A 113,353-nucleotide genomic window follows, 5' to 3' on the forward strand; every position below is an offset into this window, starting at 1 on the left:
GGGGGCGCAGCTCGGCACGGCCATCGGCGTCGCTGTCCTCCTGCTGGTCGCCTCACCGGGGACCTACGGCCCCCTACCGGCCGAGGCCGTCGCGATCCTCCTCGCCGCGCTCGTCACGCTGGCCGCCGCGCGCCTCGTCGCGCACCGTCGGTTCGCCTGACGTGGCGCGCGACTGCCGGTCGGCCAGCGCCAGCCCTGCATCCCACCCGGGTGCTCGACCCCCTCGAGGAGGCCGGATCGCGGTCACGTCATGGCTCGTGCGCGCCAGCACCCAGGCCACGGCCGAGTTGGAGTTCCACATCTCGCCCGTGCCCAGCTCGTCCCGTCCCCACGTCAGGACTGGGAGGTCGGGGAGCGTCCGGACCACCGCTGCGGCGCGGTGCAGGTCCTCCGTCAGCCGCACCGGGCTGTCCACCGCCGCCGCCACGTCCGGGAGGTGGCCTCCCGGCCAGCAGCGCATCTCGTAGCGGAAGGCGCGGAACCGGCCCAGCCACCTCGCCCCCACCGGCCCCTCGACGACGACACCGCGGTCGGGGTCGGTGACGTTCCACACCGGGCCCATCTCGACGGCGTAGGCGGTGCCGCGGAGGTGGACCATCAACCCGCAGTGGTACAGGTCGGACGGGAGCCGGCCCTCTCGCCGCGCGCTCCACCGCTCGTAGAGCCGGCCGTTCCAACGGACGAAGTGCCCGCCGGCGCCGAGGGGGAGCCAGAACAGGTCGACCGAGGCACCTCGGGTCCCACCACCCATACCGTCATCGTCGCCGTGGCCTCATGAGGGGGTCAGGGGCCAACGTCACCCGCCCGGGGCGGCGCTCTCTGAACTCTGCACGGCCGGCCCTCGTCTACCTCATGGCGCCGGTCCATCCCGGGCTGTCCGCCTCTGTCCAGGAGGTTGTCCATGACGCATCACATCCGTCGTCCCTCACCGCTGCTGGCGCTCGGCGCCGGCCTCGGCGCAGCCATCGGGCTGCTCGCCGTCAGCGCCCCAGCCGGCGCCTCCGCGCCCTCCGCCTACCACCAGGTCAACCTCGTCTCCGACGTGCCGGGGATGGCCAAGGTCACCGATCCGCACCTCGTGAACGCCTGGGGTGCTTCCTACCTCGGCACCAGCCCCCTGTGGGTCTCCGACAACGGCACCGGCGTGACCACGCTGTACTCCGGCGGGGTGGACGGCAGCGCCCAGACCACCGTGCCGCTCGTCGTCAGCATCCCGGGAGGCGCGCCCACGGGCCAGGTCTCGAACCCCACGACGTCCTTCGTGGTCCGTGACGCGGCCGGTCACGCCGCCCCCGCCCGGTTCCTCTTCGTCGGGGAGACCGGCCACCTCAGTGGCTGGAACCCGGCCGTCGCTGCCACCGGGGCATCGCCGTCGACCCACGCCGTCGACGCCGTCGTCACCCCCGGCGCGGTCGACAAGGGCCTGGCCATGGGGCAGACGCCCAGCGGCCCGAGGCTGTACGCCGCCAACTTCTCCGCCGGCGTCGTCGACGTCTACAACGGCGACTTCAAGCGGGTCGCCACCAAGGGCAGCTTCACCGACGCGCGGCTGCCGCACGGCTATGCGCCGTTCAACGTGATGGTGTCCGGCGACAGGGTGTACGTCGCGTTCGCCAAGCGGGACAGTGCCCATGTCGACGAGGTGGCCGGTGCAGGGCTGGGCCGGGTCGACGTGTTCACCCTTGGCGGCAAGCTCGTCCGGCGCGCCTCGGACCACACGGTGCTGAACGCGCCCTGGGGCCTGACCATCGCGCCGTCCGGCTTCGGCAGGTTCTCGGGTGACCTGCTGGTGGGCAACTTCGGCGACGGCCGGATCCACGCCTACGACCCGGGGACCCTCGACCTCGTCGGCACGCTCCGGGGTCCTGGTGGCAAGGCGGTCACCATCGACGGGCTGTGGGCGCTGCTGCCCGGCAACGGCACCGAGGGCTCGACCCACGACGTGCTGTTCACCGCAGGCCCGCAGGACGAGTCGCACGGCCTCCTCGGCCTGCTGCACGCGGGTTCCTGACCGGCACGCCCCGGCCACGGGTCCGTCGACACAGGGACGGGCCCGTGGCCCCCGTCCCTCCGTCATCACTCGAGGGGGATCTCGAAGTCTGCCGACCGCTCGAGCTCGGCGCGGGGGCCGAAGATGCGGCGAGCACCCGCGCTGATGGCCAGGTCGTTGATCGACGCCTCCCGCCGGCGCATGAGCCCGTTGTCGTCGAACTCCCACAGCTCGTTGCCGTAGCTGCGCCACCACTGCCCGGTGGTGTCGTGGCACTCGTACTGGAAGCGCACGGCGATGCGGTGCTCGGTGAAGCTCCACAGGCTCTTGCGCAGCGCGTAGTCGAGCTCCCGCTCCCACTTGGCCGTGAGGAACTCGACGATCTGCTCGCGCCCGCGCACGAAGGTGTCGCGGTTGCGCCAGACGGAGTCGGGCGTGTACGCGAGGCTCACCCGGTGCGGGTCACAGGTGTTCCAGGCGTCCTCCGCGGCCTGGACCTTCTGGCGGGCGCTGACCTCGTCGAACGGCGGGAACGGCGGACGAGCCTCGGTCATGCGGCGCAGCCGGCTCTCACCCGACGAGCCAGGCGATGAGACCGCCGATGAGCTCGACGACCCCGCCCGCCTCCGGGCCCAGGGCCAGGGTGGCTGCGAGGGACACCGCCTGCACCCAGAACTCGAAGTCCGGGTCGATGTCGCCTTCCGAGGATGCGCCGCCGCGGATGCGGTCGTACTCCGTACGGACGGTCTGCCGCTGGGTCCCGGCCTGCTGCTCGAGCTGGTAGGCGGCATCCACGGCAAGCGCGACGACGTCCCCCTGGCCGCGGTCGTCGACGAAGGCGCGGACCCGGCTGCGCTCGTCCGGGGTCAGCGACCTGGTGCGCGGGGCTCGCGGTCGGTCAGCGGCCTCGTCGGAGACCAGCGCCTCGTAGCGCTCGCGCAGCAGGTCCTCCCGGGCGCGGAAGATGTCGCCCAGGCGCGACCCCAACCCGCCGATCTCGCCGTACAGCTGGTCGAGCCGGTCGACGACGCCACCGAGCTGCTCGACCCGGCTGTCGTCTCTCGTGGCCGGGTCGGACGAAGCCGTCGCCTCCCGCGTCCAGGCGTCGTCGAGGACCACCAGCTCGGTGACCACGGCGACCGTGTGGCTCAGGTCCTGGTACTCGTCGAGCGGGAGCTCTGCGTGGTTTCCGGCCATGCCAGCACGGTAGGTCCGGGCTGTCGCCGAGTCATCGAGCGATCGACGTAACCCTGCCGACGTACGGGACCCACCCGACCCTGAGCGACCACACCTCCGCGAGGGACGAGACCGGTGCCCGGTTCCCCAGTCCATGTGCAGGTTGTCGCCAAGGGCACCAGGCCCGAGCGTGACGTGTCGCTGCAGTGAGGACGTCCCTCCTGCCGAACGCCCGAGGGAGGCCTGAGCCTGCGGATCTACGCCACGAGTACGGCGCCAGGCTTCGCGGTGACCGCCCCTCCCGTAACGACCGTCGTGCCGGTTCCCTGAGAGCTGGGCCGTGGTCGGCGGCCGGCGCGGGCTACTGGCTGAGCGCCATACCGACGGCGAAGAGTGCGGCGTAGGCGATCTCGAAGAGCCCGGTCGCGGCGAGCACCGGCACGAGGTCGCGTCCGGTGGCCCCGGCGCGCAGCGCCTGCAGCGGCTTCCAGAGCACGGCAAGCGCGAGGACGGCCAGCAGCACGAACGGCTGGCCGGTCGCGACCAGCACCACCATGAGCAGCGACACCGCCACGAGCGCGGCGTACAGCAGGCGGGTGCCGCGGTCGCCGAGCCGGACCGCGAGCGTGCGCTTGCCGCTGACCTCGTCGGTGGGGATGTCGCGCAGGTTGTTGGCGACGAGGATGGCCGAGGCGATGGCCCCGACACCCACGGCACCGGCGAGCCCGACCCAGGTCAGCTCCTTCGCCTGCGTGTAGAGCGTGCCGAGGGTCGCCATCAGCCCGAAGAACACGAAGACGTAGAGCTCACCGAGCCCGCGGTAGCCGTAGGGGTTGTTGCCGCCGGTGTAGCGCCAGGCAGCGAGGATGGCCAGGGCGCCGAGCGGGATCATGACCCACGCCTCGCTGATGGCCACGAGCGCCAGTCCGACCAGCGCGGCGGCGCCGAAGAACGCGAACGCCATGAGCTTTACGTTCTCCGGGGCCGCCTTGTGCTGGCCCACCAGGCGGATCGGACCCACGCGGTCGCTGTCGGTGCCCCGGATGCCGTCGGAGTAGTCGTTGGCGTAGTTGACGCCCACCTGCAGCCCCAGCGACACGAGCACGGCCAGGAGCGCGAGGCCGAGGTCGACCCGGTCGAGGGGGGCGGCCGCGGCGGTGCCGACGACGACGGGGGCGATGGCAGCGGGCAGGGTGCGTGGGCGCGCGCCGGCGATCCACTGGGACAGGGTGGCCATGGGGTGGTGGTCTCGCTTGCTCGGGGTTCGGGGCGGGGTACGGGCGGGTACGGGGCGTGCGGGTCGGCGCCGGTGCAGCAGCGCTGTGCGGGCCGGGTCAGAGCCTACGGAGGAAGTCCGGGTCGTCGTCGGGGCCACGCGGGCGCTGCGGCTGCTGGCGTGGACCGGCGCCGGGCCGGGGCTGCTCGGGGCGGCCGGCGACGAACCAGGCGATCGGCCCCATGAGCGGCAGGACGACGATGACCAGCGCCCACATCAGCTTGGGCACGCCGCGCACGGAACGCTCATCGCTCTGCAGGCAGTCCACCAGGGCGTAGATCGTCAGCGCGATCACCAGGAGCCACGGGACCAGGCGGATCATGCTCCCATCGTGTCATGGCCGGCTGGGGAACAGACCGGCGATCCCGGCGCGGTCCGGTTTGCCCGGTCCGCGCTGTGGCAGCTCGTCGACGACGACGAGCCGGCGGGGGAGCGCGTGGTCGGGGAGGCGTCCCCGCAGCGAGCTGCGGACCGCCTCCAGCGTCGGTGCAGGCGTCCCGGCCCGGGCGACGACGGCCGCAGCGACGACCTGCCCCCACTCCTCGTCCGGCACCCCCACCACGACGGCCTCGGCCACGCCCGACAGAGCGGTCAGCGCGTCCTCGACGAGCCGCGGCGCCACCTTGAGGCCGCCGGTGGTGATGACGTCGTCGAGCCGCCCGTCGACGTGCCAGCGCCCGGTCGTGGCGTCGAGGTGGCCGGCATCGTTGGTCGTGAACCAGCGCCCGCCCTCCTCGTCGGTGCCGAACGCCTCGGCCGTCAGGTCCGGTCGGCCGAGGTAGCCGGTGGCCAGGGTCGCGCCACCGAGCACGAGCCGTCCGAGGTCGTCGACCCGCACCCGGCTCACCGACAGCGGCACCCCGTCGTAGACGCAGCCGCCCGACGTCTCGCTCATGCCGTAGGTCGTGACGACGCGGACACCGAGGTCTGCCGCCCGGGCCAGCAGGCTCGGGGCGCTGGCCGCACCGCCGACGAGGACCGCGTCGAAGGACGCGAGCGCCGCCGTCGCCTCGGCGTCGTCCAGGAGCCGGACCAGCTGAGTGGGCACCAGCGCGGTGTAGCGCCGTTCCCCGACCAGGGCCTCGGACGCCCGGACGAACGCCCGGCCGGTGAAGCCGCCGTCGAGCTCGACGAACCCCGGCGTCGTGCCGGCCACGACCGAGCGCACCAGCACCTGGACCCCTGCGATGTGGTGCGGCGGCATCGACAGCAGCCACGTCCCGGGGCCACCGAGCCGCTCGTGGGTGGCGGTGGCGCTGGCGACCAGCGAGCTGCCGGGGAGCATGGCCAGCTTGGGCGTGCCCGTCGAGCCGGAGGTGCCGACCACGAGCGCGGTGCCGGTATCGGGCGTCGCGCCCTCGGGGACCGCCGTGGGGACGCCGCCCACGCCGTACGGGATCACGGCGCGTCCGCCGTCGAGGGCCTGGCGGAGGGCGGGCAACGCCTCCCGGGCCGCGTCCCCGGAGCCGATGGCGAGGGGGCGCAGCGAGGTCACCGGCTCAGGCTAGCCGCCCGTTGCCGGCACCAAGGACGCCCGGTGGAGACCCGGTGGGCGCCCGGTGGACGCCCGCCCCGGGCGGCGGGACCATGGGTGCGGGAGGCCCCATGGACGCCGACTTCGCGGCATACCTCGACCGGGTGCGGACCCACCGCGCCGAGCTGCGTGACTCCGTCGCGGCCGTCGACGAGGCGCTCGCCTCGCCGCTGGCCCGGGGCGGGTCCTGGCGGGAACGGGTGCGTGCGGCGCTCGCCGAGCTGGCGCACGACTTCCGCGACCACGTCGAGCTCACCGAGGCGCCCGGTGGCCTCTACGACTCGTTGGGGCGCGACAGCCCTCGTCTCGGCGGGCAGGTCAAGCGGCTGCGCCGTGAGCACGAACGCTTCCGCGAGGACATCGACGCCTACCTCGCGGTGCTGGAGCACGGCGGCACCATGGCCGACCTGCCGGTCTTCCGCGAGGAGGTCACGACCCTCCTGGGCCAGCTGGGACGGCACCGGCAGAAGGGCGCCGACCTGGTCTACGAGGCGTACGACGTCGACCTCGGCGGCTCCGGCTAGAGGTGGACCCGGCCAGGTCGGACGACCTGGCCGGGTCCATCTCTAGAAGTACCAGGGGAAGGGCGACCAGTCGGGGTCGCGCTTCTCGAGGAACTGGTCGCGACCCTCCACGGCCTCGTCGGTCATGTAGGCGAGCCGCGTCGCCTCGCCGGCGAAGACCTGCTGGCCCATGAGCCCGTCGTCGAGCAGGTTGAACGCGAACTTCAGCATGCGCTGCGCCTGCGGGCTCTTGCCCATGATCTCGCGGGCCACGTCGAGGGCGTCGGACTCGAGCGTCGCGTGGTCGCTGACGAGGTTGACCGCGCCCATGCGGTGCATGTCCTCGGCCGTGTAGGTGCGACCGAGGAAGAAGATCTCGCGGGCGAACTTCTGCCCGACCATCTTGGCGAGGTAGGCCGAGCCGTAGCCGCCGTCGAAGGAGCCCACGTCGGCGTCGGTCTGCTTGAACCGGGCGTGCTCGCGGCTGGCCATGGTGAGGTCGCAGACCACGTGCAGGGAGTGGCCGCCGCCGGCCGCCCACCCGTTGACCAGTGCGATGACGACCTTCGGCATGGTGCGGATGAGGCGCTGCACCTCGAGGATGTGCAGCCGGCCGCCCTCGGCCTTGACCCGGCGGTGGTCGACGCCGGCGGCGGTGTCGTCACCGTCGTCAGCGGCGTACTGGTAGCCGGAGCGGCCGCGGATGCGTTGGTCGCCGCCGGAGCAGAATGCCCACTTGCCCTCGCTGCCGGAGCCGTCGGGGCCCGGGCCGTTGCCGGTGAGGAGGACGACGCCGACGTCGGAGGTCCGTCGGGCGTGGTCGAGCGCGCGGTACAGCTCGTCCACGGTGTGCGGACGGAACGCGTTGAGCACCTCGGGCCGGTCGAACGCGATGCGGACGGCGCCGACACCCTTGGCCCGGTGGTAGGTGATGTCGGTGAAGTCGAAGCCCTCGACGACGTCCCACGCCGAGGGGTCGAACGTCTCGCTGACGGTCGGCTGCGCGGTCACGCCGCGAGCGCCTTCTCGATGTCGTCGGTGAGGCCGCCCGGGTCGGTCGTCGGCGCGAACCGCTTGAGCACCTCGCCGTCGCGGCCGACCAGGAACTTGGCGAAGTTCCACTTGATGGCGCTGCCGAGCAGGCCGCCCTTCTCCGACTTCAGCCACTGGAACAGCGGGTGGGCCCCGTCGCCGTTGACCTCGACCTTGGCGAACATCGGGAAGCTCACGCCGTAGTTGCGCTGGCAGAACGCGCCGATCTCCTCGGCGTCACCGGGCTCCTGGCCGCCGAACTGGTTGCAGGGGAACCCGAGGACGACCAGCCCCTGCTCACCGTAGGTGCGCTGCAGCTCCTCGAGCCCGGCGAGCTGCGGCGTGAGCCCGCACTGGCTGGCGGTGTTGACGACGAGGACGACCTTGCCCGCGTAGGCGGACAGGTCCTGCTCGGCGCCCTCGAGGGTGGTGGCGGAGAAGTCGGACAACGTGGGCATGCAGACAGGGTACGGGCGCTGCTACAGGCACGTGACCGGCCCCGTGCGCCGGTCGTCATGGACCGATTTGTCCGTTTCTGGGTAGCGTGGGCACTCCTGTCAACGCCGACATCGGAGCCCCCTCATGGCCAGCGCCACCGACACGACCACCACCACGACCGTCGACGGACGCAGACCGGGGTGGTCGCTCATCGGGCCGGGGCTGGTGGTGGCGGCCACCGGCGTCGGGGCCGCCGACCTCGTCGCCACCCTCATCGCGGGGAGCAAGTACGGCTACGCCCTGCTCTGGACCGTCGTCGTCGGCTGCGTCATGAAGATCGTCCTGGTGGAGGGTGCCGGTCGATACTCCCTCGCCACCGGCCGCACGATCTACCAGGGGTGGTCGAGCCTGGGCCGCTGGACGCACTGGTACTTCGGGCCGTACATCGTCGTCTGGGGCTTCGTCTACGGCGCCGCCGCGATGGCCGGCACCGGGCTGCCGCTGCACTCCCTGATGCCGTTCATGTCCGTGCCGGCGTGGGGCATCCTCTCCGGCCTCATCGGGCTGGTGCTCGTCTGGTGGGGCCACTACGCGCTCTTCGAGAAGGTCTGCGCCGCACTCGTCGGAACCATGTTCGTGACCATGGTCGGTGCCGCGGTCCTGACCGTGCCCAACCTGCCCGAGCTGGCCAAGGGCCTCGTGCCGCTCATCCCCGACGGTGCCCTGGTCAACGTGCTGTCGGTCGCGGGCGGTGTCGGTGGCACGATCACGCTGGCGGCCTACGGCTACTGGCTGCGTGAGAAGGGCTGGACCACGCCCGGCCACATGCGGGTCATGCGCCTCGACAACGGGGTCGCCTACCTCGTCACAGGCATCTTCGTCGTCTCGACCCTCATCGTCGGCGCCGAGCTGCTCTACTCCGCCAAGATCGCGATCAAGACCGGCGACGAGGGCCTGCTCAACCTCTCCGACGTCCTCGCGAGCCGGTACGGCGCGTGGGCCGGGAGCGTGTTCCTCGTCGGCTTCTGGGCCGCGGCGATGTCCTCGCTGGTCGGCGTGTGGAACGGCGTCTCGATGATGTTCGCCGACTTCGTGGGCCACGTCCGCGGCCACGGCCAGGACCACCCCGACAGCCGGCTGGGCGGCAAGTGGTACCGCGCCTACATCCTCTGGCTGACGTTCCCGCCGATGGTGATGATGTTCCTCGGCAAGCCGGTCTACCTGATCCTGGCGTACGGCGTGCTCGGGGCGTTCTTCATGCCGTTCCTGTCGGTGACCCTGCTGTGGATCCTCAACACCGACCGGGTGCCGCGCGAGTGGCGCAACAAGCTGCCCTCCAACATCGCGATGGTCCTGTGCGCGGCGGCCTTCATCGCGCTCGCGGCCAACGAGCTGCGCAAGGCGGTCGGCGGCGCCTGACGCACGGGTGGCAGGCGGGCCCTCGGTGCCTGACGCGGCAGCGCCCGGGTCGGCACGGTTGGATGGGCGGGTGAGCGACCACCCCAGCCACGAGGTGCCCGAGCTCGACGACCTGCTCGCGGGCCTGCGGGTCGTGGCCATCCCCATGCGGGTCCGCTTCCGGGGCGTCGAGGTCCGTGAGGCGGCGCTGCTGCGCGGACCGTCGGGCTGGGGCGAGTTCTCGCCGTTCCTGGAGTACGAACCCGCCGAGGCCTCGCGCTGGCTCGGTGCGGCCGTCGAGGCGGCGTACGGCGCGTGGCCGGCCCCGCGCCGTACCACCGTCCCCGTCAACGCCACCGTCCCCGCGGTCGGGCCGGAGCGGGTGCCGGAGGTGCTCGCCCGGTTCGACGGGGCGACGACGGCCAAGGTCAAGGTCGCCGAGCGCGGGCAGTCGGTGCAGGACGACGTCGACCGGGTCGCTGCCGTGCGCGACGCGATGGGGCCCGAGGGCAGGATCCGCGTCGACGCCAACGGCGGGTGGACGGTGGACGAGGCGGTCGCGGCGTTGCGGCGCCTCTCCCGCTACGGGCTCGAGTACGCCGAGCAGCCCTGTGCGAGCGTCGAGGAGCTCGCCGAGCTGCGGCGGGCCCTCGCCCGCGCCGGGGTCGACGTGCTCGTCGCCGCCGACGAGTCGATCCGCAAGGCCGAGGACCCGCTGCGCGTGGCGCGCGAGGAGGCCGCCGACCTCGTGGTGGTCAAGGTGGCACCCCTCGGCGGGGTGCGGCGCGCGCTCGAGGTGGTGCAGGCCTGTGGCCTCCGCGCCGTGGTCAGCTCGGCGCTCGACACCTCCGTCGGCATGGCCGCCGGCGTCGCGCTGGCAGCCGCCCTGCCCGACCTCGACCACGCCTGCGGGCTCGGCACCGTCGCCCTGCTCGCCGGCGACGTCACGGACCCCTCGCTCGTGCCCTCCGCCGGTCACCTGCCCGTCGGGCGCGCGGACGCCCGGGAGGCGCTGCTCGACCGCTGGGCCGCCCCGCCGGAGCGCGAGCTCTGGTGGCGGGAGCGCGTCACGGCATGCCACCCCCACCTGCGCGGCGCTACGGTCGACCCGTGAACGTCATCTTCGTGGAGCCCGGGTTCCCCGCCAACCAGCGCAGGTTCGCCCTGGCGCTCGCCTCGGTGGGGGCGAACGTGATCGGCGTCGGCGAGTCCGACGAGTGGGCCCTGGACGACGAGCTGCGCGGCGCCATGGCCGGCTACTACAAGGTCGGCTCGGTCACCAGCCTGCACGACATGACCGAGGCCGTGCGCTACATCCAGTCCAAGGTCTGGGTCGACCGGCTGGAGGCGACCGTCGAGGCCCACACGATGACCGCAGCCCACGTCCGCGAGGCCACCGGCATCCCCGGCACGTCGGTGCGCACCACGTGGCTCTGCCGGGACAAGCCGTCGATGAAGCAGGCGTTGCGCGAGGCGGGGGTGCCCACCGCGGCCTCCCGTGCCGTCGACCACGCCCACGAGGTGTGGGCCTTCGCCGAGGAGCACGGCTACCCGCTGATCCTCAAGCCCCGCGACGGCGCCGGCGCCAAGGACACCGTGCGCGTCGACGACGACGAGCAGCTGGGCCGGGCGCTGGTCGACTTCGGCAGCCACGGCGCGGCCTCGATCGCGGTGGAGGAGTTCGTCGAGGGCCACGAGGGCTTCTACGACACCATCACCCACGACGGGCACGTCGTGCACGACTGGACCACGCACTACTACCCCAACGTCCTGGAGGCGATGCGCACCCGCTGGATCTCGCCCCAGTTCATCACCACCAACCGCATCGCCGACTCCGACTTCTACCGCGAGGTCGCCGAGATGGGACAGCGCGTCATCACCGCCCTCGGCATCGAGACGTCGGCGACGCACATGGAGTGGTTCCACGGGCCGAAGGGGCTGCGCTTCTCCGAGATCGGCTGCCGCCCACCGGGAGTCGGCTGCTGGGACCTCTACTCCGCGAGCAACGACGTCGACGTCTACCGCGAGTGGGCGCACGTCATCGTCCACGGCGTCCCCGAGCGGCAGATGCTCCGCCCCTACTCGGCCGGCATCGTCGCCCTGCGCCCCGAGGCGGACGGCCAGATCACCGGCTACAGCGGCATCGACGAGATGCAGTCGCGGCACGGGCAGTGGGTCATCGACGCGCACTTCCCCCATGTCGGCCACCACACCCAGCCGGTCGAGGCGGGCTACATGGCCAACGCCTACGTGCGGATGCGCCACCCCGACTACGACACCCTGCGCAGCATGCTCGACGACGTCGGCGCCACCATCCACGTCCACGCCGGGTAGGCGCGAAACCACTCCATGCGCACCATCCTCCTGGGGCCTCAGCGCTTCATGACCACCGCCGGCACCGCCCTGCGCTCGCTCGGCGTCGACGGCCCCGTCGCCACGATCAACGCCGGCTGGGAGGAGCGCGAGGACGTCGTCGACGAGCTCGACACCGTGCTCGAGGGTCGGGCCAACCACCTGCGGCTCTACCACCGCACGTTCGACGTCCTCGCGAAGGACGACGTCTTCGCCGCCGCGGCGCTCGCGTTCCGCGACCGCCACGACGCGCTCCTGTCGCTCTATCGGCTGCGACTGAACCACTCCATGGAGGGCGTGTACGACGTGGTGCGCCGCACCCGGGACAGCTCGGGGGAGGGGCGGGTGCGGGGCGAGGGCGCCGGCTCCGGTGAGGGGTCCGCCTTCGGCGCCGTCGACGACGCCGTCGAGGGGGTGCGGCACGTCGACGCCTGGTATGCGGCGCAGCTCAAGAGCCTCTATGCCGAGCTCGACGCTGCGGCACCGCTGGACTCCAGCGGTGTCATCGCCTGGCACCGTGGCGAGATCAGCGCGGCGCTTGCCGACTGCGCCGCCCTGGTGCTCACCGGCGGGCACGTCGGCACGCTGCTGCGGGCGTTGCGGCTGTTCGCGATCCGCATCCCTGACGAGCTGCCCGTGATCGCCTGGTCGGCCGGCGCGATGGCCCTGACCGAGCGCGTCGTGCTGTTCCACGACTTCGGTCCCGAAGGTGCCGCCGAGGCGGAGGTCTACGACAGGGGCCTCGGCCGGGTGAGGGGCGTCGTGGCGCTGCCGCACGCCCGGCGCCGGCTGCGCCTCGACGACCGCGACCGGTGCGCGGTGATGGCGCGCCGGTTCACCGACCAGCACTGTGTGCTCCTCGACGACGGCACCGCGCTCGAACTCACCCCCGAGGGCGGGCTGCCCAGGGGCGCCCGCATCCTCGGCATCGACGGAGCCATCCACGAGCTGGGCGGCGGTTCGCCCGGCGCACCGTCGGCCTCGTCGGCGTCCACGCCCACCGGGCAGGGGGCCACGGCGTGAACGAGCGCAGGCTGGCCGTCAACCGGCTGCGGGAGCGTCTGCCCGTCGACGGGGCCGCGATCGACCGTTTCCTGGCCCGCCACCCGTCACCCGTGGTCGAGGGGGAGCGGGCGACCTTCCTGTTCCGGGGCGACGCCGACGAGGTCCGCGTCCGCCACCGGGTCGTGGGCCTGGCCGACCCGCTGCCGATGAAGCGACTGCCCGACACCGACCTCTGGGCCGTGACGACGACGCTGCCCAGCGGCTCGCGGGTGGAGTACCAGCTCGAGACCCGGCGCGGCGAGCACTACGAGACGTTCAACGACCCGCTCAACCCCAAGGTGGCGCACTCGCCGATGGGGTCGAGCTCGGTCTGCGCCGCCACCGGGTATGAGGTGCCCGACTGGGTGCACCACGACCCCGAGGCGCGGCAGGGTGAGATGGTCGAGGACGTGCTGCGCTCCAAAGCACTTCGTCGCGAGCAACCCGTCAGGCTCTACCTGCCGGCGCGCTACACCGCCGCCCAGCGCTACCCGCTGCTCGTCGTGCACGACGGCACGGACTACCTCGACTACGCGGCGATGAAGACGGTTCTGGACAACCTGATCCACCGCCTCGACGTCGCACCGGTCGTCGTGGCGTTCGTGCCGCCGCGAGACCGGCTCAAGGAGTACCCCAACCACGCGCCGCATGCCCGCTTCATCGCCCGCGAGCTCGTGCCCAGGCTCGCCGAGCGCTTCTCCCTGGTCGACGACCCGCAGGGCCGCTGCCTCATGGGCTCGAGCTTCGGCGGGATCGCATCCCTGTCGACGGCGGTCCGCTACCCGGGCGAGTTCGGCTCGCTGCTGCTTCAGTCCGCGTCGATGGTCTTCACCGACATCGGCAGCGACCACGGCGGCGGCCCCTACTTCGACCCGGTGGTGAAGTTCGTCAACCGCTACCGCGCCAGGCCCAGCCGCCCGGTCGACCGGATCTTCATGTCCTGCGGGACCTACGAGCCGCTCATCACGCCCAACCGCTCGATGGTGCCGGTGTTCCGTCAGGCCGGGATGACGGTGCGCTACGTCGAGGCCCGCGACGGGCACAACTGGGAGGACTGGCGCGACCGGCTGCGCGACGGCCTGTCCTGGATCTTCCCCGGCCCGCAGAAGTTCGTGTACGAGTGAGACCCGTTGCGCGGCATACCCGCCCGACCTGGAGGAGGCGCACGTGAAGGTCAGCGAGCACTGGTGGTCCGACCGCATGGAGCAGGAGCTGTCCCTGGTGCGGTGGGGGCACTACGGCGTGCCCGTCCTGCTCTTCCCCACGGCGGGCGGCGACGCCGAGGAGGTCGAGCGCAACCAGCTGGTCGCCCGGCTCGGCCCGCTCCTGGAGGCCGGGCGCATCAAGGTCTACTCGTGCGACAGCGCCGCGGGCCGGGCGATGGCCACCCGGGTCGGCTCGACCGAGTACCGGATGTGGCTCTTCAACGCCTACCACCAGGCCGTCGCGCACGAGGTCGTCCCGGCGATCCACGCCGACAGCAACGGGCCACAGCCGATCGTCACGGCCGGTGCGTCGATCGGGGCGTTCAACGCGGTCTCGATGCTGTGCCGCTACCCGCACCTGTTCAGCGCCGCCATAGGCATGAGCGGCACCTACGCCATCGAGCAGTTCATCGGCGGCCCGCACACCGACGACCTCTACTTCTCCTCGCCCCTGCAGTTCGTGGCCGGTCTCGAGGGCGAGGCGCTGGAGACGCTGCGCCACCGGTTCGTGCTGCTGGCCTCGGGCAGCGGTGACTACGAGGACGTCGGTGAGTCCTGGACCGTGGCCAAGGTGCTGGGCGACAAGGGGATCCCCAACCGCGTCGACGACTGGGGCCCCGGCTACATGCACGACTGGCCGACCTGGTGGGAGATGCTCCCGCTCTACCTCGACGACCTCGTCCCATGACCCGGGTGCCCGACCCGCGCGACGCGCCCGGGTCCGTCGCCGGCCGCCTGGCTGCCGCGGTCGATGCTGGTATGGCGCGCGGCCGCGACGACCTCGCACGCCTGGTGGCGTTCCGCTCGGTCGCCAACCCGGTCATCGAGCCGGCGTCGGAGTGCGCCGCGTCGGCGGCGCTGGTGGCCGAGCTGTTCGCCGAGGCCGGGGTCGACGGGGTCGAGCAGGTGGAGGCGCCCGACGGGTCGATCGCCGTCGTCGGTCGCTCGGCGGGACCGGCTGGTGCGCCGGCGGCCCTGCTCTACTCCCACCACGACGTCGTGCCTGCCGGCGACCTCGCCGCCTGGTCCGTCCCTCCGTGGGAGCTGACCGAACGCGACGGCCGTTGGTACGCCAGGGGTTCCGCGGACTGCAAGGGCAACCTCGTCGCCACCCTGCTCGCCCTGCGGGCGGTCCGTCAGGTGCTCGGGTCGTGGCCGGTCGAGGTCGCCGTCGTCTGCGAGGGGTCGGAGGAGCAGTCGAGCGGGGGCATGGAGGCGCTGGCGCGCGCCCGCCCGGAGCTGGTGCGGTGCGACGCCTTCGTCCTCGCCGACACGGGCAACGTCGCGCTCGGCGCGCCGACGCTGACGACCTCGCTGCGCGGCACCGGCAGCGTGCTCATGACGGTGCGGACGATGGCGCACCCCGCCCACTCGGGCATGTACGGCGGCGCGGCTCCCGACGCGTTGCAGGCCCTCCTGACGGCGCTGGCCTCGCTCCGGGACGCCGAGGGGGAGACGACCATCGATGGGCTCGAGCGCGAGGGCACCTGGGAGGGCGCCGGTTTCGACGAGCAGCGCTTCGCCGACGACACGGCGGTCGTGCCCGGGGTCGCACCGCTCAGTGGCGGCAGGGGCGCCGCCGGCATCGCCGACCGCCTGTGGGCACGGCCCGCAGCGACGGTCCTCGCCGTCGACTGCCCGCCCGTCTCCCAGGTGACCGCCGCCGTGCAGGGCGAGGCCCGCGCCGTCGTCAACCTGCGGGTCCCGGCCGCCACCGACCCCCGCGCCGCCCAGGACCTGCTCATGGCCCACCTGCGCAGGCACACGCCGTACGGCGTGGTGGAGGTGCGCCCGGTGTCGCTCGGCCACGGTTTCCGCGCGCGCACCGACGGCCCCGCGTACGCCGCCATGACGCGGTCGATGGAGCGGGCGTTCGGCCACGAGGTGGCGACGGCTGGCCAGGGCGGCTCGATCCCGCTGGCGACGACGCTGGCGGAGGTCGTGCCCGAGGCCGAGGTGCTGCTGCTCGGCGTGGAGGAGCCGGCGTCGCGCATCCACGGTCCCGACGAGTCGGTCCACCCTGACGAGCTGCGGCGCACGGCGGTGGCTCTTGCCTTGTTCCTCGTCGAGCTCGCCGGCCTCGACCCGGACGCACGTGCGCCGGCTGGGGCGTGATGACGGGATCCACTGGGCCGCAGCGCTACTTCCTCATCGAGCGGTCATCGGGCCCCACCTGACCCCCTGGCCTGTTCGTGCACAGGTGGCGTCCTGCGCGACTGACGTCCACAGCCGGGCGGGCGGCTCCTGTCGGCGCCGTCCGTCCTGCGGAACGGTCGCAGCATGGTGGGTGGACCGGAGGACATCAGACGGCTGGCGCGCCGCGTCGCGCTCGAGGCCGAGCAGGTCAGGGAGGTGGCCGCGCAGGTCTCCGCCACCCGCTCCGTGTCGTGGCAGTCAGCCACCGCGAGCGCCTTTCGTGACTCCGTCACCCTGTGCGTGCTGTCGCTGCACCACACCGCCGAGCTGCTCGACACCGCTGCGCGGTTCCTGCTCGCCCACGCGTCCGCGGTCCAGTCCGTCGTGGACGCCCTGCCGCTGGTCGGGGGCGCCGTGCACCATGGTCGGCGCCGTGGTGGTGACCGGTGAGCGACGGCGGGCTGCGCGTCCGCGGCGGAGTCGGCGGGACCACGGTCGGCCTCGCCGCGCTCGAGGAGGCGTCGGGCCGGTTGGCCGGCAGCGCGCAGGACATCGCCGCCTCCCTCGCCCGCACCCTGCTCGTCGCCGCCGACCCCGGGCTGGCCGGGGTGGCGCCGGCCGTCGTCACGGCCGCCGCGGCAGAGGGGGCCCTGGCGCTGGCGGTGGGTCCCGCAGGCCTGGCCGGGGACGCCGCGCGCCTGGTCGGACTGGTGACCGCAACTGCCGCGACCGTGAGCGCCTACCGGGCCGTCGACGCCGAGGTGGCCCGGACGGTGGCCCTGACGCAGGACGCCGTGATGTTCGTGGTGGGGTCGCAGGCGCCCGAGCTGGCCGTCGGGGTCCTGGCGCTCGAGGCGCTGGGGGTGGACGTCGGTGGGGCGCTGGACCGGGCGGTCTGGGAGGTGCCGGCCGTGGCCGACCTGGCGGGCGGCGCGGAGGGCCTGGTCGCGGGCCTGCGGTCCGACCCGCTGACGGCACCGCTGCTGACGCCCGGGGCGGCAGCCGACGCCGAGGGGCCGGGCGGCCCCCGCACCTACGAGGACGCCCTCGCGGTGCTCGCCGACTCGGCGGCCGTGTGGGGCCTGCTGGACGACAGCGGCCCGGTGCACATGCAGCGCGAACCGGCGGGCCCGTCGGGGGCCTCGGCGCCCAGGTCGCTCGAGGAGCTGGTGCGGGGTCAGGGTCCGCTGAGTGACCCGGCCGACCACCCGGGCCGCATCCGTGTCGTGGAGGTGCCCACCGGGACCGGACCGGTCTGGTTGGTGGAGGTGAGCGGCACGCAGGTGTGGGACCCGCGGACCGGTGCGAACCCCTGCGACGTCACCACCGACGTGCGGGCCATGGCGCAGGAGTCCACCGCGCTCGCCCGGGGTGTGCAGGAGGCCCTCGACCAGGCGCAGGCGGAGTCGCGGGCGGGGTCGGACGGCGCAGGGTCGGGCGGCACAGGGTCGGGCGCCGCAGGGCCGGCGTCCGCGGGTGGTCCGGGGCGGGACGCCTCGACCGAACCCGTCATGCTCGTCGGCCACAGCCTCGGCGGCATCGTGGCGGCCGGGCTCGCCTCGTCACCGGCGTTCACCGCGCGCCACCGGGTGACGCACGTCGTGACGGCGGGGTCGCCGGTGGCGCGGATGCCGGTGCCGGCCGGGGTCCAGGTGCTCTCGCTCGAGCACCACCAGGACCCGGTGCCACGGCTCGAGGGCGCCCCCAACCCCGACCGCTCGGGCTGGGTCACCGCGACCCGGGACCTCGACGACGGCCGCGACGGCACCGGGAGCGAGGCCCACGGGGTGGGGGAGTACGCAGCGACAGCGGCAGCCGTCGACCGTTCCACCGACCCGTCACTGGTCGCCTGGCGCGACGGCAGTGAGGCGTTCTTCCACCCCGCAGAGGGCGCGCAGGTGGTGGTGCGGGACTACCGGATCGCCCGCGGGGCGCCCTGACCACGGGTGGCACAATCCGGACCGTGAACCCGTCGACCGCCCTGGCCACCGTGCTCGTCGACGAGCTGGTCCGGCGTGGCGTGCGGCACGTGGTCCTCTGCCCGGGCTCGCGTTCGGCGCCGATCGCGTATGCCGTGCAGGAGGCCGAGCGCGCGGGGCGCCTCACCCTGCACGTGCGTGTGGACGAGCGTTCGGCCGGCTTCCTCGCCCTCGGCCTGGCCAAGCTCACCCGCGTGCCGGCCGTCGTGGTGACGACCTCCGGCACCGCCGTCGCCAACCTGCACCCGGCGGTCCTCGAGGCCCACCACGGCGTGGTTCCGCTGATCGTGCTGTCGGCCGACCGGCCCGTGGAGCTGCGGGGGACCGGGGCCAACCAGACCACCGTGCAACCGGGGATGTTCGCGGAGGCAGTGCGCTGGTCGGCCGACGCTCCGGCCCCACGTCGCGCGCTCGGCGAGGTGGCGAGGTGGCGCGAGCTCGCTGCCGAAGCGGTCCGCCACGCCACCGGCACGGGCTCCCGCAGCGACGCCCGCGCCGGCGCCCGTACCGAGCCGGGTCCGGTTCACCTCAACGTGCAGCTGCGCGAGCCCCTGGTGCCCACCGACGACGAGGCCTGGCCCGAGCCGCTCGAGGCGACCCCGGTCGCCACCCCCGCGGTCGTCGAGCCCTCGGTCGAGACGTCACCCGTGGCCGGCGTGGACCACGTCGCCAGGACGGTGGTGGTCGTGGGCGACCTGCCCGAGCCAGACCAGCTCGAGCGCGCCGTCCGCTGGGCCACCGACCGGGGCTGGCCGGTGCTCGCCGAGCCGTTCGGCACCCATCCCCGACCCGACGTCCTGCCCCACGGCCCACTCGTCCTCAGCGACCCCGGCTGGCTCGACGCCCATGCCCCCGACCGTGTCATCGCGGTGGGGCGGCTGACCCTCTCCCGTCCCGTCGCCGGGTTGCTGCGTCGTCAGGGTGTGCGCGTCGAGGCCGTGGGCGCCCACGGGTGGATCGAGTCGCGACCCGACATCCACACGGTCCACCCGGTCACCGTCCTCGACGCACCGACCGAGACCGACACCGCTACCGGCGCTCAGCCGGATGCCGCCTGGTTGCAGTCGTGGCAGGCGGCGGGCGCCCGGGTGGCGGCCGCCGCGGCGGACCAGCGAGCGCCCTGGCCCAGCGGGCTGGCCGTGGCGCAGACCGTGCTCGACAGCCTCCCCGAGGGGTCGACGGTGTTCGTGGGGTCGTCCAGCTCGGTGCGCGACCTCGACCTCTCGGCCCCTCGCGACTGCAGCCTCAGGGTCGTGGCGAGCCGGGGGCTCGCAGGCATCGACGGCTGCGTGTCGACCGCCGTGGGCGTCGCCCTCGCGGGAAGCGACCCGACCTACGCGCTGATGGGCGACCTGACCTTCCTGCACGACGCCAACGGGCTGCTCATCGGCCCGATGGAGACCCGCCCGGACCTCACCCTGGTCGTCGTCAACGACGACGGTGGTGGCATCTTCACCCTGCTCGAACCGGGCGAGCCCACGCGGGCAGCCGACTTCGAGCGCGTCTTCGGCACCCCCACCGGCGTCGACCTCGCTGCCCTCTGCGCGGCGCACCACGTGCGGCACGAGCTGGTCACGTCGCAGGCCCGGCTCGCAGACGCACTGGCCGCGCGCCCCGACGGCCTGGGCGTGCTGGAGGTGCCGTTGGACCGGTCCCTGCACCGCGACCAGCACGCCCTACTGCGCCAGGCGGCGGCCGACGCCCTCAGGGAAGGTGGCGCAGCGGCATACCCCGCGCGATGAGGTCCTCGCGCAGGTGCTCGGGCCCCGTGAACAGGATCGCGTCGAGGCCGGTCGCCTCGGCGGCCAGGACGTTGGCCGGGCTGTCGTCGACGAAGATGCAGTCGTCGAGCCCCGCGAGGTGGCGCACGCGCTCCTCGAGCACCTCGAAGATCTCCGGGTCGGGCTTGGCGACGCCCTCTTCACCCGAGACGACGATGTCCTCGAACAGGTCGAGCCACTCGAACCGTTCGACGGCGAAGGGGAACAGGTCGGCCGACCAGTTGGTGAGGGCGAACAGCGGCACCTGCGCCGCGTGCAGCTCGCGCAGGATGGCCACGGTGCCCGCGATCTCCTCGACCATCGAGGCGTCGAAGTTCTGGCGGTAGCCCAGGACTTCCTGCTCGTAGTGGGGGTGCGAGGCGAGGGCGACCCGTTCCGCCTCGTCGAGGCTGCGTCCGGCGTCGTTGGCGCGGTTCCACGCGGCGAAGTCGAAGGCCGCGTCGGCGAGGAACGCCGCGGCCCGTTCCGGGCCCACCGCGGCGGCGATGGCGGGCACGGGGTCCCAGCGGATCAGGACGTTGCCGAGGTCGAAGACCACGGCGTCCGCGGGTCGAGGAGCCCAGGCGTCGTCCCGAGCGGGACCGCTGGCGTCCGCAGACGCGGCTAGGTCGTCCCGCACCGGTCAGCCTGCCGTGAGGGCGTCGCGCATGGGCACGAGCTTGGCGTCGGACTCGGCCACCTCGGAGTCGGGGTCGGAGCCGGCGACGATGCCGCAGCCCGCGAACAGCCGCATCGCCGCCGCGTCGTCGGGCTCGAAGGCGCCGCAACGCAACGCGATCCCCCACTCGCCGTCGCCCGAGGAGTCCATCCAGCCGACCGGTCCTGCGTAGCGGCCGCGGTCCATGTGCTCCAGCTCGGAGATGAGCGCGTCGGCCGCAGTGGCCGGCGTGCCGCACACGGCGGCCGACGGGTGCAACGACGCGGCCAGGGTCAGCGACGTGGCACCGTCGGCGAGGACGCCGGCGACGTCGGTGGCCAGGTGCATGACGTTGGACAGGTGCAGCACGAACGGCGACTCGGGCACGTTGACCGAGGAGCAGTGCGGGCGCAGGGCGTCGGCGACCGAGCGCACGGCGTACTCGTGCTCCTCGAGGTCCTTGCTCGACCGGGCCAGCGATCCCGCGAGGGCGAGGTCGTGGGCGTCGTCACCGGTGCGCCGGATGGTGCCCGCGAGCACGCGTGAGGTGACCAGGCCCTTCTCGAGCCGCACGAGCATCTCCGGGGTGGCGCCGACGAGGCCGTCGACGGCGAAGACCCAGGTCGTGTCGTAGCGCTCGGCGAGCCGCTGCAGCAGCCAGCGCGGGTCGATGGGCTCCTGCGCCTCGACGCGCAGGTCGCGGGCGAGCACCACCTTGTCGAGCTCGCCGGCGGTGATCCGTGCGACGGCCTGCTCCACGGCGCCGGCCCACTGCGTCGGCGACAGGGCGCCGTCGGCGAAGGCGATGCCCTGCGGCTCGACGGGCTCGGACTGCCGGGGCACGACGGGGGAGGGGAGCTCGGCGCCGGTGCCGGTGGTCGTCACCCACCACTGGCCGTCGCGGTGCCCGACGACGACCTCCGGTACGACGAGCGTTGCGCCGGAGGGTGACCCGGCGGAGTACGCGACCGAGCCGAAGGTGACGGGACCGGTGCCGGGGCTGCGCACCTCGTCGCGCACGACGGCGGTCGCCACGACGTCACGCCACCACGCCTCGGCCTCGGCGAACCGGTCGGGGCCGTGGGCGGTGAACTCCAGCGCGCGCCCCCAACCGACCAGTCCCTCGCCACGGCGTACCCAGCTCGCGAGCACCCGCGGGTCGGCGACGTCGGGCAGCAGGCGCAGGAGGTGGCCCGGGTCGGGGAGTGCCACGGTGCGGGCGACCAGGGGCGTCCCGTGCGGCCGGGAGGCGGCCGTGGGCGTGGGCAGGGTGCTCATGTCGGGGGTCAGCCTACGACCGGTGGGCGGCCGGTCGTGGTCCTGCCCCGGATGGGAGGATGACGCCATGACGCGCGCCAGCCTCGAGAAGGACCCCCGGGACGTCGCGGCGATGTTCGACGACGTCGCCGGCAAGTACGACCTGACCAACGACGTCCTCTCCCTCGGTCAGGACCGGCTGTGGCGGCGGGCCGTGCTCAAGGCCGTGGCCGCGCGGCCGGGCGAGACGGTCCTCGACATCGCGGCCGGCACCGGCACGAGCAGCGAGCCCTTCGCCGACGGCGGGGTCCGGGTCGTGCCGGCCGACTTCTCGCTCGGGATGCTGCGCGTCGGCAACCAGCGTCGCCCCGACCTCGGGTTCACCGCCGCCGACGCGATGCGGCTGCCCTTCGCCGACGCCAGCTTTGACGCGGTCACCATGTCGTTCGGCCTGCGCAACGTCGCCTCCGTGGAGACGGCGCTCGCGGAGTTCCGGCGGGTCACCCGCCCGGGAGGCCGCCTGGTGGTCTGCGAGTTCAGCCACCCGGTCAACGGCGCGTTCCGCAAGGTCTACACCGAGTACCTCATGCGCTCGTTGCCGCCGATCGCGCGCCGCGTGAGCAGCAACCCCGAGTCCTACGTCTACCTCGCGGAGTCGATCCAGGCGTGGCCGGCGCAGCGCGAGCTCGCCATCACCATCGAGGCGGCCGGCTGGTCGGAGGTCGCGTGGCGCAACCTGACCGGCGGCATCGTCGCGCTGCACCGAGCGGTGAACGGCGAGCCCGGCACCGGGGCGCGAGCGGTGAACGGCGAGGGACAGGCGGGTTAGGGCTGCCTAACTAGGAGGGGCGTGCAGGGCGGGAATAGACTCCGCAGCTGTAGTTCGTGAAGTCGTTCACAAGCGGGTGAGGCAGGCGTGACAGACACCATCAAGCAGGCTGCGGCTGGCAGTCCTGTGTCAGGCACACCCACCGAGACCGCCGACGTCATCGTCGTCGGCGCGGGTCCGGCAGGGTCGGCGACCGCCGCGTACCTGGCCATGGCGGGGCTCGACGTCCTCGTCCTGGAGAAGACCACGTTCCCCCGCGAGAAGGTCTGCGGCGACGGCCTGACCCCGCGCGCGGTCAAGGAGCTCATCACCCTCGGCATCCCCACGCCCGAGGAGGACGGCTGGATCAAGAACCACGGCCTGCGGATCATCGGCGGCGGCATGCGCCTGTCCCTCCCGTGGCCCGACCTCGCGAGCTTCCCGCCCTACGGCCTGGTCCGCACGCGGCAGGACTTCGACGACATCCTCGCCAAGCACGCCGTCAAGCACGGCGCCCGCCTGCGTGAGGGCACCAACGTCACCGGCCCGATCCTGGACTCCCGCGGCTCCATCGTCGGCGTGACCGCCAAGGCCACCGACGAGAAGGGCCGGGCGACCGGGCCCGAGCTGCGCTACACCGCACCGCTGGTCGTCGCCGCCGACGGCAACTCCTCGCGCCTGAGCCTGTCGATGGGCCGCGAGAAGCGCGAGGACCGCCCCATGGGCGTGGCCGTGCGCACCTACTACACCAGCCCCCGTCACGACGACGACTACCTCGAGTCGTGGCTCGAGCTGTGGTCCACCGACGACCAGGGCAAGAAGGTGCTGCTGCCCGGCTACGGCTGGATCTTCGGCGTCGGCGACGGCACCTCCAACGTCGGGCTCGGCATCCTCAACACCTCCAGCGCCTTCGGGAAGACCGACTACAAGGACGTCATGCGTCGCTGGGTCGCGACCATGCCCGAGGACTGGACCTACAACGACGAGACCATGGTCGGCCCGATCCGCGGCGCCGCGCTCCCCATGGGCTTCAACCGCCAGCCGCACTACGACAAGGGCCTGCTCCTCGTCGGTGACGCCGGCGGCATGGTCAACCCGTTCAACGGCGAGGGCATCGCCTACGCCATGGAGTCCGGCCGCCTCGCTGCCGAGGTCATCGCGCAGGCGTTCGCCCGGGGTGACTCCGCCCAGCGCGAGCGCGTGCTGCAGTCCTACCCCGGCGTCATGGCCGACGCGCTCGGTGGCTACTACACGCTGGGTCGCTACTTCGCCAAGATGATCGGCAACCCCGAGGTGATGCGCCTCGCGACCAAGTACGGCCTTCCGCGGACGACCCTGATGAGGTTCCTGCTGAAGGTCATGGCCAACCTCGCCGAGCCCCGTGGGGGCGACGCGAGCGACCGCATCATCACCGCCCTGTCCAAGATGGCGCCCGACGCATGACCCGTCGTGCAATCCCCGAGGCCACCCCTAGGATTGGGGCGCGCACGTCTCGGCCCGTCCGCCACGCGGAGGCCGTTCGGCGCATCGGGACCGGCGCCGGCCCTGGCTTCACAGATCACCTCGACGACGACTTCGGAAGGGGAGTGGCACGGCGATGAGCAACCCCTACGTCCCCCTGCTTTTCCTGCTGGCCATCGGTGGTGGCTTCGCCGTGTTCTCGGTGTTCGCCGCGTCGATCGCCGGACCCAAGCGCTACAACCGCGCCAAGCTCGACGCCTACGAGTGCGGTATCGAGCCCACGCCCCAGGCTGCCGGGGGCGGCCGCGTGCCGATCAAGTACTACCTGACCGCGATGCTGTTCATCGTCTTCGACATCGAGTCGGTGTTCCTCTATCCGTTCGCGGTGGCGTTCAACCAGCTCGGCCTCTTCGCGCTCGTGGAGATGGTGCTGTTCATCCTGACCGTCTTCGTGGCCTACGCATACGTGTGGCGCCGCGGCGGCCTCGAGTGGGACTGACGAGGATCTAGGACATACCCATGGGAATCGAAGAGAAGCTGCCCGCGGGCTTCCTGCTGACCACGGTCGAGCAGGTCGCCGGCTACATGCGCAAGAGCTCGGTGTGGCCCGCCACGTTCGGCCTCGCCTGCTGCGCCATCGAGATGATGGCCGTCGGCACGCCTGACTACGACATCGCGCGCTTCGGCATGGAGCGGTTCTCCGCCACGCCGCGCCAGGCCGACCTCATGATCGTCGCCGGCCGCGTGAGCCAGAAGATGGCCCCGGTCGTGCGCCAGGTCTACGACCAGATGCCCGAGCCCAAGTGGGTCATCTCGATGGGTGTCTGCGCCAGCTCCGGCGGCATGTTCAACAACTACGCCATCGTGCAGGGCGTCGACCACATCATCCCGGTCGACGTCTACCTGCCCGGCTGCCCGCCGCGCCCGGAGATGCTGCTCAACGCGATCCTCACGCTGCACGAGCAGATCCAGGGCAGCAAGCTCGGAGTCAACCGCGTGGCCGCGGCCCGTGCCGCCGAGGCCGCTGCGCTCTCGGCCACCCCGACCCACCAGATGACCGGCCTGCTGGCCCAGGGTGCGGGCACGAGCCTGCCGATCGCCGGCGTCGGCCACACCCACGACCACACCCACGACAAGGCGCACCACCAGGCCGTCGGCCAGGACCGCAGCGCGCACGGAGGTGCCGCGTGAGCGACGCCAAGGACCCCCAGCACGACGCGAAGCAGGGCGCCGAGGGAGCCGAGAAGGACCCCACGCAGGCCACCGCCAACAGCGACGTCCTCGGCAACAAGGCCGCCGCCGCCGCTGCCGACAAGGGCAACGCCGTCGAGGACCCCGCTCCCGTCGTGGCCGGCCCGACGACCGGTACCCAGCCCGGGTCGGTGACCGACCGCGAGACGGGCGAGCGCCTCCCCGCCGCCCCCGGCACCACCCCCGACCCGGTCGTGGTCGGTGAGCGCCGCGGCATGTTCGGCGCGCGCGACACCGGTGACACCACCGGCTACGGCGGGATGGTCAGCCCGATCCTGTTCCCGGCCGCAGCCGTGCGGCCCTACGGCAGCTTCTTCGACGAGGTCGCCGACCAGCTCGAGCGCTCGCTCGTCGGCGGCACCGCCTCCTACGCCGAGGCCGTCGAGCGCGTGGTCGTCGACCGAGGCGAGATGACGCTCTTCGTGCGCCGCGAGCACCTGCGCGCGGTCGCCCGCGTGCTGCGCGACGACCCGGCCCTGCGCTTCGAGATCTGCACCGGCGTCTCCGGTGTGCACTACCCGCAGGAGGAGGGCCGCGAGCTCCACGCCGTCTACCACTTCCTGTCGATCACCCACGGCGGACGCCGGGTCCGCGTCGAGGTCACCGCACCCGACTCCGACCCGCACATCCCGTCGATCGTCGAGACCTACCCGGCGAACGACTGGCACGAGCGCGAGACGTGGGACATGTTCGGGATCGAGTTCGACGGCCACCCGGCCCTGACCCGCATCCTCATGCCCGACGACTGGCCGGGCCACCCCCAGCGCAAGGACTACCCCCTCGGCGGCATCCCCGTCGAGTACAAGGGCGCGACGGTCCCACCGCCGGACCAGCGGAGGTCGTACAACTGATGAGCACCACGACAGGCACCACGGGCACGCACGACACCGGCCCCGCCGACATCTACGCGACCTCCGGCGCCGACGCGGCCGCCTCCGAGGGCGCGCACGTCTTCAACTCCACCGGTGGCGACTGGGACCAGCTCGTCGACGAGGCCGCAGCCCTCCACGAGGAGCGCATCGTCGTCAACATGGGTCCGCAGCACCCCTCGACGCACGGCGTGCTCCGCCTGATCCTCGAGATCGACGGCGAGACGGTGACCGAGACCCGCGCGGGCATCGGCTACCTGCACACCGGCATCGAGAAGAACATGGAGTTCCGCACCTGGACCCAGGGCGTGACCTTCTGCACGCGCATGGACTACCTCGCGCCGCTGTTCAACGAGGCCGCCTACTGCCTCTCCGTCGAGAAGCTCCTCGGCATCACCGACCAGATCCCCGAGCGCGCGAGCGTCATCCGCGTGCTCATGATGGAGCTCAACCGGATCGGCTCCCACCTCGTGGCCCTCGCCACCGGTGGCATGGAGATGGGCGCGACCACCGTCATGACGGTCGGCTTCCGCGAGCGCGAGCGCATCCTCTCGATCCTCGAGATGGTCACCGGCCTGCGCATGAACCACGCGTTCATCCGCCCCGGCGGTGTCGCCCAGGACCTGCCGCCCGGCGCCATCGACAAGGTGCGCGACACGATCCCGTTGCTGCGCAGGGGACTCCACGAGCTCGAGCTGCTCCTGGTCGAGAACCCGATCCTCAAGGGCCGCACCGTCGACGTCGGCTACCTCGACCTGTCCGGCTGCATGGCCCTCGGCATCACCGGCCCGATCCTGCGTTCCACCGGCCTGCCGCACGACCTGCGCAAGCTCGACCCCTACTGCGGCTACGAGACCTACGACTTCGAGGTCATCACCCGCACCGAGGCCGATGCCTACTCGCGCCTGCGGATCCGCATCGACGAGATGTACGAGTCGCTGAAGATCGCCGAGCAGGCCATCGACCGGCTGGCGTCGACGCCCGGCCCGGTCATGGTCGAGGACAAGAAGATCGCGTGGCCGGCCCAGCTGGCCATCGGCGGTGACGGCATGGGCAACAGCCTCGACCACATCCGCGAGATCATGGGCACCTCCATGGAGTCGCTCATCCACCACTTCAAGCTGGTCACCGAGGGCTTCCGGGTCCCGCCGGGCCAGGCGTACGCCGCGGTCGAGAGCCCCAAGGGCGAGCTCGGCTGCCACGCGGTGTCCGACGGGGGCACGCGGCCCTACCGCGTGCACTTCCGGGAGCCGTCGTTCAACAACCTGCAGGCCACGGCCGCGATGTGCGAAGGCAGCCAGATCGCCGACGTCATCGTCGCGGTGGCCTCGATCGACCCCGTCATGGGAGGCGTGGACCGCTGATGGAGCACTACGGACTGCAGACGGCGGCCGGACACCTCACGGTGCCGGCCGAGTCCAAGGAGCCCTACGCCGAGGACGTGCTGGCCCAGCTGCACGCCGACGCGGAGCAGGTCGTGGCCCGCTACCCGCAGAAGCGCTCGGCGCTGCTGCCGCTGCTGCACCTGGTGCAGAGCGTCGACGGCTACGTCACCGGCCGCGGCATCGACTTCTGCGCCGAGGTCCTCGACCTGACCACCGCCGAGGTCTCCGGCGTCGCGACGTTCTACACGCAGTACAAGCGCCACCCCAACGGCGAGTACACCGTCGGCGTCTGCACCAACACGCTCTGCGCGATCATGGGCGGCGACCAGATCTGGGACGAGGTCTCCGAGCACCTCGGCATCGGCCACGACGAGACGACTCCCGACGGCAAGATCACCCTCGAGCGCGTCGAGTGCAACGCCGCGTGCGACTACGCGCCCGTCGTCATGGCCAACTGGGAGTTCTTCGACAACCAGACGCCGGAGTCGACCAAGCAGCTCGTCGACGACCTGCGCTCCGGCAAGGACGTCGCCCCCACCCGCGGCCCGTCGCGCGTCTGCAGCTTCAAGCAGGTCTCGCGCGTCCTCGCCGGCTTCCACGACGGCCTCGCCGACGAGGGCGTCGGCGCCGGCCCCTCCTCGCTCGAGGGCCTGCGCGTCGCCAAGGACAACCACTGGACCGCGCCGTCGGGCGACGACGCCAAGGGTGACGCCCAGGGCGCGGGCCACCCCGACGACCTGGCACCCGGGCTGCGCTCGTCCACCGACGCACCCGCCAACGACGCCGACGAGCAGGCGGGCGACAAGCCCGCCGAGGGGAAGTGACAGCCGTGGCCACCACGCTCACCCCGATCCTCACCAAGTTCTGGGACGACCCGCAGTCCTGGACGCTGGAGACGTACGAGAAGAACGAGGGCTACCAGGCGCTGAAGAAGGCGCTCGGCATGAAGCCCGGGGACCTCGTGCAGATGACCAAGGACTCCGGCCTGCGCGGTCGTGGTGGCGCCGGCTTCCCGACCGGTATGAAGTGGGGCTTCCTGCCCCCGCCGGACGGCGGCCCCCGCTACCTCGTCGTCAACGCCGACGAGTCCGAGCCGGGCACGTGCAAGGACATCCCGCTGATGATGGCTGCGCCGCAGTTCCTCATCGAGGGCGTCGCGATCACGTCGTTCGCCATCGGCTGCAACCACGCCTTCATCTACCTGCGCGGCGAGGTCGTGCACGTCTACCGCCGCCTGCTGCGCGCGGTGGAGGAGGCGTACGCCGCCGGCTACCTCGGCAAGAACATCCAGGGCAGCGGCTTCGACCTCGACGTGACGGTCCACGCGGGCGCCGGCGCCTACATCTGCGGTGAGGAGACGGCGCTGCTCGACAGCCTCGAGGGCCGCCGCGGCCAACCGCGCCTCAAGCCGCCGTTCCCCGCGGTCGCGGGCCTCTACGCGCGCCCGACCGTCGTCAACAACGTCGAGTCCATCGCCTCGGTCCCGCCGATCCTGCTGCACGGCGCCGACTGGTTCACCGGCATGGGCACCGAGAAGTCGCAGGGCTTCGGCATCTTCAGCCTCTCGGGGCACGTCAAGCGTCCCGGCCAGTACGAGGCGCCGCTCGGCATCACGCTGCGCGAGCTGCTCGACATGGCCGGCGGCATGCGCGACCCCAACAAGAAGCTCAAGTTCTGGACCCCGGGTGGATCATCGACGCCGATCTTCACCGACGAGCACCTCGACGTCCCGCTCGACTTCGAGTCGGTCGCGGCGGCGGGCTCGATGCTCGGCACCCGCGCGCTGCAGATCTTCGACGAGACCACCTGCGTGGTGCGCGCTGTCGACCGCTGGACCGACTTCTACAAGCACGAGTCCTGCGGCAAGTGCACCCCGTGCCGTGAGGGCACCTGGTGGCTCAAGCAGATCCTCGGCCGGCTCGAGCACGGGCAGGGCGACGAGGAGGACCTCGAGAAGCTCCTCGACATCTGCGACAACATCCTCGGCCGGGCGTTCTGCGCCCTCGGCGACGGGGCGACCAGCCCGATCACGAGCAGCATCCAGTACTTCCGCGAGGAGTACCTCGCCCACCTCACCAACGGTGGCTGCCCCTTCGACCCGAGGGAGTCGTCGCTGTTCGCGAAGGAGAAGGCCACCGCATGACTGTCACCACGAGCCCCAGTGCGGGCGGCAACGCCGTGAGCAAGGGCGGCGACGCCTCGACCCCGCCGGCCGTCGACCTGGTCACGCTGACCATCGACGGTGTCGACGTGTCGGTGCCGAAGAACACGCTGGTGATCCGTGCCGCCGAGGAGATCGGCGTCCAGATCCCGCGGTTCTGCGACCACCCGCTGCTCGAGCCGGTCGGCGCCTGCCGCCAGTGCCTCGTCGACGTCGCGACGCCGGGCCCCGACGGCTCGCTGCGCCCGATGCCCAAGCCGCAGGCGTCGTGCACCATCTCGGTGTCGGAGGGCATGCAGGTCAAGACGCAGCAGACCTCGCCCGTCGCCGACAAGGCGCAGCAGGGCGTGATGGAGATGCTGCTCATCAACCACCCGCTCGACTGCCCGGTCTGCGACAAGGGTGGCGAGTGCCCCCTGCAGAACCAGGCGATGAGCAACGGCCGCGCCGTCTCCCGGTTCGAGGACGTCAAGCGCACGTACCCCAAGCCGATCAACATCTCCTCGCAGGTGCTGCTCGACCGTGAGCGCTGCGTCCTCTGCGCCCGCTGCACCCGCTTCTCCGACCAGATCGCCGGTGACCCGTTCATCGCGCTGGTCGAGCGCGGCGCGCTGCAGCAGGTCGGCATCTACGAGGAGCAGCCCTTCGAGTCCTACTTCTCGGGCAACACCGTCCAGATCTGCCCGGTGGGCGCGCTGACCGGTGCCGCCTACCGCTTCCGCAGCCGCCCCTTCGACCTCGTGTCGACGCCGAGCGTCTGCGAACACTGTGCGTCCGGCTGCTCGATCCGCACCGACCACCGTCGCGGTGTCGTGCTGCGCCGCATGGCCATCAACGACCCGGCCGTCAACGAGGAGTGGAACTGCGACAAGGGCCGCTGGGCCTTCCAGTACGCCACCACCGGTGACCGCTTCCAGTTCCCGATGGTCCGTGACGAGCTCGGCGAGCTGCAGGTCGCGTCGTGGCCCGAGGCGCTCGAGGCGGCTGCTGCCGGCCTGCGTGCCGCCAAGGGTGTCGGGGTGCTCGTCGGCGGCCGTGTGTCGGCCGAGGACGCCTACGCCTACGGCAAGTTCGCGCGCACCGTCGTCGACACCAACGACGTCGACTTCCGGGCCCGTCCGCACTCGCAGGAGGAGGCCGACTTCCTCGCCTCCACCGTGGTGGGCACCGGCCCGCACGGCGCTGCGGTGACCTACGCCGAGCTCGAGACCGCCAAGACCGTCGTCCTGGTCGGGTTCGAGCCCGAGGAGGAGAGCCCGATCGTCTTCCTGCGGCTGCGCAAGGCGCACCGCAAGCACAAGACCGCCGTGTACGCCGTCGCGCCCTTCGCCACCCGCGGGCTCACCAAGCTCGGCGGCACGCTCATCCCGTCGGCTCCCGGCACCGAGGCCGAGGTGCTGCGCGCGCTCGGTGACGGCGTCACCGGCAACGGCGCCGCGGCCAAGGCCGCCCAGGCGCTGCAGGAGCCGGGCGTGGTCGTCCTCGTCGGTGAGCGCCTCGCCACCGTCCCCGGTGCCCTGTCCGCTGCCGTCGCCCTCACCGCCTCGACCGGCGCCCGCCTCGCGTGGGTGCCCCGGCGTGCGGGGGAGCGCGGTGCGCTCGAGGCCGGTGCCCTCCCGGGCCTGCTGCCCGGCGGCCGACCGGTCTCCGACCCCGCTGCCCGCCAGCAGGTCGCCGAGGCCTGGGACGTCGTCGGCCTGCCCGACGCTCCCGGCCGCGACACCGCCGGCATCATCGCCGCCGCGACGACGGGGGAGATCAACGCCCTGGTCGTCGGTGGCGTCGACGCCGCCGACCTGGCCGACGCCAAGGCCGAGGAGGCCCTGGCCAAGACGTTCGTCGTCTCCCTCGAGCTGCGCCCCTCGTCGGTGACCGCGGTCGCCGACGTGGTGCTGCCCGTGGCCGCCCACGCCGAGAAGGGCGGCACGTTCGTCGACTGGGAGGGCCGCACCCGCCAGTTCGCGACGGCCCTGGACACCCAGTACCAGTCGGACTACCGCGTGCTCGACATGCTCACCTCCGAGCTGGGTGGCTTCCTCGGCACGCGCACCCTCACCGAGGTCCGCTCCGAGATGCAGGCGCTCGGGCCGTGGCAGGGCGAGCGCCCCGCCGCGCCTGCCGTCGAGGTCGGCCCCGTGCCGACCGCCGGAGACGGCCAGGCCGTCCTGGCGACCTGGCACCACCTGCTCGACCGCGGGTCCCTGCAGGACGGCGAGCCGTTCCTGGCGGGCACCGCCAAGGAGGCCCGCGCCCGCGTGTCGGCCGCCACCGCGGAGGGCTTCGGCCTCACCGACGGCGACCTCGTGCGGGTCGCCACCGGCGCCGGCGCGGTCACCGTGCCGGTGGAGGTCGTCGAGGACATGGTCGACCACGTCGTCTGGCTGCCCACCAACTCGGAGGGCAGCGCCGTCCGTGCCACGCTGGGCGCCGGCGCCGGGGCCCTCGTGACCCTGACGAAGGCCGCCACCGCTGCCACCACCGTGGAACGAGAGGTCACCCAGTGAGCACCGTGACGTATGCCGCGCAGGCCGTCACCGGCCTACCGCACCTCACGGCCGGGCTGGCCGCGAACGTGCCCTTCGCCGACAACCCCCGCGTCGACTTCAGCGACACCCCGTGGTGGCTGCACCTGGTCAAGGCGCTGCTGGTCTTCGTCTTCCTGCTCGTCAACACGCTGATCGTCATCTGGTTCGAGCGCCGCGTGATCGGGCGGATGCAGCAGCGTCCCGGCCCCAACCGCACCGGCCCGTTCGGCCTGCTGCAGACGCTGGCCGACGGCGTGAAGCTGGCGCTCAAGGAGGACCTGACCCCCAAGAACGCCGACAAGGTCGTCTTCGCGCTGGCGCCGGCCATCGCGGGTGCCATGGCGTTCGTGTCGTTCGCGATCATCCCGCTCGGGCCGACGGTCTCGATGTTCGGCCACCGCACCCCGCTGCAGCTCACCGACATCCCCGTCGCCGTGCTGCTGGTCCTCGCGGTCGCGGGCGTCGGCGTCTACGGCATCGTGCTGGCCGGCTGGTCGTCGGGCTCGACCTACCCGCTGCTCGGTGGCCTGCGCTCGACCGCCCAGGTCATCTCCTACGAGATCGCCATGGGCCTGTCGCTCGTCGCGGTCTTCCTCTACTCCGGCTCGATGTCGACCTCGCAGATCGTCGCCTCGCAGAAGGACCTCTGGTACATCATCCCGGCGTTCTTCAGCTTCTTCGTCTATGTCATCACCATGGTCGGCGAGACCAACCGCCTGCCGTTCGACCTCGCCGAGGGCGAGGGTGAGCTCACCGGTGGCTTCCACACCGAGTACTCCTCGCTGAAGTTCGCGATGTTCTTCCTCGGCGAGTACGTCAACATGTTCACCGTCTCGGCGCTGGCCACGACGATGTTCCTCGGTGGCTGGCAGGCGCCTCCCGGCATCGCCGCCATCAACGACGGGATGTTCAACCACGGCTGGTGGGGCCTGCTCTGGTTCGTCATCAAGCTCTGGCTGTTCATGTTCTTCTTCGTGTGGCTGCGCGGCTCGCTGCCCCGTGTCCGCTACGACCAGTTCATGCGGTTCGGCTGGAAGTTCCTCATCCCCGTGACCCTGGCCTGGGTCGTGGTCGTCGCCTTCATCCGCGGCAGCCAGCTCGGCTACTTCGGTGACGCGGCCCTGACCCTGGGCAACCGCCGGTTCCCGCTGTTCAGCATCATCTTCGTCGTCATCGTCTCGCTCGCCGCGCTGCTCGCGGTCTGGCTGTGGGACAACAAGAAGATCGAGCGCGAGGCCGTCCGCAACGCCCCGGCGCCGGAGGAGGTCGACCCGTTCGCGGGTGGCTACCCCGTGCCGCCACTGCCCGGACAGCGACTCAAGGAGCCGAGCATGGCCCTCAGCGACCGCAGCGAACGCGCACCCGAGAAGGAGGCCACCCGTGGCTGACGAGCAGAAGAAGGGCGGGTTCCTCGCCGACCTCTTCGCCCCGGTGGGTGGCTTCGGGGTCACCTTCGCCACGATGTTCCGCAAGCTCGAGACGGAGGAGTACCCGGAGGAGAAGCGGCCCACCCAGCCTCGGTTCCACGGGCGCCACCAGCTCAACCGGCACCCCGACGGCCTCGAGAAGTGCGTCGGCTGCGAGCTGTGCGCGTGGGCCTGCCCGGCCGACGCGATCCTCGTCGAGGGCGCGCAGAACGACGACACCGACGGCGGCCTCGGGCGGTTCTCGCCCGGCGAGCGCTACGGCCGCGTCTACCAGATCAACTACCTGCGCTGCATCTTCTGCGGCCTGTGCATCGAGGCGTGCCCGACCCGCGCGCTGACGATGACCAACTTCTACGAGCTCGCCGACGACAACCGCGGCGACCTCATCTTCACCAAGGAGCAGCTCCTCGCGCCGCTGGCCGAGGGCATGCTGCCCGCGCCCCACCCGATGGTGGACGGCATGGAGGAGCGCGACTACTACCAGGGCAAGGTCGCCCGCGCGACGCCCGAGCAGGAGGCCTGGGTGGCCGAGCGCGACGCCCAGCCCCAGGACGGGCTGGCCCCTAGCGGCGACCCCGTCGAGGGCGTCGACACCGTGACCACCCGGCAGGCCACCCGTGAGAGCAGTGGAGAGGCGGTGCGCCGATGACCGGCCTCGGTGAGCAGATCATGTTCTGGGTCCTGGCACCCATCAGCGTCCTCGGTGCGCTCGGCCTCATCTTCGCCAAGAAGGCCGTGCACGCGGCCCTGGGCATGGCCCTGGTCATGATCAACCTCGGCGTCTTCTACATCGCGCAGGAGGCGGACTTCCTGGGCATCATCCAGATCTTCGTCTACACCGGCGCCGTGATGATGCTGTTCCTGTTCGTCCTGATGCTCGTCGGCGTCGACTCCTCCGACTCCCTCGTGGAGACGCTCAAGGGACAGAAGTGGGCCTCGGTCCTGCTGGCCCTCGGGCTCGCCGCCCTGGTCTTCACCGCGGTCGGCCGGGTGCGGTTCGCGCCGATGAAGGGGCTGTCCGGGGTCAACGACAGCACCGGCAACGTCACCGGCGTCGCCGAGCTGATCTTCGGCAAGTACGTCTGGGTCTTCGAGATCACCTCGGCCCTGCTGATCACCGCCGCCCTCGGCGCGATGGTCCTGGCGCACCGTGAGCGCATCGGCGCCAAGCCGAGCCAGCGGCTGTGGTCCGAGCGGCGCATCCGCGACAACCGCAACGTCGCCGGCCTGCCGGCCCCCGGTGTCTACGCGCGCAGCAACGCCGTCGACACCCCGGCCCTGCTGCCCGACGGCACCCCCAGCGAGCTGTCGGTGTCGCGAGTGCTCACCGCCCGCGAGCAGGTCGTCGCCCCCGTCCGCCACATCGAGTCCGAGCACGACATCGAGCACGAGATCGAGGAGGGCTCACAGCGGTGAACCTCGTCAACTACATCTACCTCGCGACCCTGCTGTTCGCGATCGGTGGCGCGACCGTCCTCATGCGGCGCAACGCCATCATCGTGTTCATGGGTGTCGAGCTGATGCTCAACGCCACCAACCTCATGTTCGTGACCTTCGCGCGGATGAACGGCAACCTCGACGGCCAGGTGATCGCCCTGTTCGTCATGGTGGTCGCCGCCGCCGAGGTGGTCGTCGGCCTCGCGATCATCATGGCCATCTTCCGTGCCCGCCGGTCGGCCTCGGTCGACGACGCCAACCTCCTGAAGCTGTAGAAGGGGCCTCGAAGGTGACTTCCCTCGCAACTCTCGCCGCCGCCGACGGTGCCGCCACCGCGGCCACCGGCATCACGGCATACGCGTGGCTGCTCGTCGCGCTGCCCATGCTCGGTGCCGCCGTGCTCCTCCTCGGGGGACGCGCCACCGACAAGTGGGGGCCGCTGTTCGCCACCGCGATGTCGTGGGCGGCGTTCGTCGTCGGCGCGATCATCTGGATCTCGATGGTCGGCCGCGACCCGGGGGCCCGGGCCGCGTCGCTGCACCTGTTCAGCTGGGTGCCGGCCGGGTCGTTCAACGTCGACGCCGGCATGCTCGTCGACCAGCTCTCGGTGACGTTCGTGCTGCTGGTGACGTTCGTCGGCTCGCTGATCCACGTCTACTCCCTGGGCTACATGGAGCACGACCCGGACAAGCGCCGCTTCTTCGCCTACCTCAACCTCTTCGTCGCCGCGATGCTCCTGCTGGTGCTCGCCGACAGCTACCTGCTGCTCTACGTCGGCTGGGAGGGCGTGGGCCTGGCGTCCTACCTGCTCATCGGGTTCTGGAACCACAACCCCGCGTACGCCACCGCCGCCAACAAGGCGTTCGTGGTCAACCGCGTCGGTGACTTCGGGCTGTCCGTCGCGATCATGATCATGTTCGCCGCGTTCGGGACGGTCTCCTTCGCCGGTGTCCAGCAGGCTGCCCAGGGCGGTGCGGGGGAGGGTGTCCTCACGGCCATCGGCCTCATGCTCCTGCTCGGTGCCTGCGGCAAGTCGGCACAGTTCCCGCTCCAGAGCTGGCTCGGCGACGCCATGGCCGGCCCGACCCCGGTGTCCGCGCTCATCCACGCGGCGACCATGGTCACCGCCGGTGTCTACCTCGTGGTCCGCAGCGGCTTCATCTTCCACGGCGCCCCCAACGCGCAGCTGGTCGTCGTCATCGTCGGCGCGATCACGCTGCTCTTCGGTGCCGTCGTCGGCTGCGCCAAGGACGACATCAAGAAGGCGCTGGCCGCCTCCACGATGAGCCAGATCGGCTACATGATGCTCGCCGCCGGCCTCGGCCCGGTCGGTGCGGCGTTCGCGATCTTCCACCTGCTGACCCACGGCTTCTTCAAGGCCGGCATGTTCCTCGGCGCCGGCTCGGTCATGCACGGCATGAACGACCAGGTCGACATGCGCCGGTTCGGTGGCCTGTCGGGCGCCATGAAGATCACCTGGGTGACCTTCGGGCTCGGCTGGCTCGCGATCCTCGGCGTCCCGCCGTTCTCGGGCTTCTGGTCCAAGGACAAGATCATCGAGGCCGCGTTCATCGGCGAGGGCTGGCGCCCGTGGGTCTTCGGGCTCACCGCGCTCATCGGCGCCGGCATCACCGCCTTCTACATGTCGCGCCTGTTCTTCATGACCTTCCACGGCAAGAAGCGCTGGACCGACGACGTGCACCCGCACGAGTCGCCCCGGACGATGACCGTGCCGATGATGGTGCTGGCCGTCGGGTCCGCCCTGCTCGGCCTGGTCCTGTCCATCGGTGGCACCTTCACCCACTGGCTCGAGCCGATCACCGGCTCCCACGGTGAGGAGCACCCGGTGCTGTCCGTGCCGGTCATCACGATCCTCACGCTGGTGCTCGTGATCGGCGGCATCGCCCTGGCCTGGATGCGCTACTGGCGCGACTCGGTGCCGGTGGCGCAGCCGACGGGCTCGCTGGCCACCCGGGCGGCGCGTCGCGACCTCTACCAGGACGACGTCAACGAGGGCGTGTTCATGCGCCCCGGCCTCCACCTGACGCGGGCCCTGGTGTTCGCGGACAACCGTGGGGTCGACGGCGGCTTCGGCGGCCTCGCGGCCCTCGTCGGTGGCACGTCCAGCCGTCTGCGTCGCCTCCAGAACGGCTTCGCGCGTTCCTATGCCCTGACGATGCTTGCCGGCGTCGTCGTGATCCTCGGTGCTCTGTGGGTGATCCAGTGATGACGAACTTCCCCTGGCTGACCGTGATCGGGTTGATCCCGCTCATCGGTGCTGCCGTCGTGGCCGCCCTCCCGGCAGGGGTGACCGACCGGGCGAAGCACATCGCGCTCGGTGTCTCCGTCGTGACGCTCGTGATGGGCATCGCGGCTGCGCTGCAGTTCGAGAACAAGTCCGGCACGCAGTTCCAGCTCGCCGAGCAGCACGAGTGGATCCCGCAGTTCGGCGTCTCCTACGCCGTGGGCGTCGACGGCATCGCGCTCGTCATGATCCTCATGGCGCTGGTCCTGACCCCCGTGTGCATCCTCGCCGCCTGGCGCGACGTGCCCGAGGGCGGCAAGCGCGAGAAGAACTACTTCGCCCTGATGCTGGCGCTCGAGACGTTCATGGTCGGCGTGTTCGCCGCCACCGACGTCTTCCTGTTCTACGTCTTCTTCGAGGCCATGCTCATCCCGGTCTACTTCCTGATCGGGTCCTACGGCGGCCCGCGCCGGCAGTACGCCGCGGTGAAGTTCCTGCTGTTCTCCCTCGCGGGTGGGCTGGTCATGCTCGTGGGCGTCCTGGCGCTCTACCACTACGGCCCCGGCGGCTCCGACGGCTTCCTCGTCTCCAAGCTGACCGGCCTGCACCTGGGCACCACCCCCGAGCGCCTCATGTTCGTCGCGTTCTTCTTCGCGTTCGCGGTCAAGGCGCCGATGTGGCCGGTCCACACCTGGCTGCCCGACGCCTCCACCGAGGCCCGCCCCGCCACCGCGGTGCTGCTCGTCGGCGTCCTCGACAAGGTCGGCACCTTCGGGATGATCCGCTTCTGCCTCCAGCTCTTCCCGGAGGCCAGCCGCTGGGCGACTCCCGTGGTGCTCGTGCTCGCGGTCATCTCGATCCTGTACGGCGCGCTGCTCGCGATCGGGCAGACCGACCTCATGCGCCTGATCGCCTACACCTCGGTCAGCCACTTCGGCTTCATCGTGCTCGGCATCTTCGCCTTCACGACGACCGGTGCCGCCGGCTCGACGCTCTACATGCTCAACCACGGCTTCTCGACGGCGGCGCTGTTCCTCGTCGGCGCGATGCTCGTGGCCCGACGCGGCAGCAAGCGCATCCCCGACTTCGGTGGCTGGCAGCGCGTCACGCCCGGCCTCGCAGGCGTGTTCCTCGTGGCGGGCCTGTCGGGCCTGGCGCTCCCGGGGCTCAGCTCGTTCGTCTCGGAGTTCCTCGTGCTCGTCGGGACGTTCCAGCGCTACAAGTTCGCGGCAGTCGTCGCGACGGCGGGCATCGTCCTGGCCGCCCTCTACATCCTGCTCATGTACAAGCGGATGATGACCGGCCCCAAGCCGGAGCTCGAGGGCCCGGTCCGCGACATCAGCCTCCGGGAGAAGATCGTCGTCGCCCCGCTCATCGCGGCGTTCGTGGTCCTCGGCTTCTACCCGAAGCCCGCGCTGGACATGCTCAACCCGGCCGTGTCGAAGACCCTGCAGTACGTCGGAGTCTCCGACCCCACCCCGACCTCCGCTGACGGGAGCACGAAGTAATGCCCGCCGTGACTGTCCTGGCCGCGCCCATGGTGCCGGCTGCCTTCAAGGCCGCCGACGTCTCCTACGGCGCCATCGCCCCGATGCTCATCGTCGTCGCCGGTGCGCTCGTCGGCGTCCTCGTCGAGGCGTTCGCGCCGCGGCGGGTGCGGCACACCACCCAGCTGGCGCTGGCCCTGGTGACCCTGGTCGCCGCCTTCGTCGTCCTCGTCACCGTGTCGACCAAGGCGACGAACCGGGGCGGCACGCTCGCCCAGGCCGTGATCATCGACGGGCCGTCGCTGTTCCTGCAGGGCGCGATCCTGCTCATGTCGGTGCTCGGTGTCCTCACCATGGCCGAGAAGTTCGGCGGCCAGGGCTCCGACGCGTTCACCCCGATGGGTGCCGCGGTCCCCGGCTCGGCGCACGAGGCGGCCGCCCTGCGCGCCGGCCTCGCCACCAGCGAGGTCTTCCCGCTCACGCTGTTCGCCGTGGTCGGCATGATGCTCTTCCCGGCCGCCGGTGACCTGCTGACGATGTTCGTCGCGCTCGAGGTCCTGTCGCTGCCGCTCTACCTCATGTGCGGCCTGGCCCGCCGGCGCCGCCTGCTGTCGCAGGAGGCGTCCCTCAAGTACTTCCTCCTCGGTGCGTTCAGCTCCGCGTTCTTCCTCTTCGGTGCCGCGCTCATGTACGGCTACGCCGGCTCGCTCAACATCGCCGACATCGCCACCGCGGTCTCGGGCGCGTCCGCCAACCTCGAGGGCCTGCTCCTTCCGGGCGTCGTGTTCGTCATGGTGGGCCTGCTGTTCAAGGTCGGCGCCGTGCCGTTCCACTCCTGGACCCCCGACGTCTACCAGGGCGCGCCGACCCCGGTCACCGGGTTCATGGCCGCCTGCACCAAGGTCGCCGCGTTCGGCGCGATCCTGCGCATCGTCTACGTCGGCATCGAGGCCAACCGCTGGGACTGGCGCGGGGGCATCATCGCCGTCGCCGCGCTGACCATGGTCGTCGGCGCCGTCCTGTCGGTGACCCAGACCGACGTCAAGCGGCTGCTGGCCTACTCCTCGATCGCCCACGCGGGCTTCATCCTCGTGGCCGTGCTGTCCTTCGACCGCACCGGCGTCTCGGGCACGCTGTTCTACCTCGTCGCCTACGGCTTCATGACCATCGCCGGCTTCGCCATCGTCTCGATGGTGCGCCAGGGCGGCTCCGAGGCCTCGCACCTGTCGCAGTGGGCCGGCCTCGGCCGCAACCACCCCGTGGTCGCGGGCGTCTTCGCGTTCCTGCTGCTGGCCTTCGCGGGCATCCCGCTGACGTCCGGCTTCACCGCCAAGTTCGCGGCGTTCTCCCCGGCGGTCGCCTTCGGCGGCACCTCCGGTGTCGCGCTGGTCGTCATCGGTGTGCTCTGCAGCGTCATCACGGCCTTCGTCTACGTGCGCCTCATCGTGCTCATGTACTTCACCGAGGCCCCCGCCGGTGAGGCCGTGGTCGCCGAGACCGCGTCGCCCTACACGACGATCGCGATCACGGTCGGCACCCTCGTCACCCTCGTCCTCGGCGTGCTGCCGACGCAGGTGCTCGACCTGGCCGAGCGGTCCTCGCAGTTCCTGCTGAAGTGAGCAGGGCTGCGCAGATGAGCCCCACCCCGCCGGTCCTGGCGCTGCCGGCCACCTCCGAGGAGCTGGCCGGCAGGCTCCAGGGCGGGCTGGCTGAGGTCGACGCGCTGCTGCGGCGCGAGGTCGACCACGACGACCCGTTCATCGCCGGCGCCAACGCCCACCTCGCCGAGGCGGGCGGCAAGCGGTTCCGGCCGCTGCTCACCCTGCTCGCGTCGGAGGTGGGCTCCGGCGTCAACCCCGAGGTGGTGGCTGCGGCCACCGGCGTCGAGCTCACGCACCTGGCCTCGCTCTACCACGACGACGTCATGGACGAGGCGCTCGTGCGGCGAGGGGCGCCCAGCGCCAACGCCCTCTACGACAACTCCACGGCGATCCTCGTGGGCGACCTGCTGTTCGGCACCGCCTCGTCGATCATCGCCGACCTGGGCCCGGAGGCCGTGAAGATCCAGGCGCAGACGTTCGTGCGGCTGTGCTCGGGCCAGATCCGCGACGCCCGCCCGGCGCCCGAGGGCGTCGACCCGGTCGACTACTACCTTCAGGTGCTCGCCGACAAGACCGGCGTCCTCATCGCCACCTCGGCGCGCTACGGCGCGATGTTCGCCGGCTGCGACCCCGTGACCGTGGAGACCCTGCGCGAGTACGGCGAGCGGCTGGGCATGGCGTTCCAGCTCGCCGACGACCTCATCGACATCGCGTCCGCCTCCGAGGACACCGGCAAGACCCCCGGCACCGACCTGCGCGAGGGCAAGCGCACGCTGCCCGTGCTGTTCGCGCTGGCCTCCACCGACCCGGCCGACGCCCGGCTGCAGGAGCTCCTGCGCTCGGACCTGCGCGACGAGCGGTCCCTCGCGGAGGCGCTCGAGCTGCTGCGGGTGCACCCGGCGATGGACCTCGCCCAGGAGCAGACCAACGCCGTCGCCGAGGAGGCCGTCGCCGCCCTGGACTCGCTGCCCGACAGCGAGGCGCGGACCGCACTGGTCGCGCTGGCGAGCAGCGTCGTCACCCGCGTCGGCTGAACGTCGCGCGGTCGCCCTCCTGGCCCGGTCCGGTCGGGCGAACGAGGCTCGACCGTCGCTGCCCGCAGGTAGGGTCGCGCCTGTGACCCGCACCTGGGACGTGGCCACCTCCGGCCTCCCCGCACCGCTCGCGGTGGTCGACCTCGACGCCTTCGAGGCGAACGCCGACGACCTGGTCCGCCGCGCCGGTGGTGTCCCCATCAGGGTCGCGACCAAGTCCGTGCGCTGCCGCTCGCTGCTCACCCGGGTGCTCGGGCGGCCGGGCTTCGCCGGCGTCATGGCCTACTCCGTGCGTGAGGCCTGCTGGCTGGTCGGCTCCGGGGTCGACGACGTGTTCGTCGCCTACCCCAGCGTCGACGTGCCGGCCCTCGCCGAGCTGGGCCAGGACCCGTGGGCCGCCCGCCAGGTCACGCTGACGATCGACTCCCTCGAGCACGTGGAGCTGCTCGCCTCGCTCGAGCGCCCGCACGGGCTGCGGGTCGCGGTCGACGTCGACGCGTCGCTGCGCCTGGGACGGGTCCACATCGGGGTGCGCCGCTCCCCGGTGCGCACCCCGGCCGAGGCCACCGCGGTGGTGCAGGCCGCCCTCGCCGCCGGGCTCGACGTCGTCGGCCTCATGTTCTACGACGCCCAGATCGCCGGGCTGCCCGACACCTCGCCCGCCGTCAGGATGGTGAAGCGTCGTTCGGCCGCGTCGCTGCTCGAGCGCCGGACCGCGGTCGTGGGTGCGGTGCGCGAGCTGACCGACCTGCGGTTCGTCAACGGCGGTGGCACGGGCTCGGTCCACCTCACGGCGCTCGACCCGGTCGTGACCGAGGTGGCCGCCGGCTCCGGGCTCTACGGGCCGACGCTGTTCGACGGCTACGACGACTTCAGCCCGAGACCTGCGGCGGCCTTCGCCCTGGCGGTCACCCGCCGCCCGGGTCCGGGGTTCGCCACCGTGTCGGGCGGTGGCTACATCGCTTCGGGCCCACCTGGGTGGAACCGCCTTCCCTCGGTGTTCGGGCGCAGGGACCTGTCCCTGGTCCGCCGCGAGGGCGCCGGGGAGGTCCAGACGCCCCTGCGAGGGAGCGGGGCCGGTGACCTTCGCGTCGGCGACCGGGTCTGGTTCCGCCACGCCAAGGCCGGTGAGCTGTGCGAGCGGTTCGACGCGCTGCACCTGGTCCGCGGGGAGGAGCTCGTCGAGACGGTGCCCACTTACCGCGGCGAGGGGAGGAACTTCGGGTGAGCACCACGTGGACCAACTGGGGCCGCAACCAGACCTGCCACCCCGCGCAGGTCGCGGTGCCGCATGACGTCGACGAGCTGTCGGCGACGGTCGCTCAGGCCTCCGGCCGCGGCGTACGGGTCAAGGCGGTGGGGTCCGGGCACTCGTTCACGCCGGTCGCCACCACCGACGGGGTGCAGGTCCGGCTCGACCACCTGGTCGGTGTCCTGCGCGCCGACACCCGGAGCGGACGGGTGACGGTCGGCGCCGGAACGCCGTTGCACGTCCTCAACCCTGCGCTTCAGGCGCTCGGTCTGGCGCTGCCCAACCTCGGTGACATCGACCGGCAGACCTTCAGCGGTGCCATCGCCACGGGCACCCACGGTTCCGGCGCGCGGTTCCAGGGCATCGCGTCGGCGGTGACCGGCCTGGTCCTGGTCCTCGCCGACGGGTCCGCGCTGCGCTGCTCGGCGACCGAGGAGCCCGAGGTGTTCGCGGCGGCCCGGGTCGGGCTCGGCGCCCTGGGCGTCGTGGTCGAGGTCGAGCTGCAGTGCGTGCCCGCGTTCCGCCTCCATGCGCAGGAGCACGGCGCGGACCTCGAGGACGTGCTCGCCTCGGTGCAGGACGACGTCGCCCGCCACGACCACGTCGACATGCACTGGTTCCCGCACACCGACCGGGTGCTGGTGAAGCACAACGACCGGGTGGGGGAGGACGCCGGCGGACGGCCGCTGCCCGCGTGGCGCGCGACCCTCGACGACGACCTGCTGTCCAACCGCTTCTTCGAGGTGGTCAACCGGGCAAGCACCCGGTGGCCCGGCATCGTGCCGCGGCTCAACCAGCTGACCTCACGGACCCTGTCGGCGCGCGACTACACCGACGACTCGTGGAGGGTGTTCTGCTCCTCGCGCCAGGTGCGTTTCCGCGAGAGCGAGTACGCCGTGCCGCGGGCTGCCGTGGGGGAGGTGGTGCGGGCGCTGCGCGACTGGGTCGACCGCCACGACGTCTCGCTGCCGTTCCCCGTCGAGCTGCGGTTCACCGGCGCCGACGACATCTGGCTCTCGACCGGGTACGAACGCGAGAACGCCTACGTGGCCGTGCACCAGTACCACCGGATGGACGACGGCGGCGTGTTCGCGGCGTTCGAGGCGATCGTCGCCGAGCACGAGGGCCGCCCCCACTGGGGCAAGCTCCACACCCTCGGCGCAGACCGGCTCGGCGCGCTCTACCCGCGCTTCGGGGACTTCCGCGCCGTCCGCGACCGGCTCGACCCGGGGCGCACCTTCACCAACGACCACCTGCGCCACGTCCTCGGCGACTGACGCGACGCCGGCACCGGGTGTCGGCAGGCGGCACTAGCCTCACGGGCCATGAGGGACGAACCGCGCACGGGTGACGAGACCACGGTCCTGCTGGCAGCGCTGCAGAGCCACCGCGACGTGATGCTGTGGAAGCTCGAGGGACTGTCTGAGGAGGAGCAGCGTCGGCCGTTGGTGCCGAGCGGCACCAACCTGCTCGGCCTGGTCAAGCACCTCGCCAACGCGGAGTACGGCTGGTTCTGCGAGACGTTCGGGCGACCCACCGAGCCGTTGACCGACATCTCCGAGGATCCCGAGGCCGACATGCGGGCGGCGCCGGGGGAGACCACGCAGGAGGTCGTCGACTTCTACCGTCGGTCCTGGGCGGCGACCGACGCCTCGGTGCGCGAGCTCGGGCTCGACGCCACCGGCACGTCCTACGCCGGCGCCACGGTCAGCATGCGGTGGGTGCTGGTCCACATGGTCGAGGACACCGTCCGGCACGCCGGCCACGCCGACATCCTGCGCGAGCTCGTCGACGGTGGCACCGGACACCACGTGCCGCGGGGCTGAGCGCCCGCGGACGCGACGTCAGGGGGCCGCGTCGACGAGCTCCGGCCGGGTGCGGCCGGGGAGGTTGCGCACCGAGTCGACGGTGAGCAGGGCGAGGGCCAGCCAGACGATGCCGAACCCGACCCAGCGCGTGCCGGACAGGTGCTCGTCGAGCACCAGCACGCCGCACAGCAGCTGCAGCACCGGGGTGATGAACTGCAGCAGGCCGATGGTGACGAGCGGGACCCGCCGGGCGGCGCCGGCGAACAGCAGCAGCGGTGCCGCGGTGGCCGCACCCGCAGCGACGAGCAGGGCCGTGTGGGCGGCCCCCTCGGTGGTGAAGGTCGTCTCCCCGCGCGCGGTGAGCACGACGAGCATCACGGCTGCGATCGGCGCCAGCACGGCCGTCTCGGCCGCCAGGGAGTGCATCGCCTGCAGCGACACCCCCACCTTCTTCTTGACCAGCCCGTAGAGGCCGAACGACATCGCCAGCGTGAGGGCGATGACCGGGACGGAGCCCGCTGCGACACCGAGGTAGACGCCGGCGGCGGCACCGATGGCGACCGCCGCCCACTGGAGCGGGCGCAGCCGCTCGCGCAGGACGAACACGCCGAGGGCCACGGTGACGATGGGGTTGAGGAAGTAGCCCAGCGCGGCCTCGGTCGTGTGGCCGCCGAGCACCGCGGCCACGTAGACGACCCAGTTGACGGCGATGAGCAGCGCCGCCGCCGTCACGCCGAGCCCGAGCCGCGGGCGCCGCCACAGCTGCCGTGCCCAGCCGAGGTCGCGGCGCACGAGCAGCACCACCGCGCACAGCAGCAGCGTCCACAGGATGCGGTGGGACAGGATCTCCCACGCGCCGGCGGGGGCCAGCGCCGCGAAGTACAGCGGGAACAGGCCCCAGATGCCGTAGGCGAGCAACCCGTACGCCGCGCCGTGACGGTCCTCCTCACGGGGCGGAGGGGCCGCCGGCCGCCCGGCGCTCAGGCCACGGTCCAGGTGTCGCGACCGCGCAGCAGCTGGTCGAGGTCGGCGTCGCCGGCCACGCCTCCCGAGGTGTCGACCGCCGCCGCGACCTGGGCGCGCACGAGGTCGTCGTAGGTGGGCCGCACGACGTCGCGGAAGATGCCCATGGGCACGTGCGTCATCTGCGGGGAGTCCAGGCGCGAGAGCGCGAAGGCCTGCGTCGGGTCGCCGGCATGGGTGTCGTGCACCACGACGTCGCGCCCGGCGGCCGCGGCCTCGGGCACGAACTCCATGACGCCGCCCTCGCCGCGCACCAGCACCTGCCGGTCGCCCTCGGGACCGACCTGCACCCGCTCGCCGTCGGCGAGGTGGACGATGCGTGCCTCCTGCTCGCTGCGGTCCTTGATGAGGTCGAAGGCGCCGTCGTTGAAGATCGGGCAGTTCTGGTAGATCTCCACCAGCGACGTGCCGCGGTGGGCGGCAGCCGCCTTGAGGATCTCGGTGAGGTGCTTGCGGTCGGAGTCCATGGTCCGGGCGACGAAGGTGGCCTCGGCCCCGAGCGCCAGCGACACGGGGTTGAACGGGTGGTCGACCGAGCCCATCGGCGTGGACTTGGTGACCTTGCCGACCTCGGAGGTCGGCGAGTACTGGCCCTTGGTCAGGCCGTAGATCTGGTTGTTGAACAACAGGATCGTGAGGTTGACGTTGCGGCGCAGCGCGTGGATCAGGTGGTTCCCGCCGATCGACAGCGCGTCGCCGTCGCCGGTGACCACCCACACCGACAGGTCCTCACGGCTCGTCGCCAGCCCGGTCGCGATCGCCGGCGCGCGGCCGTGGATCGAGTGCATTCCGTAGGTGTCGAGGTAGTAGGGGAAGCGCGAGGAGCAGCCGATGCCAGAGACGAAGACGATGTTCTCGCGCTTGAGCCCGAGGTCGGGAAGGAAGCCCTGCACCGCGGCGAGGATGGCGTAGTCGCCGCAGCCGGGGCACCAGCGCACCTCCTGGTCCGAGGTGAACTCCTTCTTCGTCTGGCGCGTGGCGTCCTCGGCGAGGCGGGGCACACCGGCGGTGCCGTGGGGCACTCCGGTCGACGGCATCCCGAGGTCGGTGCTCATGAGTGGCCTCCCTGGCTGGTGACGGGCTGGTCCGTGTGGGCGGAGCCGGCGTCGTCGGAGGTGGTGGCGTCGGCGGCGAGGCCCACGATCGCGTCGGCGAGCTCGACGGTCGTGAAGGGCAGGCCGCGCACCTGGGTGAACGAGTGGACGTCGACGAGGTACTTGGCGCGCAGCAGCATCGCGAGCTGGCCCATGTTCATCTCGGGGACGAGCACGCGGTCGTAGCGGCGCAGCACCTCGCCCGTGTTGGACGGGAACGGGTTGAGGTGGCGCAGGTGCGCACGGGCGACCTTCGCGCCGGTGTTGCGCACGCTGCGTACGGCCGCCGCGATCGGGCCGTAGGTGGAGCCCCAGCCGAGCACGAGGACCGACGCCTCGCCGCTGGGGTCGTCGACCTCGAGGTCGCCGATGGTCTCGGCGACCCGCTCGACCTTGCCCGCCCGCAGCCGGGTCATGAGGTCGTGGTTGTCGGGGTCGTAGGAGATGTTGCCGGTGACGTCGGCCTTCTCGATTCCGCCGATGCGGTGCTCGAGGCCGGGGGTGCCGGGCACGGCCCACGGGCGGGCGAGCGTGCGCTCGTCGCGCAGGTAGGGATGGAACACCGGCTCGCCCTTGTCGTCCGTGGCGTTGGGCTCGGTCGCGAGCTCCACGGTGAGGTCGGGCAGGTCGGCGACGCTGGGGACCGCCCACGGCTCGGAGCCGTTGGCGAGGTAACCGTCGGAGAGCACGAAGACGGGCGTGCGGTAGGTGGTGGCGATGCGCACGGCCTCGAGGGCGGCGTCGAAGCAGTCGGCGGGCGACTGCGGGGCCACGATCGGGACCGGCGACTCGCCGTTGCGCCCGAACATGGCCTGCAGCAGGTCGGACTGCTCGGTCTTGGTGGGCAGGCCGGTCGACGGACCGCCGCGCTGGACGTCGACGATGACGAGCGGCAGCTCGAGGGACACGGCCAGGCCGATCGTCTCGGACTTGAGTGCCACGCCGGGGCCGGAGGTGGTCGTCACGCCGATCCAGCCACCGAACGAGGCCCCCAGCGCCGCACCGATGCCCGCGATCTCGTCCTCGGCCTGCAGGGTCGTCACGCCGTAGCGCTTGAGCCCCGAGAGGGTGTGCAGGATGTCGGAGGCCGGGGTGATGGGGTAGGAACCCAGCAGCATCGGCCGCCCCGCGCGGTGGGCGGCGGTGACCAGGCCGTAGGCGAGCGCGGCGTTGCCGGTGATGTTGCGGTAGGTGCCGGCAGGCATCACCGCCGGGGCGATCTCGTAGGAGACGGCGAAGTCCTCGGTCGTCTCGCCGTAGTTGAGGCCGGCGCGCAGGGCGGTGAGGTTGGCCTCGAGGATGTCGGGCTTGGAGCCGAACTTCTTCGCCAGGAACGCCTCGGTGCCGGTGGTCGGCCGGTGGTACATCCACGACAGCAGGCCCAGCGCGAACATGTTCTTCGCGCGCTCCTTGTCCTTGCGGGACAAGGAGTCGAACGACGCCAGCGCCTCGACGGTGATCGACGTCAGGGCGACCGGGTGCACGTGCCACGACTCCAGCGACCCGTCCTCGAGCGGGTTGGTCGCGTAGCCGACCTTGCCGAGGTTGCGCTTGGTGAACTCGTCGGTGTTGGCGATGATCGTGGCGCCGCGCGGCAGGTCGCGCAGGTTGGCCTTGAGGGCGGCGGGGTTCATCGCGACGAGCACGTCGGGGGCGTCACCCGGGGTGAGCACGTCGTGGTCGGCGAAGTGCAGCTGGAAGCTCGAGACGCCCGGCAGGGTGCCTTGGGGCGCGCGGATCTCGGCCGGGAAGTTGGGCAGCGTCGACAGGTCGTTGCCGAGGGCCGCGGTCTCGGACGTGAAGCGGTCACCGGTCAGCTGCATGCCGTCGCCGGAGTCCCCGGCGAAGCGGATGACGACACGGTCCAGCTTCTCGACGGTCTTGCTGCTCATGCGGTCCTGACGGTCGTGGACGAACAGTTCTCGGGGCTGTCGTCCGGGTCGTCCGGAGCCGCGCGGCGCACGGACGGCGCCTGGCGCAGCCTGCCCATCCATCGTACGTCGGTGCAGGTCAGGGCAAATGGGCCACCCTGCTTTTGAGACACCCAACACCACGTTATGGATCGGCAGGCCGCGCCGACCTGACCGGTGACTGCGGTCAGGCGGTGACGGTGATCTCGTGGATCTCGTCGTAGGGGTGCCCGGCCCGCTCGTGGATGCGCTGGATGGCCTCCTTGCTCGGCCCCTCCGAGAGGCAGAAGACGTGGCCCGTCTCGGGGTCGGCCCACGCGTGGGTGAACTCGACCGACTCCTCACCCTGGATCGCGAGGTCCGCCTGGTGCGCCTCGTGCAGGGCCTGCGCCGTGACCCCCGGCATGTTGGTGTGGACGTCCATGAACTGGGCCATGGGGGTGCTCCCTTCGCTGGGGGGTGGTGGTCTCGCCACGCTACGCCGCAGCCCCCGGCGCTTCCTCCGTCAAAAAGGTGGCGGATAGCGTGCCGGGGTGGCCACTGACGTCCTCGTCCTGCCGAGCCCGCTCCTCGGGCCGGCGGTGTACGACCCGCTCGCAGCGGCGCTCACCGACCGTGGCGCGCCCGCCCGCGTCGCGCACCTGCCCAGCGGTCGCTGGGCCCCGCTCGAGGTCCTGGCCCCGTTCGTCGAGCAGGCGCGCGAGCACCGGCCCTCGGCGCTCCTCGCCCACAGCAACGCCGGGTACCTCGTGCCGGCCCTGCGTGCGCGGGCGCCGGTGGACGTCGTCGTGTTCGTCGACGCCGCGCTCCCGCTCGTCCCCGGGGCGACGACCCTGCTCGCGCCGCCGGGGTTCGCTGCCTTCGTGGCGGACCTCCCGCAAGAGGACGGTGTGCTGCCCCCGTGGCGCGCTGGTGGGACCCGGCCGACATCGCCGGTCTCTTCCCCTCGCCGGACTGGCTGGCACGGGTCACCGAGGAGGCGCCTCGGTTGGCCCCGTCGTACTTCACCACCCCCGTCGAGGTGCCGCCGCGCGGGCCTGGGCAGTCCTGCCTAGGGTGCTGGTCATGGACCGACCAGCCCTGCAGGACGCCCTCAAGGACCGCGACGCCGTGCTGCGCGCGTTCGTGCGCAGCGACGGGAGCCTCGCGTCGATCCCGACCCGGATCGGCAAGCGGCTCGTCGTGCTCGACCTCATCGCCCAGGAGTTCGCGGGGGGGAGGTCTACGAGGAGACCGAGGTCAACGCCCGGCTGCGGAAGTTCCACGACGACGTGGCGGCGCTGCGGCGCTACCTCGTCGAGGAGGGCTTCATGGACCGGCGCGACGGGCGGTACTGGCCTGCCGGCGGGACCGTCGACGGCATCTGACCGACCTGCGGGCAACCGCGTGCCGGCGGACGCGGCGGCTGCCACACTCGGCGCATGCTGCGGCTCGAGGACCACTGGGTCTGGGACTCCTGGATCGCCGACGACGGCGACCTCTACCACCTGTTCTTCCTGCAGGCTCTCCGGTCGCTGGTCGACCCGGGCAAGCGGCACACGGCGGCGACCGTGGGGCATGCGACGTCGCCCGACCTGGTGACGTGGGACTACCTGGGGGAGTGCTTCGGGCCGGCCCGGACCGGGTTCGACGACCTCGCGATCTGGACCGGCTCGGTCGTGCGCGACGGCGACCGGTGGCGGATGTTCTACACCGCGGTCTCGACGGCGGGCCACCACGTCTACGACCAGCGCGTCGGGTCCGCCGTGTCCGACGACCTGCACCACTGGGAGCGGGTGTCGACCGAGCCGGCGGTGCGCGTCGACGGCCGCTGGTACAAGAACCTCGCCAACACCCCCGCACCGACCCAGGGCCCGGACCTCGAGGGCTCGAGCGAGACGTGGCGCGACCCGCTGGTCTTCCCCGACGCCGCGGGTGACGGCTGGCACCTGCTGCTGTCGGCCCGTGCGCGCGAGGCGGCCCGCAACGACGACGGCGTCGTCGCCCACGCCACCAGCCCCGACCTCGAGCACTGGGCCCTGGCCGCGCCGCTGTGCGAGCCGGGCGCCGGGTTCGGGCAGCTCGAGGTGCTGCAGGACAAGCAGGTCGACGGGCGCTGGGTGCTCGTGTTCACCTGCCACCCCCAGGAGATGACGCCCGAGCGCATCGCCCGCACCGGGGAGTACTGCACGTGGTCGGTGCCGGGCCCGGGTCCGCTCGGCCCGTGGGACGTCGACGCCGCCCGTCCCTTCGTGGCCGAGCCCGACCTGTTCGCGGCGCCCCTGGTGCAGCGGCGTGACGGGTCGTGGGCGATGGTCGGGTTCCGCAACGTGGAGCCGAAGGGCCTGGACGGGTTCGCGATCATCGACCCGGTCCCGGTCACCCTCGATGCCGACGGGTACCTCGTGGCGGCCGCCGGCTACGACCCCGGCCCGGTGGCCTACCCACCCCTCGCGACCGGGTAAACGGGAGGCGGCGCAGCAGGGTCGGCGCCTAGGGTCGCGGGCATGATCGTCCGCCGCGAGCTGCCCACCGATGCCGACGCCGTACGGGCGGTGCACCTCGCGGCCTTTGCCAAGGCGGCCACCGACGAGGCGCCGGCTCGCGAGGGCACCCTCGAGGCGGACCTCGTCGACGAGCTGCGCGCCGACGGCGACCTCGTGCCCGAGTGCTGCCTGGTGGTCGAGGTCGACGGCGTCGTCGCCGGTCACGTCGCCATCAGCCGCGCCACCGTCGGGGGTGAGCCCGGGCTCGTCGCCCTCGGGCCGGTCGGCGTCCTCCCCGAGGCCCAGCGCTGCGGGATCGGGTCGGCCCTGGTGCATGCCGCCCTCGCCGCCGCCGACGCGCTCGGCGCACGGGGGGTCGTCCTGCTCGGGCACCCCACGTACTACCCGCGGTTCGGGTTCGGGCCGGCCGTCGAGCACGGGATCACGCCACCGCAGGACTGGGGCCCGCAGTACTTCATGCTGCGCCGCCTGCACGCGTGGGGCGACGGCATGAGTGGCCCGTTCCGCTACGCCCCGGCCTTCGAGCGCCTCGACGACTAGTCGCCGGTGCGACCGTCGGCGAGCTCGCGCAGGAGGTCGAGGTGGCCGTTGTGCCGGGCGTTCTCCTCGATGAGGTGCAGCAGCACCCAGCGCAGGGTGGGCCGCTCGCCGCTGCGGAACGGCGTCGCCGAACGGTCGTCGAGGTCGAGCCCGGCGACGATGGCGTCGGTGCGCGCGGCCTGCGCCGCATACTCCTCGAGCGTCTGGGCGATCGGCACCTCGGCGCCGACGCTGAACTCCTTGTCCGGCTCCGTGGCCGTCCACGGCCCGAGGTCGGGGCCGCCGACGAACCGGTTCTCGACCCACGAGTGCTCGACCCAGCGCAGGTGGTTGAGCACCCCGCCGATGCTCATCAGCGGCGAACCCGGCAGGGGCGCGGCGCCGACGTGGTGGGCCGCGAGGTCACGGCACTTCCCGGCGGCGACGTCGCGGGTGTACTGCAACATCGTGAGCAGGGTGGTGCGCTCGTCCCAGGTGGGCGGGGTGTCATCCGGTGTCATGGGCCTGACCCTGTCGCACACCGCGCGCCGGGCGCCACCGGTTAGTTGAGGTTGTAGGGTCGCTCCGGTGGCGGTGGCACGAGCCCCATGGTGCTGGCCAGGCCCAGCTCCCGCCGGACGAGGTGCAGCGCGAGCCGCAGCCGGGTCTCGGTGTCGGCCGCCGCCAGCAGCCGCTGCCGGTCGCCGAGGTCGAGGCCCACCGCGCCACCGACCTCGTAGGACAGCGCGACCGGGTCGCCCGGCCACTGCGGCTCCTTCGCGCCGACCGTCGTGGCGTAGGTGTGCAGCACCCGCCGGAGGCGCTCGGCCAGGTCGGCCACCTGCCGCTCGTCTCCGGTGCGCTCCTCGAGGACGGTCACCTCCCCGGTGGCGTACGCGGTGCCGGTGCCCGCCTCGAGCGTGTCGAGGTGGAAGCGCCGCACCCCGGTGGAGACCACGAGGTAGCGGCCGTCGCCGAGCGACGCCGCCTGGTCGACCAGGGCGAGGCAGCCGACCTCGTGCAGGTCGTGGACCGAGCCGGCGCCGACCTCGTGGCCCTGCCGGATGGCGACCACCCCGAACTCGGGGACGTCCATCGCGTTGAGCAGGTCGCTGAGCAGCACGATGTAGCGCGGCTCGAAGACCTGCAGCGGCAGGGTCGCGCCGGGGACGAGGACGGTGCCGAGGGGGAAGAGCGGGACCCGCGCCATTCCTCCACGGTAGGCCCGTGCGGCCGGCACCGACAGCCGGCGACAGTCGGCGGCACCCACTGCGGTGGAGCCCGTCGCTGGGGACCTCCGACTAGGCTGCGAACCGTGTCGCCCTACGTCGTCGTCGCCGCAGTGGTCGTGGTCGGCCTGCTGCTGTTCGTCGCCGCCATGGGCGCCCGCCGGCTGCTCGCCCCGAGCGCCCCGACGCGGGCCAAGCTCACGACGTACGAGTCGGGTGTCGACCCCGTCGGACAGGGCTGGGCGCAGACCCAGGTCCGCTACTTCGTCTACGCGTTCCTCTACGTCATCTTCGCCGTCGACGCGGTCTACCTGTTCCCGTGGGCGCTGGTCGTGCGCTCCTCCGACCTCGGTGCGGCGTCGCTGGTGGAGATCGGCGTGTTCATCGGCGTGCTGCTCGTCGGCCTGGTGCACGCGGCCCGGCGCGGCCTGCTGAGGTGGGTCTGATGGCGCCGGTCGACCTGCCGCTGCCGCGCGTCGGACCTGCGACCGACTTGGCACCGCAACCGATCCGGGTGGTCCTCAACTGGGGGAGGCGCTACTCGCTGTGGGTGTTCAACTTCGGGCTCGCCTGCTGTGCGATCGAGTTCATCGCCGCGTCGATGGCGCGGCACGACTTCATCCGCCTCGGCGTCATCCCGTTCGCGCCCGGACCGCGTCAGGCCGACCTCATGGTCGTCTCGGGCACCGTGACGGACAAGATGGCGCCGGCCGTGCGCCGTCTCTACGACCAGATGCCGGAGCCGAAGTACGTCATCTCGTTCGGCGCCTGCTCCAACTCCGGTGGCCCCTACTGGGACTCCTACAGCGTCACCAAGGGCGTCGACACGATCATCCCCGTCGACGTCTACGTGCCCGGCTGCCCGCCGCGCCCCGAGTCGCTCCTCCAAGGCATCCTCAAGCTGCAGGAGAAGATCGCCGCAGAGACGTTGAGCACCAAGGGGATCCGCGGCAAGTACGCAGCGCACCGCACGGCCTCCGCGGGTGAGGTCACCCGCGGGCTGGTCAAGCCGCCCCAGGGTCCGGCCACCGGGGGACGCTCGTGAGCGACGCCGTACCCGTGCAGCGCCGCGAGGTGGAGCCGCGGGAGTGGGTGGCCGCCGCGGAGGCCGCCAGGGCAGAGGGCTTCACCTTCTTCGACTGGCTCACGGCGGTCGACCAGGCCGACGCGACAGACGTCCCGGGCCTCGACGTGGTCTGCCACCTGCTCGACCCCTCGACGCCGACGGCGTTGCGGCGGCTGATGATCCGCACCCGCGTGCCCGACGGTGCCGTGCTCGACAGCATCACCGGGGTCTTCCGCGGGGCGGCGTGGCACGAGCGCGAGACGCACGAGATGTTCGGGCTCGCGTTCGACGGCTTCGACGACGGCACCGGGCGGGGGCTGCGCCCGCTGCTGCTGCCCGACGGCTTCGAGGGCACGCCGCTGCGCAAGTCGTTCGTCCTGGCGGCCCGTGCGTCCAAGCAGTGGCCGGGCGCCAAGGAGCCGGGGGAGAGCGAGCACAGCAAGCCGACCGGCCGGCGTCGGGTCTCGGCGCCAGGTGTGCCCGACCCCGAGTGGGGCCCGCGGTGACCGGCGCCGACGCCCTCGAGGTCGTCGTCCGCGCGGTGGCCGTCCTCGCTGCCTTCCTCGTGCTGCCGCTGCTCGTGGGCCAGACCGAGCACAAGGTCATGGCCCACATGCAGGGACGGCTCGGGCCCATGTATGCCGGTGGCTTCCACGGCTGGGCGCAGCTCGTCGCCGACGGGGTCAAGTTCGTGCAGAAGGAGGACATCACCCCGGCGGCCGCCGACAAGGGTGTCTTCCGGTTCGCGCCCGCCGTCGCCCTCGTGCCCTACCTCGTCGCGATGGCGGTCATCCCGCTGTCGCCGGACGTGGTGGCGGCCGACGCCCCGGCCGGCGCCGTCTTCGTCCTCGCGGTGACGGCCGTCGGCATCCTCGGCACTCTGATGGCCGGGTGGGCCAGCGCCAACAAGTACTCGCTGCTCGGTGCCATGCGTGCTGCCGCCCAGCTGCTGTCCTACGAGCTGCCGATGGTCCTCGCCGTCGCATCGGTGTGCCTGGCCGCCGGGACGCTGTCGCTCACCGGCATCGCCCACGCCTGGTCGCCGTGGTGGCTGCTGTGGCAGCTGCCGGGAGCCGTGGTGTTCCTCGTGTCCGCCGTCGCCGAGCTGCAGCGCCCGCCGTTCGACATGCCCGTCGCAGACTCCGAGATCGTGTTCGGCGCCTACACCGAGTACACCGGGCTGCGGTTCGCGTTCTTCCTGCTCAGCGAGTACGCCGGGATCGTCGTGATGTCACTGCTGTTCACCGTGCTGTACCTCGGCGGGTGGCAGGGCCCGTTGAGCGACCAGCTCGGCTGGCTCTGGACGGTGCTCAAGGGGTTCTGCATCGCCGTTGTCGTCATCTGGCTGAGGGTCGCGTGGCCGCGGCTGCGCGAGGACCAGCTCCAGCGCCTCGCCTGGCTCGTCCTCGTGCCGCTCGCCCTCGCACAGCTGGCCCTCACCGGCGTCTGGGTGGTGCTGACCGCATGAGCGAGCCCACCAAGCCCCAGCCAGCCAACCCCGCGTCGTCGAACGCCCGACCGGCGAGGCGCAGCAGCGGCGGCGCCGTACCGGGCATCCTCAAGGGCCTGGCCACCACGGCCCGCACGCTCGCGCGCCCGACGCACACGGCGGAGTACCCCGACGTCTCGCCGCACCTGCCTCCGCGCAGCCGCGGCGTGATCGCGCTGCTGGAGGAGAACTGCACCTCCTGCATGCTCTGCGCCCGCGAGTGCCCGGACTGGTGCATCTACATCGACTCGCACAAGGAGACGATCCCCGCGACGACGCCGGGTGGCCGCGACCGGCAGCGCAACGTGCTCGACCGGTTCGCCATCGACTTCAGCCTCTGCATGTACTGCGGCATCTGCATCGAGGTGTGCCCGTTCGACGCGCTGCACTGGAGCCCCGAGTTCGAGTACTCCGAGCTCGACATCCGCGACCTGCTCCACGAGAAGGACCGGCTCGGGCAGTGGATGCCCACGGTCCCGCCGCCGCCGGCCCTCGACGAGCACGCCGCCGAGCCGGCCGAGGTCGCGGCCGTCAACAAGCCGCCGCGGACGGCGCGGACCCCCACGGCCCGCCCGGCGCGGCCCACCCGCGTGACCCCGGCCCCGGAGGGCGAGGCGTGACCGGGCTCGACCTCGCCTTCGCGGCGGTGGGCGTCGTCGCCGCGGCCAGCGGGCTCCTCGCGGTGACGACGCGCCACGTCGTCCACGCCGCCCTGTGGCTGGTGGTCTGCCTGGGGTCGGTGGCCGGGTGCTACCTCGTGCTCGGCGCCGAGCTCGTCGCGCTGGTGCAGGTCCTCGTCTACGTCGGGGCCGTGGTGGTGCTGGTCCTCTTCGCGCTCATGCTCACCCGGGCCCCGATCGGTCCCCGGGCGGAGATCTCCACGAGCCGCCTGCACCGCGCGCTCGCGGCCGTCCTCGGTGCCGGGGTGACCGTCCTGCTCGCGAGCGTCCTCCTGCCGCTGGCGCACCCGGTGGATCGGCACGAGACCGACACCACGGTGCTCTCGCGCGAGCTGTTCGGCACGTGGGTGTGGCCGTTCGAGGTGCTCTCGCTCCTGCTGCTCGCGGCGCTCGTGGCCGCCCTGGCGGTGTCGCGGGTGGGCGCCCGGTCGGGCGACGTGCGCGACGGGGCGGCCCGAGCCGAGGCGGAGCTGCGGACAGCCCGGGGGGACGCGTCGTGATCCACCTCGCCGGCCCCTACCTGCTCGCGGCCGTCCTCGCCGGACTGGGCACCTACGGCGTGCTCGCCCGACGCAACGCCGTGCTCGTCCTCATCGGGGTCGAGCTGGTCCTCAACGCCGCCACCCTGTTGCTCGTCGCGGTCGGGGCGTCGGCGGGGGACCGCTGGGCCGCGGGCAACGTGCTGACCCTCTTCGTCATCACCATCGCCGCCGCGGAGGTGTGCGTGGCCCTGGCCGTCGTGCTGGCCGTCTTCCGGTTGCGCGGCGACGTCGACCTCAGCGAGCCCCGGTCGTGAGCGCCACCGCCGCGAGGCTGGTCGTCCTCCTGCCCGCCCTGGCCGCAGTGCTCGGACTGCTCCTCGCCCGCCCCCGCGTCGACGCCGGCCGGGTCGTGCCCGCTCGGGGGTTGGCGGTGGGTGCCTCCGCCCTGACGGTCCTCGTCGCGCTGGTGCAGCTGGTAGGCGTCCACAGCGGTTCGGCCTCGACCGCGGTGGGCACCCTGCCCGCGCTGGACGCCGGTGAGCTGCGCATCCCGCTGCAGCTGCAGACGACGACCGCCACCGCCCTCATCGCCATCGTCGTGGCGGTCGTCGGGTGGGCGGTGCAGGCCTTCGCCGGGTGGTACCTGCGCGACGACGACCGCTACGGCACCTTCGCAGCCACCGTCTCCCTGTTCACCGCAGGCATGCTCCTCGTCGTCCAGTCCGCCGACCTCGTCCTGACGCTGGTCGGCTGGGAGGTGATGGGCTGGTGCTCGTTCCTGCTCATCGGCCACTGGAGCCGCAAGGAGTCCGCCCGTCGTGCCGCGGTCAAGGCGTTCCTCGTCACCCGGCTCGCCGACGTCGGCTTCGTCCTCGGAGTGGTGGTCCTGGCCGTGGGGGCCGGCTCCACGGCATACCGGCAGGTGCTGTCGACGTGGGCGGCCCGTGACGGGGCCGGCTGTGCCGACACCGCGGTCGCGGCCTGCGCCGCGGCACCCAGCGGCGCGCTGCGCACGACGGCCATGGTGCTGCTCGTCATCGGCGTCCTCGGCAAGTCCGGCATGGTGCCCTTCCACGACTGGCTGCCCGACGCGATGGAGGGCCCGACCCCCGCCTCGGCGCTCATCCACGCGGCGACCATGGTCGCGGCCGGCACCTTCGTGCTGGCCCAGCTCTTCGACGTCCTCGCCGCGGCCGACGGCGCCCGCTGGCTGCTCGCGGTGAGCACCGCCGTGACGATGGTGTACGCCGCGGTGCTGGCCCTCGGGCAGAGCGACCTGAAGCGGCTGCTCGCCTACTCCACCCTCAGCCAGGTCGCGCTGATGCTCTCGGCGATCGCGGTCGCCCCGGCGCAGGAGGGGCCGGGCGCGGGCGTGCTGCACCTCTACTCGCACGCGTTCTTCAAGGCGTTGCTGTTCCTCGCGATCGGGTGGCTCAGCGTCACCGTCGGCGGCACCGCGGCGGCGACCATGCGCGGCGGCCTGCGCGGACACCTGCTCGTGCGTCCCGCGATGTTCGTCGGCCTGCTGTCGCTCGCCGGGGTGCCCCCGCTCGTCGGCTTCGTCTCCAAGGAGCACGTCCTCGCGGCGGCGGAGGCCGGCGCCTCGCAGGGAGTCGCCCGGGCGTGGCTGGTGCTGGTGGCAGGGCTCGTCACCGTGGTCCTCACGGCCGCCTACTGCATGCGCGCCTGGCTCGTCCTCGACGACGTCACGGCCTTCCACGCTGAGCGCCACGACGGCGACACCGCGACCCCGGCCGTGCGGTCGGCGGTGGTGGTCCTCGCGGTCCTCACCGTCGTGGGGGGAGTCGTGGTGCTGACCCCGCTCATCGACCTCGGCGGCCACATCGGCTGGCTCCTGGCGGTCGTCAGCGTGCTGCTGGTCGTTGGCACCGGGCTGCTCGTCCGCCGCCACGCCCGAGGTTCCGACCCGGCCGTGCGGCTCGTCGGCCCGCGGGTGCGCCGGTTCGACGAGGGGTTCGGCGTGGACCGCCTCTACGTCGCCCTGGTCGCGACTCCCGTGCTCGCCCTCGCCCGGCTCGTCGTCTTCCTCGACCGCGAGGTCGTCGACGCCTACGTCCGCGGTGCCGCGGTCGGCACCGCCATGGCGGGGCGCGGTGGCGACCGGGCGCACCGGGCCGAGCGCGCTGCCACCGGCCTCGCGTGGGTCGTCGCCGGCGCGGTGGCCGTGGCGCTCGCGGGGGTGGCGCTGTGGTGACGCTCGTCGCGCTGCTGGTGCCGGCCGCCGTGGCCTCCTGGCTGCTCACGGCCGGTCGCGGCCTCGGCCACCGTGCGGTCAACCTCCTGTCAGCCGCCGCGGCCGTCCTCAGCCTCGCAGCGGTGGTGCTGGCGGTGGTGCTGCGCCCCGAGGTCGACCGGGCGTGGGTGCCCTCGCTCGGCCTGCGGTGGCACCTGGCAGTCGACGGCATCAGCGCACCGCTGCTGCTGCTCACCGCCGTCCTCGGCGTCGTCGTGGTGCTGCACACTCGCGACCGCCCCCCGGTCGGCGGCACCAGCGCCGCCTTCCACGCCTGCCTCCTGCTCGTCGAGCTCGGGGCGCTGGCCACGTTCCTCGCCCGCGACGCGCTGCTCTTCTTCGTCTCGTTCGAGGTCGTCCTGGTGCCGATGTGGGTGCTCATCACGCGTTTCGGCGACGCCCATCGCCCCGCCGCCCGCGCCGACGCCGGGGGCCGCTTCGTCCTCTACACCGCGTTCGGCTCGACCCTGATGCTCGTGGGGATCCTCGCGCTCGTCGCGGCGGCCGGCACCTCCGACCTGACTGCGATGGCCGAGGCCGGCGGCCGCGGCATCCCGGCGTCCACCCAGCTGGTGGTGGCTGCCCTGCTCGTGGCCGGCCTCGCGGTCAAGGTGCCGGTCTTCCCCCTGCACACATGGCTTCCGCCCGCCCACACGACCGCCCCGACAGCCGGGTCGGTGCTCCTCGCCGCCGTGCTGCTCAAGATGGGCACCTACGGCCTGGTCCGGCTGCCGCTGGCCACCGTGCCGGACGGGTTCGCCCGCGTCGCGCCCGTGCTCGGCGTGCTCGGCGCCGTCGGCATCGTCTGGGGAGGGCTCGCCTGCCTCGTCGAGCGCGACCTCAAGCGGCTCGTCGCCTACTCCTCGGTCGCCCACATGGGCTTCGTCGCCATCGGCCTCGCCAGCGGCACCCGCACCGGCCTGCAGGCGGCCCTGTTCGCCAACGTCGCCCACGGCGTCATCTCGGCCCTGCTCTTCGTCGTCGTCGGCGGCCTCAAGGAGCGTTGGGGTGGCGCCGACCTCGAGACGGCCCGGGCAGCGCTGCGCGAGGTCGCGCCGCGGCTGGGGTTCGCGCTCGTCGTTGGCTTCGCCGCCTCCCTCGGGCTGCCGGGCCTCGCCGGCTTCTGGGGTGAGTTCCTCAGCGTGTACTCCGCGTGGTCGCCGGCGCCCGACCGCCCCCTGGCGTTGTTCCGCACCCTCGCGGTGGTCGCAGCGCTCGGGACGGTGCTCGCCGCTGCGTACGCCCTGCGGGTGCTGCGGACCGTCTGGGCGGGGGAGCGCCGCACCCCGGCGATCCAGGACAGCCGCGACACCGAGTGGGACGTCGTGGTGGTCCTGCTCGTCGCCGTCGTGGCGCTCGGCGTGGTGCCCGGCCCGCTGCTGGCGCTGACCCACGACACGGTCTCCCTGCTCGTCGGGGCAGCCCGGTGAGCGCCATGGCGACCCTCGACTGGGTGGCTCTGGGACCGGTGCTCGCGCCCGCACTCGGGGCCGTGGTGGTCCTCGTCGTGGACGCCGCAGCGCCTCGTCTCGTGCGGGTCCACCACGCCCTCGGCCTCGCCGCCCTGGTCGTCGGGCTCGCTGTCGCACTTCCCGGGGCGGTGTCGTCGACCGGTGCGCCGGTGCGGACGTTGTGCCTGTCCGGTCGTGCCGCCGCGTGCCTCTACGAGGTGGGACCGGTCGCGGCCGCCCTGCAGCTCGGGGCGCTGGCCTCCGCGCTCGTCGTCCTCCTGCTGCTCTGGCCCGACCGGCGGGCGTCGCTGCGCGGGGGGCCCGCGGTCCTCGTCGCCCTCGTCCTCGCCGCCACCGCCGGTGCCTCCGGCGTCGCTGCTGCCCACGACCTCGGGTCCTGGCTGGTGTGCCTCGAGCTCGCGACCCTCCCGGTCATCGCCCTGGTGGCCCTGCGCGGCACGACCGAGGCGGGGCGCGGCGCGCTGGCGCTGCTGACGACGTCGCTGGTCTCGTTCGCCCTCGTCGTCCTCGGCGCGGCCCTCTGGCTGCTGGCCACGGGCCAGGCGGTGTTCGCCCCCGAGGCGGTGTCCGCCGCCCTCGACGACCCCGAGCGCCGGGCCGTGCTGCTGCTCGGGGTCCTCCTGCTGCTCGCCGGCGTCGGCTTCAAGCTGTCCCTGGTGCCCTTCCACGTGTGGACGCCCCAGGCGTATGCAGGGGGCAGTGAGGCCGTCGCGGCGTTCCTCGCCGCCACCTCCAAGATCGCGGCGCTCGCGGCCCTCGTCGTCGTCCTGCAGCCGCTCGTGCTCGCCGGCGCCCCCGTCCTCGTGGCCGTGGGGGTCGTGGCCGCCGTGACGATGACGGTCGGCAACCTGCTCGCCCTCGCCCAGGACGACCCGGTGCGGCTGCTGGCCTGGTCGACCGTGGCGCAGGCGGGGTGGGTCGTGCTCCCGCTGTCCGCGGCCTCGCCCGGCTCCACCGCAGCCTCGGGCGCCTACCTGCTCGCCTACGTCGTGGCCACCCTCGTCGCCTTCGTCGTGGTCCACGTCCTTGCCGTCGGGGGTGCGCCGCGCACGCTCGCGGCGTCCACCGGGCTGCTGCGCTCGCGGCCGCTGCTGGGTGGTGCGCTCGGCCTGGCCCTGCTGTCGCTGGCGGGGCTGCCGCCCGGCGTCCTGGGCCTGGTGGCCAAGGTGGTCGCCCTGCGCCCGGTCGTGGCGGAGGGACAGTGGCTGCTGGCACTGGTCGCCGTCGCCAACGCGGTGGTCGGCATCGCCGTCTACCTGCGCTGGTTCGCGGTGCTGCTGCGCGACCCGGTGGCCCAGGAGGGCGTCGAGGCCGCTCAGCCGCAGGCAGGGGGGGAGGCGCCGGGGGCCGGCCCGCTGGGCGGCCGGGTGGCGCGCCCGGTCCTCGTCGCGCTGGTGCTCAGCAGTGGCCTGCTCGTGGCGACCAGCGTGCTGCCCCAGCTGCTGCTCGGGCTGCTGGAGTAGGTGGGAACGCCGCGCCTCGAACCGGCGTTGACCCAGGCATGCACAACCACTTCAACGGGCTCAAGACCGCTGCGCTCTTCGGCGCGATCTTCGCCCTGCTCCTGGCCATGGGGTCGGTCATCAGCGGCGGCCGCTACATCTGGCTGTTCGGGCTGCTCGGCGTCGGCATGACGGCGTACGGCTACTGGAACTCCGACAAGCTGGCCATCAGGGCCATGCACGCCTACCCCGTGAGCGAGGCGCAGGCGCCGGCGATGTACCGCATCGTCCGCGAGCTCTCGACCGGCGCCGGCAAGCCGATGCCCAAGCTCTACATCAGCCCCACCGCGGCGCCCAACGCGTTCGCGACCGGCCGCAACCCCGAGCATGCCGCCGTCTGCTGCACCGAGGGCATCCTCGGGCTGCTCGACGAACGCGAGCTGCGCGGCGTCCTCGGCCACGAGCTCATGCACGTCTACAACCGCGACATCCTCACCGGGTCGGTCGCGGCTGCGATCGCCGGCGTCATCACCTCGGTCGCGCAGATGCTGATGTTCGCCGGGATGTTCGGCGGCGGGGGCAACGACGAGGACCGGCCCAACCCGCTGGCCATGCTCGCCATGGCGCTGCTCGCGCCGTTCGCCGCGATGATGATCCAGATGGCCATCAGCCGCACCCGTGAGTACGACGCCGACGAGGACGGCGCCCGCCTCACCGGCGACCCGCTCGCGCTCGCCTCGGCGCTGCGCAAGCTCGAGGTCGGCGTCCAGCGCGCACCGCTGCAGCCCACCCCGGCCATCCAGAACTCCAGCCACATGATGATCGCCAACCCGTTCCGGCCGCAGGACGTGTCGCGGTTCTTCTCGACGCACCCGCCGATGACCGAGCGCATCGCCCGCCTCGAGCAGCAGGCCTACGGCTTCCGCCAGCGCTGACCCGTGGCCGTCGGGCGCACCCCGGTGGGTGCGTCCGACAGGCCGCTGGGGAGCGATGTCGGCAAACGGTCCGGGACACGGTATGGTTGTCGCAGTTGCAGTTGCAGTTCCTCGTCTGAGTGGGCCCGCCAGTGTGCGGGCCTTTTTTCTTCAGCGGCTTGTTCCGTGTCGTGGTGGTGTGCGCAGCTGGTGGGTCGCGACCGCGCCCACCTCGGCCAACAGGAACGAGAAATCCCATGGCACAGGGAACAGTCAAGTGGTTCAACGCTGAGAAGGGCTTCGGCTTCGTGGAGCAGGACGGCGGCGGCCCCGACGTCTTCGTGCACTACAGCGCGATCGACTCCTCCGGCTACCGCTCGCTCGACGAGGCGCAGCGCGTGGAGTTCGACATCACGCAGGGCCCCAAGGGCCCGCAGGCCGAGAAGGTCCGCGTCATCTGATCCACCGCAACCGGTGATCTGCACCGAAGCCCCCGACCAGCACTGGTCGGGGGCTTCGGTCCGTCCGGGGCCGCTCGAGAGGTCCGGGCCGGCGCACGTCCCACGGCCGGGCTGGTTAGATCGCACCCATGCCGTCGCTCACCAGGTCCGAGGCCCGCACCCGTTCAGCCCTGCTAGGGGTGACGCGGATGGAGGTCGACCTCGACCTCGACCAGGGGGAGGAGCACTTCACCTCCCGGACCCGCATCGCCTTCTCCTGCGCCGAGCCGGGCGCCTCGACCTGGGTCGACGTCAAGCCGGTCGAGCTCCGGTCCCTGGTCCTCAACGGCACCGCCGTGGACGTGTCGGGCCTCGCCGACGGCCGCGTGCAGCTCGACGGCCTCGCGGCCGACAACGTGCTGGAGGCGGAGGCGGTGATGGCCTACAGCCGCGACGGCCAGGGCCTGCACCGCGCCGTCGACCCCGCCGACGGTGAGCACTACGTGTACGGCCACCTCTTCCTCGACGCGGGTCCGCGCGTCTTCGCGTGCTTCGACCAGCCCGACCTCAAGGCGCCGTACGCCGTCAGGGTCACCGCGCCGGAGGCGTGGACCGTCCTCGGCAACGGGGCCGCAACCCGCACTGCGCCCGGTCGCTGGGAGCTCGCCGAGACCAGGCCGCTGGCCACCTACTTCGTCACCGTCTGCGCCGGTCCCTACGCCTCCGTGCGCAGCGAGCACGACGGCATACCGCTCGGCATCCACGCGCGAGCCTCGCTCAAGGAGGCGCTCGAGCGCGAGGCGCCGCAGATGCTCGAGGTGACCCGCGCGAGCTTCGACTACTACCACTCGCTGTTCGGCATCCGGTACCCGTTCGGGGAGTACCACCAGGTCTTCGTGCCCGAGTTCAACGCCGGCGCCATGGAGAACCCCGGCTGCGTGACCTTCCGCGACGTCTACGTGTTCCGCGGCCGGGCGACCCGCGACGAGGTGCTGACGCGGTCCAACACCATCGCCCACGAGATGGCGCACATGTGGTTCGGCGACATCGTCACCATGCAGTGGTGGGACGACCTGTGGCTCAACGAGTCCTTCGCCGAGTACATGTCGCACCGGACCGTGGCCGCGGCGACCGAGTTCGGCACCGAGGCGTGGGTGGACTCCACCATGGCCCGCAAGGCGTGGGGGTATGCCGCGGAGCGCACCCCCTCGACCCACCCGGTGGCCGGGTCGGAGGCGCTGGACGCCGAGGCCGCGCTGCAGGACTTCGACGGCATCTCCTACGCCAAGGGCGCGGCCACGCTGCGCCAGCTCATCGCCCACATCGGCGACGACGCGTTCATCGCCGGTGTCTCGGACTACCTGCGCGAGCACGCCTACGGCAACGGCACGCTCGCCGACTTCATGGGTTTTATGGAGAAGGCGAGCGGCACCGACCTCGGCGCCTGGACGCGCGCGTGGCTGCTGACCGCCGGGGTCGACGTCATCACCCTCGACACGGCGTCCGGCACCGTGCACCGCACCGTGCCCGAGGCCTTCCCGGCCGACCGTCCGCACACCTTCGACGTCGCCGGGTTCAGCGGGGGCGCCGAGACGTTCCGGGTGCCGGTCACGACCGTCGGCGACTCCACCGTCGTGCCCGAGCTGGCTGCCGCGCCGGACGCCGACCTCGTGGTGCCCAACGCCGGTGACCTGACGTGGGCGACGGTCACCCTCGACGAGAAGTCCATCGCGGCCGTGCCGGAGCAGCTGGCCCTGGTGCCCGACCCGCAGGCCCGCGCCGTGGTGTGGGTGTCGCTGATCGACGGCGTCTGCCTCGGCACCGTGGACCCGCGCGTGATGGTCCGCACCTTCGGGCAGGCCTGGCCCCACGAGGACAACGACTCGGTGCTCAACCGCACCGTCATGAGCCTGCTCGGGCGCGTCATCCCCACCTTCCTTCCGCACGCGGAGCAGGACGACGCGGAGCAGGTCGTCGCCCGGGCGGCTGCCGCGGTGCTGGCCCGGGCCGTGCCCGGGTCGACGCGGGCGGTCGTCGCCGCGCGGACGGTCGCGCGCACCAGCGCCGACGAGGCGCTCCTGCGCGACTGGGCCGCCGGCAAGGACCGCCCGCAGGGACTCGAGGACGACTCCGACTTCGGCTGGATCGTCGTGCGGAACCTGGCCGCCCGCGGGCTCGCCGGCCGCGACCTCGTCGAGCGCACCCGCGAGCGGGACGACACCCTCCAGGGCCGGCTCAGCGCGCTCATGGCCGGGGCCTCGATGCCGTCGGCGGACGCCAAGGCCTGGGCCTGGGGCGAGCTCACCACCAACCGCGAGCGGTCCAACTACGAGCTCAACGCCCTCGCGCAGGGGTTCTGGGCCTCGGGTGAGCCGGACGTGCTGCGCCCGTACGCCGCCCGCTACTTCACCGACGTTCCGGCGATGTCCGCGTGGGTGGGCGACGACGCCCTGGCCCGGGTGGCCACGCTGGCCTACCCGTCCAAGGTCGTCGAGGAGGAGACGGCGGCGCTGAGCCGGGCGGCCCTCGGCCGCGACGACCTCACGGCCGCCGTGCGCCGCTCCATCGTCGACGCCCAGTCGCAGCTCGAGGAGGCCCTGCGCTCGCGGGCGACGTTCGGCTGACCGGCTGCGTCGTCGCAGGTCAGGTGGGGTGAGCGGTCTGCTCGTCCGTGCGCTTTGTCCGGAGTGGGCGTACGATGCAGTCGCGAGGTTCTTGAGATGTCAATCGACGCCCACCTCGGTCGACGGAAGGCCTCCACGTGGAGCTCGCGGCATGAACAGGTTGACTGAGGGGTTCGTCCTCGGCGACCGCTACGTGCTCGGCGCACGGATCGCGTCCGGTGGCATGGCCGACGTCTGGGCCGGCACCGACCAGGTCCTCCAGCGCTCCGTCGCCGTCAAGGTGATGCGACCCGACACCGGCCACGAGGAGCTGTTCGCCAAGCGCTTCCGCGACGAGGCCGTGCACTCGGCCGCCCTGCTGCACACCAACATCGCGACGCTGTTCGACTACGGCGAGGACGACGGCCTGGCGTTCCTCGTCATGGAGCTCGTCAAGGGTGAGCCCCTGTCGCTGCTGCTGCGCCGCCGTGGCGCCCTGCCGGCGCCGGAGGTTCGCTCGCTGCTCGGCCAGGCGGCGCTCGCTCTCGGCGTCGCCCACGAGGCCCGCGTCGTCCACCGCGACGTCAAACCCGCCAACATCCTCGTGCGGCCCGACGGGCTGGTGAAGCTCACCGACTTCGGTATCGCGCGGGCGCTCGACGCCGCCGGCCACACCCGAGTGGGGGAGATGCTCGGGACGCCGCACTACATCAGCCCGGAGCAGGCGATGGGTGAGGCGGCCACGGGCGCGAGCGACCTCTACGCGCTCGGCGTGGTCGCCCACGAGATGCTGAGCGGCCAACGCCCGTTCGACCGCGGCACGCCCGTCGCGACGGCCCTCAGCCACGTCAACGAGCCCCCTCCGCCGCTGCCCGACGACGTCCCCACCGATCTCGCCGAGCTCGTCACCGACTGCCTGTCCAAGGACCCCGCCGCCCGTCCCGAGAACGCCCGCGAGGTCGCCCGCCGCGTCGGCATCGGCGAGCACGAGATGGCGGGGCTGGCCCTCGGCCTCGCGATCGCCCTCGACGGCTGGTCCGACGACTCGCCCGACACCGACTCCGACGGTTCAGTGCTGCGGTTCCCCGACCTCGGCGGTCCCACCCTCGCCATCGAGGCCTGACCCGCACCGACACACGACGACGCCGCCGCACCCGGACCGGGTACGGCGGCGTCGGTGCGTCGCGATGAGGGTGCTCAGCGGTAGTTGGTGAACTGGATCGCGAAGTCCAGGTCGTCCTTGCCCTTGAGCAGCGCCTGCACGGCCTGGAGGTCGTCGCGCGACTTGCTGGTCACGCGCAGCTCGTCGCCCTGGATCTGGCTCTTGACCGACTTGGGCCCCTCGTCGCGGATGATCTTGCCGATCTTCTTGGCGTTCTCCTGCGAGATGCCCTCCTTGAGCCCGAGCTCGAGTCGGTACTCCTTGCCGGAGAGCTGCGGCCCGCGCTCGGGGACGTCGAGGTGCTTGAGCGAGACCTTGCGCTTGACGAGCCAGGTCTGGAAGACGTCGAGGACGGCGTTGGCGCGCTCCTCGGTGTTGGCCTTGATGATGACCTTGTCCTCGCCACTGGCCTCGATGGAGGCGCCGACGTTCTTGAAGTCGTAGCGCGTGGCCACCTCGCGCGCGGCGCTGTTGAGGGCGTTGGCGACCTCCTGGTGGTCGATCTTGCTGACGATGTCGAACGAGCTGTCGGCCATGGGGGGTGTCCTTCCTGGGCGCCACGAGGTGCGGTGGGCGCCGGTTTCGGCAATCGCGGGTGTCCTTGCTATCCTTCCACGCGCACCCAGGCAGGTTGCCCGAGCGGCCAATGGGAGTGGACTGTAAATCCATCGCGAAAGCTACGAAGGTTCGAATCCTTCACCTGCCACCCGTGCCACGAAGGGCCCCTGACCACGAGGTCGGGGGCCCTTCGCCATGTCCCGCGCCCGGGTGCCGGAGCGGGGGCCAACCCGTCGCTCGCGGTACGGCGCGCCGTCCTCGGTGAGCGCGAGGTGTCGGTATCCGTGCGGCATGCCGACACTTCGCGCTCACCGAGCCGCGCGGGTAGGTTCGCAGGAGCGGTGCCGCCGGTCCCGCCGGTGCCGGTCGAGTCGGAGGTGTCTGTGCGCGTCGTCGTCACCGGAGCGGGCGGCTACGTCGGCAGCCGGCTCGTCCCGGCCCTGCTCGCCGCCGGCCACGACGTCACCGCCACCTTCACCGACCCCGCGTCCGCAGCCCGGTTCTGGTGGGCCGACCGGGTACGGGTCGTGGGGATGGACGTCCTCGACCGGGCCTCGGTCCGCGCCGCCTGCCGGGGCGCCGAGGCGCTCTACTACCTGATCCACGGCCTCGGCGGCGACGACTTCGCGACGACCGACCGGCAGGGGGCCTACAACGCCGGGCACGCCGCCGTGCGCGAGGGCGTGGGGCGCATCGCCTACCTCGGCGGCCTCGTCCCGGACCTCGACGACAGCGACCTCTCGCCGCACCTGCGCTCGCGGCTGGAGGTCGAGCAGGTGCTCACCGACTCCGGCGTCACGACCCACGCGCTGCGCGCTGCCATGGTCATCGGCAGCGGCTCCACGTCCTTCGAGATCATGCGCCAGATCAGCGAGCGCATGCCCGTGCAGACGCTGCCCACGTGGATGCGCAGCCGCGTCGAGCCGGTCGCCGTCACCGACGTGGTCACGGCCCTCGTCTGCACCCTCACCGCGCCGACGGTGAGCCGCGCCTACGACATCGGGAGCGGGGAGCCGCTGGCGTACTCGGCCCTGCTGCGTCGGTATGCGCGGCTCGCCGGCCTCACGCGCGTGCAGGTGAGCGTGCCGTTCGTGCCGACCGGGCTGGTCGCCCGGCTGGCGCCGGTGCTCACCGCGGCGCCGGCTGCGACCGTGCAGACGCTGGTCGAGAGCCTGCACCACGACATGGTGTGCCGCGAGGAGGACTTCCGGGCCGACCTGCTGCCACACGGGCACCGGCTGGTGGGCGTCGGCGAGGCGCTCGACCGGGCCCTGGCCGTGCCGGACGGCTCGGTGCCCGACCGCGAGCGCGACATCCTGGGTCCGCTGCACTCCGACGCGGCCTGGGCCGGTGGGCGGGTCTCCCGGGCCGACGGCCGGCCGGTGCACCACCGGGTCGGCGGCTGGCGCGACGTGCTGCTGGGCCCGCCCCCGGCGCGCTGACGCAGGGGTCCCACCGCCCGTGGTGGGGGAGAGCGACGGGGGACAGCCGCTGGTCGGACCGGCCTCAGTGGCGCGACTTGAGGTGCCGGTCGAGGTTGTGCGCGAACCCGGCGCCCATGGCCGCGATGACCGCCTGCATGGAGGTCTGCACCGCGGGCTTGGCGAGCCTGGGGAACGGCAGGTGGACGTTGACCTCGAGGTCGATCGACAGGCGCGTGGCGCTGCTGCTCTCCTGCAACAGGTAGGTGCCCTCCACCCCGGCCCGCTCGTCGCCCTGTGGGACGTGGGTGAACTCGATGCGCTCGACCGGGTGCAGCTCCATCTTCTCGGTGAACGACAGCCCGACGCTCTTGCCGAGGACCTCGATGGGAGCGAGCTTCCACAGCCAGGTGCCGCCCTGGTCCTCGATGGAGCGCACCATCGGGGTGAGCCGGGCGACCTGGCCGGCGTCGCGCAACACGTCCCAGACCGCCTCGCGGGCGAACGGCACCACGGCCGTGGAGCGCTTGGAAGCCGAGAAGACCGTCATGGGCTCGATTGTGGGCCATGGGTGGAGCGCGCGCGTCGCCGGCCGGTGTGCGGCCACCTCGGAAGCGGGATCCGTGCCGGAGGGGAGACTGGGCGCATGACCGAGCGCAACTGGGCGGGGAACCACGTCTACCGGGCCTCGTCGCTGGCCCGGCCCCGTACCGTCGAGGAGCTCCAAGAGCTCGTGGCCGGTGCGGCGCACGTGCGGGCGCTGGGGTCGCGGCACTCCTTCACAGGCCTGGCCGACACCGACGGGGTGCTCGTGTCGGTCGCCGACCTCGCCGCCCCGGCGGAGGGCGCGGTCGTGGTCGACCCCGAGGCGCGCACGGCCACGGTCCCGGCCGGCGCGTCGTACGGCGTCGTGGCCGCCGAGCTGGAGCGGCAGGGCTGGGCGCTCGCGGCCCTGGCGTCGCTGCCGCACATCAGCGTGGCCGGGGCGGTGGCCACGGGGACGCACGGTTCCGGCGACCGCACCCCGTCGCTGTCGGCCGCGGTCGCCGGCATGGAGATGGTGCGCGCCGACGGTGAGCTGGTCCGGTCGTCGCGGGGCGAGGAGGGCTTCGACGGCCTCGTCGTGGCCCTCGGCGCGCTCGGCGTCCTCACCCGGGTCACCCTCGACGTCGAGTCGACCTACCCCGTGCGCCAGGACGTCTACACCGGCCTGCCGTGGTCGCTGGTGGAGGACCGGTTCGACGACCTGACCGCTGTCGCCGACAGCGTCAGCCTGTTCACGCGGTTCGACGACCGCGGCGTCCTCCAGGCGTGGTGCAAGAGCCGCTCGGCCGACGCGCCGGCCGACCTGTTCGGGGCGCCGAGGTCCGCGACGACCCTGCACATGCTCGACGGTGCGCCCACCGAGTCGGTGACCGACCAGAGCGGGGTGCCCGGGCCGTGGCTCGAACGGCTCCCGCACTTCCGGATGGAGCTCACCCCCAGCCGGGGCGCCGAGCTCCAGAGCGAGTACCTCGTCCCGCGACGCCACGCACCGGCCGCCATCGAGGCCCTGCGTGGTCTCCAGCCGTCGCTGGCACCGATCATGCAGAACGCCGAGATCCGGACCGTCGCCGCAGACGCGTTGTGGCTGAGCAGCTCCTTCGAGCAGGACGTGGTCGGGTTCCACTTCACGTGGGTCCTCGACGAGGCCGCCGTGTATGCCGTGCTGCCGGTCGTCGAGGCCGCCCTCCTGCCGCTCGGGGCCCGGCCGCACTGGGGCAAGTGCTTCGTGGCGACGGCGGTCGACCTCGCGCCCCTCTACCCGCGCTGGGACGACTTCCGGCGGCTGCGGGACGAGCTCGACCCGCAGCGCGTGTTCGGCAACGCCTTCCTCGACACCGTGCTGGGCTGACCCGTGCTGGGCTGACCCTCCGGGGCTGACCGTGCTGGGCCGAGGTGCCTCTGTGAGAAGGTGGCCGCGTGAGTGACGCGGAGGTCGGCGCACCCCGCCGCGGTCGTCCCGGGCACGACCAGGAGGCGGTGCTGCGCAAGGCCGTCGACCTGTTCATCGAGCAGGGCTACGACGGCACCAGCATGGGCGACCTCGCGCGCGCCCTCGGCTTCAGCAAGTCGGCCATCTACCACCACGTGCCCAGCAAGACGCACCTGTTGTCCCAGGCCCTCGACGAGGCCCTCGACGGGCTCACGGAGGTCCTCGACGAGGCGAGCCGCGAGAAGGCGGGCACGACGGCGTACGAGCGCCTGCGGCGAGCGGTGCGACGCAGCGTCGAGGTGCTCGTGGACCACCAGCCGGCGGTCACGCTGCTCCTGCGGGTGCGGGGCAACAGCGAGGTCGAGGTGGCTGCCCTGCGCCGCCGCCGTGACCTCGACGCCCGGTTCGCGGCGCTCGTGCGGGAGGCCGTCGACGAGGGGTCGCTGCGCTCCGACGTCTCCCCGGTGCTGGTGAGCCGCCTGCTCTTCGGCATGGTCAACTCGCTCGTGGAGTGGCACCGGCCGGGCGGCACCGTCGACGCCGCCCAGCTCTCGGACGCGATCACCACCATCGCGTTCGACGGGCTCGCCCTGGTGCCCGCCGACCGTGGGTCAGCTCACCAGTCGTAGAAGCCACGCCCGGTCTTGCGGCCGAGCTCGCCGGCAGCGACCTTGTCGCGCAGCACCTGCGGCGGCTCGAAGCGCGGACCGAGCTCGCGGGTGAGGTGCTCGGCGATCGCCAGCCGCACGTCGAGCCCGACGATGTCGGTGGTGCGCAGCGGACCGACGGGGTGCCGGTAGCCCAGCGTCATGGCGGTGTCGATGTCCTGCGCCGAGGCGACACCCTCCTGCACCATGCGCATGGCCTCGAGCGCGATGGCCACACCGAGGCGGCTGCTCGCGAACCCCGGGGAGTCCTGCACGGTGATCGCCGTCTTGCCCAGTGCCGTGACCCAGCCCCGGGCCTGCTCGACGAGGTCGTCGCCGGTCTGCTCGCCCACCACGACCTCCACGAGGTCGCTGGCCGGCACGGGGTTGAAGAAGTGCAGCCCGATGAACCGCTCGGGCGCCTTCAAGCCGGCAGCGATGCCGCTCACCGACAGGGAGCTCGTGTTGGTGGCGAGCACGGCTCCGGGCGCGACGCGCTCGGCCCGGCGCAGCACCTCGAGCTTGAGGTCGGTGTCCTCGGGCACCGCCTCGACGACGAGCCCGGCGCCGGCCAGGTCGTCGGCAGCGGTGGTCACGTTGAGGCGGCCGAGCGCCTCGTCCACGGTCGAGGTGAGGAGGCCGCGCTCGGCGGCGCGCCCGACGCTGGTGACGACACGGGCGCGGGCGGCTTCGGCGGCGGCTTCGTCGTTCTCGACCACCACGACGCGGGGCCCGCGGACGAGGAACGCGTGGGCGATCCCGGCGCCCATGCGGCCCCCGCCGAGGACGCCGACGACCTCGGGCAGGTCGGCGGGTGCGGAGTCGGTGACGTCGGTCTGGTCGTGCGCGGTCATGTCAGGCCCTCTCGACCAGGAGTGCGGCGCCCTGGCCCACGCCGACGCACAGGGTCGCCAACCCGCGGCGACCTCCTTCGCGCTCGAGCCGGCCGAGCAGGGTGAGCAGGATGCGGGTGCCCGAGGCGCCGAGCGGGTGGCCGAGCGCGATGGCACCGCCGTCGGCGTTGACGACCTCCTCGTCGAGACCGAGGTCGCGGATGCAGGCGAGCGACTGCGACGCGAACGCCTCGTTGAGCTCGACGGCGTCGAGGTCCCCGACGGACCAGCCGGCCCGGTCCAGGGCCTTGTGCGTGGCCGGCACGGGGCCGATGCCCATGACCTCGGGCGCCACCCCGGCGCTCGCCGACGCGACGAGGCGGGCGCGCGGCTGCAGGCCGTGGCGGGCGACGAACGCCTCGCTGGCCACGACGACCGCAGCGGCACCGTCGTTGAGCGAGCTGGCGTTGCCGGCGGTCACCAGGCCCTGCGGGTGGTTGACCGGGCGGAGCTTCGCGAGGCGCTCGAGCGAGGTGTCGGCACGTGGCCCCTCGTCGACGGAGAACTCACCGTCGCCCACCGGGACCGCGACGATCTCGTCGGCGAAGCGTCCCGCCGCGATGGCCGCCACCGCCCGCTGGTGCGACCGCAGGGCGAACGCGTCGAGCTCGTCGCGCGTCAGCCCCCAGCGCTCGGCGACGACCTCGGCGGTCTGCGGCATCGACAGCGTCGTGTCGGCGTCGAACCTCGGGTTGGTGAAGCGCCAGCCGATCGAGGTGTCGAACGTCGCGCCCGGGCGGGCAAAGGCCTTCGTCGGCTTCTCGGTGACCCACGGCGCGCGCGTCATCGACTCGACCCCGCCGGCGACCACGAGGTCGGCGTCGCCCGAGGCGACCATCTGGCGGGCCGTCGCGACGGCGGTCAGGCCGGAGGCACAGAGCCGGTTGACCGTGAACCCCGGCACCGACTGCGGCAGCCCGGCGAGCAGCAGCGCCATGCGGGCGACGTTGCGGTTGTCCTCACCCGCCTGGTTGGCGGCGCCGAGGACCACCTCGTCGACCAGCTCGGGGTCGACGCCGGCACGCTGCACGGCCTCGCGCACCACGAGGGCCGCGAGGTCGTCGGGACGCACGGTCGCCAGCCCGCCGGCATACCGGCCGATCGGGGTGCGGGCTCCGTCGAGGAGGAAGGCCTCGGTCACAGGGGTGCTCCTTGGCGGGGTGGGTGCGTGGTGGGCGGGGAGGGGAAGGTCAGGCGTCGAAGTCGACGGTGACGGTGTCGCTGACGGGGTGGCTCTGGCAGGTGAGGACGAAGCCCTGCTCCACCTCGCGCTGCTCGAGGGCGTAGTTGCGGCGCATGTCGACCTCACCCTCGCGCACCAGGGCGCGGCAGGTGCCGCAGACGCCGCCCTTGCAGGCGAACGGCACGTCCGTGCGGGTCGCTTGGGCGGAGTCGAGTATGGAGCGTCCGCGCGGCATGGGGGTGGTCGAGCTGACGCCGTCGAGGACGACCGTGACGTCGCTGGTCTCACCCTCGACGACCGCGTCGGCCCGGTGCAGCTCCGGCGGCGGCTCGTCGACGTAGAACAGCTCGAAGTGGACCTTGTCGGCGGGGACGTCGAGCTCGATGAGCACCTCGCGGGCCGACTCGATCATCGCCAGCGGTCCGCAGAGCCAGACGTGGTCGACGTCGTGGACGGGCACGAGGACGTCGAAGAGCCGGCGCAGGCGGTCGGCGTCGAGGCGCCCGGAGAACAGCTCGACGTCGCGGGGCTCGCGGGACAGCACGTGCACGAGCTGGAAGCGGCTGCCGTGGCGGTTCTTGAGGTCGGCGAGCTCCTCGGCGAACATCACCGACGCCGTCGTGCGGTTGCCGTAGAGGAGGGTCACCTCGGTCTCGGGGTTGGCGAGCACGGTGCTCGCGATCGACAGCATCGGCGTGATGCCGGACCCCGCCGCGATGCACAGGTGTCGCCCGCCCTCGTCGGGGTCGGCGCGGAACGTGCCGTGCGGCGTCTGCACCTCGACCTCGTCGCCGGGGCGCAGCTCGTGCAGCAACCACTGGGAGAACAGGCCGCCCGGGATCTCACGCACGCCGATGCGAGGACGGTCACCGACGGTGGCACAGATGGAGTAGGTGCGGCGGTGCTCGACGCCGTCGACGTAGCGGCGCAGGGTCAGGGACTGTCCGGCGGCGAAGGCGTAGGCCTCGGCAAGATCGCCCGGGACCTCGAACGAGACGGCGGCAGCGTCGTCGGTCAACGGCTCGACGCTGTGGACGGTGAGGGTGTGGAACGTGGGGGCGGCGCGGCGGGGCTTCTTGAGCAGCAGCGAGGGGGCGGCCGAGGTCACTCAGATCTCCTTGACGTGCTCGAAGGGCTCGAGGCAGCTGGTGCACCGGTAGAGCGCCTTGCAGGCCGTGGGCCCGAACTCAGAGGTCAGCTCGGTGTGCGCGGAACCGCAACGGGGACAGGCGATCTCGCGCCGTGTGGGCATCAGGGACAGGGCGACCGGGCCATTGCGGGCAGGCGCTCGACCGGGCGCGGACAGGCCGTGCTCGGCCAGGGAGCGGCGGCCGCGCTCGGTGATCCAGTCGCTCGACCACGCGGGGGTCAGGGAGACCCGGACCGTGGCACCAGGCAGGCCGGCGTCCTGCAGCGAGCGGACGAGGTCGTCGCGCATCGTGGCCATGGCCGGGCACCCGGTGTAGGTGGGCGTGATCGAGACGATGACGTGCCCGCGCTCGTCGACCTCCACCGCGCGCAGGACGCCGAGGTCCTCCAGCGTCAGCATCGGCATCTCGGGGTCGGTCACGGTACGCGCGACGGCAAAGGCCTTGTCCTGCAGCGCCGCTCGGTCGACGGCGGTGGTCGTCGACACCGTCACCACCGGCCCATCGGGTGGGCACGCGCGACCACCTGCATCTCCGCGAGCAGCAGGCTCAGCGCCTCGGTGTGCAGGCCGTCACGGCCCTGCCGACCCTGCACACCGGCCAACGCAGCCTGGGTCGGCTGCTCGACGCCGCTGACGGCGAACACCTGGGCCAGCACCACGGCCACGTCGTCGGCCGTGGTGGCCGGGTCGACGCCGACGCCGGCCGCGGCGACCCGGCGCTCGACCTCGTGGGTCGCGAACAGCTCGGCCTGCAGCGGCCACACCACGGCCAGGGCGGCCTCGAGGCGCCGCCGGGACTCCTCGGTGCCCCGCGCGAGGGTCAGGAACCAGCGCCCCGCGTAGTCGCGGTGGTAGGTCAGCTCCTTCACGCCCTTGGCGGCAACGGCGGCCAGCACGTGGTCGCTGCTCGAGGCCAGGCGCTCGAGCAGCGCGAGCCGGGCGGTCGCGAGGACGAGGAGCTTGACGATGGTGACGGCGAAGTCGCCGTTGTCGGTCTCGACCAGCCGCACGTTGCGGAACTCGCCCGACTCGCGGAAGAACGCCAAGGCGTCCTCCGGCGGCACGGGCGACCCCTCGGGGAGCGCCGGGACCAGGGTCGGGTCGGCTGCCGCCGCGCGGGCCAGCAGCAGCCGCGCCTGCCCGAGCAGGTCGAGCGCGATGTTGGCCAGCGCGATGTCCTCCTCGAGGTCGGGCGCGCGGCTGGTCCACTGCGACAGCCGCTGCGAGGCGATGAGCGCGTCGTCGGCGAGCATCAGGCAGTAGGTGGCGAGGTCGCGGGCGTCGACGCCCTCGGGGATGGTCGTGTCGACGCCGGCGAGCGGGTCCTCGAAGTCGGTGCCGAAGGCCCAGTGCGACGGGTCGCCGCCGAGCAGCCCGTCGTAGACGGAGCCGTGGGCGTCGGAGGGGTCGGGGGCGGGGTGCGAGGCGGGCTCGACGTGGTCGGTCATCACTGCCTCACATGTGGGGGACGTTGTCGGGGATCTCGTAGAACGTCGGGTGCCGGTAGACCTTGTCGTTGCTCGGCGCGAACATCGGGTCCTTCTCGTCCGGGCTCGACGCGGCGATGTCCTTCGACTGCACCACCCAGATGCTCACGCCCTCGTTGCGCCGCGTGTAGACGTCACGAGCGTGACGCAGCGCCATGTCGTCGTCGGCGGCGTGCAGGGAGCCGACGTGCACGTGGTTGAGCCCGCGCTTGCCGCGCACGAACACCTCGTACAGCGGCCACTCGGCCCGCACGCCCCCGGTCCCGCTGCCGGGCACGGCCTGCGAGGGGCCCTGTTCCGCGCTCATGCGGCACCCCCGGCGGTCGCCATGGCGGCCTGCTTCGCGGCGTACGCGGTGGCGGCCTCGCGCACCCACGCACCGTCCTCGTGCGCCTTGCGGCGGTGGGCGATCCGCTGGGTGTTGCACGGGCCGTTGCCCTTGACGACCTGCATGAACTCGTCCCAGTCGGGCTGGCCGAAGTCGTGGTGGCCGCGCTCGGGGTTCCAGCGCAGCTCGGGGTCGGGGAAGGTCACGCCCAGCGCCTGCGCCTGCGGCACCGACATGTCGACGAACCGCTGGCGCAGGTCGTCGTTGCTGTTGCGCTTGATGCCCCACGCCATCGACTGCGCCGAGTTGGGCGACTCGTCGTCCGGCGGCCCGAACATCATCAGCGCCGGCCACCAGAAGCGGTTGACCGACTCCTGCACCATCGCCCGCTGCTCGTCGGTGCCGCGCATCATCGTCATGAGCAGCTCGTAGCCCTGCCGCTGGTGGAAGGACTCCTCCTTGCAGATGCGGATCATCGCGCGGCCGTAGGGGCCGAACGACGTGCGGCACAGCGGCACCTGGTTGCAGATCGCGGCACCGTCGACGAGCCAGCCGATGGTGCCCACGTCGGCGTAGGTCAGCGTCGGGTAGTTGAAGATCGAGGAGTACTTCTGGGCCCCCGAGATGAGCTTCTCGGTGAGCTCGCCGCGGCTGACCCCGAGGGTCTCGCAGGCGGAGTACAGGTAGAGCCCGTGGCCCGCCTCGTCCTGCACCTTCGCGAGCAGGATCGCCTTGCGGCGCAACGAGGGAGCGCGTCCGATCCAGCTGCCCTCGGGCTGCATGCCGATGATCTCGGAGTGCGCGTGCTGGGCGACCTGGCGGACCAGCGTCCGGCGGTAGCCCTCGGGCATCCAGTCACGCGGCTCGATCCGGTCGCCGTGCCCGATGGTCGCGTCGAAGCCGGCCTGCAGCGGGTCGGTGCCTGCGGTGTCGGTGGCGGTCATGCGTCCTCCACGGGGCTGGTGACGGGGCTGGAGTCGGGGCGCGCAGCCAATTACTGACCGAACGGTTGGTAATAGTTTCTCAGGGTGTGCCCACCCTTGGCAACCACGGCGTGCCCCCAACAGCCGGCCCACGTCGCACCCGCCCCCTGAGTGAGCGCGGAATGTCGATTCGCGGACGCCATACCGACACTTCGCGCTCACTGAACGGGGTGAGGAGAGTCGGCACAGGCCCGCGGAGTCTGCCTTGGAGGGCCTGCGCGGGTAGGGCCCGCGGGAGGGTCAGCGGCGGCGGCCCCGCCGGTTCTTGGCGGCGATCGTGCCGGACAGCACCGTCGCGAACCCGCACCAGGCGGCGTACGCCCCGACGGCCACGGCCTTGCCTCGCCCGGCTGCGCCCGCGCGGCGTGCGAGGTCGGCCGAGGAGAGGGTGAGGACCGCGCACTCGGCGGTCGCGAGCCAGGGGCGCTTCGCGCGGAAGAACAAGCCCGTCCAGGCGGTGTTGAGCGCCATGTTGAGGGCCAGGGCCTGCTCGAGCTGCCTTGCCTCGTCCTCGCGGCCCGACTCGGCGAGGTAGGAGGAGGACACGGCGCTGACCAGGGCGACGTCGGCGTACAGGCCGGTCCAGACGACGGGGAACGCCGCCGGCGGCGGCTCCCACGAGGGCTTGTCGAGCTTGCGGTACCAGCGTGAGGCCGGGTCGGTGAGGACCGAGCCGGTGACGGCGGCCGCCCCGACCATGGCGCTCGTGCGGGCGAGGGTACGGCGCCAACGGAACGGGTCGATGCCGCGGTTGGCGGCACGGATCGCGTCCTCGAAGGAGGTGCGTCCACCGGGCGGCGGACCGGTGACGTCGACGATGTCCTGCTCGCGACACACCGCCTCGTGCACGAGGCTGCCGATCAGCGGCCGGCCGATGCCGCGGGAGATGGGGGTGACGATGTCGATCCACAGCCCGGCGAGGCGCGGTGTGAGGACGGGCACGGTGGTGATGAAGCGACGCCCCAGCCCGACGATCTCGGCGTAGCGCTGCATCATCTCGGCGTAGGTGAGGACCTCGGGGCCACCGATGTCGAACGTCCGGTTGACCTCTGGCCCCATCTCGGCAGAGCCGGCGAGGTAGTGGACGACGTCGTCGACCGCGATCGGCTGGATCCGGTTGCGGAGCCAGCGGGGCGCGACCACGGCCGGCAGCCGCTCGGTGAGGTGGCGCAGCATGTCGAACGACGCCGAGCCGTCCCCGAGCACGATCCCCGCCTGGAGCACGGTGGCGGGCACGGTGCCGGCCAGGAAGATGTCGCCGACCTCGACCCGTGAGGCCAGGTGGTCGGAGAGCCGGCCCTCCGGGTGCAGGCCGCTGAGGTAGACCACCCGGCCCACCCCGGCGTCGGCCGCGGCCTGGGCGAAGGTCCGGGCCATGGAGCGGTCGCGCTCCATGAAGTCGCCCTTGCCGTCCATCGAGTGCAGCAGGTAGTAGGCGACGTCGACACCCTGCATGGCGCGGCGGCAGTCCTCCGCGGAGGTCGCGTCGCCCTCGACCGCCTCCACGTCGTGGGCCCACGGCTTGCGGTCCAGGCCGCGGCGGCTGCGCGTGAGGACCCGCACCGTCCAGCCGCGCTCGAGCAGCGCCGGGACGAGGACGCCGCCCACGTAGCCGGTGGCGCCGGTGACCAGGACCGTGCGGGAGGTGCCGGAGGATGAGGGCATGCGATCAGCTTCCTGACGAGAGGACGAGGGGGAGGAGCAGGAGCATCCCGAGGGACCACGTGAGGTGGGTGACCATCGGGCCGAGGATGCCGCCGGTGACCCGGCGCTGCAGGCCGGTGAGGACCCCGAGCAACGCGGCGGCCAGGACGAGCAGCGGTATCCCGGAGCCGACGGTCGTCAGGGCGTAGACGACGGTCGTGACGAGGACGGCGTGCCGTCGGCCGACGGCGGCGTACAGGGCGCCGCGGAAGTAGAGCTCCTCGGCGATGCCGTTGACGGCGGTGATGGCCGCCACGAGGGACAGCGACCCGAGCCGGGCGTGGTCGAGCAGGTGGGTGACGGGGTCGCGCAGCGGGGGGATGTGCGCGATGACGAACCCGCCGAGCAGGAACACCGTGAGCAGGATCGCGCCCAGGGCCAGGGACTGCACCAGGGGCCGGGCGTCGCCGCCGGAGCGGGTGCGGGCGCGGCCGAGGTGCAGCGGTCCGGACACCAGCGCCCCGACGGTCCAGATGGCCGCCAGCGCGACGGTGGCGCCGTAGAACAGGGGGTCGCCCGGTGGGATGCGCAGCGCGAGCGTGAGCACCGCGCTGCCGACGACGAGCGTGACCACGGCGACGACCCGGCGGCGGCGGAAGGCGGCGTCGGACTCGGTGTGGTCGCGGGGGACGGGGGTGACCAGGGCGGCCCGGACGAACGAGCGGACCTCGGCGACGGGGTCGATCACGACGACCCCGACCCCGACTCCGTACCGCCCGACCTCGAACCGCCCGACCCCGCACCGCCCCGCACCGCGTCGTAACGGCGCAGGGCCTCCAGGCGCTCCTCGGCGTGGTCGACGACGCGCTCGGGGTAGTCGTGGTCGTAGCCGGCGTCGTGCTTCCACGGCTCGTGCACGGCCTTGCCCGGGATGTGCGCCAGCTCGGGCACGTAGCGGCGGACGTAGTCGCCCTGGGGGTCGAAGCGCTGGCCCTGGGTGACGGGGTTGAACACGCGGAAGTACGGCGAGGCGTCGGTGCCGGTGCCGGCGACCCACTGCCAGCCGTGGTTGTTCGAGGCGATGTCGCCGTCGATGAGGTGGTCGAGGAAGTGGCGGGCGCCGACGGGCCACCAGACGTGCAGGTCCTTGGTGAGGAAGCTCGCGGTCACCATCCGCATCCGGTTGTGCATCCACCCCTCGGTGAGCAGCTGGCGCATCGCCGCGTCGACGACGGGGTAGCCGGTGCGCCCCTGCTTCCAGGCGTCGACGAGCTCGGGGTGGTCCTCGTAGGTCATGCCGGACAGGGCGGGCCGCAGGTCGTGCCACGACGAGCGCGGGTGGTGCCACAGGACGTCGGCGTAGAACTCGCGCCAGCACAGCTCGGTCGCGTAGGTCTGGGCCCCCTGGCCGGTGCGCCCCTTCAGCTCGGCCAGGAGCGTGCGCGGGTGCACCGCGCCGATCTTGAGGTACGGCGACATCCGCGACGTCCCGGGGTGGTCGGCCCGGTCGCGCTCGTCCTTGTAGGCCGTGACGGCCTCGTCGAGGAAGTCACGCCACCGGGCGAGACCTGCCGCCTCACCCGCCTCCGGCATCGCCGGCAGGCCGTCCACCGAGAGGGCTTCGCGCACCGTCTTCCAGCCGTCGTCGTCCGACGCCACCCGGGCCGGCGACAGGTCCTTGGGCTCGGTGGCGGGGGCCGGCCAGCCGTGGTCGCGCCAGGCGCGGCTGAACGGTGTGAACACCTTGTAGGGGTCGCCGCTGCCGTTCCGCACCGATCCGGGCCCCACGGCGTACGGCGTGCCGGTCTCGACCCAGTCCACGCCCGCCTTCCCCAGCGCGGCGGCGACCGCCTTGTCGCGGCGCACGCCTGCCGGCGTGGTCTCGCGGGAGACGTGAACCGATCCGGCGCCGACCTCCTGCACCACGGCGGGGACGACCTTCCTCGGGTCGCCGACGCGCAGGCAGAGCCGCCCGTCGTACGCCTCACGAGTGGCCTCGAGCGTTGCGGCGAGCCACGCGCGCCGTGCCGGGCCGCCGCCGTCCCACAGGGCGGGGTCGAGCACGAACAGGACCAGGACGTTGCCACCGTCGGCGGCCGAGTCGGCTGCGCCGAGCGCGGGGAGGTCGCCCCTGCGCAGGTCGCGACGGAGCCAGAGGACCGAGGCGGCGCGGGGCATGCCACCAACCCTAGGTGGGGTGGCGCGGGGATGCCTCGGCGAGCATTACTCGCGAGTCACCGACGATCGGTGGCAGGCTCGGGCCTCGGTGGCGTGCTGTCCGCGCCCCGCCCGTCGTCCGTCCGTGCTGGGAGGCCCACTCGATGTTCTCGCGCATCGCCATCGTCAACCGGGGTGAGGCTGCGATGCGGCTCATCCACGCCGTGCGCGACCTCAACGCGCAGGCCGGCGCCGGCGGGCACCACATCGAGACGGTCGCGCTGCACACCGAGGGCGAGAAGCGCGCCATGTTCGTGCGCGAGTCCGACCACGCCTACAACCTCGGCCCCGCCGCCGACCGGCCCTACCTCGACTACGCCGTGCTGGAGAAGGCACTGCGCGAGACCGGCGCCGACGCCGCCTGGGTGGGTTGGGGCTTCGTCGCGGAGCACCCCGACTTCGCCGAGCTGTGCGGGCGCATCGGGGTGACGTTCATCGGCCCCAGCCCCGAGGCGATGCGCAAGCTCGGCGACAAGATCGGCTCCAAGCTGATCGCCGAGGAGGTCGGCGTGCCGGTGGCGCCGTGGAGCCGGGGCGGCGTCGACACCCTCGAGGACGCCAAAGCCGCCGCCGCGCAGATCGGCTACCCGTTGATGCTCAAGGCGACGGCCGGCGGTGGTGGCCGCGGCATCCGCATGGTCGCCTCCGACGCCGACCTCACCGACGCCTACGAGCGCACCCGCGACGAGGCGCAGCGCGCGTTCGGCTCCGGGGTGGTCTTCCTCGAGAAGCTCGTCACCGGGGCCCGCCACGTCGAGGTCCAGGTCATCGCCGACGGGCAGGGCACCGCGTGGGCGCTGGGCGTCCGCGACTGCTCGGTCCAGCGGCGCAACCAGAAGGTCATCGAGGAGTCGGCCTCACCCGTCCTCGGGCCCGACCAGGTCGCGGAGGTCAAGACGGCCGCCGAGCGCCTCGCCGTCGCGGTCGGGTATGCCGGCGCCGGCACGGTCGAGTTCCTCTACCACCCGGGCGAGAAGTTCTTCGCCTTCCTCGAGGTCAACACCCGCCTGCAGGTCGAGCACCCCATCACCGAGGCGACGACCGACACGGACCTGGTCAAGCTGCAGATCCACGTCGCCTGCGGCGGCCGCCTCGAGGGCGAGCGGCCCGTCGAGGAGGGCCACGCCGTCGAGGCGCGGCTCAACGCCGAGGACCCCGACCGCGACTTCGCCCCCTCGCCGGGCCGGATCGCCCTGCTCAACCTCCCGGCAGGCCCCGGCATCCGGGTGGACACCGGGGTGGGGGAGGGCGACTCGATCCCCGCCGACTTCGACTCGATGATCGCCAAGATCATCGCCGTCGGTGCCGACCGGGACGAGGCGCTCGCCCGGCTGCGGCGCGCCATGTCCGAGACCACCGTCGTCATCGAGGGCGGTTCGACCAACAAGAGCTTCATCCTCGACCTGCTCGACCAGCCCGAGGTCGTCGACGGCACCGCCGACACCGGCTGGATCGACCGGGTGCGCGGCGAGGGCCGCCTCGTGTCCCACCGCCACTCCGGCGTCGCGCTCGTCGTCGCCGGCATCGAGGGCTACGAGGACGAGGAGGGCGTCGAGCGCACCCGCCTGCTCGAGACCTCCCGCGGCGGCCGGCCCCAGGTGCAGCACCGCACCGGCCGGGCGATCGACCTCAAGCTCCGCGGCACGGCGTACAAGGTGACCGTCTGGCGCATCGGGCCGCACCTCTTCCGGGTCACCGTCGTCGGCGGCGCCACCGAGCAGACCGTCGACGCCGAGCTCGACCGCCTCGACGAGTACACCAGCCGCGTCACCATCGCCGGCCGCACGCACCGCCTCATCACGGCCACCCACGGACCCGTGCAGCTCGTCGAGGTCGACGGCGTCACCCACCGGGTGTCGCGCGACGAGGGTGGCGTGCTGCGCTCACCGGCGCCGGCCCTGGTGGTCGCGACCCCCGCGCAGGTCGGGGCCGAGGTCGCCGCGGGCGCACCGGTGCTGGTGCTCGAGTCGATGAAGATGGAGACGGTGCTGCCCGCGCCGTTCGCGGCCCGGGTCAAGGAGCTGCTCGTCTCCACCGGCAGCCAGGTGGAGACGGGTGCGCCCCTGGTGCGCCTCGAGCCCCTCGGCGACGGTGACGAGGTCGCCGAGGTGGGTGCGCAGGACACGGTCGACCTCGACCTGCCCACCTCGGACGGCCGTGGCGCCGGGACGGCGGAGGTGGCCGCGCGCTCGCGTGCCGCGCTGTGCGCCATGCTCCTCGGCTACGACGTCGACCCCCGCGACGACGGCGACACCCTGCGGTCCTACCTCGCCGCCCGCGCCGAGCTGTCCGCCGCCGGCGCCTCCCAGGTCGGTGCCGAGATCTCGGTGCTCGAGGTGTTCGCCGACTTCGCCGAGCTGAGCCGCAACCGGCCCGCGGGTGAGGAGGACCACGTCGAGAACCGCGTCCACAGCCCGCGCGAGCACTTCCACACCTACCTCCAGAGCCTGGACGTCGAGCGCGGCGCCCTGCCCGAGCAGTTCCGCACCAAGCTCTCGCAGGTCCTGCGCCACTACGGGCTCGACAGCCTCGACCGGACGCCGCAGCTCGAGGAGGCGGTCTTCCGCGTGTTCCTCGCCCAGCAGCGCTCGGCCCCCGAGGTCGTCCTGGCCACGGCCCTGCTGCAGCGCTGGATCGTCGAGCCGTGCCCCGCGCCGCCGCTGGACGCCGCCGCCCGCGAGGTGCTCGACCGCCTCGTGGTCGCCACCCAGCTCCGCCACCCGGTCATCGGCGACCTCGCGCGCAGCGTGCGGTTCCGCTGGTTCGACCAGCCGCTCGTCGACGCCGACCGCGCCAGCGTGCTGGGTGGCGTGCACGACGAGCTCGCCGCGCTCGAGGGCATCCCGGGCGGGGAGGAGCGCGCCCGCCGCATCGACGCCCTGGCCGCCATCCCCGAGCAGATCGTCCGTTTCCTCGCCGACCGGCTTGAGGGCGGCGTACCGGCCCGCGAGCCCATGCTCGCCGTGCTCGTGAAGCGGCACTACCGCGACCACGAGCTCACCGGCCTGCGCGAGCTCCAGAGCGGTGACCGCCCGTTCGCCGTCGCCGACTACTCCCTCGACGGCCGGGCCACGCACCTCGTCACCACCGTGGGGCGCGTCGACGAGCTGTCCCCGGGGTCCGACCTCGTGTCCGCGGTCGCGGCCCAGCTCGACGAGCGCACGTCCGGCCAGGAGGCCGTGGTCGACCTCTACCTCTCGTGGCCCGACGAGCCCGCGACCCACGACGAGGCCTCGACCCTGCTCGCCGCGCGGCTCGCGGAGCTGCCCTGGTCGCAGGAGGTACGCCGTGTGGCCGTTGCCGTCTGCCCCGGCGGTGGGCGCCCGGTCGGCTACTTCACCTTCCGTCCCGCTGACGGGGCCATGGTCGAGGACGACCTGGTCCGTGGCGTCCACCCGATGGTGGGCCGCCGCCTCAACCTGTGGCGGCTGCGCGCGTTCGACGTCACCCGGCTCGAGGCGCCCGAGGACGTGCTGCTCTACCGCTGCGTCGCCCCCGGCAACGAGTCCGACCAGCGACTGGTGGCCCTGGCCCAGGTGCGCCAGCTGGCCGTCGTGCGCGACGAGTCCGGCCGGGTCACGGCCCTGCCGCACGCCGAGCGGGCGATCGCCAACTGCCTGGAGGCGATCCGCCGTGCGCGGGCCGAGCGGGGCGCCGCCGGTGCCCGCCTCGACATGAACTACGTGTGGGTGCACATCTGGCCGCCGGTCGAGGCCGACCTGGACCAGCTGACCGCGCTGCAGGCCAAGATCTCCCCGCTCACGGCCGGCGCGGGCATCGAGGAGGTGCTCGTCCAGGGCCGCATCGCCGGCCCGGACGGCGAGAGCGCACCGCTCGCGGCCAGGTTCCACTACCAGCCGGGGTCCGGTGTCGTGACCTCCGTCGAGGAGCCCCCGGCCGACCTGCTCAAGCCCCTCGACGACTACGCGCAGAAGGTCGTGCGCGCACGCCGCCGTGGTGTCGTCTACCCGTACGAGCTGCAGGCCATGATCGCCGGTCCGGGGGGCACCGCCACCGAGTACGACCTCGACGACCGCGGCAGCCTCGTGCCGGTCGACCGCCCCTACGGCCACAACAAGGCCGGCATCATCGCGGGCGTCATCTCCAGCCCCACCGAGCGCTACCCCGAGGGCATCACCCGCGTGCTGCTCTGCGGCGACCCGCTCAAGGCGCTGGGCGCCGTCTCCGAGGCGGAGTGCACCCGGATCATCGCGGCGCTCGACCTGGCCCAGGAGATGGGCGTGCCCGTCGAGTGGTTCGCCCTGTCGGCCGGCGCCCGCATCTCCATGGACTCCGGCACCGAGAACATGGACTGGGTCGCGAGGGCGCTCAAGCGGATCGTGGAGTTCACCCAGGACGGCGGCGAGATCAACATCGTCGTCGCCGGGATCAACGTCGGCGCCCAGCCCTACTGGAACGCCGAGGCCACGATGCTCATGCACACCAAGGGCATCCTCGTCATGACTCCCGACAGCGCCATGGTGCTCACCGGCAAGCAGTCGCTGGACTTCTCCGGTGGCGTCTCCGCCGAGGACAACTTCGGCATCGGCGGCTACGACCGCGTCATGGGCCCCAACGGGCAGGCGCAGTACTGGGCGCCCGACCTCGCGGGCGCGCGCGACGTCCTCATGGCGCACTACGACCACACCTACGTCCACCCGGGCGAGGACGGTCCTCGCCGGGCCCGCACCACGGACCCGGTGGACCGCGACGTCACGAGCTACCCGCACACGCTGGCCGACTCGGGTTTCACCACGGTGGGCGACATCTTCTCCCCGGAGACCAACCCCGACCGCAAGAAGCCGTTCGACATCCGCACGCTCATGGCCGCCGTCGCCGACCAGGACCACGAGACGCTCGAGCGCTGGGCCGGCATGGCCGACGCCGAGACGGCTGTGGTGCAGGACGCACACCTCGGTGGCATCCCGGTGTGCCTGCTCGGTATCGAGTCGAAAACCGTTGCGCGGCGCGGGTTCCCGCCCACCGACGGTCCAGACACCTACACCGCCGGCACGCTCTTCCCGCGGTCGTCCAAGAAGGCGGCCCGGGCCATCAACGCGGCCAGCGGCAACCGACCCCTCGTGGTGCTCGCCAACCTGTCCGGCTTCGACGGCTCGCCCGAGTCGATGCGCAGCCTGCAGCTGGAGTACGGCGCGGAGATCGGTCGCGCGATCGTCAACTTCGACGGCCCGATCGTCTTCACGGTCGTGTCCCGCTACCACGGTGGCGCGTTCGTGGTGTTCTCCAAGGTGCTCAACCCCCGGATGACGGTGCTGGCCGTGGAGGGCTCGTTCGCCTCCGTCCTCGGAGGCGCCCCCGCCGCGGCGGTCGTGTTCTCCCGCGACGTCGACGCCCGCACGGCGTCGGACCCGCGGGTGCGCGACCTCGAGGCCGCGATGGGTGAGGCCGACCAGGCCCGCCGGGCCGAGCTGGCGACCGAGCTCGCCGAGGTCCGCACCGCTGTCCGCAGCGAGAAGCTCGGCGAGGTGGCGGCCGAGTTCGACCGGGTCCACAGCATCCACCGCGCCGTCTCGGTCGGGTCGGTCGACGCGGTCATCTCCCCGCAGGAGCTGCGGCCGCGGATCATCGCGGCGATCGAGGCCGGCCTGAAGGGCTGACGGTGCCCCCGTCCGAGGAGCAGCTCCGCGGGATGGCGGGGCTGCTCCTCGCGGCCGGCGGCGGTCGCCGGATGGGACGGCCCAAGGCCATGCTCGACGACCCCTCCGGCGGCAGCTTCGTCGAACGGGGACTGCAGGTGCTCCGCGAGTCGGGGTGCGACCCGGTCGTGGTCGTCCTCGGGGCCGGGGCGGCGCAGGTCCGGCCGCTCGTGACCGCTGCCGACACGGTCGTGGAGGCGGCGGACTGGGCGCAGGGACAGAGCACGTCGCTGCGGGCGGGACTCGAGGCGGTGGCGGCCGGTCCGGCCGATGCCGTGGTCGTGCTGCTCGTGGACCTCCCCGACGTGGGCGCCGACGTCGTGCGCCGCGTACGTGAGGCCACGGCCGGTGAGGGCCCTGCGGCCCTCGGGCGCGCGGCCTACGGTGGCGCGCCGGGCCACCCCGTCGTCCTCGGACGCGACCACTGGGCAGGCGTCCTCGACCTGCTGGCGGGGGACCGGGGGGCGCGGGACTACCTCGCGGCCCACCCGCACACGGTGGTCGAGTGCGGCGACCTCGCCACCGGCGCGGACGCGGACACCCCGGCCGACCTGTCCTGACGCACACCCGGTCCACGCGCGGGTGAGCACCGCTGGACGGCGCGAACGGACCTCTCGTCGCGCCCGGTCCGTCGGCGCCCTTTCGCTGCGGACCGGCGTGGGTGATGATCAGGACATGGAGCCACGGGAGGCCTTTGCGTCGGCCGGGGAGCTGGCGCAGGGCCTCGGCCGGACGGGGTACCTCGCGGACGCGTCCCTCGCCACGGTCGCCTGGCTGGCCCTGCGCCTGCAGCGCCCGCTCCTGCTCGAGGGCGAGCCGGGCACGGGCAAGACCGCGCTCGCCGAGGCCGTCGCCGAGGCGCTCGACCTGCCCCTGATCCGGCTCCAGTGCTACGAGGGGATCGACGCCACCCAGGCGCTGTACGACTGGGACTTCCCGCGCCAGATCCTCCACCTGCGCGCCGTCGAGGCCGTGGCGGCCGACCGGGCCAAGGACGTCGAGGCGGTCGAGGACCAGCTCTTCGACGAGCGCTTCCTGCTGGCACGCCCCGTCCTGCGGGCGCTGCGCGAGGCCCCCGCCGTCCTCCTGGTCGACGAGGTCGACCGCGCCGACGACGAGTTCGAGGCGTTCCTCCTGGAGGTGCTCTCGACCTGGCAGGTCACCATCCCCGAGCTGGGCACGGTGGCGGCCGCGACCCCTCCGGTCGTCGTGCTGACGTCCAACCGCACCCGCGAGCTGCACGACGCCCTCAAGCGACGCTGTCTCTACCACTGGATCGACCACCCCGGTCTGCAGCGCGAGCTCGAGATCGTCCGGAGCCGCGCGCCTCAGGTGTCCGAAACCCTTGCGGCACAAGTGGTCTCGACCGTGCAGGCGTTGCGCCGGGACCAGGAGCTGATCAAGCCACCGGGGGTGGCGGAGACGCTGGACTGGGTGCGGGCGCTGCACGAGCTGGGCAGCCCCACGCTCGACCTCGACACCGCCGCGGCGACCCTCGGCGTCGCGGTGAAGTACCGCGAGGACGCCGAGCGCGTCCGCTCGGCCCTGGACCGGATCCTGGCGTCATGACCGGCGCCGCCCCGGTCGCCCTGCGGCCCCACGCCCCCGATGCGGTCCTGCTCGGGTTCGCGCGGGCGCTGCGGGCGGCCGGGGTGGCGGTCACGGCCGACCGTGAGCGCACCTACCTCGAGGCGGCCGCAGAGGTCGGCCTGCTCGACCCCGCCGGGGTCTACTGGGCCGGCCGGGCGACGCTGTGCTCGTCACCGGCCGACCTCGAGCGCTACGACCAGGTGTACGCCGCGTGGTTCGGCCTCGAGCGCGCCGGCACCCGCCCCCGGCAGGACCAGCCCCCCACGGTGACCATGGCTTCGCTCGACACCGACGGCGCCTCTGGGGAGGCCGGGGGGCAGGAGCAGGACACCGTCCAGGCCCGGGCGAGTGCGACCGAGGTGCTGCGGCACCGCGACATCGCCACCCTGGGCAGCGCCGAGCGCGCCCACCTCGCCGCGCTCTTCGCCCAGCTGCGCCCCCGCGCGCCGCGGCGTCCGGCGCACCGCGCGACCCCGTCCCGGCGGGGTGCCGTGGACGCGCGCCGGACGCTGCGCGAGCAGCTGCGCCGGATGGGCGAGCCTGGCCCGATCGCGTGGCGCCGCCGAGGCACCCGCCCACGGAGGGTCGTGCTGCTGGTCGACGTGTCGGGGTCCATGAGCGCCTACGCCGACGCCCTGCTGCGGCTCGCGCACACGTACGCCGCGACCGGGCTGCCCGTCGAGGTGTTCACCCTCGGCACCCGGCTGACCCACGTGACCCGGCCGCTGCGCCAGCGCGACCCGGAGCGCGCACTGGTGGCGTGCGGCGACGTGGTGCCCGACTGGTCCGGGGGCACCCGCCTGGCCCAGGGGCTCAAGGCCTTCCTCGACCGCTGGGGGCGGCGCGGCATGGCACGGGGCGCTGTGGTGGTGGTGTTCAGCGACGGCTGGGAGCGGGACGCGCCGGAGGCCCTCGGTGAGCAGATGCGTCGACTGAGGGCTCTCGCCCACCGCGTGGTGTGGGTCAACCCGCACCGGGGCAAGGAGGGCTACGCGCCCGTGCAGCAGGGGATCGTCGCCGCGCTGCCCCACATCGACGACTTCGTGGCAGGACACTCCATGGCTGCCTTCGAGGAGCTGGTGGAGGTGGTGGCCTGTGCGTGAGGTGATGCCGGAGCTGGTGCGGTGGTGGGAGGCGGGGGCCACCGTCGGCGTCGGCACCGTCGTGGCGACCTGGCGCTCCGCCCCGCGCCCCGCAGGCGCGTCCATGCTCGTCGGCCCGGGTGGCGAGGCGGTCGGATCGGTGTCCGGCGGGTGCGTGGAGGGCGCCGTCTACGAGCTGGCCTCGGCGGTCGTCGCCGACGGGACGCCGGTCCTGCAGCGCTACGGCGTCAGCGACGACGACGCGTACGCCGTGGGCCTGACCTGTGGCGGCATCCTCGACGTCTTCGTCGAGAAGGTGAGCCGCGAGACGTTCCCCGAGCTCGGTGGGGTCGCCGAGGACGTCGAGGCCGGACGGCCGGTGGCCGTCGCCACCGTCATCGACCACCCCGACCCTTCGTGGCTCGGGCGCCGGCTGGTGGTGCGACCGGAGGGCTCCGAGCCCGGCGACAGCGGGTCGCTCGGCTCGACGCGCGCCGACGATGCCGTCACCGACGACGCCCGGGGTCTCCTCGCGGCAGGGCGCACGGAGACGCTCACCTACGGTCCGGACGGCGAACGGCGCGGCGAGGGCATGCGCGTCTTCGTCTCCTCGTTCGCCCCGCGCCCACGCATGCTGGTCTTCGGCGCCATCGACTTCGCGGCGGCCGTCGCCCACGTGGGTCACTTCCTCGGCTACGAGGTGACGGTCTGTGACGCCCGGCCCGTCTTCGCCACCGCCAGCCGCTTCCCCTCGGCCGACGAGGTCGTCGTGCAGTGGCCGCACCGCTACCTCGAGGCCGAGCGCGACGCCGGTCGCATCGACGGGCGCACCGTCGTCTGCGTGCTCACCCACGACCCGAAGTTCGACGTGCCCGTCCTCGAGATCGCGCTGCGGCTGCCGGAGGTGGCGTTCGTGGGGGCGATGGGCTCGCGCCGCACCCACGACGACCGGCTCGCGCGGCTGCGGGAGGCAGGGCTGACCGACGAGGAGCTCGGGAGGTTGTCGAGCCCGGTCGGCCTCGACCTCGGCGCCCGCACCCCGGAGGAGACCGCGGTGAGCATCGCCGCCGAGATCGTGGCCCTGCAGTGGGGCGGGCGCGGCGACCGCCTCGCCGACCGCGAGGGGCCCATCCACCACCACGCCGACACCGGTCCGGAGCCGCCGGCGGTGTCAGCCGACATGGCAGAGCACGCGGGAGGTGGGGCGAGGACCTAGCCGGTCCGCGGGGTTGTCGAAGCAGGGCAGTGCAGCAGTAATCCGCAGAGGCGCCGGCAGGTGCCCCTCGAACACAAAGGAGTGTTGGATGACCCGGATCAACGTCACGGTCGACGGTGTCGGCTACGAGGACGAGGTGGAGCCGCGCACGCTGCTCGTCCACTACCTGAGGGAGACCTTGGGCAAGACCGGCACGGTGGTGGGGTGCGACACGAGCAACTGCGGGGCCTGCACCGTGCACCTCGACGGGCGCAGCGTGAAGTCCTGCAACGTCCTCGCCGTCCAGGCCGACGGCCACGAGGTGACCACGATCGAGGGCCTCGCCCAGGACGGCGAGCTGCACCCGATGCAGAGGGCGTTCCACGACTGCCACGCGCTCCAGTGCGGCTACTGCACCCCCGGCATGATCATGCAGGCCATCGACGTCCTCAACGACAACCCGCACCCCTCAGAGGAGCAGATCCGCGTCGGCCTCGAGGGCAACCTGTGTCGCTGCACCGGCTACCACAACATCGTCAAGGCCGTGCAGCAGGCGGCTGACGAGGGATCCACCGCGGGTGCCTCCGCAGGTGCCACTGCAGGCGGTGCCCAGTGACCGCCGTCGAGGACCGGCCGAAGACCGAGATCGGTGCGGCCCGCAAGCGCAAGGAGGACCAGCGCCTCATCACCGGCCGGACCAAGTGGACCGACAACATCCAGCTCCCGGGCATGCGGCACCTGGCCATGGTGCGCAGCCCCTTCGCGCACGCCACGATCACCGGCATCGACACCTCGGCGGCGAAGTCGTCGCCCGGGGTCCTGGCGGTCCTGACCGGTGAGGACGTCAAGGACATCCAGGGCGGCATGGCCAACGCCTGGCCCATCACCGAGGACCAGAAGGCGCCGGTGCACCCGGCGATCGCCGTGGACCACGTGGCCTTCGCCGGTGAGATCGTCGCCGTCGTCGTGGCCAGGTCCGCCGCCGCTGCCCGTGACGCCGCCGAGCTGGTGGACGTCGACTACGACGAGCTGCCGCCGGTCCTCGACCTCAAGGAGGCCGCCAAGGACGCGGTGCTGGCGCACCCCAGCCTGGGTACCAACAAGAGCGCGTTCTGGCAGTTCGACTCGGCAGGTGCGGGGACGGGCGGGCCCGTCGACGAGGCGATCGAGAAGGCGCGGGCCGACGGCATCGTCATCGAGCGCGAGTACCGCCAGCAGCGGCTCATCCCCGCGTTCATGGAGCCGCGGTCTGTGGTGTGCGACCCGACCGGCGAGCAGCTGACGATCTGGACGGCCACGCAGGTCCCGCACTTCGTCCGCATCTTCACCGCCCTGGTGCTCGGCATCCCGGAGAGCAAGATCCGCGTCATCGCCCCCGACGTGGGCGGCGGGTTCGGCGGCAAGCTCCAGCACACCCCCGAGGAGGTCATCGCCGTCCTCGCGGCGCGGCACACGGGCAAGCCCGTCAAGTACACCGAGACCCGCAGCGAGTCGCTGCTCTCGGGGCACCACGGCCGCGACCAGTGGCAGAAGCTCACCCTGGCCGCCACCAAGGACGGCACGGTCACCGGGCTCAAGGTCGACCTCCTGGCCGACATGGGCGCCTACCTGGGGCTCGTCACCTCCGGAATCCCCGTCCTCGGGGCGTTCATGTTCAACGCCATCTACAAGTTCCCGGCCTACCAGTTCAACTGCACCAACCTGTTCACCAACAAGACGTGGACCGACGCCTACCGCGGAGCCGGGCGCCCCGAGGCGACGTATGCCATCGAGCGGCTCATGGACGAGCTCGCCGCCGAGGTGGGCGTGGACCCGCTGGAGATCCGCGAGAAGAACTGGATCAAGCACGAGGAGTTCCCGTTCACCACGGTGGCCGGGATGACCTACGACTCCGGCAACTACGAGGCGGCGACGGCCAGGGCACGAGAGCTCTTCGACTACGACGGGCTGCGCCGCGAGCAGCAGGAGCGCCGCGACCGCAAGGACCCGGTCCAGCTGGGCCTGGGCGTCTCCACCTTCACCGAGATGTGCGGGCTCGCCCCCTCCCGGGTGCTCGGTGCGCTGCGCTACGCCGCGGGCGGGTGGGAGCACGCCACGGTCCGGATGCTGCCGACCGGCAAGGTCGAGGTGGTCACGGGCACCTCGCCGCACGGCCAGGGCCACGAGACGGTCTGGAGCCAGATCATCGCCGACAAGCTCGGCGTCCCGTTCGAGGACGTCGAGGTCCTGCACGGCGACACCCAGATCGCCAACCGCGGCCTCGACACCTACGGCTCACGCTCGCTGGTCGTCGGTGGACAGGCCCTGGTGATGGCTGCCGACCGGGTCATCGAGAAGGCCAAGCCGCACGCCGCGCACCTGCTGGAGGCCTCGGTCGACGACATCGAGTTCTCCGGCGGCCAGTTCAAGGTCAAGGGCACCGACAAGGGCAAGGCCATGGCCGAGGTGGTCTGGGCGGCGTTCTCGTCGCACGACCTGCCCGAGGGCCTCGAACCCACCCTGGACGCCGACGCGACCTACGACCCCGTCGACTTCTCCTTCCCGCACGGCACCCACCTGTGCGCCATGGAGGTCGACACCGAGACGGGTCAGGTGTCGATGCGCAAGTACGTCTGCGTCGACGACATCGGCAACATCATGAACCCGCTCATCGTCGAGGGGCAGGTGCACGGCGGTCTCGTCCAGGGCATCGCGCAGGCGTTGTGGGAGGAGGCGGTCTACGACGACCAGGGGACCCTCGTGTCGGGCTCGTTCGTCGACTACACCCTGCCCACCGCGGCCGACACGATCTCGTTCGTCACCGACAACACCGTGTCGCCGTCGACGACCAACGACCTCGGCGCCAAGGGGGTCGGCGAGGCAGGCTGCATCGCCTCCACCCCGGCCGTCGTCAACGCCGTCGTCGACGCCCTGCGGCCAATGGGCATCAACGACATCCAGATGCCCTGCACCCCCGAGCGGGTCTGGAAAGCCATCCGGTCCGCCGGCTCCGACCAGGCCGACGCCACCACCGGTGACGCCCAGCCGCACTTCGACGCGGGGGCACCCAACCAGGCCCCACCGGACCCCAGTAGCAGCGCCTCCGCGGAAGGAGCGGACCAGTGATCCCGGCCCGGTTCGACTACGTCGCCCCCACCTCGGTGGCCGACGCGCTCAGCGCGCTGGCCGAGGCCGGCGACGACGCCAAGGTGATGGCAGGAGGGCAGAGCCTCCTTCCCATCCTGCGCATGCGCCTCAACGCCCCGGAGACGGTGGTCGACCTCGGTCGCATCGAGGAGCTGCGCGGGGTCCGCGACGAGGGCGACCACGTCGTCATCGGCGCCATGACCACGTATGCCGACGTGCTGGCGAGCGACCTCGTCCGCCAGCACGCGGGGGTGCTCACCGACGCCATCGAGGAGGTGGCCGACCCGCAGATCCGGCACCGCGGCACGGTGGGCGGTGCGCTGGTGCACGCCGACCCGGCCGGCGACGTCGGGGCCCCGGTGCTCGCCCTGGACGCCGAGCTGGTGGTCACCGGGCCGGGCGGTGAGCGCACGGTGCCGGCCGCCGAGTTCTTCCGCGACCTCTTCGAGACGGCGGTGGGCGAGGGCGAGCTGCTCACCGCGATCCGCATCCCGAAGCACACCGGGTGGGGCAGCCGCTACGAGAAGTTCGTGCGCGTGGCCCACCAGTGGTCCATCGTCGCCGTCGCGGCGACGGTACGGGTCGAGGGCGGCGCGATCGCGGAGGCCCGGATCGGGTTGACCAACATGGGTTCGACGCCGCTGCGGGCCACCGCGGTGGAGCAGGCCCTCGTCGGGAAGGCGGCCACGGAGGACGCGGTGCGGGAGGCGTGCGCCGCAGCCGCCGAGGGCACCAACCCGCCCTCGGACCTCAACGGCGACGCCGACTACCGCAAGCACCTCGCGACCGTCCTCACCCGTCGCGCGGTGCTCGCCGCGGCAGGGGCGTGAGCCCGTGGAGCTGACCCACTCGTTCACCGTCCCGGCCTCGGTCGAGCACACCTGGGCGACCTTCATGGACCTGCAGGAGGTCGGCAGCTGCTTCCCCGGGGCGACGGTCACCGACGTCACCGGCGACGGCTTCGCGGGGACGGTCAAGGTCAAGCTCGGACCGATCGCCCTGGTGTACTCCGGAAGCGGCTCCTTCGTGGAACGCGACGACGAGGCGCACCGTGCGGTCATCGACGCCAAGGGGAAGGACAAGCGTGGCAACGGCACCGCCGGCGCCACCGTGACGATCCAGCTCACCGACGCCGGTGACGGCACGACCAGGGCTGACGTGCAGACCGACCTCAACGTCACCGGCAAGCCGGCGCAGTTCGGCCGGGGCGTCATGCAGGACGTCTCGGACAAGCTGCTCGGCCAGTTCGTCGGCTGCATCGAGGGCAAGGTCGCCGGGCCACCGGCAGCAGCGGCGCCGGCATCCCCGTCGGACGAGGAGGTGGCGGCCGCCCCGACGGTTGCGACGCCCGTCGTCAACGGGTCCACCGGGGCGGGGCCGGCGCCCGTGCCCTCGTCGCCGGTGGCCGGCAAGACGCCCACACCGGCGCGCGAGGCCGAGTCCCTCGACCTCGGGGCGACGGTCCTCCCCGTCGTGCTCAGGTCCTACGCCACCCAGATCGCCGGCGCCGTCGCGGCCCTGGTGGTCCTCGTGGTCGTGGTCCGCAGCCTGCGCAGGCGCAGGGGCTGACAGCGCGCGCCGACGCACGACCCCCAGGGGTCCCACCGCGACGGTGGGGTCCCTGCGGCGTGCCTGCTCACCTACGCTGGGCCCATGACCGGCCCGAGCGAGCCCACCGTCGTCGTCCTCAACGGACCGAACCTCAACCTGCTCGGCGAGCGTGAGCCGGAGGTCTACGGCCACGACACGCTGGCCGACATCGAGGCCCTGTGCCGCAAGGCGGCCAGCCGCGCCGGTCTCGCGGTCGACTTCCGCCAGAGCAACCACGAGGGCGTGCTCATCGACGCTATCCACGAGACGCGCCGGACCGCAGTCGGGTTCGTGGTCAACGCCGGCGCCCTCACCCACACCTCCATCGCGCTGCGCGACGCGCTCGCGACGGTCGAGGCGCCGGTCTTCGAGGTGCACCTGAGCAACGTCCACGCCCGCGAGGAGTTCAGGCACCACTCCTACCTCTCCGCCGTCTCCACCGGTGTCATCGTCGGCTGCGGCCCGAGCGGCTACGCCTACGCCGTCGCGCGCATCTCCGAGCTCGTCCAGCACCGCCCCTGAGGTCCGTCGAGGCGGCAGACTGGGGGCCATGGCCACCGCACGCAAGCCGCTCGACCCCATGGACCTCGCCGGCATCGACGACCTCCTCTCCGACGAGGAGAAGGCCGTCCGCAGCACGGTGCGCACCTTCCTCGACCAGCGCGTCGAGCCCCACGTCGCCGACTGGTTCGAGCGCGGTGAGCTCGACGACGTCCGCGGCCTGACCAAGGAGCTGGGCGCCCTCGGGCTGCTCGGGATGCACCTGGACGGCTACGGCTGCGCGGGCATGAGCGCCGTCGACTACGGCCTGGCCTGCCTCGAGCTGGAGGCGACCGACTCGGGGGTGCGCAGCCTGGTGTCGGTGCAGGGGTCGCTGGCGATGTTCGCGATCCACCGCTGGGGCAGCGAGGAGCACAAGCAGCAGTGGCTCCCACGGATGGCCGCCGGCGAGGCGATCGGCTGCTTCGGCCTCACCGAGCCCGACCACGGCTCCGACCCGGCCTCCATGCGCACCCGGGCGAGGCGGGACGGCGACGACTGGGTCCTCGACGGCGCGAAGATGTGGATCACCAACGGCTCCGTCGCCGACGTCGCGGTCGTGTGGGCGCAGGCGGGGGAGGAGCACGGCGGCATCCGGGGCTTCGTGGTGCCGACCGACACCCCCGGCTTCTCCGCGCCGCTGATCAAGCACAAGCTCAGCCTGCGGGCGTCCGTGACCAGCGAGCTGGTCCTCGAGGGCGTGAGGCTGCCCGCCGACGCGGTCCTCCCCGAGGTCCGGGGCCTCAAGGGGCCGCTCTCCTGCCTCTCCGAGGCGCGGTACGGCATCGTGTGGGGATCGCTCGGCGCCGCGCGCTCCAGCCTCGACACCGCACGCCGCTACTCCATGGAGCGCGAGCAGTTCGGCCGCCCACTGGCCGGGTTCCAGCTCACCCAGCAGAAGCTCGCCGACATGGCGCTCGAGCTCGTCAAGGGCCAGCTGCTCGCCCTGCACCTCGGCCGCCGCAAGGACGCCGGCACCCTGCGCCCCGAGCAGGTCAGCCTCGGCAAGCTCAACAACATCCGCGAGTCCCTCGACATCTGCCGCACCGCCCGGACGATCCTGGGCGCCAACGGGATCAGCCTCGAGTACCCCGTCATCCGGCACATGAACAACCTCGAGTCCGTGCTCACCTACGAGGGCACCGTGGAGATGCACACGCTCGTCATCGGGCAGGCGATGACGGGCCAGCAGGCCTTCCGGTAGACGCCCGGGAGGGGCGCTCGACCGGCGTCGGCAGGGGCCCGGAGCGGTGCGTGGACCTCGATTTTCGGTCCGGGCACCCGAGCGTGTAGTCTCACCGTCGCACTTCCGCACGGCTCCGTGAGCCGTGGGTGTGCAGGCCCCCTTAGCTCAGTCGGCAGAGCGTTTCCATGGTAAGGAAAAGGTCGTCGGTTCGATTCCGACAGGGGGCTCTGGGAAAGGCGTCGCAAGGCGCTGCACCCCATGGCGGGGTAGCTCAGCTGGTTAGAGCGCACGACTCATAATCGTGAGGTCGCGGGATCGAGCCCCGCTCCCGCTACAACCGCGATTTCAGGATCAGCCTGAATCCGCGTACCCTGATGTGTCGCCGCCTGATGTCCCCGGATGTCTTGGCGCGGCGCCCCAGACATCACCACCGTCAGTTCCGAGAGCAGGTTGCCCCGTGGCTAGCAAGAGCGCAGACGTCCGCCCCAAGATCACCTTGGCGTGCGTGGATTGCAAGGAGCGCAACTACATCACCAAGAAGAACCGTCGGAACAACCCCGACCGCCTGGAGATGAAGAAGTTCTGCCCTCGCGACGGGAAGCACACGGTCCACCGCGAGACCCGCTGAGCTGAACCGCTTCGACAGCCGCCCCGGACCCCGGTCCACGGGCGGCTTTGTCGTGTCCGCAGCCGCGCCCCATAGGGTGGGCTCCATGCCCGTCAACGCAGACTTCGTGGGGCGCAGCTACCCGCCCAGCGGCCCGTACCCCGTGAGCGCGGAAGCCATCGCCGCGTTCGCCGCCGCGGTCGGCTCGTCCGACCCCGTGCACTCGTCGAGCGAGGCGGCCAGGGCTGCTGGCTACGCCGAGGTCATCGCGCCGCCCACCTTCGCGGTGACCATCGCCCAGCAGTGTGACGCCGTCTTCGTGCAGGACCCCGAGGCCGGCATCGACTACAGCCGCGTGGTCCACGGCGAGCAGCGCTTCGTCCACCACCGGCCGATCACCGCCGGCGACGAGGTGCTCGGCACCCTGACCGTCGACTCGGTGCGTGCGGCGGGCGGCCACTCGATGGTCACCACCCGCACCGAGCTCGCCACGAGCGCCGGAGAGGCGCTGTGCACCTCGACGTCCACCATCGTCATCAGGGGAGGGGAGTGACCGTGGCCGTGCGCACCCTGGCCGGCACCAGCGTCGGCGACACCATCGGGTCCCGCACCATCGCCGTCGGCCGCGACACCCTCGTCGCCTACGCGGCGGCGTCGGGCGACCAGAACCCCATCCACCAGGACGAGCAGTTCGCCCGCTCCGTGGGCCTTCCCGACGTCATCGCCCACGGCATGTGGACCATGGGCGCGGCCGGGTCGGTCGTGGAGGAGTGGGCCGGTGACGGCGGCCGGGTCGTCGAGTTCGGCACCCGCTTCACCAAGCCGGTCGTCGTGCCCCAGGACGGTGGCGCCATCGAGGTCGGCGGCGTCGTCAAGGCCGTCGACGAGCAGACCCGCCGCGCCACGGTCGAGCTCACCGCCACCAGCGGGGGCGACAAGGTCCTCGGCCGCTGCGTCGCCGTCGTCCAGCTCGACTGAGCGCCGCTGCATGCGTGAGGAGCACGACGTCCCCCTGGCCGGCCTGACCACGATGAGGGTGGGCGGTCCGGCCGCCCGGCTCGTCACCGCCACGACGACCGACGAGGTCGTCGACGCGGTCCGCGAGGTCGACGACGCCGACGAGCCGCTGCTGGTGGTCACCGGTGGCAGCAACGTCGTCATCGCCGACGAGGGCTTCGCGGGCACCGTCGTCCGCATCGCCTCCGACGGGGTGGAGGTGGAGTCGTTCGACCTGTGCGGCGGCGCCATGGTGCGCGTGGCGGCCGGTGTGCCGTGGGACGAGCTCGTGGCGCGGGCCGTAGCCGAGGGGTGGTCGGGGATCGAGGCGCTGTCGGGCATCCCCGGGGGCACCGGTGCGACCCCGGTGCAGAACGTCGGCGCCTACGGCCAGGAAGTCGCCCAGACCATCGCCTCCGTGCGGGTCTGGGACCGGGGCGAGCAGCGGGTGCGCACGTTCGCCTCGGCCGAGTGCCGGTTCACCTACCGCCACTCGATCTTCAAGGGCACCTCGCGCTTCGTCGTCCTCGACGTGCTCTTCCAGCTCGTCCCGGGTGACCTGAGCCAGCCGGTGGGGTACGCCGACCTGGCCCGCCAGCTCGACGTGGCCGTGGGCGACCGCGTGCCGCTCGCCGACGCCCGCGAGGCCGTGCTGGCCCAGCGCCGTCGCCGCGGGATGGTGCTCGACGCCGACGACCACGACACGTGGTCGTGCGGCTCCTTCTTCACCAACCCGATCCTGTCGGCGTCCCGGTTCGCGGCGCTGGAGTCCCGCGCCGCCACCCGGCTCGGGCCGGACGGGCCCACCCCGCCGCGCTTCCCGGACGCCGGCGGCACCAAGACCAGCGCGGCCTGGCTCATCGAGCAGGCGGGCTTCACCAAGGGCTTCGCGCTCCCCGGCAGCTCGGCGGCCATCTCCTCCAAGCACACCCTGGCCCTCACCAACCGAGGCGGTGCGACCGCCGCCCAGGTGGCCGACCTCGCCCGGGCCGTCCGCGACGGCGTCCACGACGCGTTCGGCGTCACCCTCGTCAACGAGCCGGTGTTCGTCGGCCACGCGCTCTAGTCAGGCCGGCGCGTCCAGCCAGGCGTCCACCTCGGCGAGCGCGGCGTCGCGCACGTCGGAGGGCGCCCGGCTGGCCCGCAACGAGGCGCGGGCCAGGTCCGCCAGCTCCTCGTCGCAGAAGCCCAGCCCGCGCGCCGCGTCGTACTGCGCCGCGAGCCGCGACCCGAACAGCAGCGGGTCGTCGGCCCCCAGGGCCACGGGTATGCCGTGCTCCACCAAGGTGCGCAGCGGCACCTCGTCGGGGGTGGCGTAGACCCCGAGGGCGACGTTGCTGCCGGGGCACACCTCGAGCGCGATGCCCGAGTCGGCGACGCGCTCGAGGACGCGCGGCTCCTCCACGACCCGCACGCCGTGGCCGAGCCGGTCGGGCTCGATGGCGTCCAGGGTCGCCTCGACCGCCGCCGGGCCGAGGAGCTCGCCGGCGTGGGGGACGAGCGCCAGCCCCGCGTGGCGGGCGATCCGGAAGGCGGCCGCGAACTCGGCGGTGTCGCCGCGCCGCTCGTCGTTGCTCAGCCCGAACCCGACCACCGAGCCGGGGCCCTCCCCGGCGTACCGCGCCGCGAGCCGGGCCAGCGTGCGGGCGTCCAACGGGTGGCGGATGCGGCTCGCGGCGACGACGACGGCGACCTGGGTCGCCTCCTCCCGAGAAGCTGCCGCGGCCTCGTCGAGGACGATCTCCAGCGCCGGGGTGATGCCGCCGACGAAGGGCGCGTAGGACGTCGGGTCGACCTGTAGCTCGAGCCAGCGCGACCCCTCGGCCGCGTCATCCCGGGCCGCCTCGCGCACGATCCGCCGCAGGTCGGCCTCGTCGCGGACGCAGGCCCGGGCCGCGTCGTACAGCCGCTGGAACCGGAACCAGCCCCGCTCGTCGCGGGCGCTCAGCCGCGGCGGCCAGCCGCTCGTGAGGGCGTCCGGCAGCCGGATCCCGTGCTTGGCGGCGAGCTCGCGCACCGTCTCCACCCGCATCGACCCGGTGAAGTGCAGGTGCAGGTGGGCCTTGGGGAGCGCGTCGACGGGCCGGGGCATGCGGTGCAGTGTGGCACCGCATAGGACGCAGCGAGGCGCCGACCCGCTCGGGGTCGGCGCCTCGGCATGCTGCCGCGTGGTGGACCGGGTCAGTCGCCCTCGACCACGTGCATGGCCTGCTCCTCGGGGCTCTGGTCCCCGTCCCCGGAGCCGAGCTCCTCGCCCACCAGCTCGGGCTCGTCGTCCTCGCGCGTGCCCTCGTCGGGGTCCGCGAGCTGGCCGACGGCGCCCTCGCCCACCTCGGCGTCGCCGAGGAAGTCCTGGCTGGCGTCGATGCTGTCGGGGTCGTCGCCACCGACCCGCGGCTCGGGGTCCAGTCCGCCTTCGTTGTCCGGCGCGCCGTAGGCCGAGTCGGGGTCGGAGACCTCCTGCATGACCCGCTGGTCGATCGTCTCGTCGAGGCCCTGCTCGGTGGCCGTCGTGCCCCACTCGGTGTTGCGGGGCTGCTGGTCCGGGGGTGACCAGGGCTCGTTGTCGCCCTCGCTGGAGTCCAGCAGCTGCTCCTGGCCGCTGCCGGCGTCGACGGCGTCGTCCACGCTGTAGCTGCCGAGGTCGTCCTCGATGCTTTCGGTTCCCGGCTGATCGCTCATGTGACCACCCTGCGGCAGGGGGAGGGGAGCCGCAAGGCCAGGCCCCGGTCGGGGCCTCCTGCGCCATACCGCCCGGTACGGCGCCCGGTCCTCTCAGGCGGTGCGGGCTGCGCCGGCCTGCTCGGCAGCCGCCAGCAGGACGCAGGTGGCGACGGCCTCCATCGCGGCCGTGACCTGCTCCAGCGGCGGGAACGTCGGCGCCAGGCGGATGTTGCGGTCGCGGGGGTCGTCGCCGAGCGGGAACGACGAGCCGGCCGGGGTCAGCGCGACGCCGGCCTCCTTGGCCAGCTGCACGACGCGGGACGCCGTGCCGTCGAGCACGTCGAGGCTGACGAAGTAGCCGCCCGTGGGACGGGTCCACGTCGCGACGTCGAGGCCGCCGAGGCGCTCGTCGAGGACGCGCTGCACCTCGGCGAACTTGGGGGCGATGATCTCGCGGTGCTTGACCATGTGGTCGCGGACGCCCTGGGGGGAGCCGAAGAACTGGGCGTGGCGCAGCTGGTTGACCTTGTCGGGGCCGATCGAGCCCTTGCCGAGGTGGCCGAGGTACCACTTCACGGTCTCGACCGACCCGGCGAGAAACGCCACCCCCGCGCCGGCCCAGGTGATCTTCGACGTCGACGCGAACATGATCGGCCGGTGCGGGTGCCCCGCGGCTGCCGCGAGGCTGAGGATGTCGGCGCTCTTGGCCTCGTCGGCCGTGAGGTGGTGCAGCGCGTAGGCGTTGTCCCAGAAGATCTTGAAGTCGGGGGCGGCCGTCTCCATCGACGCGAGCCGGGCAGCCACCTCCTGGCTGACGACCGACCCGGACGGGTTGGCGTACGTCGGCACGATCCACATGCCCTTGACGCTCGGGTCCTCGGCGACGAGCGCCGCGACCGCCTCGGCGTCCGGACCGTCCTCTCGCATCGGGACGGTCACCATCTCGATCCCGAACGACTGCAGCAGCGTGAAGTGCCGGTCATAGCCCGGGACGGGGCAGATGAAGGTGACCTTCTCCTCCTTGCTCCACGGCCGGGGGGAGTCGACGCCGCCGTGCAGCAGCAGGTCGACGAGGGCGTCCTTCATCATCGTCAGGCTCGAGTTGCCACCGGCGACGATCTGCTCGGGCTCGACCCACAGCAGCTCGGCGAACATCTCCCGCAGCTCGCGCAGCCCCTCGAGGCCCCCGTAGTTGCGGGTGTCGGTGCCGGTGGCGTCGGTCCAGCCCTTCGGCAGGGTCAGCAGGTCGTTGGCGAGGTCGAGCTGCTCGCTGGCCGGCTTGCCCCGCGTGAGGTCGAGCTTCAGCCCGCGCTGCTTGAGCGCGGCATACGCCTCCTGCTGCTCACGGACGAACGACGCGAGGTCGTCGGCGGAGCGCTCGGCGAGGGGGAGGGGGCGGTCGGCGGCGGTCTGCTCGGTCACGCTGCCATGGTCCCAGAGCGGCGCGGCGGGACGCAGTCGCCGTCCGCAGCCCGGTCACCGACGTCGGTGGGCAACGCCGGCCACCGGTTCGTCATGCCCACCTGACCCCGCCGTCCGCCGGTCATGCCTACCCGGTCGCAGCCGCCGGACCGGTGCGGACATGGGCAGGGGGAGCGGCGCAGATGGGCAGGTGGCACCGATGCCGGCCACCCCGCCCCGATCCCACTCTTGGAGGGCAGCCGGCAGTGGGCCGGCTCACTCACCGAAGGAATGACGATGAAGCGATTCATGATCGAGCGGGTGTTCCCGGGCGCCAGCGAGCTGACGACCGAGCAGCTCGCCGAGATCTCCCGGACCTCCAACGCGGCGGTGGACTCCCTGGGGGTCCCGTACACCTGGGTGACCAGCTTCGTGGCCGGCGACAAGATCTACTGCCTCCACGAGGCCGACGACGCCGAGACCGTGCGCGAGCACGCCCGGCGCGGCGGGTTTCCGTGCACCCTGGTCGCCGAGGTGGCGGCCGAGTTCGGCGCCCACACCGCGACGGAGCACGAACGACAGCGAGCGGGGGCCACGACGTGAACGAGGTGCAGATGCACGCCTACCTCACCGAGGTGCTCGTCGGTGGGCGGCGGGGGGCGGCTCGCCCGGTCGGCCCGCGCAGCGCCCGTCAGGTCATCCTCGACGTCCGTCAGCGCCGCCGGGCGGACGCGAGGTGACCCCACCCGCCACCACCGGGTCGCGATCCGGTGGTGGCGCGACGGTCGGGGACGGCAGGGGCCAGGTGCCCCGGCGTCCCCGGCTTCGTCGTGCCCCTCAAAACCCCTTCCTCCCACGCTCCGGCGGCTCGTACCCTGACGAGGTGGACCTCGTGGAGAGGGAGCCGCAGCTGGAGCAGCTCAGGACAGCCCTGCGCCGCGCCACCGACGAGGGCAGCGTGGTGGCCGTCGCAGGGGAGGCCGGGGCGGGCAAGTCCGCTTTGGTCCGCGCGGCGACGGCCGACCAGCCCTGGTCCCGGGTCGCCCGGGGGCTGTGCGACCCCCTCGACACCCCGCGCCCGCTGGGTCCGGTCCGGGACGTGCTGTCCGAGCTCGGTACGGCGCCGGGCCAGGACTCCGTGGCCCTCGCCGCGCTCGGGGAGCGGCTGCTGTCGGCGGCTGCCGACGAGCCCACGACCGTCGTCATCGAGGACGCGCAGTGGATCGACGAGGCCTCGGTGGACGTCCTGCGCTTCGTGGCCCGCCGGATCGAGCTGGTGCCCCTGGTGCTCGTCATCACCTACCGCGAGGGAGAGATCGGTCCGCGCCACTCGCTGCGTCCCCTGCTGGGCGACCTGGCCAGGCTGGACTCGGCCGCGACGATCCACCTCGCCGGGTTGTCCGTCGACGCCATACGCGGCCTCCTGCAGGGCACGCCCCTGGACGCCGTCACCGTCTGGGCCCTCACCGCCGGCAACCCGTTCTTCGTCACCGAGATCGCGCGCCACCCCGCCGAGCGGCTGCCGACGTCGGTGCGCGACGCGGTGCTGGCGGGTACGAGCGCGGTCGACGCCGACGACCTCGAGGTGCTCCAGCTGCTCGCCACGGCCCCGGACGGGGTCGACGACAGGTTGTTCCCGCACCTGGGTGTCGACGTCCCCCAGCTGCGCCGCCTCGAGGGCACCGGGCTGCTGAGGAGGTCACGACGCGGGGTCGTCTACCGCCACGAGCTGGCCCGGCTCGCGGTGGAGGGGGCCATCCCGGCCGGGGTGGCCGCATCCCTGCACGCCCGGGTGCTGGAGGCCCTCGAACGCCTCGGCAGCAGTGACCCGGCCGTGCTCGCCCACCACGCCCACGCGTCGGGTGACGAGGGGCGGACGCTGCGCTACGCCGACCGGGCGGCCCTCGACGCCGCGCTGGCCGGCTCCCACCGGGAGGCGGTGTCCTTCCTGGAGCTCGCGGCGGCCAGCACGTCCGACCCGCAGGACCGGGCTGCGCTGCTCGAACGGCTGAGCTTCCAGCTCTACATGGTGAGCCGGCTCCCGGAGGCGCTCGCGGTGATCATCGAGGCGAGCCGGCTGTGGGAGGAGGTCGGCGACCAGGACGGGCTGTCGGCGGCGCACAACCGCCGGGCGCTGATCGAGTACTACCTCGCCCGGCGGGCCGAGGCGCAGTGCCACGTCGAGGCGGCCGTCGCCCATGCCTCGTCGCCGACCCACGGCTCCGCGCGGGCCATGCAGATGTTCCTCGCCTACCGCCGCAACGCGCTGAGGGAGGCTCGTTCCAGCGGTGCGGTGGTCCGGGCCATCGCCTCCGAGCGGCGCGACGAGGAGCTGCGGCTCCGCGCCGACATCGTCGGCGCCGCGGCGGACCTGGTGGACGGGAGCGCGGACGCCCGCGAGCGCCTGCTCGACCTGTCGGCCGAGGCCGCGAGCCGCGGCTTCGACGAGACCGCGTCGACCGGCTGGTCCCAGCTCGCTGCGATCGACGTCGAGCAGCGGCGCCTGCGCGACGCCGAGCGGCTGCTCGACCGGTCGCTGCCGTTCACGGTCGAGCGGGACATCCCGATCTGCAACCAGTGGCAGACCGGCGTCCGCTCGCGGCTGCAGCTCGAGCGCGGCCGGTGGGAGGCGGCCCTGGAGGACGCGAGGTCGGTGCTCGACGGCGGCGCACCCATCGCGAGCCTGTGGCCGCACCTGGTGAGCGCACTGGTCCCGCTGCGCCGCGGGGACGCGCCGGACGACGGTGTGCAGGACCACCTCGAGCGGGCCTGGCGCCTCGCGCAGGAGATCGACGAGCCCCTCGCGCTGCTCGCCGTGACGACGGCGCTGGCAGAGCGGGCGTGGCTGCTCGGGTCCGGCGACCCCAGGCTCGAGGTGGCGGCGACGCTGGTGCGCGACGCAGGGTCGGTTCCCGGCGTGCAGTGGGCGTCGGGGCAGCTGGCGCTCTGGCTCGGGCGCCTGGGCCTCGACCCGGGGGCGGTCGGGGTCGCCGAGCCCGCAAGGCTGCAGCTGGACGGCCGCACGGACGAGGCAGCCGAGCACTGGCGTGCCCTCGGCGCGCCCTACGAGCGGGCCCTGGCCGCCCTCGACTCGCTCGACGACGGCACCGCGGTCGCCGCCCTGGCGGACCTGGAGACGATGGGCGCCTGGGCGACCGCGCAGCGGGGTCGCGACGTACTTCGGGCGCGCGGCCTGGCGAAGGTCCCGGCTCGCCGGCGCGTGACGACGGTGGCCAACCCGGCCGGCCTGACCTCCCGCCAGCTCGACGTGGCAAGGCTCGTGGCCGAGGGCCTGACCAACTCCGAGCTCGCCCAGCGGCTCTACATCTCCACCCGCACGGCGGACCACCACGTCTCGGCCGTGCTGGCCAAGCTCGGCCTCGCCACCCGCAGGGACGTGGTCAGGCAGGCCGCGGACCTCGGCCTGGTGTGAGCGGCCGGCCGCGTCGGCAGCGAGTTCGCATTCGAGGCCGCGGCTCACGTATGCTTGCTCCTCGGTTGACTCTGACCATGCTTCCTGCGTGCCCTCCAACGGGTCGCCGGTGCGCGGCCAGGGACTTCCTCGGAACTCCCCGCCCCCCGCGAGGTGTTCCGTAGGGCAGTGGCTCAATTGGTAGAGCACCGGTCTCCAAAACCGGCGGTTGGGGGTTCGAGTCCCTCCTGCCCTGCGTTGCAGGACCTGCGGCCGACCCCGGCCCAGGGCAGACACAGTGAAAGCAGAGACATCGTGACGGACGTGAGCGCGCAGACCCGCGGCTCTGGTCGCACCGGCCGCAAGGGCGGCCGCGGCGGCAACCCGGTCTCCCGGTTCTTCCGCTCGCTGTCCCTGTTCGTCAGCCAGATCCTCGACGAGCTGCGCAAGGTCGTGCGGCCCACGCGCAGCGAGCTGGTCAACTACACGATCGTCGTGATCGTGTTCGTGACGTTCGTGATGGCGCTGGTCTCCTCGGTGGACTTCGGCTTCACCAAGCTCGTCCTGTGGGTCTTCGGCGGCTAGTCGCCGCCCTCCCGCACTGACCCGGGGCACACCCGGTGAACACCAGAAGGAAGTAGGTCATCAGCGTGTCCGACCAGTGGACCACCGACAACGCGGAGCCGGAGACCGACCAGGACACGGTCGTCCAGGGCGCCGACGCCTCCGCCGAGCTCGAGCAGGCCGGGACGGACTCTGTCGACGACTCCGTGGACACCGCCGACGACGCCTCCGAGGAGGCGACCGACGCCTCCGCCGACGAGACGACCGATGCCGCCGCTGACGTCGCGTTCAGCGACGCCGGGTCGAGCACGGACGAGGGCTCCGACGAGGCGGCCGCCGACCTCCCCGACATCGACGCGCCCCCGGCCGACCCGGTCAAGGAGTTCAAGGACGCCCTCGCCAGCAAGTTCGGTGACTGGTACGTCGTGCACTCCTACGCCGGCTACGAGAACCGCGTGAAGGCCAACCTCGAGAACCGCACGACCTCCCTCAACATGGAGGACTACATCTTCGAGGCCCAGGTGCCCATGGAAGAGGTCACCGAGATCAAGAACGGGCAGAAGAAGCTCGTCAAGCGGGTCCGGATGCCCGGATACGTCCTCGTGCGCATGGACCTCACCGACGAGTCCTGGGGCGCCGTCCGCCACACCCCGGGCGTCACCGGCTTCGTCGGCAACGCCCACCAGCCCGTGCCGCTGAGCCTCGACGAGGTCTTCACCATGCTGGCCCCTGCCGACTTGGAGAGCTCGGCCGCCGCCGGGGCCGCGTCCGGCTCCGCCGCCAAGCCGCGCGAGACCGCCGTCGTCGACTTCGAGGTCGGCGAGTCCGTCACCGTCATGGAGGGGCCCTTCGAGACCCTTCCCGCCACGATCTCCGAGATCAATGCCGACACCCAGAAGCTCAAGGTGCTGGTCTCGATCTTCGGCCGGGAGACCCCGGTCGAGCTGTCGTTCAACCAGGTCGCCAAGATCTGAGCGAGCGGCTCCTGCCCCCGGTCCGCGGGGGTACTGCAACCGGGTCATCGCCCACGGCGTAGGCCCAACCACCACAGAAGGAACACCAGGACATGCCTCCCAAGAGCAAGAAGATCTCCGGCTTCATCAAGCTGCAGATCCAGGCCGGCGCCGCGACGCCCGCCCCGCCCGTCGGCCCCGCCCTCGGTCAGCACGGCGTCAACATCATGGAGTTCGTCAAGGCGTACAACGCTGCGACGGAGTCCCAGCGCGGCAATGTCATCCCCGTCGAGATCACGGTCTACGAGGACCGCTCGTTCACCTTCGTCACCAAGACGCCCCCGGCGGCCGAGCTCATCAAGAAGGCTGCCGGCGTGCCCAAGGGCTCGGGCGAGCCGCACAAGACCAAGGTCGCCAAGCTGTCGGCCGACCAGGTCCGCGAGATCGCCACGATGAAGATGGAGGACCTCAACGCCAACGACGTCGAGCAGGCCATGAAGATCATCGCCGGCACCGCCCGCTCCATGGGCGTCGAGACCGAGCTCAAGTAACACCACCGAACCCCTCCGGTACGCCGCTGCGGCGGCGTACCGGGGACCGTGGCAGGACCGCGCTGGTCCGCGAGACCACAACTCCACCGAAACACCTCATCCAGGAGCAGAAATGAAGCGCAGCAAGGCTTACCGCGAGGCCGCCTCGAGCATCGACAGCTCGAAGGCCTACGCCCCCCTCGAGGCCGTCCGCCTCGCGAAGACCAACGCCAAGGCCAAGTACGACGAGACCGTCGAGGTCGCCATGCGCCTCGGGGTCGACCCCCGCAAGGCCGACCAGATGGTCCGCGGCACGGTCAACCTCCCCCACGGCACGGGCAAGACCGCCCGCGTCCTGGTGTTCGCCAACGGTGACAAGGCCGAGGCCGCCCGTGAGGCCGGCGCCGACCACGTCGGCTCCGACGACCTGCTCGAGAAGGTCGCCGGCGGCTGGCTCGACTTCGACGCCGTCGTCGCGACGCCCGACATGATGGGCAAGGTCGGTCGCCTCGGCAAGGTCCTGGGCCCGCGTGGTCTCATGCCCAACCCGAAGACCGGCACCGTCACCATGGACACCGCCAAGGCCGTGTCCGACATCAAGGGCGGCAAGATCGAGTTCCGCGTCGACAAGCACGCGAACCTCCACTTCATCATCGGCAAGGCCTCGTTCGACGAGAAGTCCCTCGTCGAGAACTACGGCGCCGCGCTCGAGGAGGTCCTGCGCCTCAAGCCGTCCGCGTCCAAGGGCCGCTACATCCTCAAGGCGACCATGACCACGACGATGGGCCCCGGCATCCCGCTGGACTACAACCGCACGCGCAACCTGCTGGTCGAGGACGAGGCCACCGCCTGACGTCACGCACACGCCGTACGGAGCCCGCCATCCCCTCCCGGGGACGGCGGGCTCTTGCGAGCTCCGGCGGTTATGGTTGAGGGGTACGCACCACGAGCTCCACCGGCCCCATGCCACCGCGTGCGCACCACACCACTGCGGCGACGACGCGCCGTGCCACACTCCCTGGGGGACGCATGAAGACCACCTCGATCGCTGCCGTCGCGCTGGCAGCGGCCCTGGGCCTGAGCGCCTGCGGCAGCTCCGACTCCGGCTCGGGCGCAGCCTCGAAGTCCTCGGGGACCTCGAGCAGCTCGAGCAGCTCCACCACCTCGGCGCCCTCCCTCAAGGCGGGTGACACCGTCGACGGTGCCGAGCTCGCGACCCGCATGACCGACGCCATGGTCAAGGCCGGCTCGGGTGCCGTCACCATGGACCTCGGCTCCTCGGGCAGCGCCAAGGGCGAGTTCACCATGAACGGCGGCAAGATGGAGCAGGACATGACCATGGAGATCCAGGGCCAGACCCTGGAGGTCGTGTCGGCGGGAGGCGTCATCTACATGAAGGGCCTGCCGGGCTCGCAGAAGCCGTGGGTGAAGATCGACCCCAAGGGCAACGACCCGCTGAGCAAGATGTTCGCCGGGCTCACCGGTGACATGGGCGACCCGCGCCAGCTGGCCAAGGCGCTCAAGGGCTCCAAGGCGACGGTCGTGAGCTCGTCGGCCGACGAGAACGTCTACGACGTGACCATCGACCCCAACACCCTGCTCGGCTCCAGCGGCCAGACCGCCGCCCCGTCGGCCAAGCCGGTCAAGGCCCGCTACACCCTCGACGCCCAGGACCGCCCGACCAAGATGACGGTGGAGGCCGAGGGCCAGACCATCACCATCGCCTTCTCCGACTGGGGCAAGACGGTCAAGATCGCCGTGCCGCCGGCGAGCCAGGTCGGCACCTTCCAGATGCCCACCAGCTGACGGTCCCGACTTCCGTCGCGCCGCCTCCTCGCATCCCGAGGGGGCGGCGCGATTTGGTCGGGGCCGGGGTGAGCGCCTACGCTGTCACCTGACCAAAGACCGCTCGGTTGTCGCGTGCCACCGCAAGAGGCAGCACGTGACCGAAGGTCCCACCAGGTGGGCATCCAGCGCAGGCCACGATTCACCCGCAGGACCCGCTCTCGAGCTGGTCCGCGTGCGAGCCCCGTGCCCTGTGCCCGGGGCTCTTCCCATGTGGGGCACTCACTCCGGACGGTCGCACACACGGAAGGGAGGCCACATGGCCAAGGCTGACAAGGCTGCCGCCATCGCCGAGCTGTCGGACAAGTTCCGCACCTCCGGCGCGGCGGTGCTCACCGAGTACCGCGGGCTCTCGGTGAAGCAGATCACCGCCCTGCGCACCTCGCTGCGCGGAAACGCCACCTTCGCCGTCGTGAAGAACACGCTGACCGAGCTTGCCGCCAAGGAGGCCGGAGTCACGGCCTTCGACGGCCAGCTCGTCGGGCCGTCCGCCATCGCCTTCGTCGACGGCGACCCGGTCGAGGCTGCCAAGGGCCTGCGTGACTTCGCCAAGGCGAACCCCCTCCTCGTGATCAAGGGCGGCGTCCTCGACGGCAAGGCCCTCACCCCCGAGGAGATCACGAAGCTTGCGGACCTCGAGTCCCGCGAGGTTCTCCTGGCCAAGCTGGCCGGTGCCCTCCAGGCGTCGCTCAGCCAGGCTGTCTACCTCTTCGCCGCACCGCTGTCGCAGACCGCTCGGGTCGTCGACGCGCTGCGTGCCAAGGTCGAGGCCGAGGGACCGGTGGCTGCCGCCGCCGCCCCCGCTGCCGAGGCCGCGGCCGAGGAGACCCCCGCCGAGGCCCCCGAGGCCGAGGCAACCGCAGACGTCGCCGAGGGTGGCGACGAGAGCTGATCCCGCTCGGGGCCACCACGGTGACCCCGGTCGAGCTCGGCTCACACACCAAACCGCCACTCACGGCATACGAAACACACGAAAGGACGCCCATCATGGCGAAGCTCTCCACCGACGAGCTCCTTGAGGCCTTCAAGGAAATGACCCTCATCGAGCTCTCCGAGTTCGTGAAGCAGTTCGAGGACACCTTCAACGTCACCGCTGCTGCCCCCGTGGCCGTTGCTGCGGCCGGCGCCCCGGCCGGCGGCGACACCGCCGCTGCCGAGGAGCAGGACGAGTTCGACGTCATCCTCGAGGCTGCTGGCGACAAGAAGATCCAGGTCATCAAGGAGGTCCGCGCGCTGACCTCCCTCGGCCTGAAGGAGGCCAAGGACCTCGTCGACGGCGCCCCCAAGCCCGTCCTCGAGAAGGTCGACAAGGCTGCCGCGGACAAGGCCAAGGAGGCCCTCGAGGGCGCCGGGGCCACCGTCACCCTCAAGTGACCTGACGCTTCCCCGCTCCGCGGGGGAGCACAGCTCCTCGCGAAGGCGGGCCCGACTCCGGTCGGGCCCGCCTTTCGCATGCCCGGACTGCCCCGACTTCTTGCCCGGCAAGCACCGTCTGGGGGTGGATTCGGGCCGGTTCCGGTGCTCGGCGGGCAACAAGTCACGGGTATGGCGCGTGGCCCGGCCAGTCCGCGGCTGGTGCGTGGCCGGCCGTAACCTCCGACCGCGCACCTCGTTGTTCCCTGCGAACGGCCGACCGCCACCTGCGGTCGGCGCAGCACCACCCCAGGAACACGACGAGGTGAGCAGTGGGCGTTGAGATCAAGGTCGAGGGACTGACCAAGCGGTTCGGGTCCCAGGTGATCTGGAACGACGTGACCCTCACGCTCCCCGCCGGGGAGATCTCGGTGATGCTCGGGCCCTCCGGCACCGGCAAGTCCGTGTTCCTCAAGACGCTGGTCGGGCTGCTCAAGCCCGACGCCGGGTCGATCATGATCCAGGGGCGCGACCTGACCCATCTGCGCGAGCACGACCTCTACGAGATCCGCAAGCTGTTCGGTGTCCTCTTCCAGGACGGCGCGCTCTTCGGCTCGATGAACCTCTACGACAACGTCGCCTTCCCGCTGCGTGAGCACACCCGCAAGAGCGAGTCCGACATCAGGTCGGTCGTCATGGAGAAGATGGACCTCGTCGGCCTGTCCGGCGCCGAGTCCAAGCTGCCGGGCGAGATCTCGGGCGGTATGCGCAAGCGCGCCGGCCTCGCGCGGGCCCTGGTCCTCGACCCCGAGATCCTGCTCATCGACGAGCCGGACTCCGGCCTGGACCCGGTGCGCACCTCCTACATCAACCAGCTGTTCATCGACCTCAACGCCCAGATCGACGCGACGTTCCTCATCGTCACGCACGACATCAACTCCACCCGCACCGTCCCGGACAACATCGGGCTGCTCTACCACAAGCACCTGGCGATGTTCGGGCCCCGGGAGATGCTGCTGAGCTCGGAGGAGCCGGTGGTCCGCCAGTTCCTCAACGCCCAGACCATCGGCCCGATCGGGATGTCCGAGGAGAAGGACGCCGACGAGCTCGCGGCCGAGGCGAAGTCCGGCCAGGAGCTGCCCCCGCTCCCGCCCATCCCGCTGCAGCTGGGCACCAGCGACGGCACCACCCGCCGAGGTGAGCGACCGCCGGGCGAGTGGTGCCGCAAGAACGGCGTCACCCCGCCGCCCGGGTCCTTCCAGTCGCACAACGCGGGCGTCCCCGGCGTCCGTGCGGACGACGCCCCGGCCGCGCCGACCGCACCGGTTGCCGGTACCTCTGCCGAGGAGACCGCCGCCGACTCCGTGGGGGAGCCGGTCTGATGGGCAACCCCGTCACCGGCGCCCTGCGCCAGAGCGGCTCACTGTTCGCCCTCGTCCTCGACACGGTCCGGGCCATGCCCCGCCGACCGTTCCAGGCCAAGGAGTTCATCCAGCAGTGCTGGTTCATCGCCTCGGTGACGATCGTGCCGACCGCCCTGGTGTCCATCCCGTTCGGCGCGGTCATCGCCCTCCAGCTCGGCACCCTCACCCGTCAGCTGGGCGCGCAGTCGTTCACCGGCGCGGCGTCGGTGCTGGCGGTCATCCGTGAGGCCTCGCCGATCGTGACGGCGCTGCTCATCGCCGGTGCCGGCGGCTCGGCGATCTGTGCTGACCTCGGGTCCCGCAAGATCCGCGAGGAGATCGACGCCATGGAGGTGCTGGGCATCAGCCCGATCCAGCGCCTCGTCGTGCCCCGCGTCCTCGCCGCGATGCTCGTGGCT

General features: G+C 72.5%; 111 protein-coding genes, 4 tRNA genes and 1 pseudogene (2 of these 116 only partly in view). 85 read left to right on the plus strand and 31 right to left on the minus strand.

Annotation, left to right across the window (positions count from 1 at the left end; all coding sequences use genetic code 11):
• On the plus strand, positions 1-160 hold the 3' end of the coding sequence (locus ASG70_RS01705; protein WP_162253880.1) for an MFS transporter. Its footprint begins 1,211 nt before the window's first position; 160 of the gene's 1,371 nt are visible here — the last part of the coding sequence; the start codon falls outside the window, past its left edge; its stop codon occupies positions 158-160.
• Here ASG70_RS01705 and ASG70_RS01710 read toward each other — a convergent pair.
• Positions 74-751: a hypothetical protein gene (locus ASG70_RS01710; RefSeq protein ID WP_200949168.1), complete on the minus strand. Its 678-nt coding sequence runs from the start codon at positions 749-751 to the stop codon at positions 74-76. The genes ASG70_RS01705 and ASG70_RS01710 overlap by 87 nt on opposite strands.
• Positions 752-901: 150 nt before the next feature.
• Between ASG70_RS01710 and ASG70_RS01715 the strand changes: the two genes are divergently transcribed.
• Positions 902-2,011: a TIGR03118 family protein gene (locus ASG70_RS01715; RefSeq protein WP_056882134.1), complete on the plus strand. Its 1,110-nt coding sequence runs from the start codon at positions 902-904 to the stop codon at positions 2,009-2,011.
• A 65-nt stretch (positions 2,012-2,076) separates the two neighbouring features.
• Here ASG70_RS01715 and ASG70_RS01720 read toward each other — a convergent pair whose 3' ends face one another.
• From ASG70_RS01720 to menE, 5 genes are all read right to left on the minus strand, one after another.
• Entirely contained in the window at positions 2,077-2,544 is a 468-nt protein-coding gene (locus ASG70_RS01720; RefSeq protein ID WP_056882135.1) for a nuclear transport factor 2 family protein, read from the minus strand.
• Positions 2,545-2,560: 16 nt separating this feature from the next.
• Positions 2,561-3,187, minus strand: coding sequence for a hypothetical protein (locus ASG70_RS01725; RefSeq protein ID WP_056882136.1), 627 nt, complete (start codon positions 3,185-3,187; stop codon positions 2,561-2,563).
• A gap of 340 nt (positions 3,188-3,527) precedes the next feature.
• Complete coding sequence (locus ASG70_RS01730; protein WP_056882137.1) at positions 3,528-4,403, minus strand: 1,4-dihydroxy-2-naphthoate polyprenyltransferase; 876 nt, start codon at positions 4,401-4,403, stop codon at positions 3,528-3,530.
• Between the two features lie 97 nt (positions 4,404-4,500).
• Positions 4,501-4,764, minus strand: a complete 264-nt coding sequence (locus tag ASG70_RS01735; protein ID WP_056882138.1) for a PLD nuclease N-terminal domain-containing protein — start codon at positions 4,762-4,764, stop codon at positions 4,501-4,503.
• Positions 4,765-4,776: 12 nt separating this feature from the next.
• Positions 4,777-5,937 carry an o-succinylbenzoate--CoA ligase gene (menE, locus tag ASG70_RS01740; RefSeq protein WP_056882139.1) on the minus strand — a complete coding sequence of 387 codons (1,161 nt, stop codon included), beginning with the start codon at positions 5,935-5,937 and terminating at the stop codon, positions 4,777-4,779.
• 110 nt (positions 5,938-6,047) lie between these two features.
• Here menE and ASG70_RS01745 point away from each other — a divergent pair, with 110 nt between their 5' ends.
• On the plus strand, positions 6,048-6,500 hold the full coding sequence (locus ASG70_RS01745) for a hemerythrin domain-containing protein (protein WP_056882140.1): 453 nt from the start codon (positions 6,048-6,050) through the stop codon (positions 6,498-6,500).
• A gap of 42 nt (positions 6,501-6,542) precedes the next feature.
• Here ASG70_RS01745 and ASG70_RS01750 read toward each other — a convergent pair whose 3' ends face one another.
• Both ASG70_RS01750 and ASG70_RS01755 read right to left on the minus strand, forming a co-directional pair.
• Positions 6,543-7,490, minus strand: a complete 948-nt coding sequence (locus ASG70_RS01750) for a 1,4-dihydroxy-2-naphthoyl-CoA synthase (RefSeq protein WP_056882141.1) — start codon at positions 7,488-7,490, stop codon at positions 6,543-6,545.
• Entirely contained in the window at positions 7,487-7,969 is a 483-nt protein-coding gene (locus ASG70_RS01755; protein WP_056882142.1) for a glutathione peroxidase, read from the minus strand. Before ASG70_RS01755 ends, ASG70_RS01750 begins: the two co-directional genes overlap by 4 nt.
• 124 nt (positions 7,970-8,093) lie before the next feature.
• On the opposite strand from ASG70_RS01755, the gene ASG70_RS01760 reads away from it, so the two are divergent.
• The 10 genes from ASG70_RS01760 to menD all read left to right on the plus strand — a co-directional run bounded on the left by ASG70_RS01760 (position 8,094) and on the right by menD (position 19,805).
• Positions 8,094-9,368: an Nramp family divalent metal transporter gene (locus ASG70_RS01760; protein ID WP_056882143.1), complete on the plus strand. Its 1,275-nt coding sequence runs from the start codon at positions 8,094-8,096 to the stop codon at positions 9,366-9,368.
• Between the two features lie 145 nt (positions 9,369-9,513).
• Complete coding sequence (locus ASG70_RS01765; protein ID WP_056882238.1) at positions 9,514-10,461, plus strand: o-succinylbenzoate synthase; 948 nt, start codon at positions 9,514-9,516, stop codon at positions 10,459-10,461.
• Positions 10,458-11,681, plus strand: a complete 1,224-nt coding sequence (locus ASG70_RS01770) for an acetyl-CoA carboxylase biotin carboxylase subunit family protein (protein WP_056882144.1) — start codon at positions 10,458-10,460, stop codon at positions 11,679-11,681. Before ASG70_RS01765 ends, ASG70_RS01770 begins: the two co-directional genes overlap by 4 nt.
• Before the next feature lie 15 nt (positions 11,682-11,696).
• Positions 11,697-12,722, plus strand: a complete 1,026-nt coding sequence (locus tag ASG70_RS01775; protein WP_200949170.1) for a hypothetical protein — start codon at positions 11,697-11,699, stop codon at positions 12,720-12,722.
• Positions 12,719-13,867, plus strand: a complete 1,149-nt coding sequence (locus ASG70_RS01780) for an alpha/beta hydrolase-fold protein (protein WP_056882145.1) — start codon at positions 12,719-12,721, stop codon at positions 13,865-13,867. The genes ASG70_RS01775 and ASG70_RS01780 overlap by 4 nt, the downstream gene beginning before the upstream one ends.
• A 43-nt stretch (positions 13,868-13,910) precedes the next feature.
• A complete protein-coding gene (locus tag ASG70_RS01785; protein ID WP_056882146.1) occupies positions 13,911-14,636 on the plus strand; it encodes an esterase family protein in 726 nt (241 codons plus the stop codon).
• On the plus strand, positions 14,633-16,063 hold the full coding sequence (locus tag ASG70_RS01790; protein WP_082589954.1) for a M20/M25/M40 family metallo-hydrolase: 1,431 nt from the start codon (positions 14,633-14,635) through the stop codon (positions 16,061-16,063). Before ASG70_RS01785 ends, ASG70_RS01790 begins: the two co-directional genes overlap by 4 nt.
• A gap of 165 nt (positions 16,064-16,228) precedes the next feature.
• Positions 16,229-16,534 (plus strand): hypothetical protein, encoded by a 306-nt coding sequence (locus ASG70_RS01795; RefSeq protein WP_056882147.1) that lies wholly within the window; start codon positions 16,229-16,231, stop codon positions 16,532-16,534.
• Positions 16,531-18,024 (plus strand): hypothetical protein, encoded by a 1,494-nt coding sequence (locus tag ASG70_RS01800; protein ID WP_056882148.1) that lies wholly within the window; start codon positions 16,531-16,533, stop codon positions 18,022-18,024. Before ASG70_RS01795 ends, ASG70_RS01800 begins: the two co-directional genes overlap by 4 nt.
• A 23-nt stretch (positions 18,025-18,047) precedes the next feature.
• Complete coding sequence (menD, locus tag ASG70_RS01805) at positions 18,048-19,805, plus strand: 2-succinyl-5-enolpyruvyl-6-hydroxy-3-cyclohexene-1-carboxylic-acid synthase (RefSeq protein WP_056882149.1); 1,758 nt, start codon at positions 18,048-18,050, stop codon at positions 19,803-19,805.
• Here the strand turns inward: menD and ASG70_RS01810 are convergent.
• Together ASG70_RS01810 and ASG70_RS01815 are read right to left on the minus strand one after the other, a co-directional pair.
• Entirely contained in the window at positions 19,768-20,463 is a 696-nt protein-coding gene (locus tag ASG70_RS01810) for an HAD family hydrolase (protein WP_056882150.1), read from the minus strand. The genes menD and ASG70_RS01810 overlap by 38 nt on opposite strands.
• Before the next feature lie 3 nt (positions 20,464-20,466).
• Complete coding sequence (locus ASG70_RS01815) at positions 20,467-21,759, minus strand: isochorismate synthase MenF (RefSeq protein ID WP_056882151.1); 1,293 nt, start codon at positions 21,757-21,759, stop codon at positions 20,467-20,469.
• 67 nt (positions 21,760-21,826) lie between these two features.
• Here ASG70_RS01815 and ASG70_RS01820 point away from each other — a divergent pair, with 67 nt between their 5' ends.
• The 20 genes and pseudogenes from ASG70_RS01820 (at position 21,827) to ASG70_RS01915 (ending at position 44,507) form a co-directional block, all read left to right on the plus strand.
• On the plus strand, positions 21,827-22,567 hold the full coding sequence (locus ASG70_RS01820) for a demethylmenaquinone methyltransferase (protein WP_056882152.1): 741 nt from the start codon (positions 21,827-21,829) through the stop codon (positions 22,565-22,567).
• A gap of 87 nt (positions 22,568-22,654) precedes the next feature.
• The gene (locus ASG70_RS01825; RefSeq protein WP_082589955.1) at positions 22,655-23,989 is read left to right on the plus strand and encodes a geranylgeranyl reductase family protein; all 1,335 of its coding nucleotides are present in this window, start codon (positions 22,655-22,657) and stop codon (positions 23,987-23,989) included.
• A gap of 154 nt (positions 23,990-24,143) precedes the next feature.
• Positions 24,144-24,506: an NADH-quinone oxidoreductase subunit A gene (locus ASG70_RS01830; RefSeq protein ID WP_056882154.1), complete on the plus strand. Its 363-nt coding sequence runs from the start codon at positions 24,144-24,146 to the stop codon at positions 24,504-24,506.
• A 20-nt stretch (positions 24,507-24,526) separates the two neighbouring features.
• Positions 24,527-25,078: pseudogene (locus tag ASG70_RS01835) on the plus strand (NADH-quinone oxidoreductase subunit B family protein); the annotation flags it as partial.
• Between the two features lie 311 nt (positions 25,079-25,389).
• Entirely contained in the window at positions 25,390-26,109 is a 720-nt protein-coding gene (locus ASG70_RS01840) for an NADH-quinone oxidoreductase subunit C (protein WP_056882240.1), read from the plus strand.
• Positions 26,109-27,491 (plus strand): NADH-quinone oxidoreductase subunit D, encoded by a 1,383-nt coding sequence (locus tag ASG70_RS01845; RefSeq protein WP_056882155.1) that lies wholly within the window; start codon positions 26,109-26,111, stop codon positions 27,489-27,491. The genes ASG70_RS01840 and ASG70_RS01845 overlap by 1 nt, the downstream gene beginning before the upstream one ends.
• Entirely contained in the window at positions 27,491-28,336 is an 846-nt protein-coding gene (nuoE, locus tag ASG70_RS01850; RefSeq protein ID WP_056882156.1) for an NADH-quinone oxidoreductase subunit NuoE, read from the plus strand. Before ASG70_RS01845 ends, nuoE begins: the two co-directional genes overlap by 1 nt.
• Before the next feature lie 5 nt (positions 28,337-28,341).
• Positions 28,342-29,655 carry an NADH-quinone oxidoreductase subunit NuoF gene (gene nuoF / locus ASG70_RS01855; RefSeq protein ID WP_056882241.1) on the plus strand — a complete coding sequence of 438 codons (1,314 nt, stop codon included), beginning with the start codon at positions 28,342-28,344 and terminating at the stop codon, positions 29,653-29,655.
• Positions 29,652-32,177, plus strand: a complete 2,526-nt coding sequence (locus tag ASG70_RS01860; protein WP_056882157.1) for an NADH-quinone oxidoreductase subunit G — start codon at positions 29,652-29,654, stop codon at positions 32,175-32,177. Before nuoF ends, ASG70_RS01860 begins: the two co-directional genes overlap by 4 nt.
• 56 nt (positions 32,178-32,233) lie before the next feature.
• On the plus strand, positions 32,234-33,586 hold the full coding sequence (nuoH, locus tag ASG70_RS01865; RefSeq protein ID WP_056882242.1) for an NADH-quinone oxidoreductase subunit NuoH: 1,353 nt from the start codon (positions 32,234-32,236) through the stop codon (positions 33,584-33,586).
• Positions 33,579-34,274: an NADH-quinone oxidoreductase subunit NuoI gene (gene nuoI, locus ASG70_RS01870; RefSeq protein ID WP_056882158.1), complete on the plus strand. Its 696-nt coding sequence runs from the start codon at positions 33,579-33,581 to the stop codon at positions 34,272-34,274. The genes nuoH (ASG70_RS01865) and nuoI overlap by 8 nt, the downstream gene beginning before the upstream one ends.
• A complete protein-coding gene (locus ASG70_RS01875) occupies positions 34,271-35,041 on the plus strand; it encodes an NADH-quinone oxidoreductase subunit J (RefSeq protein WP_056882159.1) in 771 nt (256 codons plus the stop codon). Before nuoI ends, ASG70_RS01875 begins: the two co-directional genes overlap by 4 nt.
• The gene (nuoK, locus tag ASG70_RS01880) at positions 35,038-35,337 is read left to right on the plus strand and encodes an NADH-quinone oxidoreductase subunit NuoK (RefSeq protein WP_056882160.1); all 300 of its coding nucleotides are present in this window, start codon (positions 35,038-35,040) and stop codon (positions 35,335-35,337) included. Before ASG70_RS01875 ends, nuoK (ASG70_RS01880) begins: the two co-directional genes overlap by 4 nt.
• A gap of 14 nt (positions 35,338-35,351) precedes the next feature.
• Entirely contained in the window at positions 35,352-37,289 is a 1,938-nt protein-coding gene (gene nuoL / locus ASG70_RS01885; protein ID WP_056882161.1) for an NADH-quinone oxidoreductase subunit L, read from the plus strand.
• Positions 37,289-38,815, plus strand: coding sequence for an NADH-quinone oxidoreductase subunit M (locus tag ASG70_RS01890; protein ID WP_056882243.1), 1,527 nt, complete (start codon positions 37,289-37,291; stop codon positions 38,813-38,815). Before nuoL ends, ASG70_RS01890 begins: the two co-directional genes overlap by 1 nt.
• Positions 38,815-40,413 (plus strand): NADH-quinone oxidoreductase subunit NuoN, encoded by a 1,599-nt coding sequence (nuoN, locus tag ASG70_RS01895; protein ID WP_056882162.1) that lies wholly within the window; start codon positions 38,815-38,817, stop codon positions 40,411-40,413. Before ASG70_RS01890 ends, nuoN begins: the two co-directional genes overlap by 1 nt.
• 14 nt (positions 40,414-40,427) lie before the next feature.
• A complete protein-coding gene (locus ASG70_RS01900; RefSeq protein WP_056882163.1) occupies positions 40,428-41,429 on the plus strand; it encodes a polyprenyl synthetase family protein in 1,002 nt (333 codons plus the stop codon).
• An 82-nt stretch (positions 41,430-41,511) separates the two neighbouring features.
• Positions 41,512-42,657: an amino acid deaminase/aldolase gene (locus tag ASG70_RS01905; protein ID WP_082589957.1), complete on the plus strand. Its 1,146-nt coding sequence runs from the start codon at positions 41,512-41,514 to the stop codon at positions 42,655-42,657.
• On the plus strand, positions 42,654-43,958 hold the full coding sequence (locus ASG70_RS01910; protein ID WP_056882165.1) for a D-arabinono-1,4-lactone oxidase: 1,305 nt from the start codon (positions 42,654-42,656) through the stop codon (positions 43,956-43,958). The genes ASG70_RS01905 and ASG70_RS01910 overlap by 4 nt, the downstream gene beginning before the upstream one ends.
• A 48-nt stretch (positions 43,959-44,006) precedes the next feature.
• Positions 44,007-44,507, plus strand: a complete 501-nt coding sequence (locus tag ASG70_RS01915) for a DinB family protein (RefSeq protein ID WP_056882166.1) — start codon at positions 44,007-44,009, stop codon at positions 44,505-44,507.
• An 18-nt stretch (positions 44,508-44,525) separates the two neighbouring features.
• Here the strand turns inward: ASG70_RS01915 and rarD are convergent, their stop codons facing one another.
• The 4 genes from rarD to ASG70_RS01935 all read right to left on the minus strand — a co-directional run bounded on the left by rarD (position 44,526) and on the right by ASG70_RS01935 (position 48,952).
• The gene (gene rarD / locus ASG70_RS01920; RefSeq protein WP_056882167.1) at positions 44,526-45,407 is read right to left on the minus strand and encodes an EamA family transporter RarD; all 882 of its coding nucleotides are present in this window, start codon (positions 45,405-45,407) and stop codon (positions 44,526-44,528) included.
• A 62-nt stretch (positions 45,408-45,469) separates the two neighbouring features.
• A complete protein-coding gene (locus ASG70_RS01925; protein ID WP_056882168.1) occupies positions 45,470-46,567 on the minus strand; it encodes a 2-oxoacid:ferredoxin oxidoreductase subunit beta in 1,098 nt (365 codons plus the stop codon).
• Entirely contained in the window at positions 46,564-48,498 is a 1,935-nt protein-coding gene (locus ASG70_RS01930) for a 2-oxoacid:acceptor oxidoreductase subunit alpha (protein WP_056882169.1), read from the minus strand. Before ASG70_RS01930 ends, ASG70_RS01925 begins: the two co-directional genes overlap by 4 nt.
• 205 nt (positions 48,499-48,703) lie before the next feature.
• Positions 48,704-48,952, minus strand: a complete 249-nt coding sequence (locus ASG70_RS01935) for an SCO4226 family nickel-binding protein (RefSeq protein WP_056882170.1) — start codon at positions 48,950-48,952, stop codon at positions 48,704-48,706.
• A 97-nt stretch (positions 48,953-49,049) separates the two neighbouring features.
• On the opposite strand from ASG70_RS01935, the gene ASG70_RS01940 reads away from it, so the two are divergent.
• The 4 genes from ASG70_RS01940 to ASG70_RS01955 all read left to right on the plus strand — a co-directional run bounded on the left by ASG70_RS01940 (position 49,050) and on the right by ASG70_RS01955 (position 51,542).
• On the plus strand, positions 49,050-49,571 hold the full coding sequence (locus ASG70_RS01940) for a hypothetical protein (protein ID WP_056882171.1): 522 nt from the start codon (positions 49,050-49,052) through the stop codon (positions 49,569-49,571).
• A gap of 216 nt (positions 49,572-49,787) precedes the next feature.
• Positions 49,788-49,883: a DUF2087 domain-containing protein gene (locus ASG70_RS19790; RefSeq protein WP_235531297.1), complete on the plus strand. Its 96-nt coding sequence runs from the start codon at positions 49,788-49,790 to the stop codon at positions 49,881-49,883.
• 54 nt (positions 49,884-49,937) lie between these two features.
• Positions 49,938-50,960, plus strand: coding sequence for a glycosyl hydrolase (locus ASG70_RS01950; protein ID WP_056882172.1), 1,023 nt, complete (start codon positions 49,938-49,940; stop codon positions 50,958-50,960).
• Between the two features lie 42 nt (positions 50,961-51,002).
• A complete protein-coding gene (locus ASG70_RS01955) occupies positions 51,003-51,542 on the plus strand; it encodes a GNAT family N-acetyltransferase (protein WP_056882173.1) in 540 nt (179 codons plus the stop codon).
• Here the strand turns inward: ASG70_RS01955 and ASG70_RS01960 are convergent.
• Entirely contained in the window at positions 51,539-52,042 is a 504-nt protein-coding gene (locus tag ASG70_RS01960; protein WP_056882174.1) for a DinB family protein, read from the minus strand. The two genes, ASG70_RS01955 and ASG70_RS01960, sit on opposite strands and share 4 nt — an antisense overlap.
• Before the next feature lie 41 nt (positions 52,043-52,083).
• Positions 52,084-52,731 carry an LON peptidase substrate-binding domain-containing protein gene (locus tag ASG70_RS01965; protein WP_056882175.1) on the minus strand — a complete coding sequence of 216 codons (648 nt, stop codon included), beginning with the start codon at positions 52,729-52,731 and terminating at the stop codon, positions 52,084-52,086.
• 105 nt (positions 52,732-52,836) lie between these two features.
• Between ASG70_RS01965 and ASG70_RS01970 the strand changes: the two genes are divergently transcribed.
• From ASG70_RS01970 to ASG70_RS02035, 14 genes are all read left to right on the plus strand, one after another.
• Positions 52,837-53,196: an NADH-quinone oxidoreductase subunit A gene (locus ASG70_RS01970; RefSeq protein WP_056882176.1), complete on the plus strand. Its 360-nt coding sequence runs from the start codon at positions 52,837-52,839 to the stop codon at positions 53,194-53,196.
• A complete protein-coding gene (locus ASG70_RS01975; RefSeq protein WP_056882177.1) occupies positions 53,196-53,795 on the plus strand; it encodes an NADH-quinone oxidoreductase subunit B in 600 nt (199 codons plus the stop codon). Before ASG70_RS01970 ends, ASG70_RS01975 begins: the two co-directional genes overlap by 1 nt.
• Positions 53,792-54,322, plus strand: coding sequence for an NADH-quinone oxidoreductase subunit C (locus ASG70_RS01980; protein WP_056882178.1), 531 nt, complete (start codon positions 53,792-53,794; stop codon positions 54,320-54,322). The genes ASG70_RS01975 and ASG70_RS01980 overlap by 4 nt, the downstream gene beginning before the upstream one ends.
• Positions 54,319-55,284 carry an NADH-quinone oxidoreductase subunit NuoH gene (gene nuoH, locus ASG70_RS01985; protein WP_156399769.1) on the plus strand — a complete coding sequence of 322 codons (966 nt, stop codon included), beginning with the start codon at positions 54,319-54,321 and terminating at the stop codon, positions 55,282-55,284. Before ASG70_RS01980 ends, nuoH (ASG70_RS01985) begins: the two co-directional genes overlap by 4 nt.
• Positions 55,281-55,925 (plus strand): NADH-quinone oxidoreductase subunit I, encoded by a 645-nt coding sequence (locus tag ASG70_RS01990; RefSeq protein WP_082589959.1) that lies wholly within the window; start codon positions 55,281-55,283, stop codon positions 55,923-55,925. Before nuoH (ASG70_RS01985) ends, ASG70_RS01990 begins: the two co-directional genes overlap by 4 nt.
• The gene (locus ASG70_RS01995; RefSeq protein ID WP_056882180.1) at positions 55,922-56,485 is read left to right on the plus strand and encodes an NADH-quinone oxidoreductase subunit J; all 564 of its coding nucleotides are present in this window, start codon (positions 55,922-55,924) and stop codon (positions 56,483-56,485) included. The genes ASG70_RS01990 and ASG70_RS01995 overlap by 4 nt, the downstream gene beginning before the upstream one ends.
• Positions 56,482-56,781 carry an NADH-quinone oxidoreductase subunit NuoK gene (gene nuoK, locus ASG70_RS02000; RefSeq protein WP_056882181.1) on the plus strand — a complete coding sequence of 100 codons (300 nt, stop codon included), beginning with the start codon at positions 56,482-56,484 and terminating at the stop codon, positions 56,779-56,781. Before ASG70_RS01995 ends, nuoK (ASG70_RS02000) begins: the two co-directional genes overlap by 4 nt.
• Positions 56,778-58,682 (plus strand): NADH-quinone oxidoreductase subunit L, encoded by a 1,905-nt coding sequence (locus ASG70_RS02005; RefSeq protein ID WP_056882182.1) that lies wholly within the window; start codon positions 56,778-56,780, stop codon positions 58,680-58,682. The genes nuoK (ASG70_RS02000) and ASG70_RS02005 overlap by 4 nt, the downstream gene beginning before the upstream one ends.
• Positions 58,676-60,151: a NuoM family protein gene (locus ASG70_RS02010; RefSeq protein WP_056882183.1), complete on the plus strand. Its 1,476-nt coding sequence runs from the start codon at positions 58,676-58,678 to the stop codon at positions 60,149-60,151. Before ASG70_RS02005 ends, ASG70_RS02010 begins: the two co-directional genes overlap by 7 nt.
• A 5-nt stretch (positions 60,152-60,156) precedes the next feature.
• Positions 60,157-61,656, plus strand: coding sequence for a proton-conducting transporter membrane subunit (locus ASG70_RS02015; RefSeq protein WP_056882184.1), 1,500 nt, complete (start codon positions 60,157-60,159; stop codon positions 61,654-61,656).
• Positions 61,657-61,694: 38 nt separating this feature from the next.
• Positions 61,695-62,570: a zinc metalloprotease HtpX gene (htpX, locus tag ASG70_RS02020; protein WP_056882185.1), complete on the plus strand. Its 876-nt coding sequence runs from the start codon at positions 61,695-61,697 to the stop codon at positions 62,568-62,570.
• A 236-nt stretch (positions 62,571-62,806) separates the two neighbouring features.
• Positions 62,807-63,010, plus strand: coding sequence for a cold-shock protein (locus tag ASG70_RS02025; protein ID WP_056882186.1), 204 nt, complete (start codon positions 62,807-62,809; stop codon positions 63,008-63,010).
• Positions 63,011-63,138: 128 nt separating this feature from the next.
• Positions 63,139-65,613, plus strand: a complete 2,475-nt coding sequence (pepN, locus tag ASG70_RS02030; protein WP_056882187.1) for an aminopeptidase N — start codon at positions 63,139-63,141, stop codon at positions 65,611-65,613.
• Positions 65,614-65,764: 151 nt separating this feature from the next.
• Positions 65,765-66,715, plus strand: coding sequence for a serine/threonine-protein kinase (locus tag ASG70_RS02035; RefSeq protein ID WP_082589960.1), 951 nt, complete (start codon positions 65,765-65,767; stop codon positions 66,713-66,715).
• A gap of 74 nt (positions 66,716-66,789) precedes the next feature.
• Here ASG70_RS02035 and ASG70_RS02040 read toward each other — a convergent pair whose 3' ends face one another.
• Positions 66,790-67,290, minus strand: a complete 501-nt coding sequence (locus ASG70_RS02040; protein WP_056882188.1) for a YajQ family cyclic di-GMP-binding protein — start codon at positions 67,288-67,290, stop codon at positions 66,790-66,792.
• An 89-nt stretch (positions 67,291-67,379) separates the two neighbouring features.
• Between ASG70_RS02040 and ASG70_RS02045 the strand changes: the two genes are divergently transcribed.
• Positions 67,380-67,460: transfer RNA gene (locus ASG70_RS02045), tRNA-Tyr, on the plus strand.
• Positions 67,461-67,695: 235 nt separating this feature from the next.
• On the plus strand, positions 67,696-68,754 hold the full coding sequence (locus ASG70_RS02050; protein WP_162253881.1) for an NAD(P)H-binding protein: 1,059 nt from the start codon (positions 67,696-67,698) through the stop codon (positions 68,752-68,754).
• Between the two features lie 64 nt (positions 68,755-68,818).
• Here ASG70_RS02050 and ASG70_RS02055 read toward each other — a convergent pair whose 3' ends face one another.
• Complete coding sequence (locus tag ASG70_RS02055) at positions 68,819-69,283, minus strand: SRPBCC family protein (protein ID WP_056882190.1); 465 nt, start codon at positions 69,281-69,283, stop codon at positions 68,819-68,821.
• Positions 69,284-69,379: 96 nt separating this feature from the next.
• On the opposite strand from ASG70_RS02055, the gene ASG70_RS02060 reads away from it, so the two are divergent.
• Positions 69,380-70,627: an FAD-binding protein gene (locus tag ASG70_RS02060; protein WP_056882191.1), complete on the plus strand. Its 1,248-nt coding sequence runs from the start codon at positions 69,380-69,382 to the stop codon at positions 70,625-70,627.
• A 68-nt stretch (positions 70,628-70,695) separates the two neighbouring features.
• On the plus strand, positions 70,696-71,337 hold the full coding sequence (locus ASG70_RS02065) for a TetR/AcrR family transcriptional regulator (protein ID WP_056882192.1): 642 nt from the start codon (positions 70,696-70,698) through the stop codon (positions 71,335-71,337).
• On the opposite strand, the gene ASG70_RS02070 is transcribed toward ASG70_RS02065, so the two are convergent.
• The 10 genes from ASG70_RS02070 to ASG70_RS02115 form a co-directional block, all read right to left on the minus strand.
• Positions 71,325-72,209 carry a 3-hydroxyacyl-CoA dehydrogenase family protein gene (locus ASG70_RS02070; RefSeq protein WP_056882193.1) on the minus strand — a complete coding sequence of 295 codons (885 nt, stop codon included), beginning with the start codon at positions 72,207-72,209 and terminating at the stop codon, positions 71,325-71,327. The genes ASG70_RS02065 and ASG70_RS02070 overlap by 13 nt on opposite strands.
• A gap of 1 nt (position 72,210) precedes the next feature.
• Positions 72,211-73,389 (minus strand): acetyl-CoA C-acyltransferase, encoded by a 1,179-nt coding sequence (locus ASG70_RS02075; RefSeq protein WP_056882194.1) that lies wholly within the window; start codon positions 73,387-73,389, stop codon positions 72,211-72,213.
• Positions 73,390-73,438: 49 nt separating this feature from the next.
• On the minus strand, positions 73,439-74,539 hold the full coding sequence (gene paaE / locus ASG70_RS02080) for a 1,2-phenylacetyl-CoA epoxidase subunit PaaE (RefSeq protein ID WP_082589964.1): 1,101 nt from the start codon (positions 74,537-74,539) through the stop codon (positions 73,439-73,441).
• Positions 74,540-75,073, minus strand: a complete 534-nt coding sequence (gene paaD, locus ASG70_RS02085) for a 1,2-phenylacetyl-CoA epoxidase subunit PaaD (protein ID WP_235531298.1) — start codon at positions 75,071-75,073, stop codon at positions 74,540-74,542. It lies immediately after the preceding gene.
• On the minus strand, positions 75,070-76,029 hold the full coding sequence (gene paaC, locus ASG70_RS02090) for a 1,2-phenylacetyl-CoA epoxidase subunit PaaC (protein ID WP_056882195.1): 960 nt from the start codon (positions 76,027-76,029) through the stop codon (positions 75,070-75,072). Before paaC ends, paaD begins: the two co-directional genes overlap by 4 nt.
• 7 nt (positions 76,030-76,036) lie before the next feature.
• Positions 76,037-76,321: a 1,2-phenylacetyl-CoA epoxidase subunit PaaB gene (gene paaB / locus ASG70_RS02095; RefSeq protein WP_056882247.1), complete on the minus strand. Its 285-nt coding sequence runs from the start codon at positions 76,319-76,321 to the stop codon at positions 76,037-76,039.
• Between the two features lie 50 nt (positions 76,322-76,371).
• Positions 76,372-77,340 (minus strand): 1,2-phenylacetyl-CoA epoxidase subunit PaaA, encoded by a 969-nt coding sequence (paaA, locus tag ASG70_RS02100; RefSeq protein ID WP_056882196.1) that lies wholly within the window; start codon positions 77,338-77,340, stop codon positions 76,372-76,374.
• A gap of 279 nt (positions 77,341-77,619) precedes the next feature.
• Positions 77,620-79,044 (minus strand): tryptophan-rich sensory protein, encoded by a 1,425-nt coding sequence (locus ASG70_RS02105; RefSeq protein ID WP_056882197.1) that lies wholly within the window; start codon positions 79,042-79,044, stop codon positions 77,620-77,622.
• Between the two features lie 4 nt (positions 79,045-79,048).
• A complete protein-coding gene (locus ASG70_RS02110; RefSeq protein WP_056882198.1) occupies positions 79,049-79,771 on the minus strand; it encodes a CPBP family intramembrane glutamic endopeptidase in 723 nt (240 codons plus the stop codon).
• On the minus strand, positions 79,768-81,201 hold the full coding sequence (locus ASG70_RS02115; protein ID WP_056882199.1) for a deoxyribodipyrimidine photo-lyase: 1,434 nt from the start codon (positions 81,199-81,201) through the stop codon (positions 79,768-79,770). Before ASG70_RS02115 ends, ASG70_RS02110 begins: the two co-directional genes overlap by 4 nt.
• 143 nt (positions 81,202-81,344) lie before the next feature.
• On the opposite strand from ASG70_RS02115, the gene ASG70_RS02120 reads away from it, so the two are divergent.
• From ASG70_RS02120 to ASG70_RS02200, 17 genes are all read left to right on the plus strand, one after another.
• Positions 81,345-86,858, plus strand: a complete 5,514-nt coding sequence (locus tag ASG70_RS02120; protein ID WP_056882200.1) for a carboxyl transferase domain-containing protein — start codon at positions 81,345-81,347, stop codon at positions 86,856-86,858.
• 2 nt (positions 86,859-86,860) lie between these two features.
• Positions 86,861-87,457 (plus strand): NTP transferase domain-containing protein, encoded by a 597-nt coding sequence (locus ASG70_RS02125; RefSeq protein WP_235531299.1) that lies wholly within the window; start codon positions 86,861-86,863, stop codon positions 87,455-87,457.
• Positions 87,458-87,572: 115 nt separating this feature from the next.
• Positions 87,573-88,466, plus strand: coding sequence for a MoxR family ATPase (locus ASG70_RS02130; protein ID WP_056882201.1), 894 nt, complete (start codon positions 87,573-87,575; stop codon positions 88,464-88,466).
• Complete coding sequence (locus ASG70_RS02135) at positions 88,463-89,590, plus strand: VWA domain-containing protein (protein ID WP_056882202.1); 1,128 nt, start codon at positions 88,463-88,465, stop codon at positions 89,588-89,590. The genes ASG70_RS02130 and ASG70_RS02135 overlap by 4 nt, the downstream gene beginning before the upstream one ends.
• Positions 89,583-90,785 carry an XdhC/CoxI family protein gene (locus ASG70_RS02140; protein ID WP_056882203.1) on the plus strand — a complete coding sequence of 401 codons (1,203 nt, stop codon included), beginning with the start codon at positions 89,583-89,585 and terminating at the stop codon, positions 90,783-90,785. Before ASG70_RS02135 ends, ASG70_RS02140 begins: the two co-directional genes overlap by 8 nt.
• Positions 90,786-90,873: 88 nt before the next feature.
• Positions 90,874-91,380, plus strand: a complete 507-nt coding sequence (locus ASG70_RS02145) for a (2Fe-2S)-binding protein (RefSeq protein ID WP_056882204.1) — start codon at positions 90,874-90,876, stop codon at positions 91,378-91,380.
• Positions 91,377-93,869: a xanthine dehydrogenase family protein molybdopterin-binding subunit gene (locus ASG70_RS02150; protein ID WP_056882205.1), complete on the plus strand. Its 2,493-nt coding sequence runs from the start codon at positions 91,377-91,379 to the stop codon at positions 93,867-93,869. The genes ASG70_RS02145 and ASG70_RS02150 overlap by 4 nt, the downstream gene beginning before the upstream one ends.
• Positions 93,866-94,720 (plus strand): xanthine dehydrogenase family protein subunit M, encoded by an 855-nt coding sequence (locus ASG70_RS02155; RefSeq protein ID WP_056882206.1) that lies wholly within the window; start codon positions 93,866-93,868, stop codon positions 94,718-94,720. The genes ASG70_RS02150 and ASG70_RS02155 overlap by 4 nt, the downstream gene beginning before the upstream one ends.
• A 4-nt stretch (positions 94,721-94,724) precedes the next feature.
• Entirely contained in the window at positions 94,725-95,459 is a 735-nt protein-coding gene (locus ASG70_RS02160) for an SRPBCC family protein (RefSeq protein ID WP_056882207.1), read from the plus strand.
• 84 nt (positions 95,460-95,543) lie between these two features.
• A complete protein-coding gene (gene aroQ, locus ASG70_RS02165) occupies positions 95,544-96,002 on the plus strand; it encodes a type II 3-dehydroquinate dehydratase (RefSeq protein ID WP_056882208.1) in 459 nt (152 codons plus the stop codon).
• A 28-nt stretch (positions 96,003-96,030) separates the two neighbouring features.
• Positions 96,031-97,224, plus strand: a complete 1,194-nt coding sequence (locus tag ASG70_RS02170) for an acyl-CoA dehydrogenase family protein (RefSeq protein ID WP_056882209.1) — start codon at positions 96,031-96,033, stop codon at positions 97,222-97,224.
• 136 nt (positions 97,225-97,360) lie between these two features.
• Positions 97,361-97,433 (plus strand) — tRNA-Thr (locus ASG70_RS02175).
• Positions 97,434-97,466: 33 nt separating this feature from the next.
• A tRNA-Met gene (locus ASG70_RS02180) sits at positions 97,467-97,540 on the plus strand.
• A gap of 123 nt (positions 97,541-97,663) precedes the next feature.
• On the plus strand, positions 97,664-97,834 hold the full coding sequence (gene rpmG / locus ASG70_RS02185; RefSeq protein WP_056882210.1) for a 50S ribosomal protein L33: 171 nt from the start codon (positions 97,664-97,666) through the stop codon (positions 97,832-97,834).
• 85 nt (positions 97,835-97,919) lie between these two features.
• Positions 97,920-98,366 (plus strand): MaoC family dehydratase N-terminal domain-containing protein, encoded by a 447-nt coding sequence (locus ASG70_RS02190; RefSeq protein WP_056882211.1) that lies wholly within the window; start codon positions 97,920-97,922, stop codon positions 98,364-98,366.
• Complete coding sequence (locus ASG70_RS02195) at positions 98,363-98,791, plus strand: MaoC family dehydratase (protein WP_082589967.1); 429 nt, start codon at positions 98,363-98,365, stop codon at positions 98,789-98,791. The genes ASG70_RS02190 and ASG70_RS02195 overlap by 4 nt, the downstream gene beginning before the upstream one ends.
• A 10-nt stretch (positions 98,792-98,801) precedes the next feature.
• Positions 98,802-99,875, plus strand: coding sequence for a UDP-N-acetylmuramate dehydrogenase (locus ASG70_RS02200; protein WP_056882212.1), 1,074 nt, complete (start codon positions 98,802-98,804; stop codon positions 99,873-99,875).
• On the opposite strand, the gene ASG70_RS02205 is transcribed toward ASG70_RS02200, so the two are convergent.
• The 3 genes from ASG70_RS02205 to ASG70_RS02215 form a co-directional block, all read right to left on the minus strand.
• The gene (locus ASG70_RS02205; protein ID WP_056882213.1) at positions 99,876-100,901 is read right to left on the minus strand and encodes an adenosine deaminase; all 1,026 of its coding nucleotides are present in this window, start codon (positions 100,899-100,901) and stop codon (positions 99,876-99,878) included.
• A gap of 89 nt (positions 100,902-100,990) precedes the next feature.
• The gene (locus tag ASG70_RS02210) at positions 100,991-101,491 is read right to left on the minus strand and encodes a DUF5709 domain-containing protein (protein ID WP_056882214.1); all 501 of its coding nucleotides are present in this window, start codon (positions 101,489-101,491) and stop codon (positions 100,991-100,993) included.
• 93 nt (positions 101,492-101,584) lie between these two features.
• Entirely contained in the window at positions 101,585-102,895 is a 1,311-nt protein-coding gene (locus tag ASG70_RS02215; RefSeq protein ID WP_056882215.1) for an aminotransferase class I/II-fold pyridoxal phosphate-dependent enzyme, read from the minus strand.
• 276 nt (positions 102,896-103,171) lie between these two features.
• On the opposite strand from ASG70_RS02215, the gene ASG70_RS02220 reads away from it, so the two are divergent.
• The 13 genes from ASG70_RS02220 to ASG70_RS02275 form a co-directional block, all read left to right on the plus strand.
• On the plus strand, positions 103,172-103,477 hold the full coding sequence (locus tag ASG70_RS02220; RefSeq protein WP_056882216.1) for a DUF4242 domain-containing protein: 306 nt from the start codon (positions 103,172-103,174) through the stop codon (positions 103,475-103,477).
• Positions 103,474-103,614, plus strand: coding sequence for a hypothetical protein (locus ASG70_RS19105; RefSeq protein WP_156399770.1), 141 nt, complete (start codon positions 103,474-103,476; stop codon positions 103,612-103,614). Before ASG70_RS02220 ends, ASG70_RS19105 begins: the two co-directional genes overlap by 4 nt.
• 143 nt (positions 103,615-103,757) lie before the next feature.
• Entirely contained in the window at positions 103,758-106,307 is a 2,550-nt protein-coding gene (locus ASG70_RS02225; protein ID WP_056882217.1) for an AAA family ATPase, read from the plus strand.
• 162 nt (positions 106,308-106,469) lie between these two features.
• A tRNA-Trp gene (locus ASG70_RS02230) sits at positions 106,470-106,542 on the plus strand.
• A 68-nt stretch (positions 106,543-106,610) separates the two neighbouring features.
• Positions 106,611-106,871, plus strand: coding sequence for a preprotein translocase subunit SecE (secE, locus tag ASG70_RS02235; RefSeq protein WP_162253882.1), 261 nt, complete (start codon positions 106,611-106,613; stop codon positions 106,869-106,871).
• 65 nt (positions 106,872-106,936) lie between these two features.
• On the plus strand, positions 106,937-107,824 hold the full coding sequence (gene nusG / locus ASG70_RS02240; protein WP_056882219.1) for a transcription termination/antitermination protein NusG: 888 nt from the start codon (positions 106,937-106,939) through the stop codon (positions 107,822-107,824).
• Between the two features lie 92 nt (positions 107,825-107,916).
• On the plus strand, positions 107,917-108,354 hold the full coding sequence (rplK, locus tag ASG70_RS02245) for a 50S ribosomal protein L11 (RefSeq protein ID WP_056882220.1): 438 nt from the start codon (positions 107,917-107,919) through the stop codon (positions 108,352-108,354).
• Positions 108,355-108,466: 112 nt separating this feature from the next.
• Complete coding sequence (rplA, locus tag ASG70_RS02250; protein WP_056882221.1) at positions 108,467-109,186, plus strand: 50S ribosomal protein L1; 720 nt, start codon at positions 108,467-108,469, stop codon at positions 109,184-109,186.
• A gap of 176 nt (positions 109,187-109,362) precedes the next feature.
• Positions 109,363-110,139, plus strand: coding sequence for a hypothetical protein (locus ASG70_RS02255; protein ID WP_056882222.1), 777 nt, complete (start codon positions 109,363-109,365; stop codon positions 110,137-110,139).
• A gap of 298 nt (positions 110,140-110,437) precedes the next feature.
• Complete coding sequence (rplJ, locus tag ASG70_RS02260) at positions 110,438-111,070, plus strand: 50S ribosomal protein L10 (RefSeq protein WP_056882223.1); 633 nt, start codon at positions 110,438-110,440, stop codon at positions 111,068-111,070.
• 95 nt (positions 111,071-111,165) lie between these two features.
• Positions 111,166-111,552, plus strand: a complete 387-nt coding sequence (rplL, locus tag ASG70_RS02265; RefSeq protein ID WP_056882224.1) for a 50S ribosomal protein L7/L12 — start codon at positions 111,166-111,168, stop codon at positions 111,550-111,552.
• Positions 111,553-111,863: 311 nt separating this feature from the next.
• Positions 111,864-112,913, plus strand: a complete 1,050-nt coding sequence (locus ASG70_RS02270) for an ABC transporter ATP-binding protein (RefSeq protein ID WP_056882225.1) — start codon at positions 111,864-111,866, stop codon at positions 112,911-112,913.
• Positions 112,913-113,353: the 5' portion of an ABC transporter permease gene (locus ASG70_RS02275; RefSeq protein ID WP_056882226.1), read on the plus strand. It continues 330 nt past the right edge of the window; only the first 441 of its 771 coding nucleotides appear in the window; the start codon lies at positions 112,913-112,915; the stop codon falls past the right edge of the window. The genes ASG70_RS02270 and ASG70_RS02275 overlap by 1 nt, the downstream gene beginning before the upstream one ends.

It is taken from the genome of Phycicoccus sp. Soil748 (assembly GCF_001428025.1).
Lineage (GTDB): Bacteria > Actinomycetota > Actinomycetes > Actinomycetales > Dermatophilaceae > Pedococcus.

Excerpts from the sequence above, each read along its gene's own strand:
- ASG70_RS02060 (WP_056882191.1), top strand. The coding sequence starts at position 69,380 with ATGACCGAGCGCAACTGGGCGGGGAACCACGTCTACCGGGCCTCGTCG.
- ASG70_RS01725 (WP_056882136.1), bottom strand. The coding sequence starts at position 3,187 with ATGGCCGGAAACCACGCAGAGCTCCCGCTCGACGAGTACCAGGACCTG.
- ASG70_RS01960 (WP_056882174.1), bottom strand. The coding sequence starts at position 52,042 with ATGACACCGGATGACACCCCGCCCACCTGGGACGAGCGCACCACCCTG.
- ASG70_RS01890 (WP_056882243.1), top strand. The coding sequence starts at position 37,289 with ATGACGAACTTCCCCTGGCTGACCGTGATCGGGTTGATCCCGCTCATC.
- ASG70_RS01990 (WP_082589959.1), top strand. The coding sequence starts at position 55,281 with ATGAGCGAGCCCACCAAGCCCCAGCCAGCCAACCCCGCGTCGTCGAAC.
- ASG70_RS01915 (WP_056882166.1), top strand. The coding sequence starts at position 44,007 with ATGAGGGACGAACCGCGCACGGGTGACGAGACCACGGTCCTGCTGGCA.
- ASG70_RS02210 (WP_056882214.1), bottom strand. The coding sequence starts at position 101,491 with ATGAGCGATCAGCCGGGAACCGAAAGCATCGAGGACGACCTCGGCAGC.
- nuoE (WP_056882156.1), top strand. The coding sequence starts at position 27,491 with ATGGAGCACTACGGACTGCAGACGGCGGCCGGACACCTCACGGTGCCG.
- ASG70_RS01975 (WP_056882177.1), top strand. The coding sequence starts at position 53,196 with ATGGCGCCGGTCGACCTGCCGCTGCCGCGCGTCGGACCTGCGACCGAC.
- ASG70_RS02040 (WP_056882188.1), bottom strand. The coding sequence starts at position 67,290 with ATGGCCGACAGCTCGTTCGACATCGTCAGCAAGATCGACCACCAGGAG.
- ASG70_RS02190 (WP_056882211.1), top strand. The coding sequence starts at position 97,920 with ATGCCCGTCAACGCAGACTTCGTGGGGCGCAGCTACCCGCCCAGCGGC.
- ASG70_RS02035 (WP_082589960.1), top strand. The coding sequence starts at position 65,765 with ATGAACAGGTTGACTGAGGGGTTCGTCCTCGGCGACCGCTACGTGCTC.
- rplL (WP_056882224.1), top strand. The coding sequence starts at position 111,166 with ATGGCGAAGCTCTCCACCGACGAGCTCCTTGAGGCCTTCAAGGAAATG.
- paaC (WP_056882195.1), bottom strand. The coding sequence starts at position 76,029 with ATGACCGACCACGTCGAGCCCGCCTCGCACCCCGCCCCCGACCCCTCC.
- ASG70_RS01760 (WP_056882143.1), top strand. The coding sequence starts at position 8,094 with ATGGCCAGCGCCACCGACACGACCACCACCACGACCGTCGACGGACGC.
- ASG70_RS02205 (WP_056882213.1), bottom strand. The coding sequence starts at position 100,901 with ATGCCCCGGCCCGTCGACGCGCTCCCCAAGGCCCACCTGCACCTGCAC.
- rplJ (WP_056882223.1), top strand. The coding sequence starts at position 110,438 with ATGGCCAAGGCTGACAAGGCTGCCGCCATCGCCGAGCTGTCGGACAAG.
- ASG70_RS02130 (WP_056882201.1), top strand. The coding sequence starts at position 87,573 with ATGGAGCCACGGGAGGCCTTTGCGTCGGCCGGGGAGCTGGCGCAGGGC.
- ASG70_RS01710 (WP_200949168.1), bottom strand. The coding sequence starts at position 751 with ATGGGTGGTGGGACCCGAGGTGCCTCGGTCGACCTGTTCTGGCTCCCC.
- htpX (WP_056882185.1), top strand. The coding sequence starts at position 61,695 with ATGCACAACCACTTCAACGGGCTCAAGACCGCTGCGCTCTTCGGCGCG.
- paaA (WP_056882196.1), bottom strand. The coding sequence starts at position 77,340 with ATGACCGCCACCGACACCGCAGGCACCGACCCGCTGCAGGCCGGCTTC.
- ASG70_RS01815 (WP_056882151.1), bottom strand. The coding sequence starts at position 21,759 with ATGAGCACCCTGCCCACGCCCACGGCCGCCTCCCGGCCGCACGGGACG.
- ASG70_RS01925 (WP_056882168.1), bottom strand. The coding sequence starts at position 46,567 with ATGAGCACCGACCTCGGGATGCCGTCGACCGGAGTGCCCCACGGCACC.
- ASG70_RS01820 (WP_056882152.1), top strand. The coding sequence starts at position 21,827 with ATGACGCGCGCCAGCCTCGAGAAGGACCCCCGGGACGTCGCGGCGATG.
- ASG70_RS02220 (WP_056882216.1), top strand. The coding sequence starts at position 103,172 with ATGAAGCGATTCATGATCGAGCGGGTGTTCCCGGGCGCCAGCGAGCTG.
- ASG70_RS01950 (WP_056882172.1), top strand. The coding sequence starts at position 49,938 with ATGCTGCGGCTCGAGGACCACTGGGTCTGGGACTCCTGGATCGCCGAC.
- ASG70_RS01860 (WP_056882157.1), top strand. The coding sequence starts at position 29,652 with ATGACTGTCACCACGAGCCCCAGTGCGGGCGGCAACGCCGTGAGCAAG.
- ASG70_RS02255 (WP_056882222.1), top strand. The coding sequence starts at position 109,363 with ATGAAGACCACCTCGATCGCTGCCGTCGCGCTGGCAGCGGCCCTGGGC.
- ASG70_RS02135 (WP_056882202.1), top strand. The coding sequence starts at position 88,463 with ATGACCGGCGCCGCCCCGGTCGCCCTGCGGCCCCACGCCCCCGATGCG.
- ASG70_RS01935 (WP_056882170.1), bottom strand. The coding sequence starts at position 48,952 with ATGGCCCAGTTCATGGACGTCCACACCAACATGCCGGGGGTCACGGCG.
- ASG70_RS01775 (WP_200949170.1), top strand. The coding sequence starts at position 11,697 with ATGCGCACCATCCTCCTGGGGCCTCAGCGCTTCATGACCACCGCCGGC.
- ASG70_RS01720 (WP_056882135.1), bottom strand. The coding sequence starts at position 2,544 with ATGACCGAGGCTCGTCCGCCGTTCCCGCCGTTCGACGAGGTCAGCGCC.
- ASG70_RS01735 (WP_056882138.1), bottom strand. The coding sequence starts at position 4,764 with ATGATCCGCCTGGTCCCGTGGCTCCTGGTGATCGCGCTGACGATCTAC.
- ASG70_RS01745 (WP_056882140.1), top strand. The coding sequence starts at position 6,048 with ATGGACGCCGACTTCGCGGCATACCTCGACCGGGTGCGGACCCACCGC.
- rplK (WP_056882220.1), top strand. The coding sequence starts at position 107,917 with ATGCCTCCCAAGAGCAAGAAGATCTCCGGCTTCATCAAGCTGCAGATC.
- ASG70_RS01715 (WP_056882134.1), top strand. The coding sequence starts at position 902 with ATGACGCATCACATCCGTCGTCCCTCACCGCTGCTGGCGCTCGGCGCC.
- aroQ (WP_056882208.1), top strand. The coding sequence starts at position 95,544 with ATGACCGGCCCGAGCGAGCCCACCGTCGTCGTCCTCAACGGACCGAAC.
- rplA (WP_056882221.1), top strand. The coding sequence starts at position 108,467 with ATGAAGCGCAGCAAGGCTTACCGCGAGGCCGCCTCGAGCATCGACAGC.
- ASG70_RS01795 (WP_056882147.1), top strand. The coding sequence starts at position 16,229 with ATGGTGGGTGGACCGGAGGACATCAGACGGCTGGCGCGCCGCGTCGCG.
- ASG70_RS01790 (WP_082589954.1), top strand. The coding sequence starts at position 14,633 with ATGACCCGGGTGCCCGACCCGCGCGACGCGCCCGGGTCCGTCGCCGGC.
- pepN (WP_056882187.1), top strand. The coding sequence starts at position 63,139 with ATGCCGTCGCTCACCAGGTCCGAGGCCCGCACCCGTTCAGCCCTGCTA.
- ASG70_RS02120 (WP_056882200.1), top strand. The coding sequence starts at position 81,345 with ATGTTCTCGCGCATCGCCATCGTCAACCGGGGTGAGGCTGCGATGCGG.
- ASG70_RS01755 (WP_056882142.1), bottom strand. The coding sequence starts at position 7,969 with ATGCCCACGTTGTCCGACTTCTCCGCCACCACCCTCGAGGGCGCCGAG.
- ASG70_RS01830 (WP_056882154.1), top strand. The coding sequence starts at position 24,144 with ATGAGCAACCCCTACGTCCCCCTGCTTTTCCTGCTGGCCATCGGTGGT.
- ASG70_RS01930 (WP_056882169.1), bottom strand. The coding sequence starts at position 48,498 with ATGAGCAGCAAGACCGTCGAGAAGCTGGACCGTGTCGTCATCCGCTTC.
- ASG70_RS01900 (WP_056882163.1), top strand. The coding sequence starts at position 40,428 with ATGAGCCCCACCCCGCCGGTCCTGGCGCTGCCGGCCACCTCCGAGGAG.
- ASG70_RS02200 (WP_056882212.1), top strand. The coding sequence starts at position 98,802 with ATGCGTGAGGAGCACGACGTCCCCCTGGCCGGCCTGACCACGATGAGG.
- ASG70_RS02170 (WP_056882209.1), top strand. The coding sequence starts at position 96,031 with ATGGCCACCGCACGCAAGCCGCTCGACCCCATGGACCTCGCCGGCATC.
- ASG70_RS01765 (WP_056882238.1), top strand. The coding sequence starts at position 9,514 with ATGCGGGTCCGCTTCCGGGGCGTCGAGGTCCGTGAGGCGGCGCTGCTG.
- ASG70_RS01955 (WP_056882173.1), top strand. The coding sequence starts at position 51,003 with ATGATCGTCCGCCGCGAGCTGCCCACCGATGCCGACGCCGTACGGGCG.
- ASG70_RS02025 (WP_056882186.1), top strand. The coding sequence starts at position 62,807 with ATGGCACAGGGAACAGTCAAGTGGTTCAACGCTGAGAAGGGCTTCGGC.
- ASG70_RS02070 (WP_056882193.1), bottom strand. The coding sequence starts at position 72,209 with ATGACCGCGCACGACCAGACCGACGTCACCGACTCCGCACCCGCCGAC.
- ASG70_RS02145 (WP_056882204.1), top strand. The coding sequence starts at position 90,874 with ATGACCCGGATCAACGTCACGGTCGACGGTGTCGGCTACGAGGACGAG.
- nuoN (WP_056882162.1), top strand. The coding sequence starts at position 38,815 with ATGCCCGCCGTGACTGTCCTGGCCGCGCCCATGGTGCCGGCTGCCTTC.
- ASG70_RS01875 (WP_056882159.1), top strand. The coding sequence starts at position 34,271 with ATGACCGGCCTCGGTGAGCAGATCATGTTCTGGGTCCTGGCACCCATC.
- ASG70_RS01730 (WP_056882137.1), bottom strand. The coding sequence starts at position 4,403 with ATGGCCACCCTGTCCCAGTGGATCGCCGGCGCGCGCCCACGCACCCTG.
- ASG70_RS01845 (WP_056882155.1), top strand. The coding sequence starts at position 26,109 with ATGAGCACCACGACAGGCACCACGGGCACGCACGACACCGGCCCCGCC.
- ASG70_RS02055 (WP_056882190.1), bottom strand. The coding sequence starts at position 69,283 with ATGACGGTCTTCTCGGCTTCCAAGCGCTCCACGGCCGTGGTGCCGTTC.
- ASG70_RS02015 (WP_056882184.1), top strand. The coding sequence starts at position 60,157 with ATGGCGACCCTCGACTGGGTGGCTCTGGGACCGGTGCTCGCGCCCGCA.
- ASG70_RS02105 (WP_056882197.1), bottom strand. The coding sequence starts at position 79,044 with ATGCCCTCATCCTCCGGCACCTCCCGCACGGTCCTGGTCACCGGCGCC.
- ASG70_RS01965 (WP_056882175.1), bottom strand. The coding sequence starts at position 52,731 with ATGGCGCGGGTCCCGCTCTTCCCCCTCGGCACCGTCCTCGTCCCCGGC.
- ASG70_RS02115 (WP_056882199.1), bottom strand. The coding sequence starts at position 81,201 with ATGCCCCGCGCCGCCTCGGTCCTCTGGCTCCGTCGCGACCTGCGCAGG.